Raw genomic sequence first — 115,343 nt, 5'->3', positions numbered from 1 at the left:
CATGCTGGTGTTTCCGGTGGCGGATTTACCCAAGCTCAGCAAGGGTAAAGGCAACAAGCTGATGTCTATTCCGTCTGCCCGGGCGGCCAGCCGTGAAGAATACGTCTGTCAGCTGGCGATAGTGCCCTCTGATGGCAGTGTTACCCTGGTGGCCGGCAAGCGTAAGCTGGGGTTAAAAGCTGACGATCTGGCGCACTATCATGGTGAACGCGGCCGGCGTGGTAATAAATTACCGCGCGGTTTGCAGCGCATTGACGAGGTGCAGGTAAATCAGACCGACGACCTCAGTGATCAAACCAGCAGCCCTGAGTAAAACCGCTATACTGGGTGCCCTTTTTACGGCACCCTTATAGTTGCTGCCGGGTGTACGCGGCCAGTTGGAGAATCTAGTGATAGCGGTAGTGCGGTTAATTTTATTAGTGCTGTTTTTTATTATCAGCACAGTGGCAGGCTTATTACTCTGCGTAGTGCGGCCGTTTCATGCTAATAATGTCGCTGTATTTTCCAGCTGGTATGGCTGGGCGGCGTGGATCTTTGGCATCAGCGTTGAAGTCCGTAAATATCAGGGCGCAAATATTAACCAGCCCTGTGTGTATATTGCTAACCATCAAAATAACCTCGATTTATTTACCATCAGCAGTGCGGTAGAGCCACGTACGGTAACTATCGGCAAAAAAAGCCTGAAGTACATCCCGTTTTTTGGCCAGCTATATTGGCTAAGCGGCAATATCCTGATTGACCGTAATAACAAATCCAAGGCACTGAATACTATGCTGGCCGCCGCAGAGCGGATCCGTAAAAACAACTTATCCGTCTGGATGTTTCCTGAAGGCACCCGCAGTTATGGCCGTGGCTTGCTGCCGTTTAAAATGGGCGCCTTTCATATTGCTATGGAGGCCGGCGTGCCACTGGTGCCGGTGTGTATGAGCAGTACCCACGGTCAATTTAAACTAAACCGTTGGAACAACGGTAAAGTGATTATTCAATTATTAGCGCCGGCGCCTTTACCCGATAAAGAACAAATGAATTTGCGGCAATTTGCCGAAACCCTGCACCAACAGATGCAAACGCAGATCGCTTTGCTTGATAGCGAACTGGGCAACGACTACACTGCCAGCATTAATACAGCTAAAGAGTAATTTTATGGAAAACTGGCAGGAATTTACCGAAGACACTATCGCAGCGTTATTAGAAGACGGCAGCGATCCGGATGCGCTTTATACCATTGAACATCACTTTTACGACAAAGACTTCGCCAAGCTGGAAAAGCTGGCCGTAGAGCTGTTTAAGCTGGGTTATGAAGTTACTGACGCCGAAGAAGTAGAATTTGAAGACGGCGGCAACGCCTGGGTGTTTGATGCCATTCGCGAACAGTCGCTGGATACCGACAGCATCGTTGCTGATGCCATTAAACTGGAAGAGCTGGCTAAGAAACACAAAGTAGAATACGACGGTTGGGGCACCTACTTTGAAGGTGACGAAGACGAATTTGAACTGGAAGATGACGAAGAATAAGTCACTGTTTACCTTTTAAAATAAGCCGCTGATACAGCGGCTTTTTTGTATCTGCATATTTCAATTTGATTAAATATTAACATAAGTATTTACATTGTTAATTTATGTAATTAGTATCGGCGTATTTTTTACTATGGGTGCGTATCTGTTCAGGCTGATGCTGGCAGAAACCCTGACCAATGAAAATAGGAAAACTATGTCGGCGTTATTTAACCAATTGAAAAGTAAAGGTACTCGCTTAACGCTGTTAGGCGTGCTGTTATTTTGTTGTAGTGTTAATGCAACTGGTACCGCTGCAGTAACAGGCTCTGCCGGACGTGACTTTATTGTAGCAGGGGCAACCGCAGCCAGAGTTGAAGCCGGGAGTGGCGATGACTTTATTGTGGGTGGTGCAGGCGACAATACTTTTCTTATTAACAAAGATGATGGTCAGGATACTATTTATGAGCTTGCCGGAACAAATACTGTAGAGTTTGGTGCCGGTATCAGTTTTTCAGATATTGCCAGCGGTTTAATGAAGTCGGGTGATGATCTTATACTACGCATAGGTCAGTCCGGACAAAGTCTTACCGTTAAGTTTTTCTTTTCTCATAGCAATACGATTAACCAGTTCCGTCTCAGCAACGGCCAGGTTATTACCGCCGGCCAACTATTGGGTGCTTTTGGTATGGCTGCGCCAACCGCAAGCGCCACTGTGCCTGCTCTTCTTACAGCGCAAGCACCAGACATTGAGCTGGCAGGTAGCAGTAATGCCGACGTATTAATTGCCCGGCATGGTACGCTGCGGATGCAAGGTTTAGCCAATAACGATATTTTAGTACCCAGAGGCCCGGCCGTAACCATGGAGTTTGGGCTTGCCAGCGGCAAAAACCTGATAATCGCCTATGAGGGTGACAACACCGTACTGTTTAGCGCCGATGTGGCCTATAACGATATCGCCATGAACTTACGCCGCAGCGGCGATGATTTACAGCTGATTAATAGCCGTGACGGAAGTGAAGTACGGGTGTACCAGTTTTTTACCCGTGCTAATACTATTACCCGTATCCGTTTTGCCAGCGGTGGTGAAATAACGGCAGCTCAGCTGTTTGGCTTGTTTGGTGTGGCTACACCAGAGCAGGCACACCATTACCATATGGTATCGCCAGGGGTAACTTTTGATAACAATGAGCCCGGTACCGGCGATGGCGACGGGGACGATAACGGCGGCGGCGATGATGACGGTGGTGGCGGAGATAACGGCGGTGGCACCGATCCGGAGCCTTGCTCGGGTGCAGAATGTGAAGATACCGATGACACCAACTATGTTGTGATCGAAGGCACGGCACAGGACGACTTGTTAATAGCCGACCAGCGCGACTCTTTGTTTCGCCCTGGTGCAGGCAATGACATTATGCTCGGCGGCGCCGGCAATAATCGCTATGTTGTTGCTAAAGGTGATGGTGCAGATGTCATTATCGATACCGAAGGCCGTAACGAAGTGCATTTTGCCGCCGATATTGCCTGGGGCGATATCAGTAGTGGTTTAGTGCGCTCGGGCAACGATTTAATGTTGCGCATCGGCCAAAACGGCCAAACGTTGACAGTACAGAGCTTCTTTACCCTGGCCGACACCATAGAACTGTTTCAGCTGCATTCCGGCCAAACATTAACCCGACAGCAGTTATTTCAGATATTTAGTGCCACTGCACCCTCACAAACCTTAGCTGCGCGGCAGCTTATTTTAGGTCGTTCCGGCGAAACCCTGCTGCAAGGCACCGAGGGCGGCGATATTTTGCTAAACCGGATGGCAGTAAACGCTATTGATGCCAAAGCCGGAGATGACATCTTCATCCTGCAGTACACGGCACCAAGCTATAACATCAACAATAACCAAGCTGGAACCGAGCAACGTCTCACCTTAGAGTTTGCCCCGGGTCATGGCAAAGATGTGCTTTACACACTGGGAGATACTAACTTAGGTGTAGTATTAAACTTTGCAGCGGGTATAAGCCGCAGTGAAGTGTTTCAGAATATGCGCCGCATGGGGGATGACCTTTTTATAAAAACCTATTCTGATACTGATGAAGTGCGGCTTGCAGGGTTTTTCATCTATTACAATCACTTAAAGTCAATTCAGTTTGCTGAAGATAGCAGTAGCCAGATTGACGGTTGGGAAATTTATGAAGGCTTTAACACTGAACGACCTGAACAGAGCCAGCAATTCGCAGTTGGTTTGCCAAATCAAACGTTATTAAGCTGCGAAGAACTGTTTTCCCGTTATGACACTGCGGCACTAGCAGGTTTCGCTGCCGACAATACATTGGTAATACAGCCGCCGGCTGATCTGGCTATGAGCATATTTTATCAAACCCATATCCAGTTTATTGCTCAGAGTCAAAATAATGAACTGGTATGCTTTTTACTGCAGCCAGTTTCAAACGAAATAAGCATGCAACCTGACAGCGGTGTTTTGAGTTGGGCTGCTGGTAGAGAAGATATCGGTACTAAAGATATCAGTATTAAAGTTGTGACCGATGCGCAAACCTATAACCAGATTCCGGTAACGCTGCAAATCCCGGATTTAAATCAGGCTCCTAAGGTTGAAAGTGAGCCATTAACTGTCGCCTTTGCCGATGTTGCACTTTCAGATTATGTGTGGGCATCAGATTCGGACAATTACAACGACGATATAGTATTCAGTCTGGTACAAGCCCCATTGGGTATGACACTAGCTGCATCAGGCAGTATTGCGGCAGATATAAATTGGACTCCAACTGCTGAACAGGTCGGCACTCATGACGTGGTTGTGCGCGCGCAAGACAAATACGGGAAGTATTCTGAGCTAGCGTACAGTATCGAAGTGAAGACCTTTTACACCCTGGCTAATGTGCCTCCGGGTTACTCCAAAGTTCCAAAAACTGGAGCCACTACATTTGATGATGCACAGGAAGACGGAGCAACCCGTCTGGGTACCGAGCGGGTATTTGAGCGGGATCACGTCAGAGAAGTGGTACGCGATAGAGTATCGGACTTAGTGTGGCAAGATAATGCCGTAGTGTTGGATTTTCAGACAACTTACGGCGGTGCGAAGCACTACTGCGAGAACCTGGATCATGCAGGCATAACGGATTGGCGCCTTCCTACAAGACTAGAATTGGCCTACCTGCCAAACATGGCCACTCGTAGATATGAAGATGCTTTCAAATTTGGCTGGGTGTCATCGCGGTATGAAAAAAGTTTTCATGCTGAGAAAGTCTTCGGTACACATTATTCGGATACCCGTAGTTGGGAAACCATAGTTGATCGCATCCCAAGAGCACTGAACAAAACTGACAATGCATATGTACGTTGTGTAAGTGGTGAAAAACCTTACCAGCCTAAATATGTACGCGCCAGTTTATTTGATGTTGTCGCTGACTCTACACACCTACTACTTTGGGAAGATCAAGCAAGGATTTTGGGGCAGGAACGTCTGGCTTGGGAAGATCAGGCCCAGTACTGTGCGAACCTTGATCTGGCAGGTTTTGATGATTGGCGTTTACCGAATAACTATGAGTCGCAGACTTTGGCGTCTTTATTCGACGAAAATGGCGGTGGCCTTTTTAATGGTCGTGCAAGAATGCCAAATCCTTTCAAATACTTACCGATGATGTCAGGCGACAGTTTCGGTAGCTGGTTGTCAGCAAACAAGGGAACTTACTTTATTTATCGGCGAGGAAACGAGCACTATGTGTTTGATATGACGGCTCAAGTTGACCGAGACCACAGCAATGGTTCACCTCTAACTGGCTATTCCCGTTGCGTAAGGACATATAGCCCGCCGGTGCCGCTTGTTTCTGAATTCGATATTGAGATAGATCTCTCAGGCTCGCAAGCGATGCTGAAGACAAGGTTAGATGCCAGTCAGAGTTATTCTAATATCGGTCAAATCAGTCGTTTCCGTTGGATGAATACCGCAACGGAAGAGGTGCTGAGTGAATCAGCTGTATTTGATGTTAACCTCCCTTTACCAGGTAGCTATGATGTAAAACTTACAGTGTGGGATCAGCATGGTATACCTGCAGACTATCCAGAACTACTTCACCTTGCTGTTGAATTACCGCCAGGTGTCGACGTTACTCCGCGAATTAATGTGCAGGTACCGTCAGAAATTTATAGCAACACCGAAATTACAATAGATGCCAGTGCAAGTCAGGTGGACCTTGGACCATTATCGTACCAATGGTATTTGAATGATCAGCTGATTTCAGAACAAGCTTTACTAAAGCTCAGTATTAACGACTTAGGTACCCATACGCTTAAGTTAGTAGTAACTTCAGCTTTCGGGATCAGTACGGTTGTCACGTCGGAAATAGTTGTTGTTGCGGGACGAGCTTTAGAACAATGCCCCTATAAACCACTTAAAGATGATCGCAGCTATAACGGCTTCTACCCGGACGATAATATTCCCTGGACAGGCGACAATGCTCAAACAGTAGACGATATTGCTCGCGCTTTTAACTATGCGCGTAGCCAGGATCCTTCAGTGTACCAGCATTTGGTTATGCCAACACAAGCGGTGTGGGATGCTATGACGGTGCAGCAAAAAGGCCTCTATTTGGTGAATGCCGAGCGAGTCGCCCGCGGTATTAAACCGTATGCCGGTTTTGACGCTGCAATGGTAGAGGTAGCACAAACCTATGCCGACTATATACAAGGCTACAATCAGATAATAGGTCACCACAATGATGGCCGCTCGCCGATGGAACGTATGTTAGCGCATCCCTATATTGGTGCCAATGCTGACCGTCATATCCGTAAACCAGAATCAGTAGCCAGTATTTCTGGAAGTCCGACAACAATAAGCGTCGACAGGGCATTGGCGCAGGCAATTTATGGCTGGTTATATGAAGACAAAGACTGGTTTGTTGCCTTTGGTATTAGTGGCACCCCCTGGGGGCATCGCGATCACTTATTACAAACTGGCTTAGATGACAATCACGATGAAAACACAACAGAAGGCGTGGTTGGTTTTGGTCTGACAAGAGGTTTATATCAGCCGGGTGTTAACCCAGCGACTAAGCAAGGTGCGGTAACGGTATTTAAAACCATTGATCAGGGGCCAAACTGGGATAGCAGCCGTATTCAAACGGTAGATTTTAGCCTGGCACAAGGCTGCCCGATGCATCAGCTGGATGTAAATGAAGCTGAACTTAGTGGCTTGCGGCAATTAAACGTTACCCCTGCCAGTGTGCATTTGGCGTTGGGCCAAAGCACCCAGTTAACCCTAACCGGTATTTATAACGACGGCAGCCAGCGCGATTTAACCGCCTTGGCGCAGTTTAAAGCCGATGCTTATTCAGTGGTTTCAGTACAAAACGGCGTGTTATATGCCGAGCAAGCCGGCGATACCACGGTTTCGGTGAATCTGGCAGGTATTGAATCTAACCGGGTGTATGTCAGCATTGGCGAGCCTGCCGATACCACAGTACTTAACGGCACTGAAGCTGAGCCATTAAAAACCTATATTGCTGAAAATGCTACGGTGCGCAGTATTAACCCGTTAGCAGTAGCAGTGTATACCGGCATAGTGCACGACCGTTACGGCACGCCACTCTCTGATGTGCAGCTAAGCCTGTTAAATGCGCCGGAGTATGGCTCGGTTAAAACCGATAACGATGGTCGCTTTATGCTGGCCGGCCCGGCCGGTGAGCAAACAGTAGTATATGAAAAGCCAGGTTATGTGGTACTGCAACGCACGGCTATTGGTGCTAGCAGCAATTGGGCGGCATTGCCAGATGTGACCCTACTCGCGCGTGATAGCAAACAAAGCCTGATTGATTTAACCTCAGGCACAGCGCAGGTGCACCAATCATCAGTGATTAGCGATGAATTTGGTGAGCGCCGTGCGACAGTGGTGTTTAATGGCATTACCTCGGCCGAGATCCGCAGCCAAAACGGCGCGCGCCGGCCAATAACGCAGTTTATGTTCAGCGCCACTGAGTTTGAAACACCGGCCTCAATGCCTGGCGAGCTACCAGCGGAAACCGCCTTTACCTGGGCGTCTGACTTGCATGTCGATGGCACCCACTACACCGACTCGGTGCATTACAACGCCGACGTAGTGCTGTATTTAGATAACTTCCTGGGTTTCCCGGTCGGTGAAATTGTGCCGGTAGGCTACTTTGACCGCACTATCTCGAAATGGATAGCCTCACCCAATGGCGTAGTAGTGCGCCTGCTGGATACTAACGGTGATGGCACGGTAGATGGCGTTGACTACAACGACGATGGCATCGCCGACGACATTAACAACAACGGCAGTACAGCTGATGAAGCGGTGGGGTTAGCTACTTATGCTGCTGGCGATACGCTATGGCGTGCTGCTTTTAACCATATGACGCCGGTAGATTTGAACTGGGCTGCAGCAGGCGCTGAAGCGCCAGAGGCAATAGAGCTGCTGGATGGTGATACCGGGGCAGAAGATGAAAAGAATGAGGAAGAGTTATGTACCGGCTCGTTTGCTAAGCCGTATCAGCAATCGTTCCATGAAGATATCGCCATTGCCGGAACTGACTTACGCCTGCATTATTCCAGTCAGCGTACTTCGGGCTATAAGCATAAAATTCATGTTGCGGTGAGTGGTGATAATATCCCAGCCTCGCTGGAAAAAATGATTGCCCGTTTTGAAATTGCCGGCCGGGTGTTTGAACAAGAGTTTAACCCGGCACCGAATGTTGAAACCGAGTTTATCTGGGATGGTACCCATCCGGATGGCAGCCGTGCGAAAGGTATTGTCAGTGGCCGTATTAGTATTGGTTTTGAATACCCGACAGTATATTTAAGCTCGGGTAATGCCGCACAAACCGGCCAACCATTAAGCAGCTTCCCGGTAGCCTGGGCTACCTTAAGTGATGTGGTAACTCAGGTGCCAGGCCGCGAAAACGTTATCACCTGGCAGCAGCGTGGCGTTAGCATTAAAAATACTTTCGACAGCCAGTTGGCGGAAGGCTGGTCGTTATCTAACGTGCACGAGTTTGACCCTAAAGGTAAGGTGTACTTTGGTAGCGGCATGGTAGCTGATGTTGCTACTTCGTCATTGATCTTGCGTACCGGCCAGACTTACAGCCATGTTGAGTTTGATGACGGTTACTATCAGGCAGGTGGCCGTAATACCGATTACGTCATCAGTAGCGACAACATCGTGATTGATCGGGTTACCGGGCTGGAATGGCAAAATGTGACTACCCCGGTAAGATTCCGCAGCAAAAATGAAGCCCGAGCTTACTGCGCAGCTTTGCCTACAGACAACCAGCACGCCTGGCGTATCCCAACCGCGAAAGAGGTGGGCTATACCATAGATAAATCCGGCGCTAGCAGTGGCCTGATAATGTATAGCATTACTCAGGCTCGTTATATGTGGCATGAAAATACGCTGAACCAGGATAACGCGCTTATTGCCGCAGTATGCTTACGTGGCGATAAGCTGGATGAGAGCACAGTAACTGGCCTAAGCCGTAATGCCAATCTGGAAGTGGTGGTAGACAAAAACAGTGGCTTAATGTGGCAGGACAATGCTGATAACATCGGCGTTAAGCTGGATTGGCAAAGCAGTATTGCCCATTGTGAGGCCTCAGAGCATGCCGGTTTTGACGACTGGCGCCTGCCGAATATTAACGAGCTGTTGTATACCTTGCCAAACCAGGTATTTCAGCATTACACCACCTTGCCTATCGGTATCCCTTGGCATGTTGAAGCTGAGCAGCGCAACCCGTACTGGAGCAGCACCACTAACCTGCAAAATGACGACCAGGCCTGGGCGATTGAAAGTAAGAGCTTCAACAGCGAGCGCTTTAAAAAGGAAGATGCCTATCACGTGCGCTGTGTACGTCAGGACAGTACCTCGTCTCGGATGCCGTTTCGTTTTAACAGCAAAGGCCTGCATACGGCTACCTTTGATAATAGCGCCGGTAAAGACTTAACCCTGTACCAGTACAACGATGCCGGTAAGCTAAGCCAAATTACTGACCGTTTTGGCAATACCCTAACGATTGAGCGCGACCCAACTGGCCGGGTAACGGCGATAGTGGCACCGGATGGCCAGCACACGCAGCTGGCGGTTGATGAGCATAATCACCTGACAGCCATAACCTATGAAGACGGCTCAGACTATCAGTTCTTCTATCAGGAAGGTGGCTTATTAGCTGAAAAAACCGACCCGAATAACTATATATTTGGCCGCCATTACAATGCCTTAGGCCGGGTAGAGCGGGTCACCGCGCCAGAAGGGGCAGAGTGGCAGTTTTTTGATACGCGCGATGCACGTGGCATTAACCGCTACGGCTATAGCACGGCAGAAAACAACAGCTACCAGACTGAACGTAAAGTACTTGCCGATGGCAGTGTGCAATACAGCACCACTAACGAAAGTGGTGGCCAAACAGCTTACCGCGTTAGTGCCGATGAGTTAAGCGAAACCAGCTCGGCCTATGGTGTAACCACTACAGTAACCAATGTGCTGGACAGCAAAACGCTGCAGCCGATACCGCATACTATTGTCACTACTGTGCCAAGTGGTTTAACGAATACCACTACACTGACTAAAACCTATGCTGAAAACGGTGCTGATACCTCGGTTTATACCATTGGCGCACTAAGTAATGGTAAAACCAGTACGGTAGCGGTAAATGCCCGCAGCGGAGTCACGCAAAGTACTTCGCCGGAAGGACGCAGCAGCACCAGCTATCTCGACCCTGAGACGTTGTTGTTAAACAAACTAAGTGTGCCTGGCCTGCTGGATACTACCTACAGCTACGACAGTCGCGGCCGCTTAGTACAAAGCAGCACTGGCGAGCGCCATACCAGTTATGTGTATGACGTTGCTGCCCGTGGCCAGGTCAGCAGTATTACCGCCGCTGATGGCAAAATAACCAGCTACGAGTACGATGATTTAGGCCGGGTAACTAAAGTAACTTACCCGGATGGCCACAGTACACAAACCCAGTACGACGCCAACGGCAATGCGATCGCAGTAATAGTGCCAAGCGCTGAGCAGCACGACTTTACGGTAAATGGTGTCGGTAATACCGACAGCGAAACCCGGCCGGTAGCTAGCACTACGCGGTATTTGTATAACAAAGATAAGCAGTTAACCGGCATAACGCTGCCCTCGGGTGACAGCATTAGTTACAGCTACCAAGATGGCCGCTTGCTCAGCACGCAAACGCCGGAAGGCAGCAGCGATTATCTGTATCAGCAGGGCGACCAGCTGGCACAAGTCACCGAAGGCACTGAAGCGGTAAGTTACAGCTACGATGGCACTTTACTTACCGCGCTAAGCTATAGCGGTGAGCTAAATACCAGCCTGAATTACAGCTATAATACTGATTTACAGGTAAGTAGCCTAAGCTACGCTGGTGCCAGCACCACGTTAAGTTACGACAACGACGGTTTAGTAACTGGTATACATGGCTTTGACATTAGCTACAGCGCCGAAAACGGCCTGCCGCAGCAGTTAAGCGATGGCAAACTCAGCCAAAACTGGCTATGGAACGGCTATGGCGAAGCCACCAGCGTGCAGTATCAGCTGGGCACGCAGGCAAGTTTGGGCTATGCGCTTGAATACAACAGCGTAGGCCTGATAACCCGCAAAACTGAACGCCAGCATGATGGCAGCGAGCTGGTGTACGACTACGCTTACGACGATAGATACCGCCTGGTTGAGGTTAAGCAAAACAGTGCTGTGGTAGAAAGCTACGGCTATGACGCCAACGGCAACCGCACCAGCCATAGCAGCCTGCTGCGTGGTGTAGCAAACCAAATTACCAGCTACGTCGCCGGCGACCAGTTGGCGCAAAGCGGTAACGCGGTATACAGCTATGATGCTAATGGCCGTTTAAGCCAGAAAACGGTAACCGAAAATGATGTCACTGAGGCCACGCAATATCAGTACAGCAGCACCGGCCGTTTGTTAGCAGTAACCACCGCCGATAAAGCGATAAGCTACCGGCATAATGCCCTGGGCCAGCGAGTGGCCAAGCTAGTCGATGGCGTAGTTACCGAAAAATACCTGTGGCAGGATTTAACCACCCTGCTGGCGGTATATAACGCCGATGACACAGTAAAACAACGCTTTGAATATGGCCTCAGCCATACGCCGGTGAGCTTTAGCCAAAGCGGTCAGCGTTATTATATTCAAACCGACCATTTGGGTAGTCCAAGGGTTATCAGTAGCGCTACCGGTACGGTAATCAAAACCCTTAGCTACGACAGCTATGGTAATGTGATTAGCGACAGCAATCCGGATTTTACTATTCAGTTTGGTTTTGCCGGTGGTTTGTATGACGCGGATACTCAACTGATCCGCTTCGGTTACCGTGATTACGACCCTGAAACAGGCCGCTGGACAGCCCGTGACCCAATAGGCTTTGCCGGTGGTGATACCAACCTGTATGGTTATGTGTTGGGTGATACAGTGAATTTTATAGATTCTAATGGATTAGCGGCTTGCAACTACTCTATCACTGGAAAAACGTTAAGGTGTGTGTCAAACACCGCAAATGATCCAAACTTTGTCGGGCCTCACAATGAAAAAACTCTCGGTCCTGAAGGCGTACATTCTGGTAGGGGACAACATATGAATAATCCTCAATCAACAGGAGTTAAAGATTATGGCCCTATCTGGCCAGGTACTTTCAACATGGTTCCCAATGATAATCGGCCTGGTTGGATGGCGCTGCAAGAGACAAATTGGACCCCTGTTATTTCGGGTGTGGCATACCGATTGGGATTAAAACGTGCTGGTGCTAATTTGCATCTTGGGACGGTTTCTCACGGCTGTATTACGGTAGACCCTGCTTTTAAGAGTGATTTCGAGAAAATGTTACAGTTTCTTGGAAAAGAACAAGGGCAAAACATACTAACGGTAGAACCCTAATTGGAATAAAACTATGAAGTTATTGTCTCTCTGTTTGATAGTGGTGTTTGTAATAGGTGCATACGTCTATTTCCTGGAACATAATCGCCAAACTTATGAGCAAGGCGTTGTCGAATTAAAGTTAGGGAATGTAGATCGTTCTGTAGCTCTGCTAGAACAATCGGCTAAGCGTGGTTCAAACCAAGCCGTCAGTTTGTTAGCAGAGCTGTATGCGGTTGGCAAGCATGTGCCTGCAGATAGGCGGCAAGCACTTCATTACGTGAACAAATTGAAAAGGGAGCAGAAAAATCAAGTTGTACAGGCAATTGTGTATGCTCTTGAACACAGGGAGCAAGACAGCGATAAAGATGAATTAGCTTTTTGGCGTTCGCATTTATCAAAAGTAGAGATGCTAGAAAAGTAAACCCGCTGCAGTTATATGGTCGCAGAATTTAACCACCCTGCTGGCGGTATATAACGCTGATGACACAGTAAAACAGCGCTTTGAATATGGCTTAAATCATACGCCAGTTAGCTCTACTCAAAGCGGTCAGCGTTATTTATAACTCTGAATATTTTGACGCTGCTGTATATAAAAATATTATGCGAAGCATGGCTGAATCACCGGACTATAGTTGGGTTGGCAATAACTGTATTTCATGGATGCATAACTCAGTTTACAAATTCGGTGCCAAATAGCGGGTGAGTATGAAATACATCTATCTTTTATACATTTATGCAGTGTTTCCGCTGGCGTTTTTGGGTTTAGCCAAACACAAAATACTTACGCTATCTAACATGGGCTACGTTGTGCCGGCGTTATTTATCGTAATGTCAGCATTTTTTCCGACCATTTTTCATTTGACTTCCCGCATGATTGTTACCTCGGGAAAATGCAAAATCCGGTTTGGGTTTCTACCTAAGCTTGCTGTTTTTTTGCTATCTGTTGTCTGTTCATTAGCGGTATTTGCATGGTCGCCCGGCGCTTATATTTTACAGTGCCAGTTGACGGGTAAACACGAAGCAGATTTACAGGGAGAAGGTTTTTATGCTGTTGATAACCAACTGTATATTGACGCAAAGGTTGGCTTTGAAAGCTTATTGTCTTTATCGTCTGCTGAGCGCATTGCGGTAAAAGACTGTGTGATCATGTAAATAGAATGGCCTAGTGATGAAAATTACAACTTTCGATGAAAGCACCAACAAGTTTATTAATCTAGACGAAGTCAGTATTAGTGCGTCTGTAGAATCATTGCAGGGGCTGGTGGCATTGATTCAAGCGGCTATTGATAAGCAGGCTGAACAGGATCATGTACATTTGCGTGATTACTGGCAGGGTTGGAAAGATAGCGATGCTGATGTCATTATTTTTGTAAAGTAAAGAGTAGTCCGCTACGCCGCGGGTGACCAGCTTTCGCAAAGCGGCAAAGCGGCTTATGCCTATGACGCCAGTGGCCGTTTAAGCAAGAAAACTGGCACCAAGAATGGTAAGTCATTAGTAACGCAGTACATTTCTTAACAGGTAACGAAGGGCAGAACAAAATTAAACATCTGAAAGTTCTAAAATTTAATTTTGATCTGACCCTTTTATACTTGACCCTTTTATACTAATTGAACCATGCCTATCGGCTAGCTTTGGGTTACCGTCTGGCCATCGCGCAGCCGCTCGGCACCTCGGGTTACCACTTTTTCTCCGGCGGCTAAGCCCTCGTCTACGGTAACCCAGTCGCCACTGCCTTCACTCACCTTTACGGCTTTGCGGTGGGCGATGTTTTGCTCGTCTACCGTTACCACATAGGTGCCATCGCTGCGCAGCAGTAAGGCGTCGCGGTGCACCGTAACAGCGGCCTTGCTGTCGCGGGTGGCGACTTTTACGTTAACCATTTCACCGGCCAGCCAGGTGTTGTCGCCCTGAGACAGTTTTAGCCGTAACTCAGCGCGCTGGCTTTGTGCATCGGCAGCCGGGATCAGGGCGCTGACGATCATTTGCTGTTGCTGTGTGGCGCTGCTAACCAGCAGGCTGTCACCCGGCCTGACATAGCGCAGGTATTGCAGCGGTATATAGGCGCGCACTTCTAACTGATAAATATCCTGTAACCGCAACAAGGGCGTACTGCGGCTGACATCGCCACCGGCCTGGCGTAACCGTTCGGCGACTACGCCGGCAAAGGGGGCGACTACCTTGGTACGGCGCAGTTGGTCATCAAGCTGGGCAAGGCGGGCACTGATAATAGCGGCATCGGCCTGGGCCAATTGATGATCTGAACGGGCCTTGTCCAGTTGCAGCAGTGCGACGCTCTGGCTTTGCTGTAACTCAGATAAACGCTGGTATTCGCGTTGAAAAAAGTCAGCCTGCAGGTTGGCGCGTTGCAGCTGCGCCGACAGCTCGGCCCGTTGTAACTGCAGCGGTAGCGGGTCGATTTCGGCCAGCACTGCACCGGCCTGTACCTGAGTGCCGGCTTCGGCAACCCAGTTTAGCCGGCCATCTACACCTGAGGTCAGTTCAGTATTATTGCTACTGTGTACTGTGGCTGGTATCTGCATGGTAGGTACGTCGTATGACAAACGGCTTTCGCTCAGCTGCACTGAGCTGGCCGGGGCCTGTTGTGCCTGCGTCAGCGAGCTTAATAGCAGCAGGGTCAGGGCAATAACAGTTTTACGCATGATGATGTCCTTTGGTTAACGCCGTATTGGCCTGGGCGCGCACGGCAGCCGGGCGCTGCAATTGCAGTACTGCCGGCAGTAAGATCAGAGTAAACAGGGCACTGATGGCCATACCGCCGACGATGACGGTGGCTAAGCCCCGGTAAATTTCGGCGCCGACGCCTGGGATCAGCATTAATGGCAGCATGCCAAACAGGCTGGTCAGGGTGCTCATATATACCGGCCGGGCGCGCACTAAGATGGCTTGTTGCACCGCGTCTTGTCGTGATAAGCCGTCGCGTTCGGCGCTGCGGGTCTGATCAACCAGCAAGATGGCGTTGTTTACCACCAGGCCAAGTAAAATTATAAAACCTATCATGGTGAGCAAATCGAGTGACTGCACACTAAACAGGTTTACTGCAGCCAGTGCCAGTACACCGCCGGCGATAGCCAGTGGCATCACCAGCAACACCAGTAAAGCGTCGCGCAGGGATCTGAATAATGCTGTCATCAGCAGCAATAAAATCAGCAGGGCCAGGCCAAAGTTCAGCAGCATCTCATCAATTGCCGAGTTCATCTGGCTGGCATTACCGCTTAGCAACAGGCTGGCTCCCGGTGGCAGCGCCTGTTGCATGGCCGGCATAACCTGACGGGTTAAAATATCCATGGTTTCGTCCAGCGACATACCCTCAGGCGGGCGCACTATTAAGCTGACAGTGCGCTTGCCGCCGATACGCCGCAGCTGCGACGGCCCGACCGTCTGGCGCACCTGTACCAGCGAATCGAGCGCCTGCACACCGGCTTTGGGCGTTAGCAGTGGCATAGCGGCTAATTGTTCGGGGCTTTGCCAGGGCTCGGCGCGCAAAATAACGTTCATGCGGTCGTTACCATCAAAATATTCCGACACAAACAAACCACTGGTAAAGGCGCGCACAGCGTTGGCAACCTCGGCGCGGTTTAAACCTGCCTGGCTGATGGCGCGATCGTAGGGGAGTAGCTGCAGTTCGGGCTCGGCCATTTCCAGCGCCGGCACCGGCTGGGCGCTGCCCCCCGCTAGGTGTTGCTGCACTGATGCAATACCAATGGCGGCAACCTGCTGTAATGCGGCCAGGTCGGCCCCTTGCAGGTTCAGTTCGACGCTGCGGCCATCGCCACCACCGGCCACATTAATCATCGAGCCGCGGAATAAGAACACCTGGGTATCAGGAATACCGGCAAAAACTTCGTTACGAACAACATTCATCAGTTGCTCAACAGCAGTGGGATCAGCGGCGTAGACAAAACCGCCGCTGGCGTTGGGGCCAAAGGTATAAAAGTTATAGCTTTTAATGGCCGGGGTTTTACCACCGCTGTAGTAGGGTTCTAACCGCTCTACCACCCGGTTAGCCAGTTCCTGCTCGATAAAGTCGATATTGCCGCCCGGCGGCAGGCTAAATGAGAAAAAGAAACCATCTATCGGTGCCCGCGGCATAAAGTCAGTGCGCGGTAAAAACGACAATGTAACGACAACAGACGCCAGTAGCAGGCCGCTTACCCAGCTAAGGCTCTTAATATTAGTGTTGGTCAGGCGCATTAACAGCGCGGCCAATCGTTGCCAATAGCCGGCAAATGGGTCCTGTAATTGGGCATGCCCAAGCCAGTAGCGACTGGCCAGCGGTATTACGGTAATGGCCACCACAAAACTGCTGCAAACCGCTACCGATAAGGTTAGCGCCAGATCCGAAAACAACTGACCTTCAATACCGGCCATAAATAAAATCGGTAAAAAGATAGCTACTGTCGTTGCCGTAGATGCCAGTAAGGCACCACTTACCTGCGCCGCGCCGCGCAGTGCGGCCTTTTTATCATCCAGTCCTTCGCTTTTTAACCGCAGAATATTTTCCTGCACAATAATGGCAGCATCCAGCACCAGGCCAACAGCAAAAGCCAGCCCGGCCAATGAAATGACATTCAGGCTACGCCCCAGTAATTGCAATGCCAGTAGTGCTATCGCCAGTGATAATGGAATACTCAGCGCAATAATAGCGGTGGCCCGCCAGCCGCGCATAAACAACCACAATAAGCCCAGCGCCAGCAACACGCCAAGGCCGAGGTTACTCTTTACCAGGGCCAGCGCATTGCGGATATGTACTGAAGCATCGAAACTTAAGTCCATCATCAGGCCGGCTTCCAGTAACTCGCCCTGATTAAGCTCGGTAATGGCCTGATTTATGTCGTCCAGCAGTGCGACGGTATTGGCGTCGTTATTGCGCGCTATGGTGATGTAATAGGCATGGGCACCGTTGCGCAGCGTAAAGCCGTTACGATCACTGAAACTGACTTCAGCGCTGGCAATATCACTGAGATAAACCGGCCGTTCGCCGCTGTAGCCAACAATCATTTCCAGCAGGCTTTGCGGGGTAAACTGGCCGGCAAAACGCACGGTGTACTGGCGGCGGCCAACATCAGCAAAGCCACCCGAAGCATCGGTAGCACCGCGCACCTGTGCTGCTATGTTGCTGATGCTAAGCCCCAGCGCAGCGGCGCGCTGGGCGTCAAAAGTAATACGCAGCTCGCGTGGGCGCTGGCTGTTTAAATTAACCTGGCCGACACCCTGAATGCGGCTTAAACGCGGATACACCACATCTTCTATCAGTTGCTGATATTGCGCCACATCCTGAATATGATTGCCCGGCAGCGGCCGGATCAAAATTGACGCCGCATTAGGTGTATTCTGGCCGCCGCCGGCTACTACCGTCGGCTCTATTGCATCCAGCGGCAGTGGTGGCGCCTGATTCAGGTTATTTAATACATCCAGCATGGCTTGCTGCATGTTGGCGCCGACGTCGAATGTCAGCGTAACTGAGCCAAAACCGCGTTGAATATTCGTCTCAACTTTTATGACGCCGCGGGTGTTTTTAATGGCGTTTTCTATCGGTTCAATGATGACGGTTTCCACTTCCTGCGGTGCCGCCGAACGCCAGCCGGTAAACACCGAAATTTGAGGTTGTTCGATATCCGGGGTGATTTGTATTGGCATTTTCAACAGGCTGATTATGCCAAATAACAAAATAAGAATAGCGATAACGATAACGCTGGCCGGGTTTTGCAGCGCAGTGCGGGTTAGATTCATAGCAGCGGTTTCCATCCACGTTAATGCGCTGAATCTATGCTTTGTGGCAAAAATAGCGATAGCACTGGGACAAGAGGATGAGATTTTGCGCTCAGTGGCGGGCGCAGCAACAGCTGCTTACCGGTTGCAACATTTGGTTACAACCGGTACAGCCTGGTTATTAGCCGCCGCCGAGTTTGTTCAGCAGTTTATCTTTTAGCTTATCTTTGGCCTGATCTTTAACATCAGCCAGTTTGGCATTAAGCATGTTTTCTATATTGCCGCTGATATCGGCAACTTCACCTTCTTGCTGGTTTAACAGCGCGGCCCAATCCTGCTGGCCGGCCAGGCCGTTTTGTAGCGGGCTGTCCAGTTTTGCCTGCAGTTCAGCTTGGTAAGCGGCGATTTTTTGTTTAGCTTCGCCCAGCAGTGCATCGCCCAGCAGTTTATCTAACGAGGAGCGGATACTCACGTCCGGCGCGCTGATGACACCGGTAGTGGCAATATTAAACGGAATTTGCTGTTGCTGGTTTAATAAACTGGCCAGCTGCTGCAGGTATTTATTGCCACTGCTGTTAAAGTTTGCCGCCTTTAACACTACCGTAGCTTGCTGTTCAATCTGATTATCGGTCAGCTTGAGCTTGCCAGCTGAGCTGATAAGGCCGGCCGCCAGATCAAGCGCACTGTCGCCGTTACCCAGCGTCGTCGGTTGCAGCTGAAGGCCATCCAGCTGCCAGTTCAGCTTGGTGACCATTTGCTCTAAAATGGCAAAGTCGCCGCTTAGGTTAAATGCTGCCAACTGCGGCAGCTGTTTTACATCCAGCGAGAACGTCGTCGGGCGGTTTATCAGCTTATGTTGTGCAGTAATATCCTGCAGCGCAATAGTGGCTTCGCCGCCACCCAGCAGCCAATTTATCCGCGCCTGCTTAACCCAAAAATCGGGGTAAGGCTGGCCCGGTAGCGGTAAAATACGATTAGGTAAGATCACATCGGGCTGCGCCGGGCTGTCGCTGCTGCTCTGTGGCAGTTGCTCGGGCAAATAGGGTTTCGCCAGTAAATACAGGCTTTGTAGCTGAGCAATACGCTGGCCCCATAAGTCGCCAAGTAAAATCTGGCTGATACCGGCCAGGCCACCGTCGCTTAAGTTTGCCAGTTGTTGCACCTTGGTATAGTCTGCGGCACTGGCGGCTTTCAGCTCTGCTACCGCTTGTTGCAGCTTATCTTTACTTTGGGTCAGTTGCTGTTTTACCAGCTGCAGTTTGGCCTTCTCAGCGTTCAACTTGTCTTTTAGTTGCTGCAATTGCTGCGCTTTAGCGGCTAAATCGGCGGCGTTGCTTATTTTGCTGTCAGTCAGCGCTTTAATGTCGGCCTGATACTGCGCCAAAGTATCTTTATTTGGCAGTTGCTGCTTAAGGCTTTGTAGTTGTTGCTGTTCGGCGGCGGCTAACTGTTGTAAGGCGTCGGCTTTGGCAGGCGTTTGCAACTTCGCCCGGGCAATCAGTTCATCGGCATCGGGTAAATCGACCTGCAACAGTTTGGCGATATCAACTTTTTCTGCGTCAGCGCCGGGTTGGCGGTATACGGCACCTTCGCTAAGACGCTCTGCGCCATATTGCAAGCCATCTACGCTGAGCTCGTCAATAACATAATAACCCAGCAACGCCGGCCATACTTGCAGCGCAGCGCGGGCATGGCCGAAACTAAAACTGTTGTGCGTCGGGGTTGCGGCATCGGTTATTTGCAGGTTATTTATCCGCAGCGCCAGCGGGGCCAGCTCTAACGATACCTTACTGATATTAACCTCAGCCCCTACGGCTTTTTCCAGGTTGTACACCATCGCCAGCCGTATCGCCGGGCCGGCTAACAGATAAACCAGTGCCAGCAAAACGGCAATAGCAACGCTAAACACTAACCAGCCAGATTTACGGATCCCAATTTCACGGCTCATATCGCGCTCCTTAATTCAGTTTTTCATACAGCGCATACAGCTTGCTGGCTTTTAGCATTTGCATGACTTTCCATTGTTCCAGTGTGTTCATGATACGGCTGCGGTATTGTTGCACCAGCACCTTAGCCAGCCAGGAAACGGGTAACAGTAACAGCGCGCCCAGCACGAAGGCACCCAGCGTTAGCGTATGGTGTAAATGCAACAGTTGCAGCGTTTCGGTGTTGGCTAGCAGTGCCAGCAAGCTGTCGTTTTGTGCATACTGCCAGGTTAGCCGCTCCAGTGGCGTAGCAAGTAAAAGCATTAAGCCTTCGGTTAAGCCCCACACCAGTAAAAATACCGACAGATTAATGGTAAGCAGGCATACCAGCAGTAGCAGCAACAGGGTTAACAGGCCAAATGGCAATATGCCAATAAATAAACCCAGTGCCAGGGCCCAGCCAATCTGCCAGGGGGAGGCTTGGGAATTTAATACTTTCAGAATTTTAGCCAGCAGGGTCAGCATAAAGCCTCCGGTAAACAGGGGGGACAATGTCGATTAACAACAGTGTTATATAAGGTAACAGTGTCATGGCGTTTTGTCAGGGCTAAAACAGTGCCCTTGTGCTGAAAAATAAGCTGTTGAAAAAAAAAGGCGCTGTAATTAGCGCCTTTGTTAAGCCGTGAGTTTGCTGCTGTTAGGCCAGGGCTAAAAAGCCAAAAAACGCCAGCACGGCAGCCATAAAGGCGTACGGGAACTGGGTTAGCGCATGGCTCATCAGGTTACAGCCCGAGCCTTGTGCTGCCAGTACCGTCGAGTCGCTATAGAAGCACGCCTGGCTACCGAACGAGCTGGCCGATAACAGTGCGCCAATCACCAGTGGAATATTCGCTTCAACCGCAAAGGCCAGTGGCATTACTATAGGAATAGACACGGCAAAAATGCCCCAGGACGAACCGGTAGCAAAAGCCAGCACCGCCATCGAGAAAAACACCAGCGCCGGCAACAGCTGTGCGCTCATATAGGGTGCCAGATTATCGATAATATACTGCGGTAAACCCAGTTGATCGCAGACATCTTTAAACACAAAGGCAGCAATAACAGTGCAGATAGCCGGTAGCATGGTTTTAAAACCATGGATCATCTGGTCCATCATTTCAGAGATAGTCATTAAGCGCTGCAGCAAATAGAGCGGTAGCGTAATAAGGAACGTCATCAACAGGCCTTTCCAGACGTCAATGTCAAACCAGATAGTAAAACCAACCAGCATGATCATCGGCAGCAGGAAGTTATGCAGCTTGCCGCCACTCTTGTCAGACTGCTCAAATTCCTCTTCAAACGACTGCACGGCAAAATCGTCCGCTGAATGGGTGTCCTGCGCTGTGGTGGCCGAGTTAGGGGCATCCGCTGCGGCTATAGTGGCTTGTTGCGCTGCCAGTTCAGCTTTTTTCATTGGGCCGAATAAAGGCACAATGCCCAAAATGACCAGAATAACCATGATCATCGCCAGCCAGGCATACAGCATATAGGGAATGGCAGAGATATAGGTTTGAATACCGCTGGCATCGCCGGCCGGTGCCACATCATTGGCGACTAACAGACCACCGAAGAACACTGCCCAGGTAGAAATTGGAATAAGCACGCAGATTGGTGCTGCGGTTGAGTCCACCACATAGGCCAGCATTTCACGCGATACTTTATATTTATCGGTAATACGCTTCATGGTTTCGCCCACTGTTAGCGCATTTAAATAGTCATCAACAAAGATCACTATGCCTAAAAAGCAGGTCATCAGCAGCGAAGATTTACGGCCCTTAGCCACATTTTGCGCCGCCCGGCCAAACGCAAAGGCACCGCCGGTATGCACCAGCAAGGCGATTAACGAGCCAAAGCCACCACACACCAGTATCAGCCAGCCGATGGTTTCATCCTGCATAACCCGTAACGAGGTTTCAGCCATATTGGTAAGAGCACCGGCAGGTGACAGCAACAGCAAACCGGCAATAGCACCCATTACCAGCGCTAAAATTGGCCGTTTTAACCAGATAGCGATGGCCAATACGACGATAGGCGGAATTAAGCTAATAGCAGAAGGGGTAATAGCGGCCGCTTCGGCCGCCGCTGCAACAGGTTCGGTGAGACTCTCAACCAGGGTATCTGCTGACATCATTTATTATTCTCTATAAAAAAATCCGGCTGGCCGGACAAAAGTTAAGTGAACCGTTGCAGCAGATAACCCAACCCAACGGAGCGGTTCCTTGCATTTATCAGCCGCTGCTGCGCTTAAAACTGAAGCACTAAACACCAGACTTTACTGCATAAATACGCAGTGCAAGCGTATAGTCAGGCAGTTGCCGAAATACCGCGCAATCATAGCAAAAAATAGTTTTTCTACAAATGGAATCTTTGTGCTGCGCCCAAGCCGTGCTGCGGCTGGCGGCCCTTTGCCGGGATAAAAAAACCGGGCTGTTTAGCCCGGTTTTTAATACTACTTATCTGGTTAAAGCGCGGCTATCTCCGCCTGCTGCGCCTGCAGTTTGGCGACGGCCTGCTCCAGTTCAGCTTGCTTGGCACGCTCTTTTTCCAGCACCGCTTCAGGGGCCTTAGCTACAAAGCCTTCGTTGCTAAGCTTGCCTGTTACACGCGCCAGTTCCTGCTGGGTTTTTTCCAGCTGTTTGGCAATGCGGCTTAGCTCGGCGTCTTTGTCGATTAAACCCGCCATCGGGATCAGTAAATCCATGCTGCCAATTAACTGGGCGGCACAGGTTGGCGCCTGCTCATCAGCGGCCAGCACGGTAATGCTGTCCAGCTTGGCCAGGTTCATCAAAAAGCTTTCGTTGTCGCTTAAGCGGCGCTGCTCGTCGCTGTTTACATTGCGTAGCAGTATGCTCAGCGGTTTGCTTGGTGCTATGTTCATTTCGCCGCGGACGTTACGAATGGCGGTGATCACCGCTTTTAACCATTCAAGATCGGCAGTGGCAGTGTCGTCAATCAGGCTGTCATCTGTTTGCGGGTAAGCTTGCAGCATAATGCTGTCAGCTTCGATCTGCGCCAGCGGTTTTACCGATTGCCAGATGGTTTCGGTAATAAACGGCATGATCGGATGCATTAAACGCAGCAGGCTTTCCAGCACGGTTACCAGAGTATGACGGGTAGCACGTTGCTGGGCGTCATTACCTTTAAATAACACCGGTTTGGTCAGTTCTAGATACCAGTCACAGAACTGGTTCCAGGTAAATTCGTACAAGGCGGCAGCGGCTAAATCAAAACGGTAGGTATCGAAGTAGTGCCGTACTTGCTTAACCGTGTGTTGGTACTGTGCCAGTATCCACTTATCGGCCAGCGATAACTGCATGTCGCCGCCATTAAAGCCGCAATCTTGCTGTTCAGTGTTCATCAGCACATAACGGCTGGCGTTCCACAGTTTATTACAGAAGTTACGGTAACCCTCTAAACGCTTCATATCCCAATTGATATCACGGCCGGTAGACGCCAGGGCGGCCAGGGTAAAGCGCAATGCATCGGTACCACTGGCGGTAATGCCTTCCGGGAATTGTTTGCGGGTACGCTCAGCAATTTTCTCTGCATCTTTGGGTTGCATCATATTGCTGGTGCGTTTGCTTAGCAACTCGTCCAGTGTTATGCCGTCAATCATATCCAGCGGGTCTATAACATTACCCTTGGATTTAGACATCTTGTCGCCGTTTTCATCGCGGATCAGGCCGGTGACATAAACGGTTTTAAAAGGTACCTGCGGCTTGCCGTCTTTATCTTTAATAAAGTGCATTGTCATCATGATCATCCGGGCTACCCAGAAGAAAATAATGTCAAAACCGGTTACCAGTGCATCTGTCGGGTGGAAGGTGCGCAGCTCTGGCGTGTCTTGCGGCCAGCCTAAGGTTGAAAAGGTCCACAATGCTGAGCTGAACCAGGTGTCCAGTACGTCGTTATCACGGCTTAAACTGACAGTGTCAGCCAGCTGGTGTTTAGCGCGTACTTCGGCTTCGCTGCGGCCAACATACACTTTACCGTCGGCATCATACCAAGCCGGAATACGGTGGCCCCACCATAACTGGCGCGATATACACCAGTCCTGAATATCGCGCATCCAGCTGTAGTACATGTTTTCGTACTGCTTGGGCACAAATTCGATCTGGCCGCTTTCTACTGCTTCTACTGCTGTTTTCGCCAGCGGCGCAACGCGCACATACCATTGGTCTGTCAGCAAGGGCTCTATTACCACGCCACTGCGGTCACCATAGGGCAGGGTGTTGTTGTGAACTTCCACCTTATCTAATAAACCGGCCGCGTCGAAGGCGGCAACGATGGCTTTACGCGCCGCGTAGCGGTCCAGGCCCTGATATTCAGCTGGTATGGCTGCGCTCACGGCAGTATTGGCTTCGCCGTTAGTGAAGAAACATTCACCTTCTGTGCGGATGGTGGCATCGGGCGTCATAATGTTGATCATCGGCAATTGCTGACGTTTACCGACTTCGTAGTCGTTAAAGTCGTGTGCCGGGGTAATTTTGACGCAGCCGGTGCCTTTTTCCATATCGGCGTGGTCATCGGCCACAATTGGAATACGGCGGTTGACCAACGGCAGCAGTATTTCTTTGCCAATTAATGCCTGATAGCGCTCATCTTTCGGGTTAACGGCCACGCCGGTATCGCCAAGCATGGTTTCCGGCCGGGTGGTGGCCACAACCAGATAATTTTTACCCTCTGCGGTAACGGCACCGTCGGCCAGCGGATAACGCAAATGCCACATCTGGCCTTTTTGTTCTTTGTTTTCTACTTCCAGATCAGAAATAGCCGTGTGTAGTTTAGGGTCCCAGTTAACCAGACGCTTACCGCGGTAGATCAGGTCGTCCTCGTACAAACGGACAAACACTTCCTGTACGGCGTCAGACAAGCCTTCGTCCATGGTAAAGCGCTCTCGCTGCCAATCTACCGAGTTACCCAAGCGGCGCATTTGCGCACTGATATTGCCGCCGGACTCAGCTTTCCACTGCCAGACTTTTTCAATAAAAGCATCACGGCCCAGCGCATGGCGCACGGGTTGGCCTTCAGCAGCCAGTTTACGCTCTACTACCATCTGGGTGGCGATACCCGCGTGGTCCGTACCTGCCTGCCACAGGGTGTTTTTGCCCTGCATCCGTTGATAACGGATCAAGGCATCCATAATGGTTTGCTGAAAGGCATGGCCCATATGCAGGCTGCCGGTGACATTTGGCGGTGGGATCATAATGCAGTAGCTGCCCTGGCTGGTGTTGCCGCTGGGTTTAAAATAGCCTTTGCTGTCCCAGGCCTGATACATGGCCTGCTCTATTGCGGTAGGGTTAAACGTTTTTTCCATGATAGTACCTGTAGCTCAGCTGGCAGTAACGGTTTGTGGGTTAATGCCTAACTGACGATATTGCTTAAAACGGTCCCGCGCCTGGGCTTTTTCAGTCTCGGCAGCGGGAACAAATTCGATAACCTGGGCAAACCGGCTGACAAAAGCCGGTACTTCACAGGAAAGGTTAATCAGCACAGCGCGGTTTTGCCGCGGTGCTTGCCAGCTTATCTCGACCGGCGCGCCATATTTCGGGCCTTCACCGCTTAAGTTATGTGGCACAAAACGCCCGGCATCAAACTGCCAAAGCAGTTCGTCAAAGGCTTCTGCCTGCTGTTGGCCGGCAGTATAAACGAAAACCCGTTGCTTGGCGCGGTACAAGTCGGCACAGAGGCGGCAGGCTAAAGCAAAATGAGCTGGCACAGTGCTCAGCTCATCTTGTTGGCTTTCATTTAGCAGATAGAAGCTAACTTGCATCAATGATCCTGTTGTTGGCCAACCCGGTTAATTAAAAACTGGGTTAACAGCGGCACTGGCCGGCCAGTAGAGCCTTTGTCTTTACCACCACTGCGCCAGGCGGTACCGGCAATATCCAGGTGCGCCCAGTTGTATTTGCGGGTAAAGCGGGACAAGAAACAGGCAGCGGTAATAGTACCGGCAGCACGGCCACCTAAGTTGCTGAAATCAGCAAAGGGGCTTTCCAGTTGATCCTGATAATCATCCCACAGCGGCAGGCGCCAGGCGCGATCGCCGCTTTGCTCAGAGGCATTAAGTATTTCGTGTGCCAGTGGGTTGTGGTTGCTCAGTAAGCCGGTAGCGTGTTTACCCAGCGCTACCACACAGGCTCCGGTTAACGTGGCGACATCTATTACCAGCTCGGGGTCAAAGCGCTCTACATAGGTTAGCGCATCGCATAACACTAAGCGGCCTTCAGCGTCGGTATTAAGTACTTCCACCGTCTGGCCAGACATCGTGGTTAAAATGTCACCCGGCCGGTAGGCATTGGCATCGGGCATGTTTTCCGCCGCCGCTAACACGCCTATCACGTTAATCGGCAGGTTTAAATGTACCAGCGCATGCATGGTGCCAAATACAGAGGCGGCGCCGCACATGTCGTATTTCATTTCATCCATACCATCGCCTGGCTTTAAGCTGATGCCGCCAGAGTCGAACGTCAGGCCTTTACCCACCAGCACCACGGGCGCGCTGTCGTTACCGGCGCCGTTATAGCGGATCACGGCCATACGTGGGCCATTTACCGAGCCACGGCCCACGGCCAGATAAGAGTTCATCGCCAGCTTGGCCATGTCGTCCGGCGTTAGCACTTCTACCGCGATTTTTGCGCTGCTTTCGGCCAGCAACTGGGCTTGTTCAGCCAGGTATTGCGGCGTACAGATATTCGGTGGCAAATTACCGACGTCTTTACACTGTTTAACACCGGCGGCGATGGCTAAGCCATGCTCTACCGCTTTTTCGCCGATGGTTAAATCACGCCGTGTTGGTACATTAAACACAATTTTGCGCAGCGGCCGGCGGGTTTCGTCTTTTTTGCTTTTTAAACGGTCAAACACATACAGGCTGTCCTGCGTGGTTTCTACTGCGTGGCGTACTTTCCAGTAGGTATCACGGCCTTTTACGTGCAATTCAGATAAAAAGCATACCGCTTCCATTGAGCCGGTTTCATTCAGGGTGCTGATGGTTTTAGCAATAATTTGCCGGTACTGGCGTTCATCCAGTTCTCGCTCTTTACCACAACCGACCAATAGTACACGTTCGCTTAATACGTTAGGCACATGGTGCAGCAGCAACATCTGGCCGGGTTTGCCTTCCAGATCACCACGGCGCAGCAGATTGCTGATATAACCTTCGCTGATTTTATCCAGTTGCTCGGCAACAGCGGAAAGACGACGTGGCTCGTACACACCAACAACAATGCATGCGCTGCGTTGTTTTTCCGGACTTCCGCTTTTTACGCTGAACTCCATACTAACTCCTGATTCTAATAGACTGTGCTAACATAACGGGCACATTATTGGCAGAATTCTACCGTGAAATTATAAAAAAGCTCGGTTTTCTCTGCTGTTTGGTCGATAATAATTGCTATAAATATCAAGTTTACTGAAAAATCGCCAGGGTTCCAGCAAAAAGGCAGGTTTTTAGGGGGCGTGTTGATTATTTTTCGTTACCTGTTAGCTGAGGTATTTAAATCTCAGCTGGCGGTATTTATCATTCTGATGACCATCATTATCAGCCAGCGCTTTGTAAAAATTCTGGCCGATGCCTCTGAAGGCGAAGTGCCGGGTCAGCTGGTTATGAGCATAGTGGCGCTTAAGTTGCCGCAACTTGCCGTTATTATACTGCCACTCAGTGCCTTTATTGGTATTTTGGTGGCTTACGGCCGGGTATATGCCGACAGCGAAATGACGGTACTGCATGCAACCGGCGTAAGTGAATGGTATGTCACGCGCATCACACTGATGCTGTCACTGCTGCTGGCTATTGCGGCCGGTAGCGTAACCCTGTATTTAAGCCCCTGGGCAACAGAGCGCGAATATCAGGTGCTGGAGAAAGCCGATGCCAGTGCCGGTTTAATGTCGGTGGTGCCGGGGCGTTTTCAGCATACCTCCAATGAAAAAGCGGTAATTTTTGTGCATGACGTAGGCCGTGGCAATGAAGCCGGCCGTTTAAATAAGGTGTTTGTGGCTCAAACCAGTGGTAGCGGCAGCGAGGCTAATACCGCAGTGGTTTATGCGCAAGGCGGTATAGTGCGCGAAGATGCCAGCGGGGCGCAAAGCCTGCAGTTGGATCAGGGCCGCCGCTATGCCGGAGATGTCAGCTCGCCGGCATTTGAAATCACTGAGTTTGAACAATATCAAATCCAGATCCGTGAGCAGGAAGTCGAGCAGCGCCGGCGTAAGCTCGGTAGCGTGCCAACCCATGAATTGATGCTGCTGGACAGCAATGAAGCCGTAGCCGAGTGGCACTGGCGTATTGCTATCCCGTTGTCTATTCCGCTGTTAACGCTGATAGCTGTACCACTAAGCCGGGTTAATCCGCGCCAGGGTAAATTTGGCCGCCTGTTGCCGGCCTTGTTGCTGTATCTGGGTTACTATTCGCTGTTAATTATTGCCCGTTCCGCACTGGAAGACGGTAAAATTCCGGCCCAGTGGGGCATGTGGTGGCTGCATGGCAGCGCCTTGTTATTAGGTTGCATGTTGATTATGCGTAACAGACGCAGCGCCAACCGATTGCATGCCTGGCTGGCAGGCAGAGACTAGCATGTTAAAAATTATTGATGTCTATATCGGCAAAACCATACTAAGCACCTCGATGCTGACTTTAAGCGTGTTGCTGGTGATCTCGGCGATGTTTAAGTTTATTGATCAGATGCGTTCGGTCGGCCGTGGCTACTACGATATGGTGCACGCTGCCTTGTTTACGCTTTACAGCGTACCTGGTGATTTAGTCACCTTCTTTCCGATGGCGGCGCTGATAGGGGGCCTGATAGGCCTGGGTATGCTGGCCAGCAGCAGCGAACTGGTCGTGATGCAGGCGGCAGGCTTATCCAGGCTGAACATAATCAGCTCAGTAATGAAAACCGCGCTGGTAATGATGCTGCTAATGATGGCAGTGGCTGAGTGGGGCGCACCGGTAAGTGATAAAGCCGCCCGTGAGCTGCGCACTAAAGCCATATCTGACGGTAGTTTGTTTGCTGCCCAGCAAGGCGTATGGGCTAAAGACGGCGATCGCTTTGTCAATATCCGCAAGGTAGACGATTTTGGTAATTTAACTGATCTGGTGATCTATCAGTTTGACGATCAGCTGCAGCTGCAATCGGTGTTAAGTGCTGACACCGCAATATACAGTGGCGGTGCCTGGCAGTTGCAGCAGGTTACCCAGCTTAACTTCACGCTGGAACGGATTGGTAAACAACAGTGGCCGCAATTGCGCTGGGCCTCGTCATTGACGCCGGATAAACTTGGCGTCGTCACCATCAAACCCGAAATGCTGTCGCTGCGCGGCTTAACCGACTATGTCGATTATCTGCAGCAAAATGCCCAGGATACCAGCCGTTATCAGCTGGCGTTCTGGCGCAAAGCGCTGCAGCCGGTCACTATTATTGCCATGTTACTGATGGCGCTGTCGTTTATATTCGGCCCGTTGCGTAGTGTTACCATGGCCGCCAGGGTGCTAATGGGTATTTTAACCGGCTTTGGTTTCTACATGGCCAATGAAGTATTCGGCCCTATGGCGCTGGTGTATCAGTTGCCGCCACTGGCTGGCGCCTTATTACCCAGCCTGCTGTTTATTGGCTTATCCGCCTACTTTATGCGCAAAAAAGTGTAAGGCAGCTACTGCGCTGCCTTATGTAAATTAAGCTGCCGGCTTTGCTCTTTAGTGAGTACCACAACCTGAGTGCCGCTTAGCTGGTCTTGCAGTGCCAGGCCTTTGCCCCAACGCAGCCACAGCCACAGGTTGCCAATTCCAAGCAGCGCCGTTACTGCGCGCAGCAACGCCTGTTTAACGCTTACCGGAGTATTATCCTGGCTAACCAGCAGCATACGCCAGGCGCGCATGCCCAGGGTTTGCCCACCTTTGCACCAGAAGTACAGATAAAACCAAAAAAAGCAGCCAGCAGAATACAGCTGAAACCAGATCTTATGCTGGCTAACCACATCGGCATAGTCGGTGTAACCGGCCAGTGAAATCAGCCCCAGCTGGCTTAGCAAAGCAATAGCCGCCATAGCCAACCCCATCGCCAGCATCCACAGTGCCGCCAAAATTAACCAGTCGTACATCAGTGCCGCCAAACGGCGTATCAGGCCCGCGCGGGGTGCATCAGCAAACATAAACAAATCCAGCTAGTAAAAACCGCGCAAGTGTAGCATGCAGCCTGGTTTTTTCGAAGCTGCTGTAATTTTGCGCCACTAAAAGCCAATAAATTGTTTCCTGTGCATTCCTGGAAGACTAGGTTAACTGATGAGCAGCGATTCTGCAGTGGCCACTCAATGTATTATTCCCATGCAATCCCCGATCTGAAATCACTCGCCGATGGCTTAGTTATTTATGAGATTTTCATTAGCATCATACTTTTTCGTACTAATTCGTTCTCCCAGGTCATCATAATCAACCGTCATGCGAAAGTAGCCATAGGCTGGGTCTATTACCTTCTCCCCTTTTTTATTGAAAGAGGAGATCACAGTTGCTTCTCCCCAGGCATTATGAATATAACGAACCTCATGAACTCCAGAATTATTGTTAACGGCTTGTCCTTTGGCATCGTAATATCGTTCAATGAATCCATGAACAGCGCCTGATTCCTGATCGCGCCAGTCCATTTCGTATGCCCACCTGGCATAACCATGGCCGCCTATATCATAGAAAGGTTTGCGGTTAACCAACTTACCTTCGGTGTCAAGAAACCACCACCCTAACTCATTGCCATACTGATCAAAATCAAATACTACTTCGGCGTACCCCGCCGCTTTATGCAGCTCCTTTTTATGAGTTTCTGGATGAATATGGGTAATGCTGTACAACAAACCTAAGCTATCGAGCTTGATCAAAGTGGTTTCAAAGGGAAAATACTCAGTTAATATCTGACGTTCTCCATTCTTCTTAAATTGTTGTTGAATAAAAGACGATTCATCAATTTTTTCAAAGGAAAATTCATAGGTGCCTAATCCAGTTTCAATGCGCTTATTGGTGCTGTCATAAAGAAATAATTTTGTTTTATTGCCCTGACTGTCTAACTGAAATTCCTCTTTGTGGATCTGGCCCCCCTTATAATAATGACGCTGCAGCACACTTTTTTCGCCCTTTGTATCGAAGTAGGTCCGCACTAATTTCTCAGGTGAATAGTTGTACTTCACTTTGTGGGTACCAAAATATGCATTGTTACTTGGGTTGGGCCCCCGGAAAAATGAAATCTCAACAATACGCTGCTGCTCATCATAAGCCACTGTGTAATGAGGCATTTCAGAAGCCTTTTCTGCCGAAATACGGCCCATCGGCATATACTCGATGTACGGCGATATAATGCCGGGCAACTTAGCGAAAGTTGCCATAGAATTTTGCTGCGGCACTGGCTGCAGTAGGACCGGATTATCCGCATAACAGATGGCCGCCGACAAAGCTGCCACGATAACCAATACTGCTATAAATATATTTTTTATATACAAAAACATTTAATCGTCCCCCTTAATTCTCTGTAGCAGCCCAGGTACAACTGGCTGACTACTTTTAATATGTGATCTTGTGTGACCTTGCCTGGTTGTGACTAAAGGAACCTTCTTTGGGACCAGCGTGGCGAACCTTCGCAGGCAACTACAGCTTTTTTCCGTCAGTGCCAAACTTATTGATGCCAGTTCTCTGCCCCTTTTGATCATAATCAAATCGAATGACCGCCGCTTTGTCGTATTGGCTCATCACGGGTTGACCGGCAAGATCCAGGAAATGCAGTTCGGTCAGGAAACCGCCTGCATCGTAAAAATAGCGAATTTGGCTATAACCATCAGGGTGCAAAGTGGGTGCTCCTGCTTGGTCGACAAAGGACTGAGAAGTTAAATTTAAACCTTGTTTATCCCACACATAAACAATTTTGGCGTACTTCGAGTTGCCATTGACTGGTTTTTTTTCGGAATCGTATAACGAGAACTCAATGATGTTGCCGTATACATCGTTTTTAATTTCCATCTGTGCCGAACCTGACCAATGCATCGCAGGGCCGCCGGCTTTATCAAAAAATGAGATTTTTTTCGCCCCACCAGGCAGATTTTCCTGAATTTCACCGGCCGTATTGGATGGACCTATCGCCGGTAGTCCCTTGTCGTCATAAATTTCCCAATGGGAAAATAGTCCCTCAGCATTATAAAAATAGGCGTATTGCGATGCGCCGGATTTGGAAGCCAACAGTTTTAGATCCGCATCAAGATTTTGCATCAGTCGCAAATGGCCTTCACTGTCATACACCAGTCGGATACGCTGAAATTCAAAACCGGGTCGATGGACTTTTAACTCAGCCGTTTGAGAAAAGCGTTCTTCAATAACACTGCCGTCGAATTGATGTTGCCAACGGTAATAGGCGATCCCCCAACTATTCTCAACGGGTTTTCCGGTACGGTCGAGAAATTCCATTTTAAGATAACGACCTCGATGGTCTTTATGATAAATTTTTTGCCACACCTGGCCCCAACCCGTCACCTGATTGCCGGATTGATTGTAAAATTCATGCACTTCCCTTTGGTCCTGATACCGTATTTTGGTGTGCACTGCATGCACGTACATTGCATCAAAGAAGTGGCCTAAGGTCTTAAATTTGGTGCCTTGCCGCGTTTGAATATCGACTATGCGGTTTTGTTCATCATACCCAACCTGTATATGAACACGCTTTAGCGCGTCTTCTTTGGTTAGCGGTGTTGCAAATTTATAGGGTTGAACCGGCGACTCCCAAAACGGAAACTCTGCAAAATAAGCGGTACGATAAATGTCACTCCGAGCATGTAAAGAAACGAACATTAAAAAAAACAGTAAGAAACGCATAAGGAATTACCCCATATAATATTGGTTTAAGTTACAGCTGCTGTTACGCGATCAGACGACTGAAATGGCAACGGGAAGCGACAACAATACGGATTCAAAAGGGGTAGAACGTCCTAAAATGTCATTTTGTACGTCCATTTACACGATATCGGACTCGCCCATACCTAAGTCTGACTTGAAATCCTCACCAGTGATGGAATAGTCTTCATACCATAATGTAGATACACTAGGCCCGGTGCTAAATATCTTAATTCGCTCGGGTCAACAACAGAACATCAAACCAAATGCAGCTCATCATTCCCGGCTTACAAGCCATGATTGCCTTCCAGTGTATGCTTTTCGCGCTTTACCTGATCCATGATCGGAAACTGGCGGTCATGGCAAACCGTATTAACCTTGCGCTGCTGTTGGTATTGGCCACACATATGATATTCAACCTGGTGAATCAGCAACTGATGCCCGGACGGTTGCCTGAGTTAACATTTGGCTTTGGTATGTTTTACGGCCCCTTGATTTTTTTATATGTGCGCTCACTTATTTATAAAGACTTTGTCTGGAACGCTTTGCACTGGGCGCATTTCCTGCCAGGGATCATGTTATGGTTGGTGCCGTTTTGGAAGCAGCCATCCACTCTATTTTGTGCATCTTTGATTTTTTCGACGATGGGCGTTTATCTGGCACTTTCGTATTTTAGCCTTTGGCGTTTCCAGCGCGTGGTGCTCCACACGCAATCTGCAACAGAAAGCATCGCGATGAAATGGGTCAGTAAAGTCTTGTTACTCAATGCGTCATGCCTGCTGTTTAATATTGTTAGCTTAAACCGGAATGCCATAACAAATGTGGGACACTATTCAATCGGAAGTAGTGATATGTTAGGTGAGTGGGCTGAGATAAGTATATTTTTGACCCTGCTGATCATGGTTAACGCCTTCATATTTAAAGGCTTGTTACAACCTACACTATTTGCAGGAATTACACTGGAAGATGAAGCTATCACCCAACAGATCATTAGTGTGCCGCCCATCGCTGAAATTGACAGCGAACGTCAACAGCAAATCAAGCAGGCGCTATTGTCCCATATGATGCTGAATAAGCCCTTTCTGGAACCATTGTTTAGCCTACAAAGTCTGGGCAGACAATTAGGTGAACCTCCACGTTATATATCGCAAGTGATTAACGGGCATTTGCAGATGAATTTTTCCGATTTTGTGAATAGTTACCGCATAAACGAAGTGAAACATTACCTGCAGGATCCACTCGAGAGCAGAACTATTCTGGATATTATTTATGCGTGCGGGTTTAGCACAAAATCGAATTTTAATCGTGCCTTTAAATTACATGAAGGGATCACACCCAGTGAATATCGTCGCTCACAGCATCAGATAAGCGCCAGCGTTGACTAACATACGCTTAGCCTACGACTGTAAGGGAAATTTCCATTGACGACTTTCCTCCGACACTGCATCGAGAATGAACTATTTTTGCATAAACACAGCATTTAGCGCTACTGACAAAACATCACCAAGACCAGACTGGCTGGGATCATTTCTTACCTGCAACACGATCTCAAACCCTTCGTCGCTATCCGCGACATTTTTTCCCACTTAGTAAACCAGCCTCAGTAGATATACAACCATCACTTTTCACTCCAGCCACATCAACCAACCGGAACCAATAACGCTGAAAATTTGCGCAATTGATTGGTGCAATTGATTTCTTGCTTGCAGAGCTGTCGAAGCTTTGTATAATGCCAGCTGTTTACTTCAATAAAATCCTCTCAGTGCCTGGGTGGCGAAATCGGTAGACGCAGCGGATTCAAAATCCGCCGGGGGAAACTCCGTGTCGGTTCGAGTCCGACCCTAGGCACCAATATGCTCAGTAAGTTAGCACTCTGTTCCAAACCAATTTATCGTAGATTTAAAGTTGTCTTGCTAAGCACTTTGCAGCATTTGCCGTTTAATCTGGCCTTTGCCAATGGCTGAAAATAATTCGGTACCTAATGTTTTAAGTGCGCTAAAACAACACCTGAAAAATAGCGGGTAAATTCTGCGAAATACTTGTCGATCTTCTTATTCTCCATCCGACTAAGTACTGTGAATCAATCACTGCTACCTTTACTGCAGCATCAACTGGCTGTGGAAGGGTATTGCCAATTTTTAGGAGCAAGACAATGAAATCTAACCCGGTAGTGCACTTTGAAATTTACGTAGAAAACATGCAGCGCGCCAAAGCGTTTTATCAGGCGCTGTTTGATATCAAGTTGGAACCTATGCCATCACCGACGCCGGAGGTTGAGATGGACATGTGGTTCTTCCCGATGGATAAAGAAAACGGCATGAGTTACTACGGCGCTGGCGGTAGCCTGGTGAAGATGGCCGGTTTTACGCCGGGCGGTGGTGGCACTTTGGTGTATTTTGGCTGCGAGGATTGTGCGGTGCAGGCTGAGCGCGCAGTAGCCAATGGCGGCAGTATAAAGCAGGCAAAAATGTCGATTGGCGAACATGGTTTTTGCGCTGTGGTGCGCGACTCTGAGGGCAATTTAATTGGCCTGCATTCAATGAGCTAACTGCAGTGCCGGTTTAGCTATTGTGCCTGAAGCCAGGCGGTGCAACTATGTTTCTTTAACTTGTCAGCAGGGGATAAGGTGAAAAATCGCATACCACTGCAAGATGCTGAGCAACGGTCTGGTTTGGCGGTTGATAACCGGCGCCGTGATTTACTGAAATTGCTGGCGGGCAGCAGCCTGATATTAGGCCCGCTGTTTGGCGCTAAACTGGCTTTTGCCGCTGGCGGTATTAAACCGGGTATACAGCTTTATACGGTACGGCAATTAATGCAGCAGGACCTAGCCGGCACGTTGCGGCTATTAGCCGGTTTAGGTTATCAGGAAGTGGAATTTGCCGGTTTGTTCGAACATTCTGCCACTGCAGTAGCGGCCTGGCTGGCTGAATATGGCTTATCTGCTCCGGCAGGGCATGTGATGTTACAGCCGATGCTGGCAGACACCAATCGGGTGTTAGATGAAGCCCTGGCGCTCGGGCATCGTTATCTGGTTATGCCGTATTTATTCGAACATGAACGCAATGACGGCTTGCGCAGTTACCAGCTACTGGCAGAGCAACTAAACCGTGTAGGCGAGCATTGCCAGGCCGTCGGATTGCAGTTGGCGTACCATAACCATGATTTTGAGTTTGCCATGCTTGATAGCACTACGCCTTATCAGATATTGCTGGCGCAAACCGATGCAACATTAGTAAAAATGGAAATAGATTTGTATTGGGCCGCGAAAATGCAGGTAGATGTGGCGGCGCTTTTTAAACGGTTTCCCGGGCGCTTTCCGCTGTGGCATGTCAAAGATATGGCCGCTGATGGAAATTTTGCCGATCTTGCTACTGGCCGCATCGATTTTTCTGCGCTGGTTAAGGTCGCTGGTGTTGCTGGCTTACAACATGCTTTTGTTGAACGCGACACTAGCGATAATTTAGATCTAACCCTGCAGCAGGGCATTCGCGGATTTAAACAAATCTTCATTTAGCGACTGGGTAACCAGGCTCTGTCAGCCGCGCTTTGCGCTCGCCAGTCATAATTTATGACTTTAGCTCATCAATTAATGAAATAATATCATTTTTATTCATGCAGCCACAGCTGTATAACTAACGCATGGCTTAAAGTCTAGACGTCTAGAAGTTTTAGGTGGCAAGTTAGCGAATGGGGCAGCACAGCATGAAGAACACCGATTTCACTTTTACAATTAAACGTATTCGGTTTGATGAACATTATCAGCCGGCAGACAGTACGCGTATTACCACCAATTTTGCCAATTTGGCGCGGGGTGAGTACCGCCAGCAGAATTTACGTAACGCGTTAAACATGATTAACAACAGGTTTAATGCGTTAGCGCAATGGGATAACCCTAAGGGCGATCGCTACTCTGTCGAGCTGGACATAGTGTCGGTAGATGTCGATATTGACGGCAATGGCGCAAGCTTCCCATCGATTGAAGTGTTAAAAACCCACATTGTTGACCATAAAACTAACGAGCGCATCGAAGGCATAGTAGGCAATAATTTTTCGTCTTATGTGCGCGATTATGACTTTAGCGTTCTGCTGCTGGAGCATAATAAACAGCAAGCGCAATTTAGCATTCCGGAGAATTTTGGCGAGCTGCATGGCAAGTTGTTTAAATATTTTATCAATTCAAATGCTTACAAACAGCATTTTAGCAAGCCGCCGGTTATCTGCCTGAGTGTGTCAGATAACAAAACCTATCAGCGCACGGAAAACCAGCACCCAATTTTGGGCGTGGAATATCTGGCAAACGAGTCGTCGTTAACCGAGCAGTATTTTAAGAAAATGGGCCTGCAGGTGCGCTATTTTATGCCGCCAAACAGTGTAGCGCCGTTGGCATTCCATTTTGTTGGTGACCTACTTAATGACTACACCAACCTGGAGCTGATTGGCACCATCAGCACCATGGAAACCTTTCAAAAGATTTACCGGCCGGAGATATACAACGCCAATGCGGTGGCCGGCAAACGCTATAAACCGGATTTAAAAAATCAGGATCATTCTATTACGCAAATTGTGTATGACCGCGAAGAGCGCAGTAAGTTAGCCATAGCCCAGGGCAGGTTTGCTGAAGAGCACTTTATTAAACCGCACCGCGCTACGCTGGAGCAATGGTCGGCTAACTACGCTTAATTAATCAGTCGGATAACAGCATTTATGAACAAGCATTTACTACAAAAAACGCTATTACCTACCTCAACCGCCGGCAGTTTACCTAAACCCAGCTGGCTGGCAGAGCCTGAGACACTGTGGTCGCCGTGGAAACTGCAGGGTGACGAACTGTCTGATGGTAAGCAGGATGCGCTGCGGCTGTCATTGCAGCAGCAACAGCTGGCCGGCATTGATATTGTCAGTGACGGCGAGCAAACACGGCAACACTTTGTCACCACCTTTATCGAGCATTTAAGCGGGGTTGATTTTGCCCGGCGTGAAACGGTCAGAATCCGTAACCGCTATGACGCCAGTGTGCCAACTGTAGTGGGGCCGGTGTCGCGACCCAGGCCGGTGTTTGTAGAAGATGCTAAGTTTTTACGCGCGCAAACCAGCCAGCCGATTAAATGGGCATTGCCGGGGCCGATGACGATGATCGACACGCTGTATGATGATCACTATAAAAGCCGCGAACAGCTGGCGTGGGAGTTTGCCAAAATATTAAACCAGGAAGCCAAAGACTTAGAGGCCGCCGGTGTGGATATTATTCAGTTTGATGAGCCGGCCTTTAATGTGTTTTTCGATGAGGTAAATGAGTGGGGCATTAAGTGTTTAGAGCGCGCTATCGAAGGGCTTAACTGCGAAACGGCCGTGCATATTTGTTATGGCTATGGCATTAAAGCCAATACCGACTGGAAAAAAACCTTGGGCTCCGAGTGGCGGCAATATGAAGAAATATTCCCTAAACTGCAACAATCCAATATCGATATTATTTCCTTAGAGTGCCATAACTCGCGGGTGCCGCTAGAGCTACTGCAGCTTATCCGCGGCAAAAAAGTGATGGTCGGTGCCATTGATGTGGCAACTGACAGCATAGAAACGCCGGAACAAGTGGCGGCGACACTTAGACAAGCGCTGAAGTATGTCGATGCTGATAAGCTTTACCCCTGCACCAACTGTGGCATGGCACCGTTATCCCGTCAGGTGGCAACAGGTAAGCTGAATGCCTTAGCGGCAGGGACCGAGATAGTGCGCCAAGAGCTGCTTGGCAACTCATTACGATAGACAGAACCGGTTTGCTCTAAATCAACCGTTGCAGGCCGGGCTATTAAGACCCTAAGCTTACAACACCAGCTGGGCCAGCATACGCAGACCGGTTATCAGCAACACTACGGCAAAGACCTGCTTTAGTTTGGCTGCATTTAGTTTTGTCGCCAGTGATGCCCCAACCGGGGCAAACAATACCGTTAGCGGCACTATACAGCTAAAGCCAATTATATTTACCAAACCAAAGGTGCCTGCGGGCGCATCAGCTGGCGTGCTGCCCAGCACTAACATCGTCAGTGCAGCCGGCAGCGAAATAAGCAAGCCAATGGCGGAGGCCGTGCCAACGGCCTTGTGGGCCGGGTAGTTACACAGGGTAAGCATTGGTACCGACAACGTGCCACCGCCAATACCGACCATAGCGCTAAAAAAGCCAATTGATGTGCCCATAGCGGTTTGTCCGGCTGTGCCTGGCAGTTGTTGCAACAAAGCCGATTTGCCGGTTCTGAACAGCATGTTCAGTGCAGATAAAATAGCTATTACAGCAAACATCAGCGTAAGTACGCTGCCATCAACACGGGTAACTAACCAGCTACCAGCCAATACACCCAGCAAAATAAATACCGCCCAGCGCTTTAGCAAAACAACATCGACATTACCTTTTTTGCTGTGCGAACGAATAGAGCTGACCGAGGTTGGCACTATGGTGGCCAAAGAGGTGGCGGTGGCAATCAACATTGCCGACTCTGCTGAGACGCCAAAACTCTGAAACAGAAAAAACAGCACCGGCACTATGACGATACCGCCGCCAACGCCAAGTAAGCCGGCTAAAATGCCTGCAAATACGCCGGTGGCCACCAGGGCTAATAAGGTAGCAATATTACTGCTGATAAATTCGATAATACTCATTAACGACTGCTTCTGTGCGTAATGGCCGGCCAGCGCCGGAACCAGGATAAATGTGCTATGCAGCATACCAGTATTGGCATGCCGGGGCAGTAGTTTTTGACAGAAATTAAAGCGAAATCAAAGCAGTAACGTCGGTTTGTCCGCCTGCGCTGTTAGCTGGTATTGCTGCACTGCTTTTAGGCTATTTTTCTCGCGCTCATGCTCTTCACGGTTGCGGTGGGCTTGTTCCAGTAAGCCTTGCAGGGCTTTGTCGAGCTTATTCAGCTTGGCATCTATAGCCACTATTTGGCCATCGCGCTGCGGGCTTTGCGGTTGTTGTTGCAGCGCGGCTTTTTCGGCCTGCGCTTCTTCTATTTTGGCTTTTATCTCATCAAGCTTTTGCTTATCCAGGCCAATGCGGTTTGCCAGCATTTGATCCATCAGCTGGGTTAAAAAGGCCTGTTGCTGCTTGCTGGTTTCATCCTGTTGCTGCGGCGCGTGCTGAGTTGCCGGCTTTGCCGTTGTCGTTGTTATAGCGGCAAAGTCTTGCCGCTGGGTGCCGGTATTGGCAGCGTCAGCTGCGGGTGTTAACAGCTGATACTGCAGTTGCACGTTAGTCATACCAAGGCCTGATGTGTTCATAAGGTACTCTTTGCTTTAAGTAGAATAGTTGCCTGTACCTAAATAAAGCAGAAACTGTGCCAGAGCTTATTGCCTGACGCTATGGCTGCGTTTAATGGCGTCAATCATCGCTTGTGCCAGTGGTGAGCTGGCATGATTGTTTGACGTGATCAGCATTACCGGGATCTGGTAACAGTATTTTTGCGGCATTATCGCCTTAAACAGGCCTTTTTCTACCCAATAGCTGGCGTAATGCTCGGGCAGGTAGCCGATAAATTTACCGGATAAAATTAAATGCGCTATGCCTTCGTCGTGATAGGCAATAGCGCTGTTTTGATAGTTTAAGCCGTCGTTACGCCGCTCTTTATCACGCATATAGTTACTGGAGATCACCTCGGCCTGTGGTAGCAGCTTGCTGGCGGCCTGAGCGTCGCAAGCAAATAACGGATGGTCACTGCCGCAGTACAGGTAGTTGGTTTCGTTAAATAGCGGCGTGTAATCGAGGCCGCGGATTGGGTGGCGGCTAACGCCGATACCAAGCAAAGAGCGGCCATTAGCCACGGCAGTTTCTACCTCGCGCGCTTCACAGACATATAAATCGAACTGAATGCTGTCACTTTTTTGCTTCAGTGCCGCTATGGCCTGAGCGACGCCGCAGCGTGGATCGCTAACCAGTGTATCAATAACTGCCAGGCTAACCCGGCCGGAGAGTTTATGTTTTGAGCCGGCAACGGTGCTGGCGAAGGCTTCACACTGCTGCAGTAATTCCAGCGACGCCTGATAGGTAATGCGGCCAGGCTCGGTGAGTTCAAAGCCGCTGCGGCCGCGTTTGCACAGGGTTACCCCCAGGCGGATTTCCAGATCCGACAAATGTGCGCTAATAGTAGAGCGGCCGATATTCAGCCGTGATTCCGCCGCCGACAGGCCGCCGCACTCGACGATGGTGACGAAAATTCTCAGTAAACGTAAATCAACGTCTTGTACCTGCATGCTGCGCTCTTTTAGTTCGATAAATCTGGAATGAATTACGAATATTATGTATTTATAAAACTACTGGCGCAAGCTAGCATGGTGGCACAGTAAAGCTGGTTCAGTGCCAATCTTCCTGACTGAGGTGTTGGCTTGAATCGGTTTGCACACGCTAACACGCCGTGAACCCCTCCCTGGGGGCTCGTCTCAGCCCATCCGGGGCTTCAACGGTTAGCTTAGTACAAACCGATTCCGCTCAAACCTTTGGTTGTACTGAACAGACTTAAAACAGTTAAACATCGAGGAGCACAACATGACATTTCGCTATGGTTTAGACCGGATGGATTTAGATATCGTCAATGGTATCGCCGATGGCAGCATTAAGGCCGAGCTGTGTGCAGAAGCCATTGCCAGAATTAACCAGAGCCGCAGCAACGTTGAGGTGATGGCGTCATCAGATAAAGCCATTTACGGTATTAACACCGGTTTTGGCCCCTTGTGCGATACGCAAATTTCTCCGGCCGAAACCGCACTGCTGCAGAAAAACCTGCTTATTACTCATGCGGTGGGGGTAGGTGAGCCGATTGCCAAAGCTATTTCAAAGCTGATGCTGATCACCAAGGTACATGCGCTAAGCCAGGGCTATTCCGGTGTGCGGCTGGAAGTGGTCGAACGCATGCTGAAATTTATTGAGCTGGACTTAATTCCGGTAGTGCCGGAGCAAGGCTCGGTAGGTGCTTCCGGCGATTTAGCACCATTATCGCACTTGTTTTTACCGCTGCTGGGTGAAGGTGAGTTCTGGCAAGGCAAAGGCTGTATTAGTGCCGCCGAAGCACTGGCGCAACATGGTCTGGCGCCGATTGAGTTGCAGGCCAAAGAAGGCCTGGGCCTGATTAACGGCACCCAATTTATTTTATCGCATGCCATTACGGCGCTGACCAAGATGCGTTACCTGCTGGATTTAGCCGATGTCGCCGGCGCCATGAGTATTGAAGGCATGCAGGGCAGTGGCTCGCCGTTTCGGCCAGAGCTGCATCAAATCCGCGCTTTTGCCGGTAATATTGAAGTGGCCGCGCGGATGCGACGCTTGTTTAAAGACTCAGAGAATATGGCCTCGCACACCGGTTGTGCCCGGGTGCAGGACCCTTACTCGCTGCGCTGTATTCCGCAGGTACACGGCGCCTCGCGCAATGCCTATAACCATTTAAAAGAGCTGGCCGAGATTGAAATGAACTCGGTAACCGATAACCCTATCGTAATAAGCAGCGAAGAAGCGATTTCCGGTGGTGGTTTCCATGGCCAGCCGCTGGCCATGGTGCTGGATTACACCTCTATTGCCGCAGCCGAGCTGGGTAATATTTCTGACCGTCGCTGTTACCTGCTGCTGGAAGGTTTACACGGTTTGCCACGTTTGCTGACCAAAGCCGGTGGTTTAAATTCCGGTATGATGATCCCGCAGTATGTGACGGCAGCCTTGGTGACAGAAAACAAATCATTGTGTTTCCCGCCATCGGCCGATAGCGTACCCACCTCTATGGGGCAGGAAGATCATGTGTCGATGGGCAGTATCTCCGGCCGTAAGCTAAACCAGATTTTAGGCAACCTGGAAAAAATTCTGGCGATAGAATTAATGTACGCGGCGCAGGCTATTGAGTTTCGCCGGCCAAACAAGTGTTCTGATCTGGTTGAACACAACTTTGCGCTTATTCGCAGCAAGGTGGCGAAATTAGAAGAAGATAGGCTGTTAAAGCCGGATATCGACGCCATGATAAAACTGGTAACCAGCCAGGCCTTTAGCGTTAGCTTTGCACTGAACTAAGAGGGGATCTACATGACTTTTCAGGACCAGATTAAGCAGGGTATTCCCGCTCAGTTACCAGCAGTTAAAGCGTATCCGCTGGATGCCAACCGCGCGCCTAAGCGTAAAGACATTTTAACCACAGCAGAAAAGCAGCTGGCCGTGCGTAATGCACTGCGCTATTTCCCAAAACAGTGGCACAGCGAGCTGGCTGCCGAGTTTGCCAAAGAGCTGAATGATTTCGGCCGCATTTATATGTACCGCTTTAAACCGGATTACGCCATTAAAGCGCGGCCTATCAGCGAGTACCCGGCCAAATGCCAGCAGGCGGCGGCCATTATGCTGATGATTGATAACAACCTTGATCCCGCGGTGGCGCAGCACCCGGAAGAGCTGATTACCTATGGGGGTAACGGCGGTGTATTCCAGAACTGGGCGCAGTACCGTTTAACAATGCAGTATTTAAGCGAGATGGAAAGCGACCAAACGCTGCATATGTATTCCGGGCATCCGATGGGCTTGTTCCCGTCATCCGAAGAAGCACCGCGGGTGATTGTCACTAACGGCATGATGATCCCGAATTATTCCAAGCCGGATGACTGGGAGCGTTTTAATGCCTTAGGCGTGACCCAATATGGTCAGATGACGGCCGGCTCTTACATGTATATCGGCCCGCAGGGCATAGTGCATGGCACCACTATTACCGTAATGAATGCGTTTCGTAAGGTGTTGCAACCAGGCGATAGCCCGAAAGGTAAAATTTTCCTCACCGCCGGTTTAGGCGGCATGAGCGGTGCCCAGCCCAAAGCCGGTAATATCGCTAACTGTATTACCGTCTGTGCCGAAGTTAACCCGAAAGCCGCTACCAAGCGCCACCAACAAGGCTGGGTCGATGAGCTTATCGACAATATGGACGCGCTGATCGCCCGGGTAAAACTGGCGCAGGCGAACGAAGAAATCGTCTCTATTGCCTACATTGGTAACGTAGTTGATGTCTGGGAGCAGTTCTACCATAGCGATATTTTTGTGCATTTAGGCTCAGATCAAACTTCGTTGCATAACCCCTGGTCGGGCGGTTACTACCCGGTTGATATCAGCTATGACGAAGCCAACCGCTTAATCCGGGAAGAGCCTGAGCTGTTTAAAGCCAAAGTGCAGGCGACGTTAAAACGCCATGCCGATGCGGTAAATAAACACACCGCCAAAGGCACTTACTTCTTTGATTACGGTAATGCGTTTTTACTTGAAGCTTCACGCGCCGGCGGCGATGTCATGGCCGATAACGGCATCGATTTTAAATATCCATCCTACGTGCAGGATATTCTCGGCCCGATGTGTTTTGACTATGGCTTTGGCCCATTCCGCTGGGTGTGTACTTCAGGTAAGCCGGAAGACTTGGATAAAACCGATGCCATTGCTGCAAAGGTGCTGACAGAAATTATGGCGCAGGCGCCGGCAGAAATTCAGCAGCAAATGCAGGATAACATTACATGGATTAAAGACGCCAAGCAGAACAAGCTGGTGGTGGGCTCGCAGGCACGTATTTTATATGCCGACACCGAAGGGCGGATGAAAATCGCCAGTGCTTTTAACGACGCCATTGCCCGCGGTGAAATTGGCCCTGTGGTACTGGGGCGTGATCATCACGATGTCAGCGGCACCGACTCGCCGTTTCGTGAAACGTCCAACATCTACGATGGCAGCCGTTTTACCGCCGATATGGCTATTCATAACGTGATTGGCGATAGCTTCCGTGGCGCGACCTGGGTGTCTATCCATAACGGCGGCGGTGTTGGCTGGGGCGAAGTGATCAACGGTGGCTTTGGTATGTTGCTGGATGGCAGCAGCGAGGCAGATCGCCGGTTAAAATCGATGCTGTTATTTGATGTTAATAATGGTATTGCCCGTCGCAGCTGGGCACGTAACGCCGAGGCAGATTTTGCCATTAAACGCGAAATGGCCAGAACACCGAAGTTAAAAGTGACGTTGGCGAACCGGGTAGATGATGACGTTTTAGCCGGGTTGTCGTTTTAACCGGGCTGTAAATTTAACCGGACTGTCGGATTAACGACCCTGCGGCGTGGATTATCAACTAAACTGATTGAAATTTAATCAGGATGGTTGAAGATGAAACGCCGCGATTTTCTTACCCACACCTCACTATTACTCGGCAGCAGCTTGCTGCCGGTGTCTACTTTATTGCAAGCCAGCTCAGAGCTGTCCGCCATACCAACAATAAAACCCGCGGACTGGCCGGCATTGCGACAGCAATTTGCCTTAACCCATGACTATATTCATCTGGCGACGTTTTTACTGGCATCGCACCCGAAACCGGTGGCCGATGCGATAGCGCGCCATCGCCAGGCCTTTGATGCCAACCCGGCCGATTACTGGCACGAGCATTTTATGACGATAGATCAGCAAATTGCCGCAGCTGCCGCCGAATATATGGGCGGTGAAGCCTGGCAGATTGCGCTGACTGACAGCACGACTATGGGCTCGGCGCTGGTGTATAGCGGGCTGAAACTGCGAGCAGGCGATGAAATACTGCAAACTGTGCATGATCATTACTCTACCGATTTATCGCTACAGCTCAGGGCAGACCGAACCGGTGCCAAGGTGCGTCAGGTATCCTTGTACGACAACCCGGCGCTGGTGTCGGTAGATGAAGTGGTCTCCAAATTAAAGGCTGGTATAACAGCAAAAACCAAAGTTGTGGTGGTAACCTGGGTGCATTCTTCCACCGGGGTAAAGCTGCCGCTGCGCGCCATTGCCGATATGCTGCATGAGCTGAACAACAGCCGTGCCGAGGCAGAGCAGATTATTTTTTGCGTCGATGGCGTGCATGGCTTTGGTATTGAAAATGTCGATGTGTCGACACTGGGCTGTGATTTTTTTATTGCCGGCACCCATAAGTGGATTTTTGGCCCGCGCGGCACCGGTGTGATCTGGGGCAGCAAACGGGGTTGGGACAACTGCCATGCGGTTATCCCCAGCTTTAGCCGCTCTTACGATGTCTGGCTGGGCGGCAGTACCCAGGATCAGGTGCCAATTGGCGAGCATATGAGCCCGGGTGGCTTTCACTCGTTTGAACACCGCTGGGCACTGCCGGAAGCTTTTAAATTACACCTGCAGCTGGGTAAGGCAGAAGTACAGGCGCGTATTCATCAGCTTAACAGCCAAACCAAACAAGGCCTGGCGAAAATGCACGGGGTAAAACTGTACACGCCAATGTCAGCGGAATTGTCATCCGGCTTGGTCTGTTTTGATTACAAACAAATGCCACCGGACGATGTGGTAAAAGCCATGCACAAAAAAGGCATTATCATGAGTGCAACACCTTACCGGCAATCTTATGCCCGTTTTGCGCCCAGCCTGATTAATAACGAGCAGGAAATTGAGCGGGCGCTGGCGGCCTTGCAGGCGTTATAAGGCGGAGCCTGACCAAGAAAATAGCAATATTGCCGCATCCGGCATGGCATTGTCTGGCGGTGCTCTGTTAACCTCTGTACTACAGATACGCAGTGTGGGGTAGCTTGGATGGAGTGGTTACGGCAGTGGTTTGACTACCCGGCTGATCCTTTACTACTGGCCGGCAGTTATGACCTTAACTTAGTGCTGCTGTCGTTTTTGATCGCAGTTTTTTCATCGGCCATTGCCCTTCAGATCACGGCATCGGCCATCAGCGTGAAGAAAAAAAACTTACGTTTGCTGATGCTGACCAGTGGCAGTATTGCGCTGGGCGGCGGCGTCTGGTCGATGCATTTCATCGGTATGCTGGCGTTTACGCTATGTACCAGCGTCAGTTACCAACCGGGGTTAACCTTTTTATCTATGCTGCCCAGTATAGCGGCGTCCTGGGTGGCGCTGGATCTGATCAGCAAACAACAATTAGCTAAAACCCAACTGCTGATCGGCGGCGTGCTGGTAGGGGCCGGCATTGGCACCATGCATTATATGGGCATGGCTGCGATGCAGATGTCAGTGGCGCTACGTTACGACTTACCGATGTTTTTATTGTCGATATTGGTTGCGGTAGTGCTGGCTGTGATAGCGTTATGGGTGCGTTTTGGCCTGCGCCGTTTTAATCTGGCTGCGCACTGGCTGACCCTGCTAAGCAGTATTGTGATGGGCGCTGCTATTAGCGGCATGCATTATACCGGCATGGCGGCGGCCCGCTTTGTGCCACCAGCGGATTTTGTTGCCAATACTGAAAACAGTGATATTTCCTGGTTATTAGCACTGGCAGTCGCGTTTACCACCCTGGTGATCACTGGTTTAGTGGTGGCGGTAAATTTATTGCTGAAGTATCGCGAGCTCAACCTGCAGGTTAATGCCAAAGAAGCGTTGGCTAGAGAAAACGAAGCAAAATTTCGCTCATTGATTGGCAATATCCCCGGTGCTGCTTACCGTTGTTTGCACAATGAAAATTGGGACATGCTGTTTATCAGCGATGCGGTGCAGTGGTTATCCGGCTACCCGGCCAGTGATTTTATGTTGCCCGACGCGCAGCGCAGCTGGTCTGACTTAGTGCATCCGGAGGATAAAGCGGCCACGACGCAGCTGGATTTATATCAGGGCAGTTTTAGTCTGGAGTACCGCATCCGGCATAAAGATGGCAGCTGGCGCTGGATTTTAGAGCACGGCGAAGCGATAAAAACCGACAAAGGGGAAATTATCTGGCTGGACGGCTTTTTAATGGATATCAGTGCCCGTAAACAAATGGAGCAGGAGCTGGTGCTGGCCAAGAATACCGCCGAGCAGGCGGCTGAAGCCCGGGCGGCGTTTCTGGCCAATATGAGCCATGAAATCCGTACACCGATGAACGCCATTATCGGCTTCAGCGATTTGCTGTTATCTGCTGAATTGCCGGAACCACAGCATAAGCACCTGCAAACTATACACAGCGCTGCACGTTCACTGCTGCATTTGCTAAATGATATTCTCGACAGCGCCAAGCTGGAAAAAGGCAAGCTGGAGCTGGAGTACCGCGATTTTTCCTTGCCGGCGCTGCTGGATACAGTGGTGTCTACGTTATGGTTACAGGCCCGCAAAAAGCAGCTGCAAATGACGCTGGAGCTCGACCCGGCCGCTGCGGAATTTTATTACGGCGTGCCCGAGCGGTTACAACAGGTACTGACCAATTTGCTCGGTAATGCTATCAAATTTACTGAGCAAGGTAGCGTAACGCTAAAGGTACAACTTACTGCGCCGACAGAGCTGACCTTCAGCATTATTGATACCGGCATTGGTATAGCGGCCGAACGTTTGCCGTATATTTTTGATGCCTTTACCCAGGCTGATGCCTCGATGAGCCGGCGTTTTGGCGGCACCGGCCTGGGTACCACTATCAGTAAACAATTGGTTGAACTGATGGGCGGTAGCATCAGTGTGCACAGCGTTGATGGCGAGGGCAGCTGCTTTAGCTTCACGCTGCCGCTAAAGCCCGGTGCGGCGATAGCCCCAACCAGCGTAGGGCAGGCAATAGCGCTGCCGCCATTGTCGGTGCTGATCACTGATGATATTGCGCAAAATCTGGAATTGCTACAGTTGCTGTTGCAGCGCGGCGGCCATAGTGTTGTGGCGGTTTCTGACGGACAACAAGCGGTTGCGGCGGTGCAACAACAGCATTTTGATCTGGTACTGATGGATATCCAGATGCCGGTAATGGATGGCTTGCAGGCGTGCAGGTTAATCCGGCAATGGGAAGCACAGCAGCGGCGCGAGCCGTTGCCGGTTATTGCCTTAACCGCCAGCGTGCTGGATGAAGATAAAGTTGCCGCCAAAGAAGCCGGTATGCAGGGCTTTGCCAGTAAACCCATAGATTATGCGCAGCTGAGTGCAGAAATAGCCCGGGTACTGCAGCTTGATATAGCCGATACGCCACTTGTCACACCAACCGAGCCGGCAAGTTTGCAACTGCTCAATACCAGTAAGGCCGTGCAGCTGTGGGGATCGTTAACACACTACCTGCCGCAGCTGGAGCAATTTTTACAGCAACAACAGCCCAGGCTTTTGCAAGCCGCCACTGAGCTACAAGCCGGGCACATTAATGCTGTACAGCAATTAGCCCATGCTATTAAAGGCGTGGCGGCTAATTTGGCACTGGAGCAGTTAAGCAAGTTAAGCGCGGAGTTAGAGCAGGCGGCGCGGCAACAGCAAACCGAACGCGCCGCACAGCTGCTGGCGCAAATTGTGGCAATCTGGCCGGATCATCAGCGGGCATGCCAGCAATTGGCACTGCAGGCGACTAATGTAGCGGCTGAACGCTTGCAAAGACTTGACGATGCGACTCTGACTGCAGTATTAACAAGCTTACAGCAGGCACTGCAACAGCATGAGCTGGACGACAACGTGCTTGAACAGCTGGAAAGATACAGCGGGGCGCACGAAGCCATGATCCTGGCGGTATTGGATGCCGTAAACGATTTTGATTTTTCCCGCGCTTTAGCCATAACAAAGCAGTTACAGCAGCAAATCACGACAGGACAACACTGATGAGCGATAAGCCAACCTTACTGCTGGTAGATGATGAACCCACCAATCTCAGAGTGTTGCGTACCGTGTTGCACGATGATTACCGGCTGCTGTTCGCTAAAAGCGGTGAAGAAGCATTACAGTTGGTGGCACAGCAACACCCGGCACTGATCCTGTTAGATGTCATGATGCCGGCCATGACCGGCTACGAAGTCTGTGCCCGGCTAAAAGCCAATCCGGCAACGGCAGCAATACCGGTTATTTTTGTGACGGCATTAAAAGATGAGGTTGATGAGACCAAAGGTTTTGCCGTGGGCGCGGTAGACTATATTGCTAAACCGGTGTCACCGGCCATAGTGCGGGCCCGGGTAAAAACCCACCTGTCGCTGGTACATGCCGACGAGCTAAAACACACCCGGTTGCAGGTGATACAGCGGCTGGGCCGGGCAGCCGAATATAAAGACAACGAAACCGGTTTACATGTGATGCGCATGAGCCACTATGCCCAGATCCTGGCGCGGGCCTATGGCTTGTCAGAGCAACATTCAGAAGACTTACTGCATGCCGCCCCTATGCACGATATTGGCAAAATAGGTATTGCTGACAGTATCTTACTTAAACCCGGCAAGCTGACGGCCGACGAGTACCGTGAGATGCAAAAGCATCCGCTGATCGGTGCCGAAATACTCGGCGAATGCGATTCTGCATTATTAAAAATGGCCAAGGCGGTGGCCTTGTATCATCACGAAAAATGGGACGGCAGCGGTTATCCGCATGGCCTGGCCGGCGACGCCATACCGGTGGAAGCGCGCATAGTGGCAGTGTCAGACGTATTTGATGCGCTCACCAGTGCCCGGCCGTACAAACAAGCCTGGAGCATTGAAGACACCATGGCACATATGCAGGCGCAAAAAGGCCTGCATTTTGAACCGCAGCTGATTGATCTGCTGCAACAACAGTTGCCGGCTATGCTGGCGATTAAGCAGCGCTGGGCCGAGTAGTGGTCAGCTAACCCACTGGCAGCATAACGCTGTGAACGCCGCCTGGCTGAATATCGGCTGCGGCCTGGCAATAAACATAATGATTACAGTGAAATTCGGTATTTATTCAACGCTTTACTAATGCTAGCCTGTAAGTCTTTACCAGACTCAGCGGATTTATTATGCGTTGCTCAGCTTTTGCACTGTGTTTAGTTATTACCCCGGCGCTGGCCGCTAACACCCCCTGGCCGGCACAGCCGGTGTTAACGCTTAAACCCGACATGCAACAGGTGGTGGCAGCAGATGCCAGGCTGGAGCAACTGGCTGAGGGCTTTCGCTGGTCTGAAGGGCCGATAGCCGAACCTGGCAGTGGCGATATACTGTTTTCCGACGTACCTGAGAATAAAGTCTATCGCTGGAATGAGCAGCAAGGCCTGACGGTGTTTCTTCAGCCGTCCGGTTATAGCGGCCTGCATCCGCAAAATAACCGCCAGCAAGGTTCTAATGGACTGATATTTAATAATAAAAACCAGCTTGTGCTGGCGCAGCATGGCGACCGGCGCCTGGCGCTGTTTAACGGTATTAATGATGGCGTGCCGCAGTATCAAACTCTGGTAACACAGTTTGACGGTAAGCTGCTTAACAGCCCGAATGATGTGGTGCAGCACAGCAGCGGTGCTTATTATTTTACCGATCCGCCGTACGGCTTAACCGGCGGCGATCAAGCTGCCGAAAAGCAGCTAAGCGTAAATGGCGTGTATCGTCTTAGTAATAGCGGCGAATTAACGCTGCTGGTTGAGCATTTAACCCGGCCGAATGGCCTGGCGTTTTCGCCGGATGAAAACTGGCTCTATGTCGCCAACTCAGATAAAAACGCCGCCCAGTGGTGGCGTTATGCGGTAAAGGCCGATGGCAGTCTGGCTAAAGGCGAGCTGTTTTTTGATGCCACTGCCGCTACCCAAACCGCCAGTGGCTTACCAGATGGTTTAAAAGTACTGCCCTCCGGTGTACTGCTGGCTACCGGGCCGGGTGGTGTTTGGCTGTTGTCGCCACAAGGCGAGCATTTAGGCACTATCCAAACCGGTGTCGCCGCCGCTAATGTGGCGTTAAGTGCCGATAACAGCTGGCTGTATATTACCGCCAGCAGCTATTTACTGCGGATTAAGCTGCAACCAGTGAAACAATAACGCAGCTTATATGTTGATGCTCTGTTAAAAATAAACTTGCAAACGAGAATCATTACCATTACATTGGGCGAAATTGTTTCCCCGGTAATGTAAAGAGCATGACTGCCCGTCGTATTTTAATCATTGAAGATGATCTGACGCTCAGTGCCCAGGTTGCGCAAGTGTTGCAGGGGCAAGGTTTTAACACCCAACAATGCCAGGATGGCGAGCAGGGGTTAACGGCGGCACTGCAGCAAGGTTTTGATCTAATTCTGTTGGCGGTATTGTTGCCTGACAGCAACGGCTTTTCCATTCTGCAACAGCTACGTCAGGTGAAACAAACCCCGGTAATGATGATGACAGCAAAAGGTGTCGAGCAGGAGCGTATACAAGGCTACAGCAGTGGCGCAGACGATTGCCTGGCTAAGCCGTTTAACTTTACCGAATTACTGGTGCGTATTGAAGCATTGTTACGCCGCTCTTTTGGTTACGCTAAAGCGCCTGCTGCCAGCAATAGTCTGAACGTAGAGCACATCCAGCTTAATCGCAGCACGCAACACGCTGAATTTGCCGGGATCAGGCTGGATCTCACACCGGTGCAGTTTAAATTACTTTGGGTGTTACTGGAACATAAACAACAGCTTATGAGCAAGTCTATGCTGTATCAGACAGTGCTGGGGCGGCCTTTTAGCCGCTATGACCGCAGCCTGGATATGCACTTAAGCCGGGTACGTAAAAAGCTGGAAGCAGCCGGCATGTCACCGGACAAACTGGTAACGGTGCATGGCAAAGGCTATCGCTTCGGGTAAACAGGCAAAGCCACTTCGCCGCTCAGGATAAATTTGGCTGTGATGCAGGCAGCGGCTGTTGGCGCTGCCGCTTAGCTAAGTTACACCAGCCGCGCACCGTCAAATCTGACAATACTAACACGCCCAGCATGGCCAGCAGATTGTGAAGCAGCGGCATTTGCTGCAAGCCAAACAGCATCAGCCCCCAGCCAATTAGCAGCCATTGCACGACATAGATTGCCGTTACCCGCTCGCCCCAAAAGCGCAGCAGTGCCAGGGCGCGGTTGTGTTGCGCTAAGTGTTGCACCAGCAGATGACAGCCGGATAAAACCACCAGGATCAGCCCGGTAAAAAACAGGATTAAACCCGGACCGCTGCGTAAATTGTCAGCGATATGATAGCTTGGGTTAGTGGCTATCAACAGGGCTGCGGCGGCCATTAATACCAAGCCAGGCAGCATGCAGCGGCGCAAGGCGCTATGGAGATCCGGTTGCCGGCGCAGCCAGTGCCCCATTATCATACCCAGTAGCGGATAGGCCAGCCACGGAAACAGCGGAAACATGGCGCCCTGTTGTTGATTACCGACAAAGAGTTTTAAGACTTCATCCAGCAGCGGATTGCCGCTGCGCGCATCCCAGAGTAGTGGCGAGACAAAGGCAACGGCCAGCGCGGCTGTTAGCCAGTAACCCGGCCTTGCCAAGCCGTGGCGCAGCAAGGTACAAATGCCTAGTGCCAGGCCGGCAAACTGAAACACGTCAACGATCAACAATTCAGATAACGGCGTATGAGGGGCGACCTCAGCAGTGGTTACCAGGCCCAGCTCAATCGACAGCCACATCGGCACAGTACTGCGGCCCAGGTTAAGTGCATAACCCAGCGCGAATAAAGCGGCTGCACGTAACAAGTCCTGGCGCAAACTGCTGTTAGCCGTATAACTGACAAACACGCCCATAATAAACACAAACATAGATGCGGCAGGCCAGCCGACGGCAAATTTCAGCGTGGCACCAAAGGCACCGGCGCGTACTTCGGGTAAGCCGTAAAAATCCAGCACATGGATCATAATCATCAATAACACCGCCAGCCCTTTGGCGATGTCAAAAGTGGCAAGTCGCCCGGTGCGGGTTAAATTGGCAGCTAGCTGCGGGCGCGTTGCAGACATGGTCTATCCTCGTGGTGTGATTATTGTTGGTACTGATATTCTGGCTGTTGGCTGGCTGTTAGCCGAAACCGACTGGCCAGCCACAGCAATAGCATGGCCAGCAGTGCAAAGCTGCAGCTGACCGCCAGCACTTCGGCAGAGCCGGTTTGGGCTAACTGCAGCAGCTGGGGGCCGAACATCAGCACATCGCCGGCAACGGTTAGCAGCAACAGCAGCGCGCACGCCAGCATGCCCTGGCGCACGAAGTGCTTTGCCCGGTGGCTGAACCAGGCGGCCAGCATGCTAAACAACAGCGTGCCGGCAAAGGCGATTTCAATTACCGGCGTGCGGTTTAACCAGGCGGGTGCCAGCGTGCGTTCGAGCAAAAAGCCGACACCAGTCGCCAGCACTATGCCGATACAGCCGCCAAGCGTTGTGGCATGTAACAACCGGCAGACCCGTGGCGAAATGTCGCGTTTTTTACTGTATTTATTCAGCCACAGCATATTGCCCGCCACTATGATGGCGCAGACGCCAAGGCCTAACAAAAAGTAGATAATGCGCAGATCGACACCGGCAAAATGCCCAAAATGCAGCGCATACAAAAAGCGGGTGCCATCGGCAAAGGCGTTGCGCTGTGCCGGGTTAATGTCAGGCGGAAACTGGCCGTCCCGCACCCGGTAGGTCATATCAATGCGCTGGGCAAAGTTGTCGTTATGTTGGCCAATCAGGCGGATAAGGGCATTCTGGTCGCCATAATGGTTAAGGCGTACCGAGTGGGCATGGGCATTTTGCTGCTGCTCCCAGTCAGCAATCAGCTGATCCAAATCCGGCATCTGCTGTACCTGGCCTGACGGCTGCGCTACAACACGGGCGAAACCGGCATCGGCAAGCAGGCGTTGTCTGTCGCCGTCATACACCAGTGTCAGGGTAACCAGTTGTGAGATCAGCCCCAGGTTAAACATCAGCCCGGTCAGCGCAAAGATAAAACTGTAGGGCAAGCTTATTACGCCAATTACATTGTGAAGGTCAGTTAGCTGGTAGCGCGATGTTTTATCGGTGCGATAGAGGAAAAAATGGCTGAATAACTTTTTAAACTGCACCACCACACCGGTAAAGATGATCACCATAAACAACAGCGTGATAATACCGACTAAGTAATCACCGGCCGGTAACTGTAAATCTATGTGCAACTTATACAGAAAATCGGCGAAATGAAACTGCTCCGCCGTTGTCACTACGTCACCGCTGACCGGGTGTACCAGTAACTCCAGCATATCGGCTTTCACGCCGTCTGCTGCAGGCAACTGCGGCAGATAAAACTGATACCAGGGCAGGTTTTCATCCGGCAACACCAAAAACAGCGTTTGGCTGTGGTCTACCGGATACTGCGCCAGTGTCTGGCGTAGCACCTGATCAACCGGTAGCACGGCCTGTGTCGTATCGACCGGAAACTGTGGCAGTTCGGCCCATTTTTTCAGCTCGGGATAGAACAGCGTTAACGAGCCGGCCCAGAAGATAATAAATAACGGCACTGAGATAAAGATCCCCAGCCAGCCATGGCCGTCCAGTGCTGAGCGCAGCGTTTGCGCTTTCATTGGCGCTCTCCCAGTAGCAGTAACACATTTAACGCCACAGACACCAGCAATACCGGTGTGCAGGGGCGCAGGGCCTGGCGTAGCGATACGCAGCAATAAAACCAGGTCATTACACCGGCCCAGAGCAGAAAACCCAGTACATACCCGAGCAGCAGTAACACATCGATGGCAAGGGGCAACACTAAGGTCAGATTGAGCATCAGGCTGGCGTTAATCAGCAAACCCATTAGCATGGCCACGATAGACTTAAGCCACATTGGCACCTCCGAGCAGCGCCAGCAGTGTCATCAGCAAAGCACCGGCGCCCAGAGTGCTTAGCGCTTTGGGCCAGTGCGCTGACAGCAGCGCCAGTAAACACCAGCAAAACATCAGCAGCGTCAACACGCTAAAGCTGGCGGCTAACCAGGGATACAGCTGGCACAGTAATAAAACGGCGCCTACTGTGCCGGTCAGCAAAGCCAGCGCAGCAACGTTGCGGGCCAGGGGACGGCGCAATAATTGCTGCTTATCCGAGCTGCAATACCAGGCCGCACTGCCAAACCAGACTAGTTGCAGGGCGATAAATTTGATCAACACTGCTAAGCTCCCGGCAGCACTAAAGCTGGTGATTGGTTATGTTGTTGTTGCAGCTGCAACAGGTAACGGTCGCGCCCCAGTATTTTTTTGCAGTGGTTGCCAAACCACTCCAGCGAGGCGTCCAGGTTACGCAATCTGGCGTTAGGGTGCTGCTGCAGATAATCGATAAAGCCGGCATAGTCCACCACACCGTCAAAGATTGGTACCATGCCTTCTCTGGAACCGGCCGCTGCATAGACATTGTCCGGCGCGAACACGCTAAGATGGGCTGCATCGCTGATATTTTTAAAGTGAAAATGATGGATCAGCTCCTGCAGTGCGTCCAGCGCGGCGCGTATGTCAGCACCGGACTCCCACACATGCAGCACGTCAAAGTTAAGTTGCATATTGCTGCGGTTTACTTCGGCAAACAGCTGCTGCGTAGCGCTGACAGAATCGGCATAGGTGTTAGGGTGTGTCTCTATCACCAGATTGATGCCATGTGGTGCCAGCCAGTCACACACCAACTGTAAGCGGCTAAACAAGGCGTGCCGTTGCTGCCCGTCCAGGCTGCTACTGCCGACGGCACCGGCGAAAGTGCGGATTTTTTCGCTGCCCCAGTGGCGTGCCAGCCGGGCTAATAACTGCACTTTGTGATACAGCACGGCCTCGTCGGCCAGTAACGGCAAATAATCACTGAGCATGCTGGTTTTCAGGCCATAGCCGGCTAACCAGTGCTGATCATACTGCGGCTGCTCGGCCAGATTCTTTGCATGCGCGCCCCAAAGCTCAATGCCCTGAAAATGGTTTTGCCTGGCAAAGCTGGCGATCTCAGCAATAGAGATTAACTGATGGCGAAAAGAAATAGTGCAAACGGACAGTTTCACAGGCTCACCTCTGCACTGCCTGCGGCCTTGGCCGCGAAGCCTAACTGATGTATGCCACACCACTGCTCAAATAGCTGATACAAACGCGCCTTAATGCGAAATTCCGTCGCGTCCTGCTGATCCAACAGCTGATAAATCTCGTCAAACAGCGCGCTCTGCTGTGCTGGCGACAGTTGGCCGGTGGATAGTTTCATCGCCCGGTACTGTATTTTTTTGTAGCTGCTAACCAGATCTTCAATCACCTCGCACCAGGCTTCAAACTCCGTCTCGTCAAAGCCAATATCAAGCCAGAAAAACGCAAAAGCATGCTCAAAGGCGTATTTGCGGATCGCCAGCACCGGCAAATGATGCAGTGCTGCACCCAGTTGAGTCAGTGCAGGGCCAGCCGCCGATGGTGCGGCATGGTGCTGTACCACCTGGCGTACCCGGTCTGTCATCGGGTTGCTGTCACGCTTGATACAAGCCAGAAAATAGTCGGCAATTACCTGATTTTCTGCCGGTTTAATTTGCTTGCTGTCAAAAATAAAGCCGCCGGCTACCGCCTCGGAGGCCAGAGCCTGTAACACCTGCTGTTTGCGCTGTACACCTTGCCAGCGAAAATCCGGATCGGACATAAACCACTGCTCCGGATCGTCGGTTTCGGTCAGCAGCACATAGTGTGGAAAGGGATTTTGGTTAAATTTATTTTCCCGCTCTGGCAGCAAATACAAATCCAGCATCACCATCAGCTGTTCGCTGGCGCTTTTTTGCTGCAACAGCGTTTGCATTAGCTGCAGATTTTGCGCTTTGCTCAGCTCTGGCCGGTACCAGGGATTGACCGCCACACCATAGATGCGCTGAAACCAGCGGCGGAAAAAATCATGGTTTAGCGTCGGCGCATGGTAAGCCAGCCGGCATTGCGCATCGATTAATACCTGTGCATCCCAGACACCAAAGTAAAACGGCCGGTGATCGACCCGCTCATCCGCTTTAATGATCTCACACAGACAACTGACAAAGCAGTGCACCTTAATATCGTCAAATTCCGCTGCCGGCTCAGGCGCTGCACTTTCAACAGCGTTGTCGGCAAGTTGTGCCGGCGTACCCTGGCTTAATAAGAATTGTGCCAGGCTATCAACGGTGGCCAAATCCTGCTTATTCAATGCGCTGTCGGGTACGGTTATACCGAGTGACAGCTCCAGATGCAGTAACAGCTGCATCAGCAGCACTGAATCCAGATATAAGTCTTCGTTCAGACGCGCCTGGGCATGGAAGCGGTCCAGGTACTGACATTGCAGTTCATTGTGCAATACCTGTCGTATTGCTGAAATAACAGTATTTTTTTGCATAATGCTGTGTGTATTACCCTGCTGCTTGTGCTGTCTGGCCGGCTTGTAACGCCAGCCAGCTGGCCGCAAGCTGTTTTCGATTAATTTTACCGTTGGCCAGACGCGGGATTTGCGCCACCGCCTCCAGATGATGCGGCACCTGCCAGTCAGCCAGGTGCTGACAGCACCAGCGCCTTAATGCATCAGCGCTTAATGCACTGTCGCTGCAAAACTGTAAACAGGCACGCTGGCCGGCCTGTACGTCCGGTACTTTAAACAGCACCGCATCGCGAACCTGCGGATGCGCTAACACCACATCTTCAACGTCTTGCGGGTAGACATTCATGCCTGCCACTATGATGGTATCGTCCTGACGGGCGACAAAATGCAGCAGCGGCTCACCCTGCGCTGTGCAGCTGAAATAACCCAGATCCTGGGTACGAATCACTGCGGCGGTATCAGCCTGGCTGACACAAATTTCTTCCGCTGCGCTGCCTGAGGCGCCTGCGCTGACCTGCAAATGGGGCAGCACAGTGCCTATGGCAGTGGCACTTTGGGTGTCGCGGTTCAGGCTGATACAGCCCACTTCAGAGCAGCCATATTGTTGAAACAGATGCCTGATCTGCGGCCGTACCTGCGCAAATGCCGGGGCCGACATCAGGCTGCCGGAAATCATTGCCGCGTGCAGCTGGCTGCCTTTGGGCCAGAACGGCAGCAAAGCGCTTAACATAGCCGGTGAGGTGTACAGCAAGGGGTTATCGCTGGCCAGCAGGTGTTTCAGTAAAAACTTCGGATTGATATTGGTAATAATGCGCGGTGTCAGGCCACGCTGCAGCGCTACCAGCACGCCACAAATTAAGCCATAAGAATGGGTTACCGGGCAGGCCACCAGCGGAGTCATGTGCTGCGCCTCAGGAAAATGCCGGCAATAGCTGCTAATTTCTACCGCTATGTCTGACCAGCTGCGCTTGATGCACTTTGATGCCCCTGTGGTGCCGGAGCTGAGCTGGATCAGGCCGGCTGCGCTGTTGTCAGGCGCTGTCTCAAGACTAATCGCTGTATTGAGCTCGCCATAAAACAGCAGCTCACAGCCAGCCTTCTGGGCATAGCGCTCGGCCAGGGCTCTGGGCGTGCTGGCATGAATTGGCAACACTGACAGCTGCTGCTCTCTGGCGTACAGGCACAGCGCCAGTCCGACAAAGGTATCTGGCAGGCAGTAAGCAATATGGCGGCCAGGCTGCTGCAACTGCGCTATGCCGGCAAAGTGAGCAAACTGCTGTTGTAACGCCGCTTGGGGGTAAAAAGTATCATCAATATATAACATCGCTGGCTCCATGGCGGCTCTGATACAGGGGGTTGGTAATGCTATGGTGAAATTCGCTACCCGGCTGGCCGCTGAGTTTTTTGCGCAGCAGCGATTCTGTCTGGATCTGCGCCTGATGCAGATCCAGCTGCGCCAGCCGGGCCGACCAGCCTTTTGCTGTTGCGGCGTAGCGGCTTAGCGCCTGATCTATCCGTAGCCAAAACAGTGCTTCGGGATAAGCAAACTGCTGTTCGAGTAAAAACGCCATCTCGGTCAGGTTATAGACAAACAGCGTATCGACCAGCAGCTCGCGCAGCGCTTCGATAGAAGACATCCAGTAATAACGATCGTCTGCGCCCTGGCGGTAATCCGGGTGCAAACCGGCAAAATCCGGTTGCAGCGCGGGGGCGGCTAAAAAGGTGCTGACAAACTCCAGGCTTTCATGAAAATCGCGCAGCACCAGCTGTTGTGGCCAGCCATTATCGTGTAACAGCGTCATGTTCTGCGCATGGGTTTCCAGCGCGATACCATGGCGTACCAGCAAGTGCCAAACCGGTATCACTGCCACCTCGATCAGCCGATCTAACCAGTTTTGTATGCCATAGCGTTGCAGCCAGGGCGCAATAAAGGCGGCGCCGTCTGTTTCTGTCAGCGTTAAGGCGACAAAGGGCGTTGCGCAGTAACCGCTGGTAAGCAACGGCCGGCTATCACGAAATATCACACTTAATGACGGCGCCAGTTTTACCAGCCAATGCTGCTCAGGGCTGGCTGCGGCGTCGTTTAATACCAGGCCGGCGTATTCAGACTGAATAGCCAACGCTGGGTTTTGTTCAAACCAGGGATCCTGCGCCATTACGCTTTGCAGCCACCGGCTTAGCCGCGGTGCTGTACAGACAGAATGCGGTTCTATAGTGCGCAGCGACGAGCTGTTCACCAAATTAAGCGGCAGCTTAATGTTGGCTTTATGGTTGTGGCTGACATTAAACAGCGTGCGCAGTGAAATACCCGCCTGATAATAGTCACCGGCGCTACCAAGCAGGATCAGATGCCGGCGCGCGACAGGCTGCTCAATAGCCTGTTGTAATGCGTTAAGCTGCCACGGATGCACCGGTAATAAGGCGTAATCGGTCAGTGCCGCGCCTTCAGCCAGCATGGCATTGCACAGCTGCTGCCAGGTTGCACTACCCAGTTCGCGTTGCCAAAATGCTGTTTCGCTTGGGCAATCCAGTTGCATCGCCAGATAGGGCCGTCGTACCGCCAGCCAGCACAGCTGAAATGGCTGACCGGCTTCAGGCCCATAGCGGGCATGGTCGGCCAGGCTAAAGCCGCTGCGGGCTTTAAAGCAGGGGTGATAAGGATGGCCTTCGTCAATGGCCGACTCCAGTGCGATATAGCCAAGGCCGCGACGCGGCTCAGTACGGCGCAGCTGCTGCTGGTTCCAGCGGCAAAAACTGATAGTTTGCTCCAGCTCCTGCAACAGCCGCTGCGCAGCATCAGGATTGCCGGGTAACGCCTGAACCAGCGCGGCTAAATCGACCCTCTGCGCCACGCCGTTATTAAGTTGGCAGATATCGCCTGCGACCAGACGTACCCGGCCAAAACCCGACAGCCTGCCGCGGGCCCGGTAAGCTTGCCCTGCGATGTGAAAGCTAAAATAGCGGCCATCAAACCGGTAGGGCACTATCTGCTCAAACAGCACAGCTTCCAGCAGTTGCCGCAGTACCCGGGCGCGATGGGGGCAGTTAACCGCTGTCTGCCTGGGGCGTGACAGCTCAGGGGCAATTTCCTCAGATGCAACATCCTCAGATGCAATAACCTCAGGCCAGCTCAAGCGCTACCTCTGCTGAGCTCTCATCGCCGGAGGCAGGCCCGGCCAGCTTGCTGGCGGTGTACAACGGATTGCTTATCCGGGTGTAAACGGCCAGTTCGTTATCGGCCTGCAATTCGTCGACGTCCTCGACCCGGGTTAGCAGGTTGCCTTTACAGGGTATGGTCTGGCGGTACAGTATTGACGCTATCAACGCCCGGCCGCGTTCTGACATCCGGGGCAACAGGCTGAGCAAACGGTTACGCGCTTCTTGCAGCAATAGCGCTTCAGACAGCAGATCATCCAGACCAAAGCGGTTGATTACGGCAAACAACTGATTGATGATCAAATAATAACTAAAGCGATCACATATCACCGCGTCGGGGTAAAACAATTTAGCGCATTGCTGCAGGCCGGGTTCAAGCTGCAGCAGGCTATCACGTTGCGATTCGGCCAGATAAAAGCCCTGATTGTCGCGGTAATAATAGGCGCCCGGATAGCCGTTGCTTAATTCCAGAATCGAGTTTTGCTGGTGAGCTTCCAGTGCTATGCCCAGTTGGTCAAACAGTTGAATGGCCGGCGCTATGGCGCACTGCCAGTAGCGGTTGAACCAGTCGAGGCTGGTTTGCTGTAGCGAGGTACCCTGCTGCTGGCTTAACTGCATAATAATTTTCGCCAACCTGGACGGCTGCGCCGGTAAAACCGGCTCTTGCAGTAAGGCTGCCAACGACTGCACGCCGGCTAACCCGGTGTCGGCGCTTTGCTGATAAAACGGATTGTCGCGGATAATCAATTCAAAACCGCTTTCCTGCTGCTGCGGCAACGCCAGCGACAAGTAGGCCGGATCAGCGATTAGCCGAAACTCAGGCTGGCGCTGGCTAAAGCCGTTGCTGCTTAGTAATCTGGCCAGAGCCACACCAGCTTCAAGCTCGTAGTGCATGTTAATACGCAGTGAGTTGGTGATCTTGACCGGAATGGACACTTTCACCATGTAATTGAGTTCGTCACAATACAGGGTGCGCACCGATGACGTAGCGGTAAACAGCGGCCCCAGTGGCCCGATGTCAACCAGTTGCTCAGTGCCAAGCAGCTGTTGGATATTGTGCTGCGTAACTAACCACTGCGCCTGCAGCGGATGCACGGCCAGCAGCACCATACCTTGCTGGCAAAGCTGTTCTGCCTGCCGCCGTAGCGCCGTGTCGGGCTCACGCCAGGCAATGTCTGCCACGATCTGCGCTGCGCTTTGCGTCAACGCCGAGTTTTGTATCACCCGCTCTGCGGCCGCCGCGAAAAAGTGCAACTTAAACCGGCCTTTAAGCTCAGGCGCATAGTGTGCATGCTGCCAACGATGCATGCCCTGACGTGACTTGGGCGTAGGGTGGAGCCAGTGGCCAAACAGAATAGACTGCTCGCTGTCGATAAAGCGCGTGCTGTGCAGCAGCGGATCGTCAAACCTGGCCTGCAGATACTGTGTCATGATCTGGTGGCTTTCCAGCGTGCGGGCCGTCAGTTCCAGTTGTTGCTCACTGACTTCTGCGCGCCGTTGTGGCTGGGCATAAATTTCCTGAATAAGCAGCATAATGGCCGATATCGAGTCCAGCGGTTGCCAGTCCAGACTGGCCGTTTGTAACTGATAACAAGCCGTCAGTCTGTGTCTGCCGACCACAGAGCGATACGCAACGCCAATTGCCAGACGTTGTCCGGTGTTGGCCAATTGCAATTCAATGACGTACTGGCTTTGTGGATCTATTGCCAGGCCGCAGCATCTTTGCCACTGGCAACCAGAATGCCAGACGCCTGGCTGAATTTCTCTGAGATAAGCGTTAACAAATGCCTGAAAGGATGCATTATCTGCGACGTGCCTGGCCTGAAATGCCATGCATAACTCCTGAAGCTTGCGCCTGTTAGTAAATTGCCTAGTAAGTTAATGATAACTATTCTCGTCCGCAAATAAATTTACAATTGTTACATTTCACGGCAGGCTGGCAGGTCGAAAACGCCAGACGTAAGCCAGCGCCAGTAGAAAGGTTAGCCATTCCGCTGCCGGTAAGCCGATCAGGAATAGCCACTGTGCCGGAGCAGGGTTAAACACCGCAGCCTGGTAAAACAGGCCATAACACAGCAATAGCATGGCCGCCGGCAATACTATACTGCGGCAAGACGCCAGAGTGGCTGATGCAGCGGGCTGATGCACTGCCGTGAGATAACAACTCAGCACTATATTAGCGCCATTAACCAGAAACAGCGGCCACAGCAGCAACATGATATGGCCCGACAGTTGCGCGACAGTGGCGGCTTCAGCAGACAGAAACCAAGCTGCAATCGTCGCATGGGCAAAAATTAGCACCAATACCAGCCCGCAACCCAAAGCGCCGGTTGTCAGCAACGACAAACTGAGGAACTGACTAACGCGCCGCCGTTTACCGGCGCCGAAATTCTGACTGACTAACAGGTGCAGCGCATCGGCTACGCCGTAACTGAGCATTACACTGAAAAAAATCAGATAGTTAACCAGGCTAAATGCCGCCACCCCTGCGCTACCCAGTTGCAGTACCAGCAACCAGTTAAGCAACAGAAATAACAGACCGACGGACACTTCATTGATAAATTCGGAGCAGCCATTGTAGGCCGTTCGCCACAGCAGTTGCCAGTTTTGCTGATACCACGAAAAGCGCAAACTGCGGCGCCGGCTGAAAAACCAGCTGGCTAACACGGCAAATTGCAGCAACTGTGCTATTGCCGTGGCATAAGCCGCCCCGGCCATGCCCAGTTGCCAGTGCACAATAAACAGCGCATCAAATAAGATGTTGCTCAGTGCCCCTGTCACCAGCGCCCAGGTTGCCAGCAGCGGATGACCGTCCATCCGGACAAAATAATACAGCACCATAGTGCTTAACTGGCCGATAAATACCCAGCGCATCACCGCCAGATAGTGCTGCATCAGCGGTTGCACCTCGGGCGGGGCCCGGAGCAACCACAACAGCCAGGGTTCCGCCAGAAAACTGGCGATGGCAAAGACGCTGTTTAGCAGCACGGCCAGCATCATCACCTTACTAAACAGCGCTGACGCCATGGCGCTATCCTGTTGCCCGAGGTATTTACCCACAGTAACGGCGCCACCTATTGCCAGCATCAAAGAAATGGCTATCAGTAAGCTGAAGTAGGGCAACAACAAACTTATGGCCGCCAGGGCGTTGGCCCCGAGCTGATTAGCCACAAAAATGCCATCCACCAGGTTAGCCGTAGTGAGGGCCAGCAAGCCCACGACAGAGGGCAGCAGATAGTAAAAAAAGGTCTTTACGACCGGCCCTGCAAGCGCCGGATTGCTATCAGGTGATGTCATCATTCAGGCGTTTTCCCCATACCCATCAGTATTCAATTCGCTATGGCGGCATGATGCTACGCGGCAGAGCCTGGCTCAGCAATCAAGGTTACAATTGTGACATTCTGTCCGGCGCGACTCTGGAGGGATAGCAGCCGGCGTGCCGGCAGCTGTAAATGTAACAATTGTAAATTTCATTTTCTTTGGACGGCCGATTCCTATAATGCCTTGCAAATAATAATTATTATCATTTAAGCATTTAGCATAAAACACAGGACGCCTACCGCCAATGCAAAATATACACAAAAACGTAGCGGCTCTGCCGCTGGCCATATCACTGGCACTGCTCAGCCACTCTGCTGTAGCGCAACACAGCGAAAATACCGCACAGCAGCAGAATATAGAGCGGATCTCTGTGGTCGGTGCGGCCACTAACTTTGCCGTAACGGCAGACGACATCGAAAAAATACAGGCCAATGATTTAAGTGACATCTTCCGGCTGGAGCCTTCGGTTACCGTGGGCGGTGGTGGTCTGGGCATTACTCAACTGGTGTACATTCGTGGCTTTGAAGACACTATGCTTAACGTTACCGTTGACGGCGCGCCGCAAACCGGCACCCTGTTTCACCACATTGGCCGGCTGGCGATAGAGCCGGAACTGCTAAAAAGCGTTGAAGTGCAGGCAGGAGCCGGTGAAGCTACCGCCGGCTCAGGTGCTATCGGCGGTGCTATCCGCTTTCAGACCAAAGACGCCAATGATCTGCTAAATAAAGATCAGCGCTTTGGTGGCATACTGAAAATAGGCGGTGGCAGCAATGACTTTTACAAATACAGTGCCAGCGCTTATGGCCGGATCAATGACAACTGGAGCCTGCTGGCGTCGCACGTAAAAGTAGACAGTGACAGCTACAAAGACGGTGATGGCAACGAAATCGCTTACGAGTTTACCGATGCAACAGGTAAGACGGTGCGTAAGGCGACTGATACCGAGCAGGAGCTGAACTTTATCAAGCTAAGCGCTGAATTTGAGCATGGTCAGTACCTGTCACTAAGCTACGAAACCCGCGAAGAAGAGGGCAGCTTTCCCTCTAAGCCTAATTTCCCGATTTCAGCCAGCAACCCGATCTTTCCGATTGAAACCGAGCGCAGCACTACCGTGTTCAACTATGGTATTCAGCAGGGTAGCCTGCTGAACCTGGCGGTTACCTTGTACGATACCGAGCAATCGCTGCTGGTGAAAGGTAACCGCGCCTGGCACCCTTATCAGGGGCAAATTACCACCCGTGGCGGCGATATCCGTAATACGCTGGATTTGGCAGCCCATAGCCTGACGGTTGGGGTCGAATATCGTGACCAACGCTCGTCAGCCGGCACGCTGGGACAAGCGTTGAGTGCAGAGGAAACCGGTAAGGTGCTGGGGATCTATGCACAAAATCACTGGGACATCAGTGAAACCCTGCTGCTTAGCTTTGGTTTGCGTTATGACGATTACAGCCTGAACACCACGCACAAGTTTTATGCTGAAAATCAGGCCAATTTTGCGGCTGTTGCCGCCCAGTATCCTCAGGTAGCTGAGGCAGGGTTTTTCCTGGTCGCCGATTTTGACACCCTGACGCCGGTTGGCCGGGTCGCCGGGCCGGATGGCAGCTTTAGTTACCTTAGCCGCAGCTCTGAAGATATCAAAGTCAGCAGTGATGGTTTAAGTGCCAACCTGGGTTTAGCCTGGCAACTGACACCGGCCTGGCAGTTAACGGCAGGTTATGCCCAGGCGTTACGCGGCAAAGAAGTGGGCGATACTTTTACCATTGACTATAACGGTGTCGAACCCGGCATTGAAGCGGAAGAGGCAGAGAATACCGAAGTGGGTCTGCAGTACAACCAGCACGGCCTGATGTTTAAAATTGCCGCTTACCAGTCTACGCTGGATAACGCCATGAACCTTGAAGTTGGCGGCACCAATGTGCGCAACATTGGTGATATTGAATCAAACGGCGTAGAGCTCAAGCTTGGTTATCAGAAAGATGAGCTGCGTATGGTTGCCAGCTATGTGCATAACAATAGCGAGCTGCATAACTACCAGCCTAATGTGGCGACCAATGCGTTTGATGCTAACGGTGCCGCTATTGTTAATCTGGCGGCCTACAGTGCTGATTTTAACGCCTTTAATATTGCTAAAATTCAGGCGCCTGCCTTAGTTAATGGTCAGCCGCTTATTTATGATGGCATTAAACTTGAAGGCTACGAACAGCGGGCTATCGGTAACTCCCGTGGTGATACGTTTAGCCTGGATGTCAGCTACAGTGTGCTGGAAAATCTGGAAGTTGGCTGGTTCTTCACACATGTGCAGGCGCTGGACGGCATAGTTGCGCTGCACAATGTGGTTAGCAGTGGAGACGTCAGTGAAGTAGTCACACTGCGCAAGCCAGGCTACAGCCTGCATGACTTCTACGCCAGCTATGATGTTAACGACAATATCAGACTGCGTCTGATGGTGAAAAATGCCTTTGATAAAGCTTATCGCGATCACTCCAGCTTTGCTGATTACAGCGAAATCTGGGAAGGCTTTGCCAGTCATAAAGAGCCAGGCCGCGATGTTCGCCTGAGCCTGTCCTGGCAGTTTTAAGTTGTATCAGGCAAGCGGCGGCTATGCCGCCGGTTGCCGACATGGTGGCAGGAGTAATAACATGTCTGAAGCAGAAACCACAGCGCAACTTACGCCTCAACTGCAGTGCACAGCCCGGATAACAACGGCTAACGGCAGTAAGTATTTGCAACGCTTGTGCAAGCATTTTGCACACAAGGTGCGCGCCGACTGGGACGAAAACCGTGGCCAGGTTATCTTTGCCGAAGGTGTCTGCAGCTTAGAAGCCGATGCCCTAGGTTTACAGCTGATTTGCAGCGCCGCTTCGCAGCAAGACTTAATGGATATCGTCGATACCATGGACCGGCATTTCATCCGCTTTGCCAAAGCTGAAGCGCCAGAACTGAACTGGCAGTAACGGCGCGATTGCAGTTGCCAGCGGGGATTAAGCCGGTTGGGCCGGTTAGTTTGGCGCCTGCGACACGCAATTGCGGCCTTTGGATTTTGCCTGATACAGTGATTCATCGGCACGTTGGATCAGGTCGTGCAGGCTATCGTCGGGTCGACACTGCGCTACACCTATACTGACTGTGCACGCTGGTATAGAAGGGTTTTCAGTCGATTGTAACTGCAGTGCCTGGCGAATACGCTCTGCCAGCGCAGACGCATTGTCTATAGCGGTGTCGGGTAAAATAATCAGAAACTCTTCACCGCCAATGCGGCCAATAAAGTCTGTCTTGCGCAGCAATAGGGCAAAGCTTTCTGCGGCGGATTTTAACGTAACATCGCCTGCCTGATGGCCATAGTTGTCGTTGATGGCTTTAAAGTGATCTAAATCCAGCATCATAATACTCAATGCCGTATGCTGGCGTGCGGCCCGGGCAATCTCCAACTCAAGCAGGCGCATCGTTTCACGCCGGTTGCACAAGCCGGTTAAATCATCTGTGGTAGCCATTTTTTCCAGCTGCGCGGTGCGTTTTTTTACTTCGGCTTCCAGATGCTGGTTGGCTTCGGCCAGTTTTCGCTCCGCCTGCACTAATTCAGCGATGGTAATTTGCATACTGCGCTTACTCGGAATGCTTATCGCCTGGGGCAACAAGTACCACAGCATAATGGCGGTCAGTATAGAAATAACACCGGTCAGCGATTTTACAATGCCATGAATATAGTAATAACCGTGCCAGACGTTAATGATACCCAACAGATGGGTTGCACCGCAGAAAAAAATAAAGCCGGCAAACAGCAAAAATATCGAATTAAAGTGTAAATCGTCCCGTGCCCGCACCAACCTCACTAACGCTAACGGTATCAGCATATAGGCAATAAAGGTCAATACATCGCCACCGACATGCAGTATCAGTAAATCGGTACGCCACAACAAACAATGGCCATGCGGCATAAAATCGCCGTTTAATAAGTCAGTGATAAAATCCATTTATGCGTCCCGATAACAATAGTCTTCACACAGCTTAGTCAATAATTCAGCACGCTGTTGATAGCACAGAAACTATCAGCCAATTAACAGGCATGGGAGTAAATTAACTGTGGCAAATGCGGCTATGTCCGGGCGGCGCTATTGTGCCGGTTATTCCCAGCGTGCATCCGTTTCGCTGATGTTAAAGGCTATTTTTTTACCCTGGCTGGTGAGCTGAAACACCTGCTTTGGTGAACCATCGGCGTTAAGCTCAACCAGGCCTATGCCGGATTGATTCAGCAAACGCTCGCCGGCTTTAGCCGTGTCGGGCTTATGCGGCACAATCTTCATACTGCGGCGTTTGGTAAACCAGTTTAGTGGCGAGCGTGGCGAATACAGCCAGCGGTTAAGCCGATCCAGTACATCCAGCAAGCGGGGTGGAAACTGGTTTTTTAAGCCACTGCTGGTAATTTGCCAGATATCCGGCCCGCCTTGTTGGCCACGCAGGTTGACTTCATAGACAAATGAATAGTGCACATCGCCGGATAAAATAACAAAGTGCTTCGGTGTTTTAGGGTGGCGGAATAAGTTCATCAACGCATAAGCGGTGCCGCGGTGCGCCATCCAGTTTTCGGCGTCCACCAGCAGCGGCCGGCCAAAAAACGTAAATAACTTTTGCACGCCTTCAATTAATTTCACGCCAAATACCGGTGCCGGTGATACCAGCACCACCGCATCATGACCGATAAGGTCTTGCTGCAATTCGGTAATGGCTTCCCAGTCCAGCAGGCCGGAGGGCTTGCCTATGTTAACTTCCGAGCGCCAACGCCGGGTGCGGGTGTCCAATACCAGCAGCGGCGGCTCAGTAGGCCATTGATAATGCCACTGGTTAAAACGCAGCAGCTCAGTGATAAGCTGCTGATGCTGTTCAGAACCGCTGTTGGCGAAGGCGTGTTCTGCCTGTTTGAGCAGATCGGGCGTAAAGCGCTCAGGCGTATTGCCCCAGCCCTGACAGAGCAAATAGCCGATTAAGGCATTACCGATAATGCGGCGGGAAAAATCGTGGTTATAGGCTGTTTGCTCCCACTCGGCGGTAAGGTTCCAGTCGTCCGTGACATCATGATCATCAAAAATCATCGCGCTGGGCAGGTGCGCCAATACCCGCCTTACTTTGCTAAGACCAGCGGCAAACTGCTGAATAATCTGTTGATGCTTGTTGAAGGTTTGCTGTTGCTCTTCGCTAAGTTGAGCGGCGATATCGGCAGTGAGCTGCGTTGCATCATCCAGCCAGCCTGCCGGCGACCATACCAATAAATACATGCCCAACATTTCTGCCAGACTGATCAAATGGTTTCGGGCATTGTCCGAAGTAAATACCGGCTTTTTAGCACCTTTAAACAGCTGAGTGATAACAGCCCGGCTGCCTTCTGTTTTTGGTAATAAGGTTTCACGGCGATAATAGTAAGGTTTGCTACTATGCAGTTCAGATGATTTGGTGACAGCAGAGCAGGGCAAGCTTTCATCGGTAAAGTCCAACTGGCCGATGAGCCGGTGAATGGCATTTAGCATCGGCGCAGCCACGTCATCGGCATATATTTGATCACCACTATGTAACAACAACGCCGGCCAGTGCTCTGCTGCCTGTTGCTGCAGGTATAAATCTGCCGCCAGCAAGCCATCCTCGGCGGGATAATGCGGCTTACGACAGGAGCCATGCAGTAACCGGCTGAGTTGGGGCTGAATAACAAAGCCCGGGGTGTTGCGGCCGGCATACACTATATCGGCTGCCCAGTGTTGCCAGCCCAACCAGTCGGGTTGCGGATTATCCGATTTATCCGCCAGGGTTAAGTCATAACCTATCCAGCAGCCGGTTGGCAGCGCTTGTTGCAGCGGAACATGAATAAGCTGCAAATACAGTTTGCCGGCACAGCGCACTGTCTGACAATGTTGCTGCATTTGCAGTGCCGTAAAATGCTGAGGCTCGCCGTTGTCGGGTAACAGACTAAGTTGCAGCTGCACCGGCCGGCTGGTCGCCAGCCACAGCGTAAAACGTTGTGGCGTGACGGCGCGCAGCAATGGCCCGGCCAATACTAATGGCAGGGCGGCGTCTTGCGTTGTATCCGCTGCTAGTGTTGGCATTAGCGCAGGGTAACAAACTCTTCAGCGCTGGTTGGGTGCAGCGCTACGGTGTTGTCGAAATCGGCCTTAGTAGCACCCATTTTTATTGCTACGGCAAAGCCTTGCAGCACTTCGTCCATGCCTTCGCCAATGCCGTGCAGGCCAACCACTTTTTCATCCGCTCCGGCGCACACCAGCTTAAAGCGGCTCAGTGCGCGGTGTGCTGTAATGGCGTTATACATGGCGGCAAAGTTGCTGCGATACACTTTGACATTAGCCGCGCCATATTGCGCAACAGCTTCGGCTTCGGTTAAGCCAATAGTGCCAATAGGCGGGTGGCTGAATACCACTGTAGGTATTAGCGAATAGTCCATATGCGCATCTGGCATGGCCGGGTTAAACAGCCGCTCGGCCAGCAGTCGGGCTGCTTTGACGGCCACCGGCGTCAGTTGAGCTTCACCGGTGATATCGCCAACGGCATAAATCCCTTTCACATTTGTGTTTTGGTATTTATCGGTGCGGATAAAGCCCTGTTCATCGGTCTGCACACCGGCAGAGACCAAATTTAGCTTGTCGGTTGCCGGCTCGCGGCCGATAGCCCAAATCAGGCAATCGACATCGTTAAAAACGCTGCCGCTGCTGCAGTATACTGTCAGTGTTCCGGCGGCGGTTTTTTCCACCCGGCTGACTTCAGTGTGGCTGTGCAGGTTGAGCTTATCCTGCGCCATGCGTTCAAGCAGCATATCGGTAATGTCGCTGTCGAAATTACGCAGTGGCCGGTCTTTGCGTACTAAAAGATGCGTATCTGTGCCCAGTGCATGCAGCACGCCGGCAATTTCCACCGCGATATAGCCTGCACCTATCACTAAGGCTTTTTTCGGCTGGGTGGTTAAAGCAAAAAAGCCGTCGGAGTCGATACCGTGCTCGCTGCCGGGGATCTGTGGCCGGCTGGGGCGGCCGCCGGTAGCGATAGTAATATGATCGGCCGTGATACGCTCGCCGTTTACTTCTACCGTATGGGCATCAACAAAGCGGGCAAATCCCTGAATAAGGGTTACGCCATTGGCATCAAAGCCTTTTTGATAGCTGGCATGAATACGCTGAATATAGGCTTCGCGGTTTTTCACCAGCGTGGACCAGTTAAAACTATTTTGCGTCACGTCAAAGCCGTAATCCGGGCTGTATTTTAGTGCTTCGGCAATATGGGCACCGTACCACATTACTTTTTTTGGTACGCAACCGACATTAACGCAGGTGCCGCCTACGGCTTTAGCTTCAATAACGGCGGCGCTGGCACCACGTTGGGCAGCGCGGTTGGCCCCGGCAATACCGCCGCTACCGGCGCCTATGGCTAAGTAATTAAAATGACGGCTCATATCTGTGTCCCGGATTGCTGATTAATGCACAGGTTATATGGGGTAAGGCCGGCTTTTGCAAGACAGTAACCAGCAGAACTGCAGTAAGCGGTATCGATCTGCATTGACAATAGTGCTGACTGCCCCAACATTAACGGTAATATTTTGCCATCGCAATTAAGGTTTATTATGTCTGCTTCTGAAAATATATTGCTGTCGTTCGCCGGCTTACCGCCATTTTCCCGCATTAGCCCACAGCAGGTTAAACCTGCAGTAGAGCAGGCGATAGCACAGGCCCGTGCTGCTGTAGAACGCGCTGTGGCGGCTGTTGACGTAAGCTGGGATAGTTTAATCGCACAGCCGGAGCTAGACGAAGAACGTTTGGATAAATTGTGGTCGCCGGTGTCGCATATGAACTCTGTCGTCAATACGCCAGAGCTGCGTGAGGCCTATGAGAGCTGTCTGCCGCTATTGTCAGAATTCAGCACCTGGCAGGGGCAGCATGAAGGTTTATACCAAAAATATCAGCAACTGGCGCACAGTGCTGACTACGCCGCTTTAACGCCGGCGCAGCAAAAGGTGATTCAAAATGCCTTGCGCGATTTTAAGCTGTCGGGCATTGGTTTATCGGCAGAAAAAAAGCAGCGCTACGGCGAAATTCAAAGCCGGTTATCCGATTTAGGCTCGCAGTTTTCTAACAATACACTGGATGCAACCCAAGCCTGGTTTAAGCATATTACCGATGAAGCCGATTTAGCCGGTTTACCGGAAGATGCCAAACTGGCGGCAGCTGACGAGGCAAAAAACCGCGAGCTGGATGGCTGGGTATTTACGCTGGAGTTTCCCAGCTACATAGCGTTAATGACCTACGCTGATAACCGGCAACTGCGAGAAGAGTTGTACAGCGCTTATTGCACCCGGGCGTCAGAGCAGGGCCCGACGGCCGGCCAGTTTGATAACAGCGCCATTATTGAAGAAACGCTGGCCTTAAAACATGAGCTGGCGCAGCTACTGGATTTTAACAACGCCGCAGAAGAATCACTGGCAACCAAGATGGCAGAGTCACCGTCGCAGGTACTGGATTTTCTGCACGATTTAGCCCGCCGTGCCAAACCGCAAGCCGAGCAGGATTTGGCCGAGCTACGTGCCTTCGCCCAGCGCGAATACCAGCTGACAGAGCTGGCCGCCTGGGATATTACCTACTATGCCGAAAAGCTGAAACAGGCCAAGTATGCCATATCGGACGAGCAGCTACGGCCGTATTTCCCTGAGCATAAAGTGGTAAGCGGCTTGTTTAGCGTGCTGCAAAAGTTATTTGGTGTAACGGTTCAACAGCGCGATGGCGTCGATGTGTGGCACGCGGATGTTAAGTTTTACGATATTTTTGCGGCTGACGGTGAGCTGCGCGGTAGCTTTTATTTAGATTTATATGCGCGGGCGAAAAAGCGCGGCGGTGCCTGGATGGACGACTGTCAGGGCCGGCGTGTGTTGCAAGGTGGCAGTGTGCAAACGCCGGTGGCCTATTTAACCTGCAACTTTAATAAACCGGTAGGTGGCAAACCGGCGCTGTTTACCCATGATGAAGTGGTGACCTTATTCCATGAATTTGGCCACGGTATTCACCATATGCTGACCAAAGTGGATGCAGCCGCAGTGGCCGGTATTAACGGCGTGGCCTGGGATGCGGTAGAGCTGCCAAGCCAGTTCCTGGAGAACTGGTGCTGGCAGGCTGAGGCGCTGGCAATTATTTCCGGCCATTATGAAACGGGCGAGCCACTGCCACAAGACTTGCTGGACAAAATGCTGGCGGCGAAAAACTTCCAGTCAGCGATGTTTTTAGTGCGCCAGTTGGAGTTTGCATTGTTTGATTTTCGTTTGCATGCCGAGTATGAGCCGGCATTGGGCGGCCGGGTACAGCAAATGCTGGACGAAGTACGCAGCGAAGTGTCAGTTGTTATTCCGCCGCGCTTTAACCGCTTTCAACACAGTTTTGGCCATATTTTTGCCGGCGGTTATGCCGCTGGCTATTACAGCTACCTGTGGGCTGAAGTATTGTCAGCCGATGCGTTTGGCCGTTTTGAAGAAGAAGGTATTTTTAATGCCGGCACCGGGCGGGATTTTTTACGCTGGATCTTAGAGCGTGGCGGCAGTGCCGAGCCGATGGAATTGTTTAAAGGTTTCCGTGGCCGCGAGCCATCAAATGAAGCCTTGTTGCGGCATATGGGCATTGCCGGTTAACAATTCATTGCCAATTCAGCGCCGCTCTGCCAAGCTGAAACGCAAATAACAGGAGGTGCTATGCGTACAAACAGATTATTGCCGTTACTGGCAGTGCTGGTGTTATCGGCTTGTCAGCAGGGGCAGGCAAGCGGTACGGCTGACACTGAGCGTCTGCTGCCTAAACCGGTGGTCGAGCCGATAGATCCGGTAAAAGATCCGTTAACGGCGATGAAAGCGAGGAAACAGCAAATGGCCGAAGTAGCAGATTTAACCAGCATGCGGGCGGAAATTATGGCGCTGATTGGTGAAGCCCGCGCCGATAACGTGCAGCAATGCCGGGTCGCCGGTTTTGGCAGTAAGCCGTGTGGCGGGCCGGCCAGCTATATTGCCTATTCGCTGAAAGATAAAAATGAGACGGTACTGTTAGCGCTGATTGAAAAGTACAATAGTGCCGCCAAAGCAGAAAATGAACGGCTGGGGCTGATGTCCGACTGCGCCATAGTGCCCAAACCTGCAGTGGTGCTGGAAAACGGCGTCTGTACATTAAAAACCGGCACAGATACAGCAAGCTATTGAGTTTGCTACTGGTCTGAACGCTAAGGCAACAGTACACTGTTGCCTTATTTTTATGTCAAAGGTAAGTGGTGTGACAACAGCAGAATCTTTTCAGCGTATTTATCAGCGCGCCTGCGATCGTAAAGGCGGTGAAGCAGCATTGGCAGCCTTATTGGGGCACAGTGCCAGTGCGGCTGAAATCAGTGTCATACCGGATAACCTGTTGCTGGGCGAGCTGACGAAAAAAGTGTTTCAGTCGGGTTTTGTCTGGCGGGTGGTGCGGCAAAAATGGCCGGGTTTTTGTGAAGTGTTTTTCGACTTTGACATCGAAAAAATACTGCTGATGAGCGATGAGATGCTTGAAGCCAAAGCCCGAGACGAGCGTATTATCCGCAATGCGGCCAAGGTCTTTACCATCCGTGATAATGCCTTGATGATTGACGACATTGCCGCTAAACACGGCAGCTTTGCCCGTTTTATCGCAGACTGGCCAACAACCGATATTATCGGTTTATGGGCTTATTTAAAGCAGCATGGTGCCCGCCTTGGTGGCAACACCGGCCCTTATGCGCTGCGCGCCATTGGCAAAGACACCTTTATTCTGAGTACCGACGTCGAGGCTTACCTGCGTGCCAGCAACGTCTTTGACGGCGGTATCAACAGTAAACGCAGTCTGGCGCAAATTCAGCAACAATTTAATCTGTGGCAACAACAATCTGGCAGCAGCTTACAACATATCAGCCAGATTATTGCTCTGAGTGTGGGGGAGAATTACCTGGGGATGCAGCAATAATGGCGTTGGCTCTATTAGCGTCTGCAGCGGCAGATAAGCTTTATGTTGCCAGTTTGTGCCAGCAATTTGGCCTGGCACTTACCGACAAGGCTTCCGGCTGGCATTTAGCCTGGCAGGACGACGCCCTGGTACTTAGAAATACAGACTTACCTAAACAAGGCGATATTCTGGTTGATTTTGCCAGTGGTGCCGCCAGTTACCGCCGGCTGCATGGTGGCGGTAAAAACGAAGCTATTGCCAAAGCCTGCGGCCTGAATAAAAAGCGTGATCTCAGTATTCTGGATGCCACCGCCGGTTTAGGCCGTGACGCTTTTGTCCTGGCCAGCCTGGGGGCTCAGGTGGTGATGGTTGAGCGTAATCCACTGGTTGCGGCACTATTGTTTGACGGCCTGCGCCGGGCCGCGGCCAGTACTGAACTTAACTGGCTTAACCAGCGTATGCAATTGCTGCACAGCAGCGCGCTTGAGGCGCTGCAGCACCAGCCGGCAGTGGATGTGGTGTATTTAGATCCGATGTTTCCGGCCAGGGAAAAAACTGCCTTGGTTAAAAAAGAAATGCGGGCCTTTCATGACGTGGTGGGCACTGATGCCGATGCCGATGTTTTGCTGGCACCGGCTATGCAGTTAGCGAGCAAAAGAGTAGTGGTAAAACGGCCTGGTTATGCCGGGTTTTTGGCAGCACAACCACCTACAATGTCGGTAACGGGTAAGAATAACCGCTTTGATGTGTATATTAATGCAGCAATTTAATGCTATTTTTGCTAACGAATAATTTAACAGGGGAAATACCATGATTAAAGTCGGCGACAAGTTGCCTGAGGTGAGTTTTTCGCAACTGACCAAAGAAGGCGTAATGAATCCACTTACCAGCCAGATCTTTGCCAATAAAAAAGTAGTGCTGTTTGCTGTACCAGGCGCTTTTACGCCAACCTGCTCAGCCGCGCATTTACCCGGCTATATTACGCTGGCAGACCAAATAAAAGCCAAAGGCGTGGACAGTATTGTCTGTACTGCAGTGAATGATGCCTTTGTTATGAGTGCCTGGGCAAAAAGCCAGAATGCCGAAGAAATTGTATTTTTAGCTGACGGCGGCGCGGCGTTTCATAAAGCAATTGGCCTGACTATGGAAACCGGTGATTTTGGCGGCCTGCGTTCACAGCGCTACGCGATGATTGTTGAGAACGGTGTGGTTACACTGCTAAACGTTGAAGCACCAAAAACCTTTGAAGTCAGCAAAGCTGAAGTGATTTTAGCGGCGCTGTAAGTCAAACAGTACCTAAACCTGGTTTAGCAGGTTTAGGTACTTTGTTTTTACCTGACAGTATTAGCCGCGTATCGCCACAATTTTCCAGCCATCGGCACGGTATTTATCGACAATAGCACTGCGGGTGCCACGATGATCCTGCGTTTGGTAGGTTGCCACTTTTAACCGGCCCACGGCCTTACCAAAATCAGGCCGGCAGCACCACAGTGATTGATCATCTGATGGATGCGGAGGTACCAGCGTTTTAATGCCGCCGTGTTTTAATGCCATATAAGACAGATGGATATCTTCGCCATTGTCCCAATATTCCGGCTCTTCAATCCACATATAGCGCACATAACTTTTACGCATAAACCAGGCATGGCCGACTAAATCGACTTCAGTCACGTCGTTGTTTTGCGCGCCGTTCCAGCCGGCCTTATTTTTGCTGGCATAACCGCCTGCTGCCGGTAGTAACACACCAGAGCCGCCCAGAATGCCATCATGGCCTGCTGCAATGGTATTTAAACAGTTTTCAAACCAGCGCGGCTGCGGTAGGATGTCATCATCGAAAAAGGCGACAAACTCAGTGCGAACCAGACTGGCTAGCGCAAAACGGCCCCAAAACAAAAAGTTAGTGTTACACACCACTACCCGATCGGCTAATGCTGACACATCCAGTAAATCGTCTTCACTGCGGTTTGACCATACCCAGATTTCGTCCGGTGGTACGCTTTGGTTGCGCAGTGCCGCTATTTGTTCTGCCAGATATTCGGCACGCCGGTATGCCGTCAAAATCACCGTAATGCCGGTTTTTTTCGCAGCCGGCATAGGCGTGGCATCACGGTTAAACACTATGTTATCGGCAGGAGCGGCCAGTTTACGTTTTACCGCACCAGCTAGTTTAACCCGCCAGAAGCCTAATACCCTGGTGTTCCACCACCAGCGAATACTTTGTGCAATTGTTTTTTTAGCTGCCATAACGCTCTCTGTTATTTATTGATCAGTGCCGACTTAACCCGGCGGATAGCTTTGCGGACCACCGAAATTTTGCTGTCTTCTTTGTAACGGCCTTTTTCAGCGTGGCGGATAAGCAGCAGGTTGGGTAGTGCTATTGGCGTGCCCTGGGTACCTAACAACCAGCGCACCGCGCGATCTTCGTAGGTTTTAGTCCAGTGTTGCTTCGGTTTTTGATACACGGCTAAATCGTCACAATAACCGCAGGCGCGGGCTACGTCACCGTGAATAATCTGAATAGCGCCGGTGGCACGGTCAAACTTACGCGGTTTAAATTTGCTTTTATCTACTTCCAGCAGTGCCGTTTTGTCTTTGCCGGCAGAAATCATCGGGTCGGCTTCGGTCAGCAAAGCCGTTACCAGCAAGGTATCCGGAAACAGTAAAATATCCTGCCGGCCTTTAAGTAATTGTTCCAGCGTGTCTAAGCAGCCCTCGTGAAACACCATGTCGCAGTCGGCAAACCAAATCCAATCGGCCTGGGTATGCTTAGAAGCATGGTTGCGGCCAATGGCACGGCGCAGCAATAAAGGCGTGGGTAATTGCTGAAAATTCCACTCGACATTGGGTACTGTGATGGTTTGAAAATGCTGCAGCAGTTTGGCTGTTTCTACATCTTCGGCAGAGTAAAATACGGTAAAGCGCAGTTGCATATTGCTGGGCGGGTATTTTACCAGCGAGCTTAACTGATAGACAAAAAAGCGCGCGTAGTTCCAGCAGTGGCTGACAATCTCCAGTTTGATATTGTCATGTACCACCGCCAACTTGGTCTTGTCGGGCTGGTTTTTAATAAAAGCGGTGGCCGGAAAATAGCCTGAAGCGGCAAAGCGCAGCAAAAATTCTTTTACACCATCCAGCATGGCAGGTTGCCGGTATTCAGGAAGTGCCATAATAGCTCCGTACAAAGGTCGGCCGGCCTTGTGCCGCCAGAGGGGTTTCAGGCCATAATAAGGCCGCTAGATTAACATTTTATCTGCAGCTGAAACAGAATCTTTTGGTATCAGCGGGCCAAATTTGGCATTATGGCGCACCTTTGCCGCCAGTGTTTATAACACCAGCGCGGCGGACCAGAGTTAGCTAAGAAGGGATAGATGTCACTGTTAAGTCGTTTTTGCTACAGCTTGCTGCTATGTCTGCTATCGCCGCTGCTGCTGGGTTATTTGTTGTGGCGCTCACGCAAGGACAGCGCTTACCGGCGGCGTCTGGCCGAGCGCTTTGCGTTTAAACTGCCCGCTCAGCATGCCCGGAGCGGCATAGTGCTGCACACCGTATCGGTGGGTGAGTTTAATGCCGCCCGGCCATTAATTAAGCAATTACTTAAACAGTATCCGCAGTTACCACTTACTATCACCTGCACTACGCCAACTGCCTCAGCAGCCATTCTGAAATTACAGGCAGAGCAGCAACAGGGCCACAACATCATACATTGTTATCTGCCATTCGATTTTCCCTGGCTAATGCGGCGCTGGTTAGCATTTTTGCAGCCACAATTGCTGATTATTTTAGAAACCGAGTTGTGGCCAAATTTACTGGCTAACTGTAAGGCCCTGGCTATACCAACCTTAGTGGTGAATGCCCGCCTGTCGGCCCGCTCTGCCAGGGGTTACCGGCGTTTGTCGTGTCTGGTAAAGCCGATGCTGCAAAATATCAGCCAGATTTTAACGCAAGACAGCGCCAGCGCCCGGCGTTTTGCCACTTTGGCCGCGCCAAAGGTGCAACTGGCTGGCAATTTGAAATATGAACTGGACGTGCCGGCGCAGAGTGTGGCCCTTGCTGCAGACATTAAGCCGACCCTGCAAGGCCGTATTGTCTGGGTCGCCGCCAGTACCCATGCCGGAGAGGATGAAATGTTATTGCAGGCCTACCGGCAGCTGCGCCTGCAGTACCCGCAACTGTTGCTGGTATTGGTGCCACGCCATCCGGAACGTTTCGATGCGGTAGCGGCCTTATTGCAACAACAACAGCTAAGCTATGTCCGGCGCAGTAAGTCTCAGCTGCCCGATAGCACCACGGCCGTCTGGCTGGCAGATTCAATGGGCGAATTACTCAGTTGGTATCAGCTGGCAGATTTTGTCTTTATCGGCGGTAGTCTGATTGAGCGCGGCGGACATAACCCGCTGGAGGCGATGGTCTTTGCTAAGGCGGTGATATCTGGTCCCTATGTGTTTAATTTTCAACAGGTATTCAATTTACTTCAGCGTCAGCAGGCTTATTTGGCGGTCCGTACCAGTGACGATATAGCCAGAGCTGTGCAGCAGTTGGTCGATCAGCCAGAGCTGGCGCAACAGCTTGGTAGCAAGGGCCTGGCATTGTATCAGCAGCAACAGGGGGCGCTGGCACGAACTATGGGTGAAGTAGGGCAGTTGCTGCCGCTGGCTGGTATAGCCAGATTACAACAAGGCAGTGCAGTGGCCTGGTTTGATGCCGCCTTTTTCCCCAACGCTGGTCTGCATTATTTTCAGCCACAATACTGGCAGCAGCAGGGCTTAGTGTCTGGCCAGTCAACCGGGCGTAACACCGTATGGTTTGTCCGGCAAGATGACAAGCAAGCCGTGCTGCGGCACTACTACCGCGGCGGTTTGATTGGCAAGATAAATAAAGACTGCTTTTGGCCGGTGCCGCTACGGCAAAGCCGGGCCATGGCTGAATATGCTCTGCTGTGGCAGATGCAAAGCTGGGGATTGCCGGTGCCGCGGCCTTGTGCGGCTTTATATCAACCCCGGCGATTGCTGGGTATTACCTGGGCCTACCGGGCGGATATTCTGATTGAACGCATAGAGGGCGCGACTGATTTAGCTCAGTTGCTGCAACAGCAAAGTCTCAGCGCTGCGCAGTGGCAACAGCTGGGCAGCATGATAGCGCGCTTTCATCAGCATAGCGTGTATCACTCCGATTTAAACTGCCACAATATTTTACTGGATAAGCAGGGCAAATTCTGGCTGATTGATTTTGATAAATGTGCACTCAGAGCCGGCAATGACTGGCAGCAGGCAACGTTGGCCCGTTTGCTGAGGTCGCTGCAGAAAGAGCGGGGCCTGCATAACAGTTTTAGCTGGCAGCCACAGCTATGGTCGGCACTGCTGCATGGCTATCAGCAGCAACTTACCGGTTAAAATTGACACTTTATCGCGCTTTTTCTGTATTTTAGCTGTCACAAAACTGTTTTTATCCTGTCACTGCTCTTGGTGTAGCTGCCGTTCTTTGATATAACATCAGACGGTGGAGGGGCATCTATGCGGCTAAATAAAATAATAACAAGCTTAATGCTGACCAGTTGTGTACTGGCAGCGGAACCACAACAACAGTTTGCTGCGGCGCAGGCTGCGTACGCTCAGGGTGAGCACCGCAAAGCGGCCGAAATCTGGCAAACGCTGGCAATGGAAGGCGACACTAAAGCCCAGTTTGAGCTGGCGAAGCTGTATTCTTTAGGCCATGGCGTTGAACAGGATGCATTGCAAGCGGCCTACTGGCTGGAGCAGGCTGCGTCGGGCAGCACCGATTATGCTGAATCGGCGCAGGCTAAACGCGATATCATCGATGCTGTAGCCGAGATGAAACAACAAACCGCTACTGAAACGGCCGACAGTGCCGATACTACAGCCGTAGCCGTTGCAACGCCTGCTACGGTTAGCCCGGGTAAGCCAACTACAGTAGCAGCACCACTAAGTACTTCCGATACCGAGCAAACCCGGCAGGCACCGGCGGTTGCAGCTGTACCCGTACCTGTACCTGCTACTGCAGCAACCAGGGCTGCACCGGCGCAGCCGCCTGCTGTTGCGGCAGCTGCACCTAGCTACAAAGCGGCAGAACTGCCGGTAAAACCACTGCCACAGGCGAATTTCGATAGCGGGCTTAGAGCTTTCCAACGACAGAATTATGCCGAAGCCTTTAGTCACTGGTACCCACTGGCACACGCTGGTGTGGCGGATGCGCAGTTTAATCTGGCGGCGATGTATGCTTATGGTCATGGCGTGGCAGCTGACATGGCTGGTGCTGTGCACTGGTTTAATGCGGCGTCAGATCAGGGTATGGCGCAGGCGCAATACCAGTTAGCACTGGCCTATGCTAATGGCAATGGCGTGGCGCAGGATGATGCGGTTGCTGTGTTTTGGTATCAGCAGGCTGCGCAGCAGCAATTTGCTCTGGCGCAATATAACCTCGGTTATATGTATGGTGCCGGCCGTGGTGTAACACAAGACGAATCAGCGGCATTGCTGTGGTATCAGCGTGCTGCTGAGCAGGGTGATGCTGATGCCCAGTTTATTGTGGCAGGTCGCTATATGGACGGACGCGGCGCAGCACAGGATTTGGCAGCAGCGGTAAATTGGTACCAAAAAGCTGCCGGACAAAATCATGCCCGTGCGGCCTATGAGCTGGGCCGTGCATATTTGCAGGGCCAGGGCGTAGCAAAAAATGAGAGCCGGGCGCTGGATTGGTTTAACCGGGCCGCAGCGCAGGGTATTATTGAGGCTCAGCGTGAAGCCGGGATCAGCTATTCGCTCGGGCGTGGTGTCAGAGCCAACGACGACAAAGCGGTAGAAGTTTTACAACCTGCATGCAGCAATAACGACATAACGGCTTGTTATTATCTTAGCCTGCATCTGTTGGATGGCCGCGGCGTGCGTCAGGATAAGCAGCAAGGCCTTCAGATGCTGCGACAAGCTGGCCAGGCCGGCAATGCTGAAGCGCAGTACCGGCTTGGCGTGCTGTATAGCCAAGGCAAGGAGCTGGAGCCTGATGAAGCGGCAGCTTTTAGTTGGTTTTTGCAAGCGGCAGAACAAGGCCATGCTGAGGCGCAATATTTAGCCGGCCTGCGATTGGCCAATGGTACCGGCACGGCACAAAATGATGCCGCAGCCGTCAGCTGGTATCAACGTGCAGCAGAGCAGGGGGTACTGTATGCCCAGTACAATCTGGGTTTTATGTACGGTGCCGGCCGTGGCGTAAAAAAGGATGATGATAAGGCGCTGTATTGGTACAGCAAAGTCGCAGAGCAGGGCGATGCTGATGCCCAGTTTAATTTAGGGCTGCGCTTTGAAACCGGCCGTGGCGTCAGACAAGACGACGCCCGGGCCGTGCACTGGTATCAAAAAGCGGCAGAGCAAAATCATTTGCGTGCCATTGCTCATCTGGGTTATATGCATGAAAAAGGCTATGGTGTGCCTATGAATGAACGCCGTGCCTTTGAGCTTTACCAACAGGCTCTGCCGGCTGCCGTGCCCCGGGCGTTAACGGCAATGGGCTTGTTTTATAAAAACGGTCGTCAGGTAAAAGCCGATGATAAAAAGGCGGTGGAGTTGTTTACCCAGGCTGCAGAACAAGGCTATGCCAATGCGCAATATAATCTGGGCTGGATGTATGAGTTTGGCCGTGGCGTCAGCCGTGATCTGGTCAAGGCGCGTGATCTGTATCAGCTGGCAGCAGAACAAAGTGAACCGCTGGCTCAGGCACAGCTGGCCCGTTTACTTAACCCCTAATCTCTAATCTGAGTGGCAACGCCATTGCAATAAATAAGGCCAGCATCAGCTGGCCTTATGTTTTTCACGCTACGACAGCGTGATCTCAGTGCTTAGCCTGACATGGTTATGGCTGGTAACTTGCCGTCAGGGTTAAACCTGATACAGCGCTATAGCCGTACACAGAGATATACCAGGTTGCAGCTTGTGGGTTATTGAAGCTACAGCTTTCGGTATTACCAGACTCGTACGGACGGCAGTCATAACTTGACGTGGTTGGCTGAGCACCGCGGCGTACGTAGAGATCAGCATCACCGCTGCCACCTGAAGTATTAACGGTCAGACTGCTCATACCGGCCGGTACTGTTACCGTGTAATGTTTCCAGCTACGCCGGGCAATGCTGATATCCGACTCAGTCAGTGTCGCGCCCTGGTTGCCACCGCCGCCAGTGCCGGCTGTGTAATCTGCCAGCAGAGAAACGCCGGCATAAGCACTGTAAGCATTTATCATCACATGATAGGTTCCGGCCTGCGTTGTGCTAAAGCTGCAGTTTTCGGCATTACCTGTCTTATAAGGACGGCAATCATAGCTGGACGTGGTAGGCTGGCTGCCAAACTTAATATACATATCGGCATCACCGGTACCGCCTGACATAGTAAAGCTCAGGTTTGTTGCCCCGGCCGGTACAGTAAAGGTGTAGAAGCTGGTGCTGTTTGCTGCACCACTGAGGTTAGTCAGCGCCACGCCTTTACTCAGCTCGTTGCCACCAACAGGGGGTTCTTCACCGCCACCACCATTGCCAGAACCATCACAACCATTTTGTGCGATGTAGTCAAAAGCGGCTTTCGTGCGCACCAGACCATAGCCGTATGAGTTGTCCCGGCCTGTGGTGCCCAAGTCTTCGGCAGTGACCGCCAGCACATTACGGATCTGTGCGTTGCTACACTGCGGGTAGTGGCTCCAAAGCAGAGCGGCAACACCGGCAACATGCGGCGATGCCATAGAGGTACCGCTCATCAGGCCGTAGTTGCTGGCGCCTGAACTTAAGCTGGCCGTCTGGCCCAACTTACTCATCAGCGCCTGACCTACTGCCTGAGTGACGGCCAGAGCCGGAATACTGGTACCCGGGTTATCACCCAGTGTACCGCCAAAATCACCGGCAACATTGTTATAGATGACTGTTGCCAGGCCGCCACCGTCTTCACAAGACTGCACTTTTTGCACAAAGCTGACGTTACCGCGCTCGATCAGACAAATTTTATTTGCCACGTTACTGCAGGTGGTTTCAGCCAGGCCACAGTTCGCCAGGGCGGCATTGGCGCTGCCATCAGACGAGTTGGTCATCGGGCTGCTGGCATAGCTGCTGCTGCCGACACTCAGTACTGCTTCCAGCCCAGTACCTTCTGGATAGGTAGAACGAATATCCACACCCGGTGCGGCCAGCTCAACCTGGCTGTTACGCTGGGAGAAATCCGCCAGTTGCTTATTGCTGTCAATCGCAGCAACAGAGACAACAGCATCATAAGATGCCGGGTACGACATAACCGTATTGCCATCATTACCTGCCGCCGCTATTAACAACACGCCCTGATCAAAGGCCGCCTGCATAGCGTTAGCTTCAGTGGTGCTGGAACCTTCACCGCCCAGGCTCATATTAATTACCGTCGAGCCATTGCTGACACAGGTATTTACCGCATTGGCCAGTGTAGAGCTGTAGCCCCAGCCGTCATCATTAAATACTTTAATAATATGCAGTTTAACATTACCGTTTGGCAGTACACCTACCATGCCAACGCTGTTGTTCAGCGCTGCTATAGTACCGGCAACGTGGGTACCGTGCGGGCCGCCGTGCTCATACCAATTACCGGTGCCGGCATTGTTGCTGCCGGTAATATTGCCGGTTAAAAAGTCTTCGTGCGGTAAATCCAGACCAGAGTCAATGACACAAACTTTTTGGTTTGAAGCAAACTGATCACTAACCTGATGCGCCTGCACCATGGTATAGCCAAATGGCACTTGCTGTGCCATCGGGTAACGCTTGTGATCTTCTTCAATTAAGGCTACGTCAGCATCGTTTTGCAATGCCGCCAGCTGGCTGGGTGTTAGTTCCGCCGCTACTGCGCCCTGGGCTGCCAGCACTTCTTTTATCCTGGCACCACGGCTTTCCAGCCGCTGCTGGCGCTGCTGTAAATTAACGCTACGCAGCGTTTGTGCATCGTTAGTAAACATGCCTGGGCCAAAGGTTTCCAGCGCCTGTGTTTTGTATTTCACGATGTAGCGTTTGCGATCACCGGCACTGCTTTTAGTGCTAGATGCTTTGACGCTAACCGGGCTGCTATAACGTGTGCCCTGGTCAATAGCGTCCTGAGCGCTTACTGCTGTGGTTCCAAGTAGGGTTGCCGGCAAGCACAATAGTGCCAGCTTGCTTAGACTAAACTTCTTATTTTTCATGTGTTTCTCTTGATTATTTATTGTTATATGTTCCTGGATTGATGACGCCTTATTGCAACCATGCAATAACATCTTCCTACCTTTTAGCCATAATGTAATTAAGTGTAAATCCGCAAAATAGTGACATTTGTTGCAGTTTTATCTGCGCGATCGCCGCTGTTTAGAAAAAAGGTTTTTTTTTAAACGCACTACTATAGGTAAACCGAAGCGCTGTGCTCGTTACAGCTTGGTATTCATACAGCCGGGTTGTTTTTTATATGCTTAAAAAGCATAACTTATATTCATTGTTGCTATGTAAACCGGCACAGTTTGCATTGGTCCGCTTTGTCGCCGACAATAACGCCTTTGTAAGTAACAGGCAGACGCAGAAACATGCAGCAGTGGGATGTAATCGTTATTGGGGCCGGCGCAGCCGGTTTAATGTGTGCCATTGAAGCGGGTAAACGTGGCCGTAAGGTGTTGCTGCTGGATAACGGCAAACGGGTTGGCCGCAAAATTCTGATGTCGGGAGGCGGCCGCTGTAATTTCACTAATATGTATGCCGCACCGGAAAACTTTCTGTCGCAAAACAAACACTTTTGTAAATCGGCGTTAAGCCGCTATACGCAATGGGATTTTATCGCCCTGGTACAAAAGCACGGCATTGCCTACCACGAGAAAACCCTCGGCCAGCTGTTTTGTGACGATTCCGCCAAAGACATTGTTGATATGCTGCTGTCAGAGGCCAAAGCGGCCAATGTGCAAATAGCGTTGCAGCAAAATATCAGCGCTGTCAGCTTCGCTGATGGCCAGTATAGCGTTACCACGCCCGAGCTTAGCCGGCAGTGCCACAGCTTAGTCATCGCCAGTGGCGGCCTCAGCTTGCCGAATTTAGGCGCTACTGCCTTTGGATTTCAGCTGGCCGAGCAGTTTGGTTTAAAAGTGCTACCGCTGCGCGCGGCCTTAGTACCACTGACCTGGCAGCCAAGTGATAAAGCCGTGTTTGAGGAAATAAGCGGTGTGTCTTTGCCGGTAACGGCTGAAGCTAACGGCACAGTATTCCCGGAAGATATGCTGTTTACTCACCGTGGCTTAAGCGGGCCGGCAATACTGCAAATTTCCAGCTACTGGCAACCCGGTGATGAGGTGGTGGTAAATATGGCACCGCAAACCGACTTAGTTGAATTTCTGACGGTGCAGCAGCAAGCCCATCCGGAGCAGGAAGTAAAAACCGCGCTGGGTAAATTACTGCCAAAACGGCTGGTCGAAAAGTTACTGCAATTAAACATCTTTGCCAATCAGCCACTTAAAGCGCTAAATCCGAAGAGTATCAAACACATTGCCGACAGCCTGCATGCTTATGTATTTAAACCCAATGGCACCGAAGGTTACCGCACAGCCGAAGTGACCATCGGCGGTGTCGATACCGATTATTTATCGTCAAAAACCATGGAAGCCAAACAGCAGCCGGGTTTATATTTTATCGGCGAAGTAGTCGATGTTACCGGTTGGCTAGGTGGCTACAATTTCCAGTGGGCCTGGGCCAGCGGCTGGGTCGCCGGGCAGTATTGTTAAGGTAAGCCTGATGAAAAAACTCTCCAAAGTACAACTTAAACAGCAGGCCGCGGTATTGGATGCGGTAACGACACTGGAGCAGCAGGCGCTGGTAGAATTACCGGGCGCGGTGCAGTGCTGGTTTAGCATGGAATATGAAGCCTTTCCGCTGTCGTTGCTGGTGCGGTTGCAGTTTGCGGCGCAACCTTATTTAGACGCGGCGCAGCCGCAGTTGCTGGCCTGGCAAAAGCGCTTAAGCGGCTTGATGCTGAAAAAGGGCGTGGTGCTTAAAGATATGCGCAAGCATCTGGTGTTTACCCTAAACAGCCCTGATGATTAATCTGATAACGACACCTTGCTGAGACTGCTATGAAATATTATCTGGGCGCTTATGCTGCTTCGCCTAATCAAACTGGCTGGGATGCTGAGCTGGAAACGGCTTATTACGACGAGCTGAAAAAACTGCCGCAGCTAAAAGGGCTGGAGCACCCGTTTTTGGGCCGCTTACATCAGCACGACGATGACTGGTTTTTAGCCAATATCGACCCGCAGTGGGATTATGTGTTTACCTGTATTCCCGGCATTATGAATGCGCTGGCGCACAACCCGCTGTTTGGCCTGGCGTCAGTAGATGAAGGCGGCCGGCAGGCGGCGCTGGATTTTATGCAGCAGGCTTGTGCCGCTATTGGCAAGCTGAACGCGCATTTGCGGCGTCAGGCGGTAACGGCAATCCAAATTCAGACGGCGCCGGCGCGCAATAAAGCGCCATCTTCTAAAGCAGCACTGCTGGCATCACTTAACACTATGCTTGAATGGGATTGGCACGGCGCCCGCATTGTTATTGAGCACTGTGATGCTTATGTGCCAGAGCATGTGCCTTCTAAAGGCTTTTTAGCACTGCAGGATGAACTTGACGTGTTAACGGTGTTAAATGCCACTTTGCCAGCGTCGCAACAGCTGGGTATGGTGATTAACTGGGGGCGTTCGGTATTTGAAACCCGCCGCAGCGATGGCGCGCTGCAGCATCTGGTTGCAGCGCAGGCGGCCGGCGTGTTAAGCGGGCTGATGTTTTCCGGTGTATCGGATCAGGACAGCGAATACGGCGCCTGGCGCGACAGCCATCAACCGCCGCAAGCCAGCGCACTGGTACAGCCGGGTGAGCCAGGTAGCTGGATGACAGAGCAGGCCATGGCGCAGTGCCTGGCGGCCTGTAAGGCCGTGGATTTACTTATTCTGGGGGCAAAAATCGGTATCCGGCCACACAGCGCCGATATTAACCACAGGTTGGCTTATATCCGCGCGACGCTGGCCATTTTGCAGCGCAATGTTAAGCCGGGTTAACTTACTGCGGCGTTGATGCTATGTGGGCTTTAATATGGCTAAAGTGTTTAATGGCCAGTAAGCCCACTATGGCTAAGGCGACGCTGGGTATTAAGGTATTGATATAACTTAAATAGGTCAGGCTAAGCTCATCACGCAGTTCAACTAACCGCCACAAGCTGTGTAAGCCCAGCACCAAGATCGGCAACACTATTAGCCCTAGGTGATAGTGGCGCTGTTCTCCCTGCAAATATAACAACGCAGCCGCGGCCGGCAGCGCCAGTAGCAGGTGCAGTACTAAGTCGGCAACCGACATAATGAGTAAGGCTGAATCACGCCAGTTAGCCGACGCACTAAGCCATTCTGGCAGCGGGTTGATGCTGTTGATATAGGCAAAACACAGAATCACAAAGTACAGATGGGCGCCACCGACCAACAACGAGATCAGCGAGCGGATAACAAAAATGGCCAGATTGGCAGTCATAACAAGGCTCCGGCGGAATAATTGCCGGCAAGGTAGCATGCCGGTTTGCAACAGACAATAAAAAAGGGCCGTTCGGCCCTTTGGTATTAGTTAGACGGTGTGCGGTACTTTTCAAACCAGGCCAGCATGTATTCGACTTTTTCAATCATCCGGCCAGGCTTGTTAGAAATGCCGTGCGGTGAACCGGGAATACGCACCAGTACGGTGTCGATACGGCGCAGCTTTAACGCCTGATAGAACTGCTCTGACTCAGAAATTGGTGTGCGGCGATCTTCTTCACCGGTAATTAAAATGGTTGGTGTAGTGACATTGCCCACCAGACTAAGCGGCGAACGTTGCCAGTAATGTTCGACATTTTCCCAGGGTACACCGGGGAACTGATGGAAGGTCTGATAGGTATAGCTGTCGCCGGTCATCACCTTGCTTAACCAGTTAATAATAGGTTTTACCACGGCTGCGGCTTTAAAGCGGTTGGTCAGGCCTATGGCATAAGCTGAGGCAATACCGCCGGCCGAGCCACCCCCGATAAACAGGTTGTTCTCATCAATAAAGCCCAGCTTTAACATGGCATCTACGCCGCTGTTATGATCAGCGAAGTCTTCCGGTGAGCTGTATTTATTGTGCAGTAACATGGCAAAACGCTCGCCATAAGATGAGCTGCCGCGGTGGTTATCATAAAACACCACATAGCCTTCTTTGGCATAACGCTGCATTTCAGCGCTCCACTGCGGGCCATAGGCCAGGTGCGGGCCGCCATGAATTTCCAGCAATAACGGGTATTTTTTCGTCGGGTCAAAATCGGGCGGTGTCATATACCAGCCCTGAATTTCTTCGCCGTCAAACGAGGATTTGTATTTAATTTCATGTACCTGAGCCAGCTTTTTATGTGCCAGCAGGTCATCATTTAATGCAGTAAGTACCCGGTTTTTGCCTTTTTGCAGCACGGCGACATCGCTGGGGCGCTGGCTGGTGCCATGGGTATAGGCAATAACGCCGTTATCAGAAACTGAGTAGCTACCGCTTAAATACGGCTGAGGTTGGCTTACGCCACCCAAACTGGCGGTTAAGTCGGTCAGCTTACCTTTGGCCGTTAAACTGGCCAGTTTACGCTGGCCCCGGTCGTCGTATTGCACCACAAAACTGTTATTGCTTAACCAGTTAGGCGATTCGATGCTGCGATCAAACTCTGCGGCAATATCGCTAATGTTGTTACTGGCCAGATTAAGCACTTTAAGCTTACTGTTGCTGTAGGGCACTAACGCATTGCTTTGCCATAAAAACGCCAGCTTTTTACCATCAGGAGAAAACACTGGTGCTGACTCTTCTCCCGGCATTGAGGTTAGCTCGGTAAGTTGTTCGGTGGCTAAATTTAACTGGTACAGGTTAGCATCGCGCGGTTGGTATTCCCACTCTGCTGCCAGGTTGGCGGCAAACACCACTGCCTTGCTGTCAGGGGTAAACTGTAAATCGCTGCCGTAATTAAAATCACCCTGGGTTAGCTGGCGTGCCGTACCACCACTGGCTGGTAGCACAAAAATCTGCCGGAATTGTGGTTTCAAAAAGCCCTGGCCATCGGCCTGGTAGCGTACTCTGTCGTACACCGTAGCGCTGGGTGACCATTTGGCTCCGGCCGGTTTTTGCACCCGCTTTACTTTTTGCTGCATTTCAGCGGCAGCCGCGGGCATATTCATGGTAAAGGCCAGCTGCTTGCCATCCGGTGACCATGTCAGGTTGGCCGGGCTGTGGCGTAAATCCGATAATTTGGCAGTGCGGTTTTCAGTTAACCAATGCAGATGAATTTGCCGTGCGCCTGAGCTGTCTGAGATAAACACCAGCTGTTTGCCATCGGGTGACCAGCGCGGCTGGCTGTAGTTAAACTGGTCGGCAAATAGCGCTGTTTGTGCGCCAGTAGCAACATCCAGCAGCCACAGGCTATTGCGTGTGCTGTCGGTCATAATGTCATTGCTGGCACGCACATAAACGATTTTGCTACCGTCAGGCGATATTTGCACATCAGAGGCATATTCCAGTGCAAAGATGTCTTCAGCTTCGAAGTAACGGCTGCTGGCAGGCGTTACGGGCTCAGCAGCCAGCACGACGCCATTCAGGCTTAACAGCACGGCGGCGGCAAGGGAGATGCGGGATAATTTCAGCATAGGTGCCTCAGGATAGTAGTTGCTTATTATCTGCTTAAACTACCCTGAAGCGGGGATGGCTCAAAGCCGTCAGCGGCAGAGTGACGGTTTTGAGCGTTGTGCCACGGTGATGGCGGCTAATGTCAACCGGCCAGGCTGTCAAAAATATGCAGAAAGGTCGGTGCCTGTTGAATGGCCAATGGCATTTTTAGCCGTCTGGCAATATCCTGGGCACTTATCACGCCACGGATCTGGTGGTTTTCGCGGTCGATCACCACGCAGTGTTGCTCGCCACTGGATTGCAGCGTATTGACCACATCAGAAATGCTGCAGTGTTGCAGTTGCTGATAAGCCAGCGCTTTAATACGTTCGCGCGGGCGCATCAAGTCGGCCACCCGGATATCGTCCCGGCTGGTGCCAAAGGCAATATGCCGCATCATGGCTTGTTCTGACAGCTGCTCAACCGGCAACAAACCCACCAGCTCGCCACCACTGTCTACCACCAGTTTTAGTTTGCTGTGTTCGCGCTGCATCATTTGCAGGGCTTCACGGGCTGCGGTGCCGGCGTCAATCATATTCGGCTCGCTGTGTTTAAAATCGTTAACAACGCTCAGCGCCGGTGATTGCAAGGTGGTACCGCTAAAATCGGCAGGCTGTACTAAATGGTCAATGTTTTCAACTGAGTATAAGGCTAAGGTTTTCATCGTGTTTCCTCGGTACCGGTACGCAGAGGCCATACCGGTGTAGCAATAATCTAAAGTGGCAGTGTTAATGCCGGAACGAAATCAGATTAGAGCCGGAAACGGTGGTGCCCGCGGTTTGAGGTTACTGAGGAAATGGGATGGACGGGCATCAGCATGATACTGCTTAACCACAGCGCTATAACGTGCTGGTGGTGCAACAGGTGTGCTAACAATATAACCGCCGGGCTGATCGGTACTATCTTCGCTGTCGGCATTAAGCCCATCGTGCAGTACCGGCAATACAGCGTGTAAGCTGGTGTCGGCCAAAGGTGATAGCCTGCTGTCATGCACGGCAAAAGCCTGAGGTGTGCACCACAGGCTTAACATCATCAATATGGCAAGACTACTTAACCAGCGCATAAATCCTGTGTTCTTTCAGTCGGTATAAAGTACTGTCAACTGATAATGGCGGCCACTGTAGCGATGTGCAACAGGGCTGACGTAAAAACAGCATAAAATGCGACCAATTGCGGTTACAGGCCGTTAAGTAACCCTTTTAGCAGCAACGCCAGCAACGTCAGGCTAGCCACCCCGGCCAGATATAACAGCACAAACCATACTGCCTTAGGCAGCGGGCGGGGCAATAAAGGTGTTGGCATTAATAACCCTCCTCAAAGTCTTCTACTTTGCCGCGGAAAATATGGTAACCCCATAGCGTATAGGCCAGGATCAGCGGCACAAAAATTAACACCCCCGGCAGCATAAACTGCAGGCTGCTATCCGGTGCGGCAGCCTGATAAAAGCTGAGTTGGCGTGGCAGTAAATAAGGGAATAGCCCGACGACCAGGCCGGCAAAGGCCAGTAAAAACAAGGCGGCGGCCAGCCAGAACGGCCGGCTTTCGTGACGGTTGTTTATGTCTGCTGCTGCAGCAAACTGACGCTGAACCCGGCCAAGATCACGAAACAGCAGGCGGGCGCAAAGTATCGCCGACAGCGGCAGCAACATCAGCGCCAGGCTGTAGACGCTGCCAAACCAACGGGCGCGGATATCGGCCTGGCTGTACAGCGTCCACAGGCTAACCAGCAGCATCGACAGCATAACAAACAGCAGTAAACGCTGGCCGTAGCGGGCGGCTTTTTGCTGAATAGCACCGCGGCTTTTCATGGTCAGGTATGTGCATCCCAGCAGGGCATAGCCGGCCATTACTGCCAGGCCGCAAAACAAGCTAAAAGGCGTTAAGCCTTGCAGGCTGCTGGCGCTTAAGCCGCTGCTGTCAACGCCCTGTACCAGCATGCCCAGCATCAGGCCCTGACAAAAAGCCGCCAGCGACGAGCCGATAGCAAAAGCGCGGTTCCACCAGATTTTAGAGCTGTGCGATTTAAAGCGGTATTCAAACGATACGCCACGGAATATCAGCCCAATTAACATCAGCATAATCGGCAGATAAAGGCTGGAGGCAATAGCAGCGTAGGCGGCCGGGAAGGCACCAAACAGGATCACGCCACCGAATACCAGCCAGGTTTCGTTACCATCCCAGACATGGGATACCGAACGCATCAGGTGATCATGTTCGGCATCGCTGTTAAACCACGGATATAAAATGCCGACCCCCAGATCAAAACCATCCAGCAGCACATACATTAAAATGGCAAAGCCGAGCAGCAAAAAATAAAAAAGCGGCAAACCTAATTGCAATTCCATCAGTGTTGCTCCTGAGCCGGTTTAAGTTGTTTAGCCAGCGCCACCGCATAGCCGGATGCTTTAACGCCAATCAGTTGTTGTTCAAGTTGCCCGGCCGACGGCGGCCCTTTTTTGATAAGCTTGCGCATAAAGTACAAATAGACGCCAAACAGCAGGCTGTAGGTCAGAACAAACAGGGTGAGTGAAAACAGCACCCGCTCGGCAGGCAGTGGCGATACTACATCTATAGTGCGTACCAGGCCCTGCACCAGCCAGGGTTGGCGGCCTACCTCAACCACATACCAGCCAGCCAGCACAGCAATAATGCCGCTGGGTGCCAGATAGCTGCAGGTGGTTAAAAACCAGCGGCTTTGATATAAACGGCCGCGCCAACGCAGGTAAGCACCCAATAGCGCCACCGCTATCATTAGCAGGCCTATGCCGACCATAACGCGAAACGAGAAAAACACTACCGCCACATTAGGCCGCTCGTCCGCTGGCACCGCTTTAAGCCCCATCAGCTCGCCATCGGCATCATGGGTTAAAATCAGGCTGGCCAGTTTCGGAATGGCTATTTCAAAATGATTTTTTTCGCCGGCTTTATCCGGAATAGCAAATAACAACAGCGGCGCGCCGGCTTCGCGTTCAGGCCAGATCCCTTCCATTGCTGCCAGCTTAACCGGCTGATGTTGTTTAACATTTAAGCCATGTAAATCGCCAACGAAAGCCTGTAACGGCGTTAAGATCAGTGCCAGCCATAAGGTCATCGACAGGCCTTTGCGCGCCATGGTTTTATGTTCGCTGTGTAACAGCTGCCAGGCACTGGTTGCCAGCACGACAAAGGTGGCGGTAATAAAGGCTGCCAGCAACATATGGCTGAAACGATACGGCATGGAAGGGTTAAAAATAACCTGCCACCAGCTGTCTACCTGAAACACGCCGTCGACAATGCTGTGGCCGGCCGGAGTATGCATCCAGGAATTAGCCGCAATGATCCAAAATGCCGAGATCCAGGTACCAATGGCGACTACTACGGTAGCGAAAAAATGCAGTTTTGGCCCCACCCGCTGCCAGCCAAACAGCATAATGCCAAGAAAGCCAGCTTCAAGAAAAAAGGCGGTCAGTACTTCGTAAGCCATTAGCGGCCCCAGTACGGCGCCGGTGATCCGTGAGAATTCCGAGAAATTGGTGCCAAACTCATAAGACAATACGATGCCGGATACCACGCCCATACCAAAGGTAATGGCAAAAGGCTTGATCCAGAATTTGGCCAGTTGCAGATAAACTGGGTTAGCCGTTTTCAACCACAGGCCTTCCCAAATGGCGATCAGTGTTGCCAGACCTATGGTAATAGACGGAAAAATAATGTGAAAGCTTACCGTAAAGGCAAACTGCAGACGGGATAACAGCGCGGCATCCAGTTCCATATCAGCCTCGGCGTGTTCTGCTGTAACCCCATAATGCCGGCGCTATGGCGGCGGCGCAGATCAGCAGCAGGCTGAGTAATTCGGCGCTGAAGAATGCTAAGTTCATTTGTACCTCATCTAGTTGCGGTTAAATACTTGACTGAGCGCACTACAGCAAAAAGCTTACCACATTGTTGTGTATTCTTTATCTATTGATATATATAGATATTTTATTGCTATTGCGCCAATCGTAAACAAGGTTTACGATAATGTATCGCTGAATATGTAAACGAGGTTTACAGTGTCGCTGCTGGTTGCGTTTGAAATAAGTATGCTGCTCACCACGGTCTGTGCCGTTTTGCTGGCTGGCTGGTTGTTATGGCAGGGCAAAAAGCAGCCGGCTATGCCGGCGCTGGCGGGGTTTGCCGGCATGATGGCGCTATGGTGCGCCGGTCACATTGCCATACTGCAGCAATGGCATGCGCCGGGCATTATGCTGGTGCTGGCTAACCCGTTAATGCCGATGTTTTTTCTGCATTTTGCCGTGCAATTTGTCGGTTTTGGCCGGCAACACAGCCGGCTGCTGCGTTACTGGCCGCGGTTAAAATGGCCATTGTATGGCCTGACGTTACTGTTGATCCTGCTTAGCTGGTATGGCCACGGTGGCACTGTGGTGGCCACAGCAGGTTTTGCCGGCTTTTTTGTGTTTACCGGCATTGGCTGGCTAAACCTGGCTTACACTGTGCTGTTGGGGGTTGCGGCGCATCTGGTGTTGTATCTGGGCTGGTTACGGCACAGCGGCAATAAACGCCGCTCAATCGTGGCGATGTTTCTGGCCGGCGGCTGGGGTCTGTTACTGGCCACCAGTTTTATATTCCCGTCGCTCGGGCTGGCCTGGTATCCGTATCCGATGCTGCTGCTGCCGAGCTATTTGCTGCTGCTGGTGTATGGTGTAGTGCGGTACCAGTTGCTGGCTATCAATGCCTTTGCCAACAAAGCCTTGCTGTGGCTGGGTATGTTACTGCTGGTGCTGGCGCTGATGGCGTTGGTCAGTGCCATGCTGGGGCAGTTTGGCATGCAGGCGCTGGCTGCCGTGCCGGCCAGTCAGTTGTGGCTGTATTCGGTACTGTTGCTGCTGCTTAGTGCATTGTGCTACCAGCCGCTGGCGGCGCTGGCGCGGCGGTTAATTTATCCGGGGGTACAGTTAAGCGATACCTTGCTGGCGCACTGGCGTGAACAACTGTTGCAGGCCGACAGCTGGCCGGCGCTGGCACAACAAGCCAGCGAGTTGCTATCGGTGCAGCTGCGGCAGCAGGTTAGGGTGCAGCTGCCGCAGGCCAGCTCAGCGGATAGTGACAGCGGTTTGCGTTTAGTGTGTCAGCGCGACGGCAGTGGCTGGCACTATCAGCTGTCGGGCTGGCATGATGTGACGCCGGGCTATCGCTTGCAGGGCGATGTGTTTGCGGCTTTGTTGCAAAGTAACTGCCGCATTCTGGAGCAGTCGCTGAAACTGGCTGATGCCGAACGCAAACGGTTGGATCAGCAACATCTGGTTGAGCTGGGCGCGCTGTCAGCGGCTATGGCGCATGAGTTACGTAACCCGCTTAACATTATCTCTATGGCATCGGCCAGCACCAGCGCCGATACCCGCCAGCATATTCAACAGCAACTGAAACGTGCCGACAGACTGATTGCCGACTTACTTAGCTATGCCGGCCAGTTGCAGCTGCACTGTACAGAAGTGCCGTTAAAGGCGCTGGTACAAAGTGTAATACAGCAGCAAGACTGGCAGGGCGTGCAGTGTGAATTGGCGATAGATGAGGCGCTGAACCTGCATGCCGACAGCTACCGCCTGCAGCAGGTCTTGGTGAATTTGCTGGATAACGCCCTGGCATTTTGCCGCAACCAGGCGGCAGCGACCATCCGGCTCGAAGCCAGCGGCAATGCCGCCGCAGTGATATTGCGGGTGCACAATAATGGCCCGGCTATTCCGCAGTCGCAGCAGGCTGATTTGTTTCAACCTTTTGTCAGCAAAAGAGCCGGCGGCAGCGGACTGGGGCTGGCAATAGTGCGGCGCATTGCCAGTGCGCATGGTGCCAGCGTGCGTCACCGCGACGATCTGGGCTGGCCGGTTAGTTTTGAACTGGTATTTCCCCACAGCGGCGCCGTAGTCGCGGCTAACTTACAGGACACACACTGATGAGCGCAGAACGGATCTTATTAATTGATGATGAACCGGCGTTTTGCCAGCTGGCGCAAAGCTGGTTGCAGCACAGCGGCTATCAGGTGCAGACGGCGGCTGATTTGCCGGCAGCTAAACTCCTTTTACCCGGTTTTAAACCGGATTTGGTGTTGCTGGATCTATCACTGCCACCAGAGTTTGACCCGCAGCATACGCTGAGTCAGCTTGGTAGCTTTACCCAACAACCGGTAATTATTTTAACCGGCCATGCCCAGCGCCAGCTGGCGCTGGACGCTATAGCGCTGGGTGCCTGGGACTTTATTGCCAAACCGGTTGATCCGGATTTACTCGCCGTAGTGATTAAGCGCGCGCTGAGCAAACATCAGCTCGATACCGAGTTATCGCAGTTAAAACAGCAACAGCAGGGCGCGCTGCAGCAACTGATAGGTGCGTCACCAGCCATGGCCGCAATGCGCACCTTAATCCAACGTATAGCGCCAACGGATGTACGGGTGCTGGTAACCGGGCCCTCCGGCACCGGCAAAGAAGTGGTGTCGCGCGCCTTACATCAGCTAAGCCGCCGCGCTAACCAGCCGTTTGTGTCGGTGCATTGTGGCGCCATTCCGGCCGAGTTACTGGAAAGCGAGCTATTTGGTTATGTCAAAGGTGCCTTTACCGGGGCAGACAAAGACCGGCCCGGCTTGTTGCAACTGGCTGACAAAGGCACGTTGTTTCTCGACGAAATTGGTGAGATGCCGCTGCCGATGCAGGTAAAACTGCTGCGGGTGCTACAGGAAGGTACCTACTTTGCTGTCGGCGGCCGCCAGCAGCAAAAAATCGATCTGCGGCTGATATCGGCAACCAATGCCAACCTGCCTGAGCTGGTGAAAAAAGGCCTGTTTCGCGAAGATCTGTATTACCGCATTAAGGGTATTACACTGGAAACGGTGGCCCTGGCCGAGCGCAAGCAGGATATTCCGCTGTTGTTACAGTTCTTTTTGCAGCAGCAAGCAAAACAACAGGGCCAAAGCCTGAAACTCGACAGCACTGCGCTAAACTGGTTTATTCAGCGCGATTGGCCGGGCAATGTGCGTGAGCTGAAAAACACCCTGGAAAGCGTAGCCGCCGTAGCGCAGGGTGGGGTGCTTAGTATGGCCGATATCAGTTTATTGCACCCGCAAGCGCTAAATCTGCAGGCCATGTTACCCTTGGACAGCAGCCAGATGAGCCTGGAGCAGGCGGTGCAACAGCTTGAAATTAAACTGATTAAGCATGCATTGCTACAGTGTAAGGGCAATAAAAGCCAGGCAGCGCGTGAATTAGGGCTTTCACGGCAAGGGCTACTGAAGAAGATTGACCGTTACCGGCTGGCAGATTAAGGTAGCGGCTCAGAAATGGAGAAATGTTATGAAAGCGGTAGCTTATCAGCAATCACTTGAGGCCACAGATCCACTGGCATTGCAGGATATTACCCTGGCAGATCCGGTAGCGGCTGGCCGGGATATTCTGGTGCGGGTAGCGGCTGTGTCGGTCAATCCGGTAGATACCAAGATCCGCAAAAGGGTGCAGCCAGCGCCAGGCGAATACAAAGTACTGGGCTGGGATGCCGCTGGCGAAGTGGTTGCCGTGGGCGAAGAGGTCAGCTTATTTAAACCCGGTGATAAAGTTTATTATGCCGGCTCATTAACGCGGCCTGGCAGCAACAGCGAGTTGCAACTGGTCGATGAACGTATAGCCGGTGTTATGCCGGATAACCTCAGCTTTGCTGAAGCTGCTGCCCTGCCGCTTACCGCTATTACTGCCTGGGAATTGCTGTTCGACCGGCTGGAAATTCAGCAACCGGGTTTAAAACACCCCAGGCCGGTATTACTGGTTACCGGTGCCGCCGGTGGTGTAGGTTCGATCCTGATCCAGCTGGCACGACAATTAACCACCGCCACCATTATTGCCACGGCTTCGCGGCCAGAAAGCAAACAATGGGTTAGCGAGCTGGGCGCGCACTATGTGCTGGACCATAGCCAGCCATTATTACCGCAGTTACAAGCGCTGGATTTAAGCTGCGTTAGCCATGTGGCCAGTTTAACCCATACCGATCAACACTACGGCGAACTGGTGCAGCTGCTGGCGCCGCAAGGTAAGCTGGCATTGATAGACGACCCTGCCGCTGGCATTGATATTATGCCGCTAAAGCAAAAGAGTATTTCGCTGCATTGGGAGTTTATGTTTACCCGTGCCATGTTTGGTACGCCGGATCTGCAGGCCCAGCATCAGCTGTTAACAGACCTAAGCCGGCTAATTCAGCAAGGCCAGATTAAAACAACGCTTAAGCAAACGCTGGGTACCATTAACGCCGCCAACTTGCGCAGTGCGCATCAGTTACTGGAAAGTGGTAAAGCTATAGGTAAGGTAGTACTGCAAGGCTGGTAACAGCGGCTATCGCCGTGCGCTAACGGGGCAGCGTTACTGCCCCGGCTAGCGTGTCAGGCAATTTGCTGATCGTCGTTCATGCCGGAATACCAGGCTTTAAACAACACTTTTTCCAGTGCTTGTTGCAAGGCATCGTTAATAGGTAAGTGTTGCTTACCCAGGTCATAGTCCAGCTCGTTAACCTGCTCTTTTGCCAGCACCATTAAAGGTGGTGGATCAGACTGCATGGCAATTAATGTATCCTGATAGGCGGCGGCTTTATCGCTTTTAATCACTTTACACACCGACAACGAGGTTTGGCCGGTTTTGTCGCGATAGCCAGCCGCGCCGAATAAACGGCAAATACTCGGCCGGTGCTGATAGGCACTGCACTGACCCTGTTTGCCGTCAAACGATAGCTTCTGATAAAAAAAACAGCCCGCAGGCTCTGTTAACTCTTCGAGTTGTGTCAGTGTTTGTTCTGCTTTACCTTGATCAAACAAGTGTAATGCCAGCGGTAACATTTCCAGCACCGTCGCTTCTATCGTCGGTTGCAAACAGCACTCACCACAACCAGAGCGGCAGCCAAGACCACGCTGTTGTTGATAGACTGAAAACGTTGTCGCTATTTCGCCATACACAGCCTCAACACGACGCGATAATTCACGCAGCCGTTGCATAAAGACTCCGAACGAAAATATAAAACTGGGTTGCCTGTTAAGGAGCGACGAAATGTCGCCGCTGCATTGTACTGAGTTGTACAATGCAGCGGCAATAGGGCGGCAGGATTTATTTTAGCCGGCGAGCAGGTTTGTTAAAGGTTGCGGCTTGGCGACGGCATAGCCTTGTACGTAATCAATGCCCAGTAACTTAACGGCGTTTAGGATGTCATCAGTTTCGACAAACTCGGCCACTGTCTGCATGCCCATAGCACGGGCCACATCGTGGATCGATTTTACGATGGCTCTGTCGTATTGATCGTCCAGCAGATCACGGACAAAGTGGCCATCAATTTTAACGAAATCTGCCGGGAAGTGTTTTAAATAGCTGTAGGATGAGAAGCCACTACCAAAATCGTCCAGCGCGATTTTGCAGCCTAAAGCGCGAAAATGGGTAATAAACGCCAGCGTACTTTGCAAATTAACAATGGCAACACTTTCAGTGATTTCAAAGCAGATACGCGAGAACGGGATTTGATAGCGATCAAACATCAACTGCACATCATCTTTAAAACCGGCATCCTGTAACGAACAGGCTGACAGGTTAATACTGCATAGCTCAAGCTGCTGTAAATGCCCGGGCTGGCGCTGTAACCAGCGAAAATAGTTTTTAATCACCCAGCGGTCGATTTGCGGCATCAGGCCATAACTTTCTGCCGAGGTTAAAAAACTGGCCGGCGTGATCAAGGTATCGTCATCGGCACGCAGGCGCAGTAATATCTCATAGCTATGTGGCAGATCGGCTGTGCGCAGCGGCAGTATGGTTTGCTGGTACAGCACAAACTGGTTGTCTTCAATGGCCTGGCGCAAGCGTCGCACCCACATAGCTTCGTTTTGCAGGCGCTGGCTGTCTTTGTCTTCGGTATCAAATAACTGAATGCGGTTGCGGCCTTTATCTTTGGCCAGGTGGCAGGCGGCTTCGGCTTTTTTCAGCATGCTGTCCGGGCTGTCATCTTTGCTTATTTCGGCAACGCCAATACTGACGGTAATTGGATAAATGCTGTCCTGCCAGATAAAACGATACTCGCGAGCCGTGTCCAGCAGCCGGTACGCCAGAGAAAACGCCTCGTTACTGTTGCTGTCGGTAAGCAGAATGGCAAACTCGTCGCCGTCCAGTCGTGCCAGCGGGCCATGGTGTGCCAGAGTACGTTTAAATTGCTCACTTAATTGCTTAAGTAGTACATCACCGGCCTGATGGCTGCAGCTGACATTAACCAGCTTAAACTGGTCTATATCAATAAAAATAATGCAGCCGCTAGCGGTACCTTGCTGGCTCAGATGTAACAGTTGCTGTTCAAAGTAATAGCGGTTGTACAGTGCAGTCAGGGCGTCGTGGCTGGCCAGATAGGCCAGTTGTTCGTGCGCCAGCTTTTGCTCGGTAATATCAATTACAGAACCGTGAATAAAGGCCTGATGCTGTTGTTTCGATGGTGACAAGCGCACTGACATCAGCGCCCAGAACGGGCTGTTGTCGCCACGTAAACCGCGCATTTCAAAACTTTTTTTACCACCAAGCTGCAGTTGCTGCAGCATAAACTGCCGGTCTGCCGGGTCGGCATAAAAGCGCGCCATACCGGTGTGACTGATCGCCTGTTTCAGCTCGTCTTCACTTTTGTAGCCCAGAATATGCAGCAAAGCCCGGTTGGCGTTGAGTAATTTACCATCCAGCGTGGTAGTAAACATGCCCTCAACCGCATTATGAAACACATCGTGATAGTGTTGCAGCTCAGCATTGGACGTTAGCCCGGGATCCTGGGTAATAAAAAACCGTTGCAGATTAAAGCTGGTGAGCGCCAGGCTCAGCATGACCAGAGAAAACAAAATATAGGACCAGTTAATACCGGCATGCAGATAACCGGCCTGATTTAGCGTTAGCAACAAGGCAGCAATCAGCGTCAGCACACAGGCCCAGATAAAACTGCGGGCCTGATGCCGGCCTTGCAGTGACAGTGTCAGCGCCAGTAGCAGATTACTGCCCAACACCCAGCCAACGCAGACAAACAGCAGTGCTAAACGTAGCTGGCCATTGGCAAACAACGGGCTGAACAGCAGCAGTAAGGCGATAATATTGCTTAGTGCACTACAGCGGCGCCACCAGTTGTTTTGCGCATCCTGTACCACCTGGCAGACAAACTGATTTAGACACAACAGAGCGCTGCCGGCAGCGATATATAACATTGCCTGGTTCAGCTCCGGGTAGTCGGGCCATAACAGCATAAATGCCATGCCGTTGAGCACCGCCACCACCAGCGCAAAGCCGAAGAAAAAGCCGGCATAGTACAGATAGTGTTTCGACCGGCTGCGCAGGTACAGCATCAGGTTGTACATCGCCAGTAACAGCAACAGGCCCTGCACCACACCGTCCAGCAAAGCCTGGCGTTGTTTATTGGCAACAAAGCTGCTGTGCGACCACAGCAGCAACTCACTGGGAATAACAGCGGCATCCTGAACTTTTAGAAAAATGTCGGTTTGCTCGTCAGGTTTAAGCTGCAGTGATACCGCAAAACTACGGTATGCCAGGCTGCGTTCACTAAAGGGGTAGTCGGTGCCTGCCCGGCTTAATGGCCGGGCGTCTTTATTGCGGCTGTTCAGCTGGTATATTTCGACTTTATCCGCCAGCGGAAAATCATACTCCAGCACGATATCCAGTGCTCTGCTACCGGGGTTTTGTAGCCGGGTAAATAACCAGACGGCGTCGTCGCCGTTAAACAGCACCCGCTCGGCGGGTGTTAGCAGCCGGAAGCTGTGATGAAACGAAGGATCATCCAGTAGCTGCGCCATGGTCATATCGGCTGAGGTCGTCAGATAGTAAACCTGCTGCAGCTGAATGCGCTCTGTTAGCGGGCTGGCGATAGTGTTGGTTTCGGCATGAAAAGCAAAACTACTGCTGGCAAACAGACATAACCACAGCAAGATACAGCGGATAAAGCTCAACGGAAGCACTCCCTGAACAAAGCAAAAATTGATAATAGTGTGACGGCCCAACACTAGTTCAGCGCAAAACACAGCGTCAGCAGAAAAACAGAGATTAGCACTGTCTTGATCAACATCAAAGCGGCAGACGTATATATGGCTTGAGCATTCAGCCAGTTAGGTTATAACTAATACAACAAACTATAAGATGGAGCCTGTATGAAATATCTGATCTGTAGCCTGATACTGGCCGTTGCCAGCCCAACATTTGCCGCTGATGTGGCAGCGGGTAAAACCAAAGCCGCTGTTTGTGCGGCCTGTCACGGTGCCAATGGTATCTCTATTATTCCGGATTACCCTAACCTGGCCGGCCAGAAAGTAAAATATCTGCAAAGCGCGATGAAAGCGTACCGCGATGGCGAGCGCAAAAACCCGATAATGTCACCGATGGCGTCCGGGCTAAGCGATGACGATATTGCCAATATTTCAGCTTATTTTGCCAGTTTGCCGGCTGGTGGCTGATTGTCCTCTGCCAGATACTCACTAATTTCATCCAGAAAGTCGGCACCATAGCGTGCCAGCTTAGTCTGGCCGACGCCCGACACCGACAACATGCTGATGTTGTCGGTGGGCAGCAAGCGGCACATGTCGATAAGGGTGGCATCACTAAACACGACAAAAGGCGCAACATCATCGCGTTGGGCAATGCGTTTGCGCAGCGCCTTCAGCCGGGCAAACAGCAGCCGGTCGTACGCTTGCTTGCTGAGCTGCTCGGTTTCCCGTTTGACGCTGTGTAATCTGGGGATCGCCAGTGACAAGCTGCTTTCGCCACGCAGCACAGGGCGTGCCGCCGGTTGCAGCTTTAATACCGAATGGGCGGTAATGTCCTGCTGCAGCAAGCCAAAATGAATAAGCTGGCGCAGGATGCTGAGCCAGTAATCATGGCTTAAGCCGGTGCCAATGCCCCAGGTTGACAGCTTGTCGTGCCCCAGCTCGATAATTTTCTGGCTGTGGCCGCCGCGTAATACATCGATAACATGGTGCATGCCAAAGCTTTGGCCCACCCGGTACACACAAGACAGCGCCTTTTGCGCCAGCTCAGTTGCATTAAATTGCTGTGGTGGATTAAGGCAAATATCGCAATTGCCGCAGCGGGTCTGGCTGGCTTCACCAAAATAATTCAGTAACACCTGGCGCCGGCAGGTTTGCGCTTCGGCAAAGGCTGCCATGGCTAAAAAGCGCTGCCAGGTAACTTCAGCCCGCTGTTGGTTTGGCTCGGCATCCAGCCAGCGTTTCATCCGGCCAATATCAGCCGGATCGAACAGCAGCATGGCCTCGGCGGCGACGCCGTCGCGCCCGGCACGACCGGTTTCCTGATAATAAGCTTCAATAGTGCGCGGCAGCTCAAAATGCACCACATAGCGGATATTCGATTTATTCACCCCCATACCAAAGGCGACGGTGGCAACAATCAGCTGGTAATCATCGCGTTTAAACGCATCCTGCACGGCGGCGCGTTGTTCGCTGTCCAACCCGGCGTGGTACGCCGCGGCATTAAAACCCCGTTGTTTCAGCTGCTCGGTCAGCTCATCTACTTTACGCCGCGACGCGCAGTACACTATGCCGCTGCTGCCTTCCTGTTGTTGCAGGTAAGCTACCAGCTGCTCTACCGGGCGAAACTTTTCCTGTACCGTATAGCGGATATTAGGCCGGTCAAAACTGCTCAGGTTAATATACGGCTGCTGTAACTGCAGCTGTTGCAGAATATCGTGCCGTGTGGCGGCATCGGCAGTGGCGGTAAGCGCCATCAGAGGCACCTGCGGAAAACGCTGCTTCAGCAACGCAAGTGCCATATAGTCGGGCCGGAAATCATGGCCCCATTGCGAAATACAGTGGGCTTCGTCAATAGCCAGTAAACTTACGCCGACATCTTGCAACCGGTCAAGAAACTGCGGCTGTAACAAACGCTCCGGTGCTACATACAACAGCTTGAGCTCGTTACGGCGCAAACGGGCAAACACCTGCAAAATATCTTCACGACTTTGGCTGCTGTTAATAAATTCTGCCGCTATACCATTGGCTTTTAACGCATCAACCTGATCTTTCATTAGTGACATCAGCGGCGATACTACTACGGTTACCTGCGGTAAAATCAGCGCCGGTAACTGATAGCACAACGATTTACCACCACCGGTTGGCATCAATACAAAGCTGTCGCGCTGTGACAGCGCCGCCTCAATGACCTGCAACTGGCCATCACGAAAGGCGCTGTAGCCAAAAACGGTTTTTAACACAGAATACAGATCGGCTGTCACGTTGCTCGCATCATTGGTAAACAAAGCCGGCATTCTAAAGCCAAATGCGATGCACTGAAACAGTAAATTCAGCTGCCAGAGCGGCAAGGGGTAACAAAGCCTGATAGTTATTTAGCCGGCTGGCCGGATTTTACCGTTAAGTGTCCTGCGCCCAGGCGGTGATTAGGCGTATAATAACGGCTCATTTACCGGAGCCTGCCTTAATGTCGTTAAGTCGTGAACAAAAACTGGGTGGTATCTTTGCTGCCAGTGCTTACACTTTATGGGGTATAGCCCCGCTGTATTTCAAACAGATTGATTTTATCCCCGCCACTGAAATCTTACTGCATCGTATTATCTGGTCGTTTTTTTTACTGTTTTTGGTGTTGCTGGCGTTAAAGCAAGGCGACAAAGTTATGGCCGTACTACGCCAGCCAAAAATGCTGGGTTGGCTGCTGTTGTCGGCACTGTTGTTAGGCGGTAACTGGGGCTTATTTATCTGGGCGGTGAACAGCAACCATATGCTCGACGCCAGTTTAGGCTACTATATTAACCCGCTGCTTAACGTGCTGCTGGGCATGTTGTTTCTTGGCGAGCGCTTACGCAAATTACAATGGTTAGCCGTGCTGCTGGCTGGCAGTGGCGTATTGCTGCAGGTGCTTACCTTCGGCTCAGTGCCCTGGATAGCGCTGACTCTGGCCGGTTCATTCGCTATTTATGGCCTGATGCGGAAAAAACTGGCAGTAGATGCCATTAGCGGCTTGTTTATCGAGTCGTTGTTATTAATGCCGCTGGCGCTGTGGTACTGGTGGCAGTTTGCCGACAGCAACACCGCCAATTTGCTGAACAATAGCTGGCAGTTAAATAGCTATCTGGTCGCGGCCGCGCTGGTAACTACGGTACCCTTGCTATGTTTTATTGCCGGAGCACGGCGCTTGCAATTGTCTACTATGGGCTTTTTTCAGTATATTGGCCCCAGCTTTATGTTTGTATTTGGCGTTTGGCTGTACCACGAGCCCTTTGCCGCAGAGCGTTTGCTTACATTCGGTTTAATCTGGCTGGCGTTGCTGTTTTACAGTGCCGACGCCTGGCTGTTTAATCAGCAGCAACGGCGCGCCCGCCAGAGCGCAGTAAAGTAAGCAGCATTATTTAAACCCTGGCTGGAGGTAGCATGGCAGTGTTGGATATAGTGGCAGTATGCTGGTTTTTTCTGCTGTGGATTGGCTACACCCTGTTTGCCAAAAAGAAAGCCCGTGCAGTCAGTTGTTTATCCTATGAACTGCGGCGTAAGCGCAATGACTGGATGCAAAAAATGCTGCTGCGCGACAATAAAATGGCTGACGTCGGGCTTATCTCCACGCTGGAGCGCAATGTCACCTTTTTTGCCTCCAGCACCTTGCTGATCCTGGCCGGTTTACTCACCGCTATGGCATCGGCAGAAAAACTCAGCCTGATGTTATCCAATCTGGTGCCCTGGGCCAGTTACAGTGAAAGCGCGGTGCAACTTAAATTATTGCTGCTGACCTTTATCTTTGTGTTCGCATTTTTTCAGTTTACCTGGTCACTGCGCCAGTATGGCTTTTGCGGCGTGCTAATTGGTGCGGCACCAGATGGCCGCGGTATGAGCAGCGAAGATCAATTACTGTACGCCAACCGCGCTTCAAAAGTGATTGATCAGGCCGGCCATTCGTTTAACTACGGCCTGCGCGCCATTTACTTCTCGTTATCGGCACTTACCTGGTTTATCGATCCGCTGCTGTTTATGGCCGCTTCAGTAGTCGTTATGCTGGTAATGAAACACCGCGAGTTTCATTCGAAAGTGCTAAAAGCGCTGCAGGAGTGTTAAAGCCGGGGGAGAGGGGGCGGATCCGTAGGTTCCGCATGTCTGCTTATTATGGCGAGCCCAGTCTGGTTACTACGACAGTTCCTGCTGTTGGTACGCCAAATCCCCGGTCATGTTGATTAAAAGCGCCTTGAATCAGCACATATTCTCCTGTTTTCTGTTGGAGCAATTGAGTTTCTATCTCAGTGAGATCCAGACTTAGTGAATATTCAGATAAGCTGTGCTTTGCCTTTTCAGAATCAAGATACAGATTTGATTGATTCTCATCGTAGACAAAGTAACCTCGCACAATCACTTCTTTCTTATCATATCGTTCAGGATTAGATATCAAGTGAATAATCGTTACGGAACACAAAGCCTCGTCAATACATCTATCTGCACCATATGCCAAACCAGTTAAAAACAACAAACAGACCAAGATATGTTTCATGTTAATTATCTTCCTGACCCAATCACTGCATGCTTTGCCACTCTAAAAACATTTTCTCTGTAACACCCAGCCCAATAATTGAGCCTTCATGCAGTTGCGAAAGGTCGCTGAGAGTCATACTGATAAACTTATCTTCTGATGTAATGTTGTTATCTCGGCAGTATTGCTCAAGGTAGTGGTTAGCAGCAGCCTCATCAAGCTTTTTGCGAATAATATGACCCATCGCTCTTTTTCTATCAGCCCTATATTGTATGCGGTAAGCATCAATTTCACCCAATGAATCAGTAACAACGTCATACTGCTGACATGAGCGCAAATACGCCCATTCAAATAGCTCAATTGCAGGCTCAAATTGGTTTTTTTCATAGAAATACAGCAAAGACTTAAAGTAATCTTCTTGCGGCACATCAATAAAACTTAAAGGACATAAGTTGTTCTGGATAAAAGGAATATTACATGCCAGTCGTGCAGTGCGTTTATTTACGTCTTCAAAGGGCTGCAAGTACGACAAGTGTATCAATAAAAAAAAACTTTTTTCAAACGGGTCCTCAATTTTGTCCGCTTTACGTAAAATAAGGGATAAGTATTCATTTAACTGATGTGGGTTGCTCAGTGGCAAATAAGCAGATTTACCAATAAATACTTGTACTTGCCGCACATTGCCACAGGCATTTGGGTTTGCCAGCAGGTCTTGTGATAACAGTGCGTGAATATTTCTTATTGTGAACGCATTAACTACGATTTCTTCCGCGCTTTCAATCAAGAATTCAATTGCTTCTTTGTGATTCATGATCATTACAGCCTCTTCATGAACTTTACCTTCAGCAGTTAAACCTTGCTCTATCAACTTTTGAGTATCGAGTTTCGAATAAGTATTACCCTCTAATCGACTTGAGTTATAGGACAAGTCAATTAACAATCGTTGGCTAATTTTTTTAGCGTAGGTGCCTGCGGCTAATTGTTCATGAAACCGCTTACCCGCTTCATGCAATCGAACTCTTATTGCTTCAGGCAGGTACTGAGTTTTATTGGGAATATAGTTATCTACTAAGGCAAATTGATAGCTCGATTTTTCTCGTGCATAAGAAGGTGTATCTAAATAACTTAATAAGGACATTACATCACTCGAAAATATAGGATGTTTGTCCTCAATCGACACCTTAGAGACACTTTTTACTACATTTCTGTCCTGATAAACATAGTATTTAGTATGGCTTTTCTCTCCACTAGATAGCAGCACTCCCTCTTCAACCATAGACCATATGCGTCTTTGCAAGGTTTTCTTGTTGATAGAGAGTGAGAGTGTTTTCTCTATTTCACCAAGACTCATGGGGGCACCTTTTTCAGCAATATGGGCTAAAATTGCTGATTTTTCTTGTTCAAGACGTGCTTTTTTGCTCATAGCTTAAGGACAAAATTAATAAATATGTCCTTAAGCTATACCTGTAAAGGACAAAAAGCAAATTGCAAAGGACATAAATCGATATAAAGGCCCCTCAAAGGACACTTTTGTGTTTTTCTGTCTTTTAGAAGAGCCCTCAGGGGCGGAGCTAATAAAGGCACAGCCTGCTAGCGGTTTTACTCACTTATAGCAGAAAAAGAAGACCCGCCTATGCGGGGCAATTTTTGAATATACTAAATACTAAGAAATTTTTATGAGGTGAAGACTAATTCAACGTTGTAACGTATACGGGTTCAAATCGAATACCACGTATATCATTAGCCTCAACTTCTTTCTTAAAAGCAATGTCAGCGTTATATAGAAATAAATCCGGTACGGGCAAAAATGGTGCCACATCCAGCCCATTATCACTGGTCAAGCTATCAGCATCATGGCTTAGGCAAGCCTGTAGCTTCACCCACTTTTCCGATTATTGATTTTTGAATTACAACAATGTTAGAGCTAACGGAAAAGAATCCAGTTTTTTCAATTTCCAATACATAAGCATCGTGCAAGAAGTAATGGCCAATATAATATCGCCCGTCTTCTAATGCATAAGATTTGTCTAATTTTAAATTGAAGCATTTTTCTTCCCTTGGTTTAAAAGAAATTCTAGCTAAAGTCTCAATCCGCTTTAAATAATTCTCTTTGAAAAAATCTGTCATTTTGTCTCTTTTTAGCCACGGAGAGTAAATATCACTGCCTACCTTGATATAGTCTTCCAATAGGTAGAACAACATACCATTCACCAATAGCTGTTCCTCATAAAGGAAAGTAGAGCCTATTGTAAGATTATTATTCTGAAGGTTTGCCATGCACAAAGTCATATTACAAGCCTCAGTTGTGCATTCCGAACTCAGGTGTGTCGATATTGGAGCCTGAATAAATGGAACATCTCTTGAAAGAGCTAAACAAGGCATTAAAGTTAATATAGCAACTAAAAGTTTCATTAGTGGTTCCCCATGACACTGAATTCATAAAGGTACGCATTTGTACGCAGCTCGCGCCTTGCTTGTGCAGCTTGAGGTGAATTGCCTTCCCTTGCGGATTGCAATAGTTGTTGAAGTCGTCCATGAACATTTTTAGTATTCCAGTCGCCATCACGTCCAGCGAACAAGGTGTGGCTCATTACGTGGACCATTACTGATGCTTTGTTCCTGCTGTCACTAATTAACTACGACCCTTTTTCCAAAATTACAGCACCACTAAGTAAATACAAAATGCGTTGAGTGAGATCATAAACAACGTAATTGCATTATATATAACAACTTCTTTCCTAATTTGCGCCTTGCTAAGACTTGATCTTTCTGGATAATAATCTGACTTGTCTGGTAATACATACCTTCTGGATGCATAAACAATCGCTCCCAATAAAAAACATATTGGAGCGATAAATTTGTCGTCACCTAACACTTTAATAGCTACAAAAAAAGATATCGGTATTGCAACGCAACCCCAGAAGATCCCCTCCTGCGCACTTGTAAAATATTGAGCAAAACGAGGGGAATTCTTTTGTGTAGTTAAATGCGCGCCTCTGACGAAGGCTTTATAGATTCGTAGTAGCATTTTGATCCCCTGGCCAAGTTTTTATTTATACCTTAACAGGTTGGTGCTGAGCAAGCGGAATAAAAAAGGCTCAGAACAGTACTACCCGGTGCCGTCAGGGGAAGGTTATGATTTGACCTTTTTGTTTTAGCTAGTAATTTTGTGGGGATACCTCAGGAGCTGACCCTGGAGTATTTGTAAAAAGTTGCTTTTACATCTCCGAATCAAGCTAAAAATACACCTTAACATAAATTCAGTCGAATAATCGCCCAACAAAAACATCTTTACCGGGAGAGAGTTCAACGGAATATGATTTTCCTGCCGCACCAAAAACTACAATTCTTACTTGTCCGCCGATACCGAGGTGAAACTCCTTGATTTTATAGTCACTACAAAAATCTCTATTGCTGTTTTCACACCAACTATTTAACTTTGAAATTCTAGCATTATAAATTTCGACGTTTATATCCTCTAACTTACCACTATAGATAACTTCTTGTTCTCTATCTAACTCATCACATTCGCTGCCAGCTGTTTGTGCTTGAAACAACTGAAAAGGCTTTGAAGATGTAACTCGATTGTTAAATGATGTCAGTATAACTCTATCCTTCATGCAGAGTCCTTTGTGACTAAAGACTGGTCCATCAACAACCAGACTTTTTTCATTAGAGCTTGCGGCTGAAAAGTTGAATTTTTCAACACTTTCATCATGTGAAGCTGCTAAGTAAAACGGTATGAAGAATAAAAAAGTAGTGAACCTATTCATAACTATCTTTCCTGAAAACCAAAATGGTAAGTGTCATTGAAACTTACTAAACACTGCCGACTTTCGGTAACCACCAATGCCACTTTGAACTGGTTGCCGTTGGGTTTTGGCGGCAAGCTGGGAGGCTAATTAACTCAACCACGATTTTTCGAATTACAAACCGGGACGTCATCGCCGAAGCAAAGTAACGGAGAAACTTCTGCCAAATTTCAGCTATTGCTGGCAACTTAAGTTAGATTAAGTGTTGGACAGAAATCGGTTGTCATATCTAGCAAACATAGTGACCGGTAGCAACTGGATACACATTCTAATACAACTCTTTCAACGGAGGAGAGCCATTACTTTTCACCTTGTCTACTGCTTCTGTCCAATACTCCCAGAATGCGAAGTCAGCCGGAGTGTCAGCTTCCAGCCAATATTCTCACCCACTGAGAATATCAGTTAAGTCTTTAGAGCCGGTCGCAGCTAGGTAGGCTTGGAGCATGTATAGCATCGCTTCATACCCTTCTTTTTCAGTAATGGTTCTATTGCTGCTAATTTTCATACTTCAATTCAATCCGTATCTGATTACAATATTCGAGTTTCCGGGTTATTACATCACTACTCAGGTAAATAAGGAGCAGGTGTTAAATTACACCCTTTCCAGAAAACCCAAAGATGAGAACACGATGGGCTGTTGTAGACTCGTGATTCAAGGGTTAGCGCTATACGGCAAAGAGCCAGGTTATCCTGATTATCTTGTCCGATCTACGCCAGATGGTAAAAGTCTCTTTGTCATTAAGTTAATAGTGAGCTTGTTGAGAAAGGCTGCTTGCTTTGGATTTAGCAAATCTATGTTTTTACCCGGTCAAATCTCGTGAGCGGATTCCGGCCAACAATATAGGCGCTTATTAACTTCCGTAATATCAGGTGCAAGATCTACAAGCCACGCTAGCTCTGAATCAAGCAAGGTCGTGATCAGTATAGATTCACCTGTCCTCAGATGAATTAAGCCATAAAAATAGCTGGATGCAGGTAACAATCTCAATCCTCCCCAAGCAACTGGAAGAGTTAAATATAAAACTACCTTTTCAATCAAAGATAAGTTAATAACACGTTCAGACTTAGGGCCAACTATTGTAAATTTATCTGAACCTCTACAGCTTACTATTCTAAATCCTTTGTTTAGTTTCGAGTACCTGATGTGCAATATCAATTCAGGTACAAAAAATAATATAAAAAAAGAAGTTGCAAACAATATTGAAAAGTCCACGCGTCTTACATCACTATTAATGCCAAAATATATCGGTAGCAATGCGCTGCCAATAGCATAGATAAACCATGGCCAGCATTGCGTAAGATGTGATTTAAGATTTATCTCCATAGTAAATTTATTCATAAATAGTAAATCCAGCCCTTGAGATTATCCGTGGTATTAACGGGGGAGTCATGTTTCATCTTGATTTTTTAGTTTTATTAAATAACGCAGGACCTTCAAAATAGCCTTCTTCTTACTACCCGAGGCAAAGCTATAATCTATCAAAAAATAGTTTAGTCCTCCTTATGAATTCGTCTACATTAGCTTCAGGTACTTTATTATTCAGAATCCTTAGTTTTTCACATGACTCAATAAACTCGTCACAAATAATAATCCTGAGTCTATCTTCTGAACAATCTAGTAGTTCATCATAAGCCTCATCGCTTATTTTTAGGTCATATGTACAGAAACCGTCATAATTGACCTCTCCTGAAATAGGGTTATTAATGGTCATTTTTTCTCGGTAAATTAATTTTCGAGGTTTCACAAACGCTTCAAAGCCAGGGCGATTTCGCCTCAAAATAACTTTAACGCCCAAATATTCAATTTTTAAAGCATTGTCAAAGCGATATTGAAAATCAATAAATTCTTTGAAAATACCAGATATAGTTTCAAATCTCTTTTCCATGTTTAAATCAGTTTCATAAACATAGCTTAAATTTAATTTCATATTCTTATCCTGCTTCCTAGCGGTAATTAGCCGTGAGTCGCTAAGTATGTATAGATTTATATTTTCTCACTCAGCAAGACTTGTTGCTTGTTATCATGCGGTTGCTTCGTTACTGGGAACTAGCATCGAAGAGCATCGCGCTAATGGGGGCCCTGAGGTCTCCAAGCAGATTTTGCTCTCTAAGCAAGACCGTTTTTTTATCCAGCCGAGCTAATTGGGCGGTATGATCAGGACATCGATGTATTATCTCAGTAGTACTATTTTTTAATTACAACAATGTCTGACATTTTATTAAAGCAGCCAAGCATTTTTTTACTTTCGTAGACACAGGCATCTTTTAACATATAGAAACCGATGTACTCCGTGGCAGCTTCAAATTTATATATATCATCGAGGTTAACACTGAAGCATTGTCTGCCACTGGCAGAAAAATTTAGTTCGGACTCAACGTCGATTCTTTTCAATTGGTTCTGCTTGAGGAAATCAGTACCTTCAACCACTTTCAACCACGGCGAATATATATCACTATCGTGATTTAAGTAGTCCTTTAACAAGTAAAACCTTATGCCATGAATTTTTAGTTGTTCGGGACCTAGAAAAGCAGATCGCAATACAAAGTCACGGTCCTGCTCATTTCTTATACACACTGTTGCTGAGCACAGACCGGCGTTACAGGTTGCTTTTAAGTTCACAGCCACCGGTGCAGGACTCATGATAGAAAAATTACCTGCGAAAACTTGAGGTAACAAAAAAAGTAACAAACTAAAAATTTTAATAAACCACCTCAATGCACATCAACTTCATATAAACGCAAAGAGCCAGGTCTTGCTTTTTGCGGCTATTTTCAGCTGTTGCTGACAACCAGACTTTACTTAAACATCTTAAAAAATCTTACTTTTTTATCCTGCCAAGCTATAGGAAGTATTGGTGGGTAACTCGTTTATTTTCTTATAATAAAATAAACAGAAAATACGGATAGCAATATCATAACTATGCCGAAAGGGTCAGGTCTTGCTTTTTGCCACTATCTTACTCACCCACGAGTAATGCAAGCCAAAATAGCTGCCAATGTCTTTAAGGGTATAACTGCCAGAGCAATACGCAGCAACAATAGCCTGATCACGTGTGCCTGCATGCTGTTCATACTCTGCCAGTGATTGGGCTTTGCCGCGTCGCTGCTTTTGCGGAATGTCAGATAACTCATCAGTTTCGTTAAATAATGCTAAATGGGATTGTACAAAGTCGTCATTGCCTAAAAATATTTGGTTGCTGAGCTTATCCCAAACAGGCACTCCTTTACCTTGCTGCACAAAGGCGTCATATTTTTCTCTGGCCGTTTTACGTTGTTTGCCGAACATGCGCAATATCGCGTCTGTCGCCAGCCAGGCGGGGGAAACCGTTTTTCCCATCACTGCATGCCAGTTACTCCATGGCCAATCATCAAGTGCCTGCACCATATTTGCCCTGATGGGGTTCAGCACAATGTAACGGTTTAATTCGAGCAAATAGGCATCTTTGTCTACCAATATCGCTTTATACCTGCCCTGAAATAAATGTCCTACCCGCTTGTGTTTTCGATTTATCGCCTGGGTAAAGGTGCCGTTAAGTTGGCGCATGCCTTTACTGAGGTTAGCATCGGGTGTTTCTACCAATAAATGGTAATGGTTGCTCATCAGGCAATAGGCATGCACCACCCAGTTATACTGTTCGCATACCTTACCCAGTAGCATTAAGAACAGTTCGAAATCGGTATCATCAACATAGATGGCTTTGCGCTCGTTTCCCCGGCTGGTGATATGGTAAAGCGCACCGGCAAATTCCAGCCGTAAAGGTCTTGCCATGTTATTCGTTCCGACTGGTGTGTAGCATCGCTATACTGTAGCGCACCAGACAGAAAAGGCAAAAAGCAAGACCTGACCCTGAAGTTGTAGCATCGCTAAACTGTAGCGCACCAGACAGAAAAGGCAAAAAGCAAGACCTGACCCTGAAGTCTTCTTCTGAAGTCTTCTGTGTTGCTGGTAAGCCTGCTGAAGGCATCATAACCAAAGCTGCGCACTACACCGGCGCTGCTTTCGCTTGCCGGTAAGCCTTTTTTAAT

88 protein-coding genes and 1 tRNA gene (1 of these 89 running past the window's edge) are annotated in these 115,343 nt (G+C 50.6%); 40 read left to right on the top strand and 49 right to left on the bottom strand.

What is annotated here, in order from left to right:
* The 7 genes from parC to MN202_RS04515 all read left to right on the top strand — a co-directional run.
* Positions 1-313, top strand: the 3' portion of a protein-coding gene (gene parC, locus MN202_RS04545) for a DNA topoisomerase IV subunit A (protein WP_335734906.1). It extends 1,973 nt beyond the left edge of the window; the window shows 313 of its 2,286 coding nt (coding positions 1,974-2,286); its start codon lies beyond the left edge, outside the window; its stop codon occupies positions 311-313.
* A gap of 76 nt (positions 314-389) precedes the next feature.
* Positions 390-1,139 (top strand): 1-acylglycerol-3-phosphate O-acyltransferase, encoded by a 750-nt coding sequence (locus MN202_RS04540; RefSeq protein ID WP_335734905.1) that lies wholly within the window; start codon positions 390-392, stop codon positions 1,137-1,139.
* Positions 1,140-1,143: 4 nt separating this feature from the next.
* Positions 1,144-1,515, top strand: coding sequence for a ribonuclease E inhibitor RraB (rraB, locus tag MN202_RS04535; protein ID WP_335734904.1), 372 nt, complete (start codon positions 1,144-1,146; stop codon positions 1,513-1,515).
* Between the two features lie 94 nt (positions 1,516-1,609).
* Complete coding sequence (locus MN202_RS04530) at positions 1,610-12,412, top strand: Lcl domain-containing protein (protein WP_335734903.1); 10,803 nt, start codon at positions 1,610-1,612, stop codon at positions 12,410-12,412.
* 13 nt (positions 12,413-12,425) lie between these two features.
* Complete coding sequence (locus tag MN202_RS04525; RefSeq protein ID WP_335734902.1) at positions 12,426-12,815, top strand: hypothetical protein; 390 nt, start codon at positions 12,426-12,428, stop codon at positions 12,813-12,815.
* 284 nt (positions 12,816-13,099) lie between these two features.
* Complete coding sequence (locus MN202_RS04520; RefSeq protein WP_335734901.1) at positions 13,100-13,546, top strand: hypothetical protein; 447 nt, start codon at positions 13,100-13,102, stop codon at positions 13,544-13,546.
* A 16-nt stretch (positions 13,547-13,562) separates the two neighbouring features.
* Entirely contained in the window at positions 13,563-13,772 is a 210-nt protein-coding gene (locus MN202_RS04515; protein ID WP_335734900.1) for an Imm32 family immunity protein, read from the top strand.
* A gap of 248 nt (positions 13,773-14,020) precedes the next feature.
* Here the strand turns inward: MN202_RS04515 and MN202_RS04510 are convergent, their stop codons facing one another.
* The 8 genes from MN202_RS04510 to pepA all read right to left on the bottom strand — a co-directional run bounded on the left by MN202_RS04510 (position 14,021) and on the right by pepA (position 27,370).
* The gene (locus tag MN202_RS04510) at positions 14,021-15,055 is read right to left on the bottom strand and encodes an efflux RND transporter periplasmic adaptor subunit (RefSeq protein ID WP_335734899.1); all 1,035 of its coding nucleotides are present in this window, start codon (positions 15,053-15,055) and stop codon (positions 14,021-14,023) included.
* Positions 15,048-18,146: an efflux RND transporter permease subunit gene (locus MN202_RS04505; RefSeq protein WP_335734898.1), complete on the bottom strand. Its 3,099-nt coding sequence runs from the start codon at positions 18,144-18,146 to the stop codon at positions 15,048-15,050. Before MN202_RS04505 ends, MN202_RS04510 begins: the two co-directional genes overlap by 8 nt.
* 160 nt (positions 18,147-18,306) lie before the next feature.
* Complete coding sequence (locus tag MN202_RS04500; RefSeq protein WP_335734897.1) at positions 18,307-20,073, bottom strand: TIGR03545 family protein; 1,767 nt, start codon at positions 20,071-20,073, stop codon at positions 18,307-18,309.
* A 10-nt stretch (positions 20,074-20,083) separates the two neighbouring features.
* Positions 20,084-20,575, bottom strand: a complete 492-nt coding sequence (locus MN202_RS04495) for a TIGR03546 family protein (protein ID WP_335734896.1) — start codon at positions 20,573-20,575, stop codon at positions 20,084-20,086.
* Positions 20,576-20,747: 172 nt separating this feature from the next.
* The gene (locus tag MN202_RS04490; protein WP_335734895.1) at positions 20,748-22,220 is read right to left on the bottom strand and encodes a Na+/H+ antiporter NhaC family protein; all 1,473 of its coding nucleotides are present in this window, start codon (positions 22,218-22,220) and stop codon (positions 20,748-20,750) included.
* A 330-nt stretch (positions 22,221-22,550) separates the two neighbouring features.
* A complete protein-coding gene (locus MN202_RS04485) occupies positions 22,551-25,406 on the bottom strand; it encodes a valine--tRNA ligase (RefSeq protein WP_335734894.1) in 2,856 nt (951 codons plus the stop codon).
* A gap of 15 nt (positions 25,407-25,421) precedes the next feature.
* Positions 25,422-25,862 carry a DNA polymerase III subunit chi gene (locus MN202_RS04480; protein ID WP_335734893.1) on the bottom strand — a complete coding sequence of 147 codons (441 nt, stop codon included), beginning with the start codon at positions 25,860-25,862 and terminating at the stop codon, positions 25,422-25,424.
* Entirely contained in the window at positions 25,862-27,370 is a 1,509-nt protein-coding gene (pepA, locus tag MN202_RS04475) for a leucyl aminopeptidase (RefSeq protein WP_335734892.1), read from the bottom strand. The genes MN202_RS04480 and pepA overlap by 1 nt, the downstream gene beginning before the upstream one ends.
* Positions 27,371-27,550: 180 nt before the next feature.
* Here pepA and lptF point away from each other — a divergent pair, with 180 nt between their 5' ends.
* A complete protein-coding gene (lptF, locus tag MN202_RS04470; RefSeq protein WP_335734891.1) occupies positions 27,551-28,663 on the top strand; it encodes an LPS export ABC transporter permease LptF in 1,113 nt (370 codons plus the stop codon).
* Between the two features lies 1 nt (position 28,664).
* On the top strand, positions 28,665-29,732 hold the full coding sequence (lptG, locus tag MN202_RS04465) for an LPS export ABC transporter permease LptG (protein WP_335734890.1): 1,068 nt from the start codon (positions 28,665-28,667) through the stop codon (positions 29,730-29,732).
* 5 nt (positions 29,733-29,737) lie between these two features.
* On the opposite strand, the gene MN202_RS04460 is transcribed toward lptG, so the two are convergent.
* From MN202_RS04460 to MN202_RS04450, 3 genes are all read right to left on the bottom strand, one after another.
* Positions 29,738-30,235, bottom strand: a complete 498-nt coding sequence (locus tag MN202_RS04460) for an RDD family protein (protein WP_335734889.1) — start codon at positions 30,233-30,235, stop codon at positions 29,738-29,740.
* Positions 30,236-30,442: 207 nt separating this feature from the next.
* Positions 30,443-31,573, bottom strand: a complete 1,131-nt coding sequence (locus MN202_RS04455; RefSeq protein ID WP_335734888.1) for a hypothetical protein — start codon at positions 31,571-31,573, stop codon at positions 30,443-30,445.
* 139 nt (positions 31,574-31,712) lie between these two features.
* Positions 31,713-32,927, bottom strand: a complete 1,215-nt coding sequence (locus MN202_RS04450; protein WP_335734887.1) for a hypothetical protein — start codon at positions 32,925-32,927, stop codon at positions 31,713-31,715.
* 284 nt (positions 32,928-33,211) lie between these two features.
* Here MN202_RS04450 and MN202_RS04445 point away from each other — a divergent pair, with 284 nt between their 5' ends.
* The 6 genes from MN202_RS04445 (at position 33,212) to MN202_RS04420 (ending at position 38,711) form a co-directional block, all read left to right on the top strand.
* Entirely contained in the window at positions 33,212-34,330 is a 1,119-nt protein-coding gene (locus MN202_RS04445) for a helix-turn-helix domain-containing protein (RefSeq protein WP_335734886.1), read from the top strand.
* 379 nt (positions 34,331-34,709) lie between these two features.
* Positions 34,710-34,796 (top strand) — tRNA-Leu (locus MN202_RS04440).
* Between the two features lie 301 nt (positions 34,797-35,097).
* Positions 35,098-35,493, top strand: a complete 396-nt coding sequence (locus MN202_RS04435; RefSeq protein ID WP_335734885.1) for a VOC family protein — start codon at positions 35,098-35,100, stop codon at positions 35,491-35,493.
* A 78-nt stretch (positions 35,494-35,571) separates the two neighbouring features.
* On the top strand, positions 35,572-36,462 hold the full coding sequence (locus MN202_RS04430; RefSeq protein ID WP_335734884.1) for a sugar phosphate isomerase/epimerase family protein: 891 nt from the start codon (positions 35,572-35,574) through the stop codon (positions 36,460-36,462).
* 188 nt (positions 36,463-36,650) lie between these two features.
* Complete coding sequence (locus MN202_RS04425; RefSeq protein ID WP_335734883.1) at positions 36,651-37,628, top strand: DUF1852 domain-containing protein; 978 nt, start codon at positions 36,651-36,653, stop codon at positions 37,626-37,628.
* 24 nt (positions 37,629-37,652) lie between these two features.
* Positions 37,653-38,711: a methionine synthase gene (locus MN202_RS04420; RefSeq protein ID WP_335734882.1), complete on the top strand. Its 1,059-nt coding sequence runs from the start codon at positions 37,653-37,655 to the stop codon at positions 38,709-38,711.
* A gap of 57 nt (positions 38,712-38,768) precedes the next feature.
* Here the strand turns inward: MN202_RS04420 and MN202_RS04415 are convergent, their stop codons facing one another.
* The 3 genes from MN202_RS04415 to MN202_RS04405 all read right to left on the bottom strand — a co-directional run bounded on the left by MN202_RS04415 (position 38,769) and on the right by MN202_RS04405 (position 41,189).
* The gene (locus tag MN202_RS04415) at positions 38,769-39,599 is read right to left on the bottom strand and encodes a sulfite exporter TauE/SafE family protein (RefSeq protein ID WP_335734881.1); all 831 of its coding nucleotides are present in this window, start codon (positions 39,597-39,599) and stop codon (positions 38,769-38,771) included.
* Positions 39,600-39,716: 117 nt separating this feature from the next.
* Positions 39,717-40,220: a hypothetical protein gene (locus MN202_RS04410; RefSeq protein ID WP_335734880.1), complete on the bottom strand. Its 504-nt coding sequence runs from the start codon at positions 40,218-40,220 to the stop codon at positions 39,717-39,719.
* A gap of 66 nt (positions 40,221-40,286) precedes the next feature.
* Positions 40,287-41,189 (bottom strand): LysR family transcriptional regulator, encoded by a 903-nt coding sequence (locus MN202_RS04405; protein WP_335734879.1) that lies wholly within the window; start codon positions 41,187-41,189, stop codon positions 40,287-40,289.
* A gap of 292 nt (positions 41,190-41,481) precedes the next feature.
* On the opposite strand from MN202_RS04405, the gene hutH reads away from it, so the two are divergent.
* The 7 genes from hutH (at position 41,482) to MN202_RS04370 (ending at position 52,398) form a co-directional block, all read left to right on the top strand.
* Positions 41,482-42,987 (top strand): histidine ammonia-lyase, encoded by a 1,506-nt coding sequence (hutH, locus tag MN202_RS04400; RefSeq protein WP_335734878.1) that lies wholly within the window; start codon positions 41,482-41,484, stop codon positions 42,985-42,987.
* 12 nt (positions 42,988-42,999) lie between these two features.
* The gene (locus tag MN202_RS04395) at positions 43,000-45,000 is read left to right on the top strand and encodes a urocanate hydratase (protein ID WP_335734877.1); all 2,001 of its coding nucleotides are present in this window, start codon (positions 43,000-43,002) and stop codon (positions 44,998-45,000) included.
* Between the two features lie 93 nt (positions 45,001-45,093).
* Positions 45,094-46,398: an aminotransferase class V-fold PLP-dependent enzyme gene (locus MN202_RS04390; RefSeq protein WP_335734876.1), complete on the top strand. Its 1,305-nt coding sequence runs from the start codon at positions 45,094-45,096 to the stop codon at positions 46,396-46,398.
* 108 nt (positions 46,399-46,506) lie between these two features.
* A complete protein-coding gene (locus MN202_RS04385; protein ID WP_335734875.1) occupies positions 46,507-49,464 on the top strand; it encodes an MHYT domain-containing protein in 2,958 nt (985 codons plus the stop codon).
* Positions 49,464-50,444, top strand: coding sequence for a response regulator (locus MN202_RS04380; RefSeq protein WP_335734874.1), 981 nt, complete (start codon positions 49,464-49,466; stop codon positions 50,442-50,444). The genes MN202_RS04385 and MN202_RS04380 overlap by 1 nt, the downstream gene beginning before the upstream one ends.
* 161 nt (positions 50,445-50,605) lie before the next feature.
* Complete coding sequence (locus tag MN202_RS04375; RefSeq protein ID WP_335734873.1) at positions 50,606-51,610, top strand: SMP-30/gluconolactonase/LRE family protein; 1,005 nt, start codon at positions 50,606-50,608, stop codon at positions 51,608-51,610.
* Positions 51,611-51,708: 98 nt separating this feature from the next.
* On the top strand, positions 51,709-52,398 hold the full coding sequence (locus MN202_RS04370; protein WP_335734872.1) for a response regulator transcription factor: 690 nt from the start codon (positions 51,709-51,711) through the stop codon (positions 52,396-52,398).
* Between the two features lie 22 nt (positions 52,399-52,420).
* Here MN202_RS04370 and MN202_RS04365 read toward each other — a convergent pair whose 3' ends face one another.
* From MN202_RS04365 to MN202_RS04320, 10 genes are all read right to left on the bottom strand, one after another.
* Complete coding sequence (locus MN202_RS04365) at positions 52,421-53,539, bottom strand: heparan-alpha-glucosaminide N-acetyltransferase domain-containing protein (RefSeq protein WP_335734871.1); 1,119 nt, start codon at positions 53,537-53,539, stop codon at positions 52,421-52,423.
* A 20-nt stretch (positions 53,540-53,559) separates the two neighbouring features.
* Positions 53,560-55,116 (bottom strand): PepSY-associated TM helix domain-containing protein, encoded by a 1,557-nt coding sequence (locus MN202_RS04360; protein ID WP_335734870.1) that lies wholly within the window; start codon positions 55,114-55,116, stop codon positions 53,560-53,562.
* Positions 55,113-55,373: a hypothetical protein gene (locus MN202_RS04355; RefSeq protein WP_335734869.1), complete on the bottom strand. Its 261-nt coding sequence runs from the start codon at positions 55,371-55,373 to the stop codon at positions 55,113-55,115. Before MN202_RS04355 ends, MN202_RS04360 begins: the two co-directional genes overlap by 4 nt.
* Complete coding sequence (locus tag MN202_RS04350; protein WP_335734868.1) at positions 55,363-55,692, bottom strand: hypothetical protein; 330 nt, start codon at positions 55,690-55,692, stop codon at positions 55,363-55,365. Before MN202_RS04350 ends, MN202_RS04355 begins: the two co-directional genes overlap by 11 nt.
* Positions 55,693-55,694: 2 nt before the next feature.
* Positions 55,695-56,558, bottom strand: a complete 864-nt coding sequence (locus MN202_RS04345) for a sugar phosphate isomerase/epimerase family protein (protein ID WP_335734867.1) — start codon at positions 56,556-56,558, stop codon at positions 55,695-55,697.
* Positions 56,555-57,886, bottom strand: a complete 1,332-nt coding sequence (locus MN202_RS04340) for a DUF6005 family protein (protein WP_335734866.1) — start codon at positions 57,884-57,886, stop codon at positions 56,555-56,557. Before MN202_RS04340 ends, MN202_RS04345 begins: the two co-directional genes overlap by 4 nt.
* A 13-nt stretch (positions 57,887-57,899) precedes the next feature.
* Positions 57,900-59,189 (bottom strand): AMP-binding protein, encoded by a 1,290-nt coding sequence (locus MN202_RS04335; RefSeq protein ID WP_335734865.1) that lies wholly within the window; start codon positions 59,187-59,189, stop codon positions 57,900-57,902.
* On the bottom strand, positions 59,176-60,999 hold the full coding sequence (locus MN202_RS04330; RefSeq protein WP_335734864.1) for an IucA/IucC family protein: 1,824 nt from the start codon (positions 60,997-60,999) through the stop codon (positions 59,176-59,178). Before MN202_RS04330 ends, MN202_RS04335 begins: the two co-directional genes overlap by 14 nt.
* On the bottom strand, positions 60,986-62,854 hold the full coding sequence (locus MN202_RS04325; protein WP_335734863.1) for an IucA/IucC family protein: 1,869 nt from the start codon (positions 62,852-62,854) through the stop codon (positions 60,986-60,988). The genes MN202_RS04330 and MN202_RS04325 overlap by 14 nt, the downstream gene beginning before the upstream one ends.
* Before the next feature lie 93 nt (positions 62,855-62,947).
* Positions 62,948-64,321: an MATE family efflux transporter gene (locus MN202_RS04320; RefSeq protein ID WP_335734862.1), complete on the bottom strand. Its 1,374-nt coding sequence runs from the start codon at positions 64,319-64,321 to the stop codon at positions 62,948-62,950.
* Positions 64,322-64,586: 265 nt separating this feature from the next.
* On the opposite strand from MN202_RS04320, the gene MN202_RS04315 reads away from it, so the two are divergent.
* Positions 64,587-66,920 (top strand): TonB-dependent receptor domain-containing protein, encoded by a 2,334-nt coding sequence (locus MN202_RS04315; protein WP_335734861.1) that lies wholly within the window; start codon positions 64,587-64,589, stop codon positions 66,918-66,920.
* Positions 66,921-66,981: 61 nt separating this feature from the next.
* Positions 66,982-67,296 (top strand): DUF2218 domain-containing protein, encoded by a 315-nt coding sequence (locus tag MN202_RS04310; protein ID WP_335734860.1) that lies wholly within the window; start codon positions 66,982-66,984, stop codon positions 67,294-67,296.
* Between the two features lie 45 nt (positions 67,297-67,341).
* On the opposite strand, the gene MN202_RS04305 is transcribed toward MN202_RS04310, so the two are convergent.
* From MN202_RS04305 to gorA, 3 genes are all read right to left on the bottom strand, one after another.
* Positions 67,342-68,313: a GGDEF domain-containing protein gene (locus tag MN202_RS04305; RefSeq protein ID WP_335734859.1), complete on the bottom strand. Its 972-nt coding sequence runs from the start codon at positions 68,311-68,313 to the stop codon at positions 67,342-67,344.
* A gap of 150 nt (positions 68,314-68,463) precedes the next feature.
* A complete protein-coding gene (locus MN202_RS04300; protein ID WP_335734858.1) occupies positions 68,464-70,431 on the bottom strand; it encodes an alkaline phosphatase D family protein in 1,968 nt (655 codons plus the stop codon).
* Positions 70,431-71,786 carry a glutathione-disulfide reductase gene (gorA, locus tag MN202_RS04295; protein WP_335734857.1) on the bottom strand — a complete coding sequence of 452 codons (1,356 nt, stop codon included), beginning with the start codon at positions 71,784-71,786 and terminating at the stop codon, positions 70,431-70,433. The genes MN202_RS04300 and gorA overlap by 1 nt, the downstream gene beginning before the upstream one ends.
* A gap of 168 nt (positions 71,787-71,954) precedes the next feature.
* On the opposite strand from gorA, the gene prlC reads away from it, so the two are divergent.
* The 5 genes from prlC to MN202_RS04270 all read left to right on the top strand — a co-directional run bounded on the left by prlC (position 71,955) and on the right by MN202_RS04270 (position 76,596).
* Positions 71,955-74,003: an oligopeptidase A gene (gene prlC / locus MN202_RS04290; RefSeq protein WP_335734856.1), complete on the top strand. Its 2,049-nt coding sequence runs from the start codon at positions 71,955-71,957 to the stop codon at positions 74,001-74,003.
* A 60-nt stretch (positions 74,004-74,063) separates the two neighbouring features.
* Positions 74,064-74,561, top strand: coding sequence for a hypothetical protein (locus MN202_RS04285; protein ID WP_335734855.1), 498 nt, complete (start codon positions 74,064-74,066; stop codon positions 74,559-74,561).
* A 70-nt stretch (positions 74,562-74,631) separates the two neighbouring features.
* Positions 74,632-75,333: a DNA-3-methyladenine glycosylase I gene (locus tag MN202_RS04280; RefSeq protein ID WP_335734854.1), complete on the top strand. Its 702-nt coding sequence runs from the start codon at positions 74,632-74,634 to the stop codon at positions 75,331-75,333.
* Entirely contained in the window at positions 75,333-76,082 is a 750-nt protein-coding gene (locus MN202_RS04275) for a class I SAM-dependent methyltransferase (protein WP_335734853.1), read from the top strand. The genes MN202_RS04280 and MN202_RS04275 overlap by 1 nt, the downstream gene beginning before the upstream one ends.
* Positions 76,083-76,122: 40 nt before the next feature.
* On the top strand, positions 76,123-76,596 hold the full coding sequence (locus MN202_RS04270) for a peroxiredoxin (protein WP_335734852.1): 474 nt from the start codon (positions 76,123-76,125) through the stop codon (positions 76,594-76,596).
* Between the two features lie 60 nt (positions 76,597-76,656).
* Here the strand turns inward: MN202_RS04270 and MN202_RS04265 are convergent, their stop codons facing one another.
* Together MN202_RS04265 and MN202_RS04260 are read right to left on the bottom strand one after the other, a co-directional pair.
* Positions 76,657-77,556, bottom strand: a complete 900-nt coding sequence (locus MN202_RS04265; RefSeq protein WP_335734851.1) for a glycosyltransferase family 2 protein — start codon at positions 77,554-77,556, stop codon at positions 76,657-76,659.
* Between the two features lie 11 nt (positions 77,557-77,567).
* Positions 77,568-78,479, bottom strand: a complete 912-nt coding sequence (locus tag MN202_RS04260) for a glycosyltransferase family A protein (RefSeq protein WP_335734850.1) — start codon at positions 78,477-78,479, stop codon at positions 77,568-77,570.
* Between the two features lie 201 nt (positions 78,480-78,680).
* On the opposite strand from MN202_RS04260, the gene waaA reads away from it, so the two are divergent.
* Together waaA and MN202_RS04250 are read left to right on the top strand one after the other, a co-directional pair.
* Complete coding sequence (gene waaA / locus MN202_RS04255; RefSeq protein WP_335734849.1) at positions 78,681-80,702, top strand: lipid IV(A) 3-deoxy-D-manno-octulosonic acid transferase; 2,022 nt, start codon at positions 78,681-78,683, stop codon at positions 80,700-80,702.
* Between the two features lie 120 nt (positions 80,703-80,822).
* On the top strand, positions 80,823-83,066 hold the full coding sequence (locus tag MN202_RS04250; RefSeq protein WP_335734848.1) for an SEL1-like repeat protein: 2,244 nt from the start codon (positions 80,823-80,825) through the stop codon (positions 83,064-83,066).
* A 106-nt stretch (positions 83,067-83,172) separates the two neighbouring features.
* Here the strand turns inward: MN202_RS04250 and MN202_RS04245 are convergent, their stop codons facing one another.
* Positions 83,173-85,497 (bottom strand): S8 family serine peptidase, encoded by a 2,325-nt coding sequence (locus MN202_RS04245; RefSeq protein ID WP_335734847.1) that lies wholly within the window; start codon positions 85,495-85,497, stop codon positions 83,173-83,175.
* Positions 85,498-85,869: 372 nt separating this feature from the next.
* On the opposite strand from MN202_RS04245, the gene MN202_RS04240 reads away from it, so the two are divergent.
* From MN202_RS04240 to MN202_RS04230, 3 genes are read left to right on the top strand one after another with little or no spacing between them, the layout of a single operon-like run.
* Positions 85,870-87,051, top strand: coding sequence for a BaiN/RdsA family NAD(P)/FAD-dependent oxidoreductase (locus tag MN202_RS04240; RefSeq protein ID WP_335734846.1), 1,182 nt, complete (start codon positions 85,870-85,872; stop codon positions 87,049-87,051).
* A gap of 10 nt (positions 87,052-87,061) precedes the next feature.
* On the top strand, positions 87,062-87,370 hold the full coding sequence (locus MN202_RS04235) for a hypothetical protein (protein ID WP_335734845.1): 309 nt from the start codon (positions 87,062-87,064) through the stop codon (positions 87,368-87,370).
* Positions 87,371-87,399: 29 nt separating this feature from the next.
* Positions 87,400-88,371, top strand: coding sequence for a DUF4862 family protein (locus tag MN202_RS04230; protein WP_335734844.1), 972 nt, complete (start codon positions 87,400-87,402; stop codon positions 88,369-88,371).
* Position 88,372: 1 nt separating this feature from the next.
* Here MN202_RS04230 and MN202_RS04225 read toward each other — a convergent pair whose 3' ends face one another.
* The 7 genes from MN202_RS04225 to MN202_RS04195 form a co-directional block, all read right to left on the bottom strand.
* Positions 88,373-88,834 (bottom strand): hypothetical protein, encoded by a 462-nt coding sequence (locus MN202_RS04225; protein WP_335734843.1) that lies wholly within the window; start codon positions 88,832-88,834, stop codon positions 88,373-88,375.
* A gap of 86 nt (positions 88,835-88,920) precedes the next feature.
* Entirely contained in the window at positions 88,921-90,990 is a 2,070-nt protein-coding gene (locus MN202_RS04220) for a S9 family peptidase (RefSeq protein ID WP_335734842.1), read from the bottom strand.
* A gap of 122 nt (positions 90,991-91,112) precedes the next feature.
* The gene (locus MN202_RS04215; RefSeq protein WP_335734841.1) at positions 91,113-91,673 is read right to left on the bottom strand and encodes a CBS domain-containing protein; all 561 of its coding nucleotides are present in this window, start codon (positions 91,671-91,673) and stop codon (positions 91,113-91,115) included.
* 81 nt (positions 91,674-91,754) lie between these two features.
* A complete protein-coding gene (locus MN202_RS04210; protein WP_335734840.1) occupies positions 91,755-92,072 on the bottom strand; it encodes a hypothetical protein in 318 nt (105 codons plus the stop codon).
* A 113-nt stretch (positions 92,073-92,185) separates the two neighbouring features.
* A complete protein-coding gene (locus MN202_RS04205; RefSeq protein WP_335734839.1) occupies positions 92,186-92,311 on the bottom strand; it encodes a hypothetical protein in 126 nt (41 codons plus the stop codon).
* Positions 92,311-93,354, bottom strand: a complete 1,044-nt coding sequence (gene cydB / locus MN202_RS04200; RefSeq protein ID WP_335734838.1) for a cytochrome d ubiquinol oxidase subunit II — start codon at positions 93,352-93,354, stop codon at positions 92,311-92,313. The genes MN202_RS04205 and cydB overlap by 1 nt, the downstream gene beginning before the upstream one ends.
* Complete coding sequence (locus MN202_RS04195; protein ID WP_335734837.1) at positions 93,354-94,760, bottom strand: cytochrome ubiquinol oxidase subunit I; 1,407 nt, start codon at positions 94,758-94,760, stop codon at positions 93,354-93,356. Before MN202_RS04195 ends, cydB begins: the two co-directional genes overlap by 1 nt.
* Positions 94,761-95,040: 280 nt before the next feature.
* Between MN202_RS04195 and MN202_RS04190 the strand changes: the two genes are divergently transcribed.
* From MN202_RS04190 to MN202_RS04180, 3 genes are read left to right on the top strand one after another with little or no spacing between them, the layout of a single operon-like run.
* Positions 95,041-96,939 (top strand): sensor histidine kinase, encoded by a 1,899-nt coding sequence (locus MN202_RS04190; protein WP_335734836.1) that lies wholly within the window; start codon positions 95,041-95,043, stop codon positions 96,937-96,939.
* Positions 96,939-98,300, top strand: a complete 1,362-nt coding sequence (locus MN202_RS04185) for a sigma-54-dependent transcriptional regulator (RefSeq protein ID WP_335734835.1) — start codon at positions 96,939-96,941, stop codon at positions 98,298-98,300. The genes MN202_RS04190 and MN202_RS04185 overlap by 1 nt, the downstream gene beginning before the upstream one ends.
* Positions 98,301-98,328: 28 nt before the next feature.
* Entirely contained in the window at positions 98,329-99,348 is a 1,020-nt protein-coding gene (locus MN202_RS04180) for a zinc-binding alcohol dehydrogenase family protein (protein WP_335734834.1), read from the top strand.
* A 53-nt stretch (positions 99,349-99,401) separates the two neighbouring features.
* Here MN202_RS04180 and MN202_RS04175 read toward each other — a convergent pair whose 3' ends face one another.
* Together MN202_RS04175 and MN202_RS04170 are read right to left on the bottom strand one after the other, a co-directional pair.
* A complete protein-coding gene (locus MN202_RS04175) occupies positions 99,402-100,007 on the bottom strand; it encodes a YkgJ family cysteine cluster protein (RefSeq protein WP_335734833.1) in 606 nt (201 codons plus the stop codon).
* Between the two features lie 114 nt (positions 100,008-100,121).
* Positions 100,122-102,980, bottom strand: coding sequence for an EAL domain-containing protein (locus MN202_RS04170; protein WP_335734832.1), 2,859 nt, complete (start codon positions 102,978-102,980; stop codon positions 100,122-100,124).
* Positions 102,981-103,178: 198 nt separating this feature from the next.
* Between MN202_RS04170 and MN202_RS04165 the strand changes: the two genes are divergently transcribed.
* The gene (locus tag MN202_RS04165; RefSeq protein ID WP_335734831.1) at positions 103,179-103,481 is read left to right on the top strand and encodes a c-type cytochrome; all 303 of its coding nucleotides are present in this window, start codon (positions 103,179-103,181) and stop codon (positions 103,479-103,481) included.
* Here MN202_RS04165 and recQ read toward each other — a convergent pair.
* Complete coding sequence (gene recQ / locus MN202_RS04160) at positions 103,451-105,307, bottom strand: DNA helicase RecQ (RefSeq protein ID WP_335734830.1); 1,857 nt, start codon at positions 105,305-105,307, stop codon at positions 103,451-103,453. The two genes, MN202_RS04165 and recQ, sit on opposite strands and share 31 nt — an antisense overlap.
* 170 nt (positions 105,308-105,477) lie before the next feature.
* Here recQ and rarD point away from each other — a divergent pair, with 170 nt between their 5' ends.
* Both rarD and MN202_RS04150 read left to right on the top strand, forming a co-directional pair.
* The gene (rarD, locus tag MN202_RS04155) at positions 105,478-106,392 is read left to right on the top strand and encodes an EamA family transporter RarD (RefSeq protein ID WP_335734829.1); all 915 of its coding nucleotides are present in this window, start codon (positions 105,478-105,480) and stop codon (positions 106,390-106,392) included.
* Positions 106,393-106,424: 32 nt separating this feature from the next.
* Positions 106,425-107,099 carry a DUF599 domain-containing protein gene (locus MN202_RS04150; RefSeq protein ID WP_335734828.1) on the top strand — a complete coding sequence of 225 codons (675 nt, stop codon included), beginning with the start codon at positions 106,425-106,427 and terminating at the stop codon, positions 107,097-107,099.
* A gap of 46 nt (positions 107,100-107,145) precedes the next feature.
* On the opposite strand, the gene MN202_RS04145 is transcribed toward MN202_RS04150, so the two are convergent.
* The 9 genes from MN202_RS04145 to MN202_RS04105 all read right to left on the bottom strand — a co-directional run bounded on the left by MN202_RS04145 (position 107,146) and on the right by MN202_RS04105 (position 115,086).
* Complete coding sequence (locus tag MN202_RS04145; protein ID WP_335734827.1) at positions 107,146-107,526, bottom strand: hypothetical protein; 381 nt, start codon at positions 107,524-107,526, stop codon at positions 107,146-107,148.
* A 22-nt stretch (positions 107,527-107,548) separates the two neighbouring features.
* On the bottom strand, positions 107,549-108,928 hold the full coding sequence (locus MN202_RS04140; RefSeq protein ID WP_335734826.1) for a Fic family protein: 1,380 nt from the start codon (positions 108,926-108,928) through the stop codon (positions 107,549-107,551).
* A gap of 428 nt (positions 108,929-109,356) precedes the next feature.
* The gene (locus MN202_RS04135) at positions 109,357-109,917 is read right to left on the bottom strand and encodes a hypothetical protein (protein ID WP_335734825.1); all 561 of its coding nucleotides are present in this window, start codon (positions 109,915-109,917) and stop codon (positions 109,357-109,359) included.
* Positions 109,918-110,161: 244 nt separating this feature from the next.
* Entirely contained in the window at positions 110,162-110,533 is a 372-nt protein-coding gene (locus MN202_RS04130; protein ID WP_335734824.1) for a hypothetical protein, read from the bottom strand.
* Between the two features lie 232 nt (positions 110,534-110,765).
* Positions 110,766-111,278, bottom strand: coding sequence for a hypothetical protein (locus tag MN202_RS04125; protein WP_335734823.1), 513 nt, complete (start codon positions 111,276-111,278; stop codon positions 110,766-110,768).
* Between the two features lie 847 nt (positions 111,279-112,125).
* Positions 112,126-112,656, bottom strand: a complete 531-nt coding sequence (locus MN202_RS04120; RefSeq protein WP_335734822.1) for a PH domain-containing protein — start codon at positions 112,654-112,656, stop codon at positions 112,126-112,128.
* A 130-nt stretch (positions 112,657-112,786) separates the two neighbouring features.
* On the bottom strand, positions 112,787-113,245 hold the full coding sequence (locus tag MN202_RS04115; protein WP_335734821.1) for a hypothetical protein: 459 nt from the start codon (positions 113,243-113,245) through the stop codon (positions 112,787-112,789).
* Positions 113,246-113,502: 257 nt separating this feature from the next.
* The gene (locus tag MN202_RS04110; RefSeq protein ID WP_335734820.1) at positions 113,503-113,958 is read right to left on the bottom strand and encodes a hypothetical protein; all 456 of its coding nucleotides are present in this window, start codon (positions 113,956-113,958) and stop codon (positions 113,503-113,505) included.
* A gap of 291 nt (positions 113,959-114,249) precedes the next feature.
* Entirely contained in the window at positions 114,250-115,086 is an 837-nt protein-coding gene (locus MN202_RS04105) for an REP-associated tyrosine transposase (RefSeq protein ID WP_335734819.1), read from the bottom strand.
* Between the last annotated feature and the right edge of the window lie 257 nt (positions 115,087-115,343).

The sequence above is a fragment of the Rheinheimera muenzenbergensis genome (assembly GCF_036984005.1).
Lineage (GTDB): Bacteria > Pseudomonadota > Gammaproteobacteria > Enterobacterales > Alteromonadaceae > Alishewanella > Alishewanella muenzenbergensis.
Note: the sequence above shows the minus strand (reverse complement) of the source record. Positions and strands in the feature narration are given on the sequence as shown.

Excerpts from the sequence above, each read along its gene's own strand:
- MN202_RS04140 (WP_335734826.1), bottom strand. The coding sequence starts at position 108,928 with ATGAGCAAAAAAGCACGTCTTGAACAAGAAAAATCAGCAATTTTAGCC.
- MN202_RS04410 (WP_335734880.1), bottom strand. The coding sequence starts at position 40,220 with ATGAACACATCAGGCCTTGGTATGACTAACGTGCAACTGCAGTATCAG.
- MN202_RS04135 (WP_335734825.1), bottom strand. The coding sequence starts at position 109,917 with ATGAAACTTTTAGTTGCTATATTAACTTTAATGCCTTGTTTAGCTCTT.
- MN202_RS04305 (WP_335734859.1), bottom strand. The coding sequence starts at position 68,313 with ATGGATTTTATCACTGACTTATTAAACGGCGATTTTATGCCGCATGGC.
- rraB (WP_335734904.1), top strand. The coding sequence starts at position 1,144 with ATGGAAAACTGGCAGGAATTTACCGAAGACACTATCGCAGCGTTATTA.
- MN202_RS04365 (WP_335734871.1), bottom strand. The coding sequence starts at position 53,539 with ATGTCTGCAACGCGCCCGCAGCTAGCTGCCAATTTAACCCGCACCGGG.
- MN202_RS04300 (WP_335734858.1), bottom strand. The coding sequence starts at position 70,431 with ATGCCAACACTAGCAGCGGATACAACGCAAGACGCCGCCCTGCCATTA.
- MN202_RS04335 (WP_335734865.1), bottom strand. The coding sequence starts at position 59,189 with ATGTTATATATTGATGATACTTTTTACCCCCAAGCGGCGTTACAACAG.
- MN202_RS04415 (WP_335734881.1), bottom strand. The coding sequence starts at position 39,599 with ATGAGTATTATCGAATTTATCAGCAGTAATATTGCTACCTTATTAGCC.
- MN202_RS04325 (WP_335734863.1), bottom strand. The coding sequence starts at position 62,854 with ATGGCATTTCAGGCCAGGCACGTCGCAGATAATGCATCCTTTCAGGCA.
- MN202_RS04230 (WP_335734844.1), top strand. The coding sequence starts at position 87,400 with ATGAAATATTATCTGGGCGCTTATGCTGCTTCGCCTAATCAAACTGGC.
- MN202_RS04390 (WP_335734876.1), top strand. The coding sequence starts at position 45,094 with ATGAAACGCCGCGATTTTCTTACCCACACCTCACTATTACTCGGCAGC.
- MN202_RS04265 (WP_335734851.1), bottom strand. The coding sequence starts at position 77,556 with ATGGCAGCTAAAAAAACAATTGCACAAAGTATTCGCTGGTGGTGGAAC.
- MN202_RS04525 (WP_335734902.1), top strand. The coding sequence starts at position 12,426 with ATGAAGTTATTGTCTCTCTGTTTGATAGTGGTGTTTGTAATAGGTGCA.
- MN202_RS04480 (WP_335734893.1), bottom strand. The coding sequence starts at position 25,862 with ATGCAAGTTAGCTTCTATCTGCTAAATGAAAGCCAACAAGATGAGCTG.
- gorA (WP_335734857.1), bottom strand. The coding sequence starts at position 71,786 with ATGAGCCGTCATTTTAATTACTTAGCCATAGGCGCCGGTAGCGGCGGT.
- MN202_RS04515 (WP_335734900.1), top strand. The coding sequence starts at position 13,563 with ATGAAAATTACAACTTTCGATGAAAGCACCAACAAGTTTATTAATCTA.
- MN202_RS04320 (WP_335734862.1), bottom strand. The coding sequence starts at position 64,321 with ATGATGACATCACCTGATAGCAATCCGGCGCTTGCAGGGCCGGTCGTA.
- MN202_RS04125 (WP_335734823.1), bottom strand. The coding sequence starts at position 111,278 with ATGAATAGGTTCACTACTTTTTTATTCTTCATACCGTTTTACTTAGCA.
- prlC (WP_335734856.1), top strand. The coding sequence starts at position 71,955 with ATGTCTGCTTCTGAAAATATATTGCTGTCGTTCGCCGGCTTACCGCCA.
- MN202_RS04180 (WP_335734834.1), top strand. The coding sequence starts at position 98,329 with ATGAAAGCGGTAGCTTATCAGCAATCACTTGAGGCCACAGATCCACTG.
- MN202_RS04260 (WP_335734850.1), bottom strand. The coding sequence starts at position 78,479 with ATGGCACTTCCTGAATACCGGCAACCTGCCATGCTGGATGGTGTAAAA.
- MN202_RS04310 (WP_335734860.1), top strand. The coding sequence starts at position 66,982 with ATGTCTGAAGCAGAAACCACAGCGCAACTTACGCCTCAACTGCAGTGC.
- MN202_RS04145 (WP_335734827.1), bottom strand. The coding sequence starts at position 107,526 with ATGAAACATATCTTGGTCTGTTTGTTGTTTTTAACTGGTTTGGCATAT.
- MN202_RS04510 (WP_335734899.1), bottom strand. The coding sequence starts at position 15,055 with ATGCGTAAAACTGTTATTGCCCTGACCCTGCTGCTATTAAGCTCGCTG.
- MN202_RS04220 (WP_335734842.1), bottom strand. The coding sequence starts at position 90,990 with ATGCTGAAATTATCCCGCATCTCCCTTGCCGCCGCCGTGCTGTTAAGC.
- MN202_RS04315 (WP_335734861.1), top strand. The coding sequence starts at position 64,587 with ATGCAAAATATACACAAAAACGTAGCGGCTCTGCCGCTGGCCATATCA.
- waaA (WP_335734849.1), top strand. The coding sequence starts at position 78,681 with ATGTCACTGTTAAGTCGTTTTTGCTACAGCTTGCTGCTATGTCTGCTA.
- MN202_RS04195 (WP_335734837.1), bottom strand. The coding sequence starts at position 94,760 with ATGGAACTGGATGCCGCGCTGTTATCCCGTCTGCAGTTTGCCTTTACG.
- MN202_RS04370 (WP_335734872.1), top strand. The coding sequence starts at position 51,709 with ATGACTGCCCGTCGTATTTTAATCATTGAAGATGATCTGACGCTCAGT.
- MN202_RS04395 (WP_335734877.1), top strand. The coding sequence starts at position 43,000 with ATGACTTTTCAGGACCAGATTAAGCAGGGTATTCCCGCTCAGTTACCA.
- MN202_RS04175 (WP_335734833.1), bottom strand. The coding sequence starts at position 100,007 with ATGCAACGGCTGCGTGAATTATCGCGTCGTGTTGAGGCTGTGTATGGC.
- MN202_RS04375 (WP_335734873.1), top strand. The coding sequence starts at position 50,606 with ATGCGTTGCTCAGCTTTTGCACTGTGTTTAGTTATTACCCCGGCGCTG.
- MN202_RS04240 (WP_335734846.1), top strand. The coding sequence starts at position 85,870 with ATGCAGCAGTGGGATGTAATCGTTATTGGGGCCGGCGCAGCCGGTTTA.
- MN202_RS04245 (WP_335734847.1), bottom strand. The coding sequence starts at position 85,497 with ATGAAAAATAAGAAGTTTAGTCTAAGCAAGCTGGCACTATTGTGCTTG.
- MN202_RS04105 (WP_335734819.1), bottom strand. The coding sequence starts at position 115,086 with ATGGCAAGACCTTTACGGCTGGAATTTGCCGGTGCGCTTTACCATATC.
- MN202_RS04355 (WP_335734869.1), bottom strand. The coding sequence starts at position 55,373 with ATGTGGCTTAAGTCTATCGTGGCCATGCTAATGGGTTTGCTGATTAAC.
- MN202_RS04120 (WP_335734822.1), bottom strand. The coding sequence starts at position 112,656 with ATGAATAAATTTACTATGGAGATAAATCTTAAATCACATCTTACGCAA.
- MN202_RS04450 (WP_335734887.1), bottom strand. The coding sequence starts at position 32,927 with ATGCGTTTCTTACTGTTTTTTTTAATGTTCGTTTCTTTACATGCTCGG.
- MN202_RS04490 (WP_335734895.1), bottom strand. The coding sequence starts at position 22,220 with ATGATGTCAGCAGATACCCTGGTTGAGAGTCTCACCGAACCTGTTGCA.
- MN202_RS04150 (WP_335734828.1), top strand. The coding sequence starts at position 106,425 with ATGGCAGTGTTGGATATAGTGGCAGTATGCTGGTTTTTTCTGCTGTGG.
- pepA (WP_335734892.1), bottom strand. The coding sequence starts at position 27,370 with ATGGAGTTCAGCGTAAAAAGCGGAAGTCCGGAAAAACAACGCAGCGCA.
- MN202_RS04380 (WP_335734874.1), top strand. The coding sequence starts at position 49,464 with ATGAGCGATAAGCCAACCTTACTGCTGGTAGATGATGAACCCACCAAT.
- MN202_RS04340 (WP_335734866.1), bottom strand. The coding sequence starts at position 57,886 with ATGCAAAAAAATACTGTTATTTCAGCAATACGACAGGTATTGCACAAT.
- MN202_RS04270 (WP_335734852.1), top strand. The coding sequence starts at position 76,123 with ATGATTAAAGTCGGCGACAAGTTGCCTGAGGTGAGTTTTTCGCAACTG.
- MN202_RS04205 (WP_335734839.1), bottom strand. The coding sequence starts at position 92,311 with ATGCCAACACCTTTATTGCCCCGCCCGCTGCCTAAGGCAGTATGGTTT.
- MN202_RS04210 (WP_335734840.1), bottom strand. The coding sequence starts at position 92,072 with ATGCGCTGGTTAAGTAGTCTTGCCATATTGATGATGTTAAGCCTGTGG.
- MN202_RS04185 (WP_335734835.1), top strand. The coding sequence starts at position 96,939 with ATGAGCGCAGAACGGATCTTATTAATTGATGATGAACCGGCGTTTTGC.
- MN202_RS04435 (WP_335734885.1), top strand. The coding sequence starts at position 35,098 with ATGAAATCTAACCCGGTAGTGCACTTTGAAATTTACGTAGAAAACATG.
- MN202_RS04275 (WP_335734853.1), top strand. The coding sequence starts at position 75,333 with ATGGCGTTGGCTCTATTAGCGTCTGCAGCGGCAGATAAGCTTTATGTT.
- MN202_RS04425 (WP_335734883.1), top strand. The coding sequence starts at position 36,651 with ATGAAGAACACCGATTTCACTTTTACAATTAAACGTATTCGGTTTGAT.
- recQ (WP_335734830.1), bottom strand. The coding sequence starts at position 105,307 with ATGCCGGCTTTGTTTACCAATGATGCGAGCAACGTGACAGCCGATCTG.
- cydB (WP_335734838.1), bottom strand. The coding sequence starts at position 93,354 with ATGGAATTGCAATTAGGTTTGCCGCTTTTTTATTTTTTGCTGCTCGGC.
- MN202_RS04485 (WP_335734894.1), bottom strand. The coding sequence starts at position 25,406 with ATGGAAAAAACGTTTAACCCTACCGCAATAGAGCAGGCCATGTATCAG.
- MN202_RS04445 (WP_335734886.1), top strand. The coding sequence starts at position 33,212 with ATGCAGCTCATCATTCCCGGCTTACAAGCCATGATTGCCTTCCAGTGT.
- MN202_RS04455 (WP_335734888.1), bottom strand. The coding sequence starts at position 31,573 with ATGTTTTTGTATATAAAAAATATATTTATAGCAGTATTGGTTATCGTG.
- MN202_RS04495 (WP_335734896.1), bottom strand. The coding sequence starts at position 20,575 with ATGCTGACCCTGCTGGCTAAAATTCTGAAAGTATTAAATTCCCAAGCC.
- MN202_RS04235 (WP_335734845.1), top strand. The coding sequence starts at position 87,062 with ATGAAAAAACTCTCCAAAGTACAACTTAAACAGCAGGCCGCGGTATTG.
- lptG (WP_335734890.1), top strand. The coding sequence starts at position 28,665 with ATGTTAAAAATTATTGATGTCTATATCGGCAAAACCATACTAAGCACC.
- MN202_RS04460 (WP_335734889.1), bottom strand. The coding sequence starts at position 30,235 with ATGTTTGCTGATGCACCCCGCGCGGGCCTGATACGCCGTTTGGCGGCA.
- MN202_RS04165 (WP_335734831.1), top strand. The coding sequence starts at position 103,179 with ATGAAATATCTGATCTGTAGCCTGATACTGGCCGTTGCCAGCCCAACA.
- rarD (WP_335734829.1), top strand. The coding sequence starts at position 105,478 with ATGTCGTTAAGTCGTGAACAAAAACTGGGTGGTATCTTTGCTGCCAGT.
- MN202_RS04360 (WP_335734870.1), bottom strand. The coding sequence starts at position 55,116 with ATGAAAGCGCAAACGCTGCGCTCAGCACTGGACGGCCATGGCTGGCTG.
- MN202_RS04130 (WP_335734824.1), bottom strand. The coding sequence starts at position 110,533 with ATGCTACTACGAATCTATAAAGCCTTCGTCAGAGGCGCGCATTTAACT.
- MN202_RS04500 (WP_335734897.1), bottom strand. The coding sequence starts at position 20,073 with ATGAGCCGTGAAATTGGGATCCGTAAATCTGGCTGGTTAGTGTTTAGC.
- MN202_RS04285 (WP_335734855.1), top strand. The coding sequence starts at position 74,064 with ATGCGTACAAACAGATTATTGCCGTTACTGGCAGTGCTGGTGTTATCG.
- MN202_RS04115 (WP_335734821.1), bottom strand. The coding sequence starts at position 113,245 with ATGAAATTAAATTTAAGCTATGTTTATGAAACTGATTTAAACATGGAA.
- MN202_RS04250 (WP_335734848.1), top strand. The coding sequence starts at position 80,823 with ATGCGGCTAAATAAAATAATAACAAGCTTAATGCTGACCAGTTGTGTA.
- MN202_RS04225 (WP_335734843.1), bottom strand. The coding sequence starts at position 88,834 with ATGACTGCCAATCTGGCCATTTTTGTTATCCGCTCGCTGATCTCGTTG.
- MN202_RS04420 (WP_335734882.1), top strand. The coding sequence starts at position 37,653 with ATGAACAAGCATTTACTACAAAAAACGCTATTACCTACCTCAACCGCC.
- MN202_RS04385 (WP_335734875.1), top strand. The coding sequence starts at position 46,507 with ATGGAGTGGTTACGGCAGTGGTTTGACTACCCGGCTGATCCTTTACTA.
- MN202_RS04215 (WP_335734841.1), bottom strand. The coding sequence starts at position 91,673 with ATGAAAACCTTAGCCTTATACTCAGTTGAAAACATTGACCATTTAGTA.
- hutH (WP_335734878.1), top strand. The coding sequence starts at position 41,482 with ATGACATTTCGCTATGGTTTAGACCGGATGGATTTAGATATCGTCAAT.
- MN202_RS04520 (WP_335734901.1), top strand. The coding sequence starts at position 13,100 with ATGAAATACATCTATCTTTTATACATTTATGCAGTGTTTCCGCTGGCG.
- MN202_RS04110 (WP_335734820.1), bottom strand. The coding sequence starts at position 113,958 with ATGAGTCCTGCACCGGTGGCTGTGAACTTAAAAGCAACCTGTAACGCC.
- MN202_RS04405 (WP_335734879.1), bottom strand. The coding sequence starts at position 41,189 with ATGCAGGTACAAGACGTTGATTTACGTTTACTGAGAATTTTCGTCACC.
- MN202_RS04505 (WP_335734898.1), bottom strand. The coding sequence starts at position 18,146 with ATGAATCTAACCCGCACTGCGCTGCAAAACCCGGCCAGCGTTATCGTT.